At 61.4% G+C, this 86,362-nt stretch carries 85 protein-coding genes, 2 tRNA genes and 1 pseudogene; 13 read left to right on the forward strand and 75 right to left on the reverse strand.

Going from position 1 to position 86,362, the window contains the following annotated elements:
• Window positions 1-168: 168 nt before the first annotated feature.
• Window positions 169-420: a hypothetical protein gene (locus HWX00_RS34080; RefSeq protein WP_175028073.1), complete on the forward strand. Its 252-nt coding sequence runs from the start codon at window positions 169-171 to the stop codon at window positions 418-420.
• Here HWX00_RS34080 and HWX00_RS34085 read toward each other — a convergent pair.
• The 3 genes from HWX00_RS34085 to HWX00_RS34095 form a co-directional block, all read right to left on the reverse strand.
• A complete protein-coding gene (locus tag HWX00_RS34085; RefSeq protein WP_175028072.1) occupies window positions 400-3,096 on the reverse strand; it encodes a hybrid sensor histidine kinase/response regulator in 2,697 nt (898 codons plus the stop codon). The genes HWX00_RS34080 and HWX00_RS34085 overlap by 21 nt on opposite strands.
• A complete protein-coding gene (locus tag HWX00_RS34090; protein WP_175028071.1) occupies window positions 3,093-3,872 on the reverse strand; it encodes a response regulator transcription factor in 780 nt (259 codons plus the stop codon). The genes HWX00_RS34085 and HWX00_RS34090 overlap by 4 nt, the downstream gene beginning before the upstream one ends.
• A 218-nt stretch (window positions 3,873-4,090) precedes the next feature.
• Window positions 4,091-4,828, reverse strand: a complete 738-nt coding sequence (locus HWX00_RS34095) for a response regulator transcription factor (protein ID WP_124702978.1) — start codon at window positions 4,826-4,828, stop codon at window positions 4,091-4,093.
• Between the two features lie 496 nt (window positions 4,829-5,324).
• Between HWX00_RS34095 and HWX00_RS34100 the strand changes: the two genes are divergently transcribed.
• From HWX00_RS34100 to HWX00_RS34120, 5 genes and pseudogenes are all read left to right on the forward strand, one after another.
• Window positions 5,325-7,046, forward strand: coding sequence for a hypothetical protein (locus tag HWX00_RS34100; protein WP_175868182.1), 1,722 nt, complete (start codon window positions 5,325-5,327; stop codon window positions 7,044-7,046).
• 214 nt (window positions 7,047-7,260) lie between these two features.
• A complete protein-coding gene (locus tag HWX00_RS34105; protein WP_226194317.1) occupies window positions 7,261-9,114 on the forward strand; it encodes a clostripain-related cysteine peptidase in 1,854 nt (617 codons plus the stop codon).
• A gap of 340 nt (window positions 9,115-9,454) precedes the next feature.
• Window positions 9,455-10,609 carry a glycosyltransferase gene (locus HWX00_RS34110; RefSeq protein ID WP_175028081.1) on the forward strand — a complete coding sequence of 385 codons (1,155 nt, stop codon included), beginning with the start codon at window positions 9,455-9,457 and terminating at the stop codon, window positions 10,607-10,609.
• Window positions 10,610-10,782: 173 nt separating this feature from the next.
• Complete coding sequence (locus HWX00_RS34115) at window positions 10,783-11,601, forward strand: polysaccharide deacetylase family protein (RefSeq protein ID WP_319001389.1); 819 nt, start codon at window positions 10,783-10,785, stop codon at window positions 11,599-11,601.
• 84 nt (window positions 11,602-11,685) lie between these two features.
• A pseudogene (locus tag HWX00_RS34120) lies at window positions 11,686-12,282 on the forward strand (IS66 family transposase); the annotation flags it as partial.
• An 868-nt stretch (window positions 12,283-13,150) separates the two neighbouring features.
• On the opposite strand, the gene HWX00_RS34125 reads toward HWX00_RS34120, so the two are convergent.
• From HWX00_RS34125 to HWX00_RS34190, 14 genes are all read right to left on the reverse strand, one after another.
• Window positions 13,151-14,044, reverse strand: a complete 894-nt coding sequence (locus HWX00_RS34125; RefSeq protein ID WP_175028069.1) for a Crp/Fnr family transcriptional regulator — start codon at window positions 14,042-14,044, stop codon at window positions 13,151-13,153.
• Window positions 14,045-14,052: 8 nt separating this feature from the next.
• The gene (locus HWX00_RS34130; RefSeq protein ID WP_175028068.1) at window positions 14,053-14,190 is read right to left on the reverse strand and encodes a hypothetical protein; all 138 of its coding nucleotides are present in this window, start codon (window positions 14,188-14,190) and stop codon (window positions 14,053-14,055) included.
• Between the two features lie 261 nt (window positions 14,191-14,451).
• Window positions 14,452-15,894, reverse strand: a complete 1,443-nt coding sequence (locus HWX00_RS34135) for a DUF1173 domain-containing protein (RefSeq protein ID WP_175028067.1) — start codon at window positions 15,892-15,894, stop codon at window positions 14,452-14,454.
• A gap of 15 nt (window positions 15,895-15,909) precedes the next feature.
• Window positions 15,910-16,122 carry a hypothetical protein gene (locus tag HWX00_RS34140; RefSeq protein ID WP_058904043.1) on the reverse strand — a complete coding sequence of 71 codons (213 nt, stop codon included), beginning with the start codon at window positions 16,120-16,122 and terminating at the stop codon, window positions 15,910-15,912.
• 29 nt (window positions 16,123-16,151) lie between these two features.
• Window positions 16,152-16,820, reverse strand: coding sequence for a hypothetical protein (locus tag HWX00_RS34145; RefSeq protein ID WP_175028066.1), 669 nt, complete (start codon window positions 16,818-16,820; stop codon window positions 16,152-16,154).
• A 14-nt stretch (window positions 16,821-16,834) separates the two neighbouring features.
• Complete coding sequence (locus HWX00_RS34150; protein ID WP_175028065.1) at window positions 16,835-21,652, reverse strand: YadA-like family protein; 4,818 nt, start codon at window positions 21,650-21,652, stop codon at window positions 16,835-16,837.
• A gap of 394 nt (window positions 21,653-22,046) precedes the next feature.
• Window positions 22,047-22,532 (reverse strand): protein-disulfide reductase DsbD N-terminal domain-containing protein, encoded by a 486-nt coding sequence (locus HWX00_RS34155; protein ID WP_226194319.1) that lies wholly within the window; start codon window positions 22,530-22,532, stop codon window positions 22,047-22,049.
• A complete protein-coding gene (locus HWX00_RS34160; protein ID WP_175028064.1) occupies window positions 22,529-22,948 on the reverse strand; it encodes a hypothetical protein in 420 nt (139 codons plus the stop codon). Before HWX00_RS34160 ends, HWX00_RS34155 begins: the two co-directional genes overlap by 4 nt.
• 104 nt (window positions 22,949-23,052) lie before the next feature.
• Window positions 23,053-23,562 (reverse strand): hypothetical protein, encoded by a 510-nt coding sequence (locus tag HWX00_RS34165; protein WP_175028063.1) that lies wholly within the window; start codon window positions 23,560-23,562, stop codon window positions 23,053-23,055.
• Between the two features lie 120 nt (window positions 23,563-23,682).
• Window positions 23,683-24,081 (reverse strand): outer membrane protein assembly factor BamE domain-containing protein, encoded by a 399-nt coding sequence (gene bamE / locus HWX00_RS34170; RefSeq protein ID WP_058904131.1) that lies wholly within the window; start codon window positions 24,079-24,081, stop codon window positions 23,683-23,685.
• Between the two features lie 55 nt (window positions 24,082-24,136).
• Window positions 24,137-24,553, reverse strand: coding sequence for a hypothetical protein (locus tag HWX00_RS34175; protein WP_175028062.1), 417 nt, complete (start codon window positions 24,551-24,553; stop codon window positions 24,137-24,139).
• Window positions 24,554-24,561: 8 nt separating this feature from the next.
• Window positions 24,562-26,541, reverse strand: coding sequence for a zeta toxin family protein (locus HWX00_RS34180; RefSeq protein WP_175028061.1), 1,980 nt, complete (start codon window positions 26,539-26,541; stop codon window positions 24,562-24,564).
• Between the two features lie 14 nt (window positions 26,542-26,555).
• The gene (locus HWX00_RS34185; RefSeq protein WP_175028060.1) at window positions 26,556-26,804 is read right to left on the reverse strand and encodes a hypothetical protein; all 249 of its coding nucleotides are present in this window, start codon (window positions 26,802-26,804) and stop codon (window positions 26,556-26,558) included.
• Between the two features lie 44 nt (window positions 26,805-26,848).
• Window positions 26,849-27,475 (reverse strand): phospholipase D family nuclease, encoded by a 627-nt coding sequence (locus tag HWX00_RS34190; protein ID WP_175028059.1) that lies wholly within the window; start codon window positions 27,473-27,475, stop codon window positions 26,849-26,851.
• 263 nt (window positions 27,476-27,738) lie between these two features.
• Here HWX00_RS34190 and HWX00_RS34195 point away from each other — a divergent pair, with 263 nt between their 5' ends.
• Window positions 27,739-28,128, forward strand: a complete 390-nt coding sequence (locus HWX00_RS34195; RefSeq protein WP_175028058.1) for a hypothetical protein — start codon at window positions 27,739-27,741, stop codon at window positions 28,126-28,128.
• Between the two features lie 41 nt (window positions 28,129-28,169).
• Here HWX00_RS34195 and HWX00_RS34200 read toward each other — a convergent pair whose 3' ends face one another.
• The 27 genes from HWX00_RS34200 to HWX00_RS34330 form a co-directional block, all read right to left on the reverse strand.
• Window positions 28,170-32,192 carry a conjugal transfer protein TraG N-terminal domain-containing protein gene (locus HWX00_RS34200; RefSeq protein WP_175028057.1) on the reverse strand — a complete coding sequence of 1,341 codons (4,023 nt, stop codon included), beginning with the start codon at window positions 32,190-32,192 and terminating at the stop codon, window positions 28,170-28,172.
• Entirely contained in the window at window positions 32,189-33,634 is a 1,446-nt protein-coding gene (locus tag HWX00_RS34205; protein ID WP_175028056.1) for a conjugal transfer protein TraH, read from the reverse strand. The genes HWX00_RS34200 and HWX00_RS34205 overlap by 4 nt, the downstream gene beginning before the upstream one ends.
• Complete coding sequence (locus HWX00_RS34210; RefSeq protein WP_175028055.1) at window positions 33,634-34,443, reverse strand: conjugal transfer protein TraF; 810 nt, start codon at window positions 34,441-34,443, stop codon at window positions 33,634-33,636. Before HWX00_RS34210 ends, HWX00_RS34205 begins: the two co-directional genes overlap by 1 nt.
• The gene (locus tag HWX00_RS34215) at window positions 34,440-35,405 is read right to left on the reverse strand and encodes a hypothetical protein (protein ID WP_226194321.1); all 966 of its coding nucleotides are present in this window, start codon (window positions 35,403-35,405) and stop codon (window positions 34,440-34,442) included. The genes HWX00_RS34210 and HWX00_RS34215 overlap by 4 nt, the downstream gene beginning before the upstream one ends.
• Complete coding sequence (locus HWX00_RS34220) at window positions 35,402-35,902, reverse strand: hypothetical protein (protein WP_175028054.1); 501 nt, start codon at window positions 35,900-35,902, stop codon at window positions 35,402-35,404. The genes HWX00_RS34215 and HWX00_RS34220 overlap by 4 nt, the downstream gene beginning before the upstream one ends.
• A gap of 58 nt (window positions 35,903-35,960) precedes the next feature.
• A complete protein-coding gene (locus tag HWX00_RS34225) occupies window positions 35,961-36,353 on the reverse strand; it encodes a hypothetical protein (RefSeq protein ID WP_175028053.1) in 393 nt (130 codons plus the stop codon).
• Window positions 36,350-37,630 (reverse strand): conjugal transfer protein TraN, encoded by a 1,281-nt coding sequence (locus HWX00_RS34230; RefSeq protein WP_058904060.1) that lies wholly within the window; start codon window positions 37,628-37,630, stop codon window positions 36,350-36,352. The genes HWX00_RS34225 and HWX00_RS34230 overlap by 4 nt, the downstream gene beginning before the upstream one ends.
• Window positions 37,627-38,730, reverse strand: a complete 1,104-nt coding sequence (locus HWX00_RS34235; RefSeq protein WP_226194322.1) for a hypothetical protein — start codon at window positions 38,728-38,730, stop codon at window positions 37,627-37,629. The genes HWX00_RS34230 and HWX00_RS34235 overlap by 4 nt, the downstream gene beginning before the upstream one ends.
• Window positions 38,731-38,912: 182 nt before the next feature.
• Entirely contained in the window at window positions 38,913-39,701 is a 789-nt protein-coding gene (trbC, locus tag HWX00_RS34240; RefSeq protein WP_175028051.1) for a type-F conjugative transfer system pilin assembly protein TrbC, read from the reverse strand.
• Entirely contained in the window at window positions 39,698-40,744 is a 1,047-nt protein-coding gene (traU, locus tag HWX00_RS34245) for a conjugal transfer pilus assembly protein TraU (protein ID WP_175028050.1), read from the reverse strand. The genes trbC and traU overlap by 4 nt, the downstream gene beginning before the upstream one ends.
• Window positions 40,741-41,676 carry a hypothetical protein gene (locus HWX00_RS34250; protein ID WP_175028049.1) on the reverse strand — a complete coding sequence of 312 codons (936 nt, stop codon included), beginning with the start codon at window positions 41,674-41,676 and terminating at the stop codon, window positions 40,741-40,743. The genes traU and HWX00_RS34250 overlap by 4 nt, the downstream gene beginning before the upstream one ends.
• A 23-nt stretch (window positions 41,677-41,699) precedes the next feature.
• Window positions 41,700-42,302 carry a type-F conjugative transfer system protein TraW gene (gene traW / locus HWX00_RS34255; protein WP_175028078.1) on the reverse strand — a complete coding sequence of 201 codons (603 nt, stop codon included), beginning with the start codon at window positions 42,300-42,302 and terminating at the stop codon, window positions 41,700-41,702.
• A gap of 118 nt (window positions 42,303-42,420) precedes the next feature.
• Window positions 42,421-42,645: a S26 family signal peptidase gene (locus HWX00_RS37075; protein ID WP_244131207.1), complete on the reverse strand. Its 225-nt coding sequence runs from the start codon at window positions 42,643-42,645 to the stop codon at window positions 42,421-42,423.
• A gap of 500 nt (window positions 42,646-43,145) precedes the next feature.
• Window positions 43,146-43,514 carry a TrbI F-type domain-containing protein gene (locus HWX00_RS34265; RefSeq protein ID WP_226194324.1) on the reverse strand — a complete coding sequence of 123 codons (369 nt, stop codon included), beginning with the start codon at window positions 43,512-43,514 and terminating at the stop codon, window positions 43,146-43,148.
• Window positions 43,515-43,516: 2 nt separating this feature from the next.
• The gene (traC, locus tag HWX00_RS34270; RefSeq protein ID WP_175028048.1) at window positions 43,517-46,111 is read right to left on the reverse strand and encodes a type IV secretion system protein TraC; all 2,595 of its coding nucleotides are present in this window, start codon (window positions 46,109-46,111) and stop codon (window positions 43,517-43,519) included.
• 14 nt (window positions 46,112-46,125) lie between these two features.
• Window positions 46,126-46,812 carry a type IV conjugative transfer system lipoprotein TraV gene (traV, locus tag HWX00_RS34275; RefSeq protein WP_175028047.1) on the reverse strand — a complete coding sequence of 229 codons (687 nt, stop codon included), beginning with the start codon at window positions 46,810-46,812 and terminating at the stop codon, window positions 46,126-46,128.
• Window positions 46,813-46,814: 2 nt separating this feature from the next.
• Window positions 46,815-47,789 carry a DsbC family protein gene (locus tag HWX00_RS34280; protein WP_226194325.1) on the reverse strand — a complete coding sequence of 325 codons (975 nt, stop codon included), beginning with the start codon at window positions 47,787-47,789 and terminating at the stop codon, window positions 46,815-46,817.
• Between the two features lie 34 nt (window positions 47,790-47,823).
• Window positions 47,824-47,985, reverse strand: coding sequence for a hypothetical protein (locus tag HWX00_RS34285; protein ID WP_175028046.1), 162 nt, complete (start codon window positions 47,983-47,985; stop codon window positions 47,824-47,826).
• The gene (locus HWX00_RS34290; protein ID WP_175028045.1) at window positions 47,982-48,410 is read right to left on the reverse strand and encodes an HNH endonuclease; all 429 of its coding nucleotides are present in this window, start codon (window positions 48,408-48,410) and stop codon (window positions 47,982-47,984) included. The genes HWX00_RS34285 and HWX00_RS34290 overlap by 4 nt, the downstream gene beginning before the upstream one ends.
• Window positions 48,407-49,249, reverse strand: coding sequence for a hypothetical protein (locus tag HWX00_RS34295; protein WP_175028044.1), 843 nt, complete (start codon window positions 49,247-49,249; stop codon window positions 48,407-48,409). The genes HWX00_RS34290 and HWX00_RS34295 overlap by 4 nt, the downstream gene beginning before the upstream one ends.
• Window positions 49,242-50,564 (reverse strand): TraB/TrbI/VirB10 family type IV secretion system protein, encoded by a 1,323-nt coding sequence (locus HWX00_RS34300; protein ID WP_175028043.1) that lies wholly within the window; start codon window positions 50,562-50,564, stop codon window positions 49,242-49,244. Before HWX00_RS34300 ends, HWX00_RS34295 begins: the two co-directional genes overlap by 8 nt.
• Window positions 50,557-51,303, reverse strand: coding sequence for a type-F conjugative transfer system secretin TraK (locus HWX00_RS34305; RefSeq protein ID WP_226194326.1), 747 nt, complete (start codon window positions 51,301-51,303; stop codon window positions 50,557-50,559). The genes HWX00_RS34300 and HWX00_RS34305 overlap by 8 nt, the downstream gene beginning before the upstream one ends.
• Window positions 51,300-51,911 (reverse strand): type IV conjugative transfer system protein TraE, encoded by a 612-nt coding sequence (locus HWX00_RS34310; RefSeq protein ID WP_058904072.1) that lies wholly within the window; start codon window positions 51,909-51,911, stop codon window positions 51,300-51,302. Before HWX00_RS34310 ends, HWX00_RS34305 begins: the two co-directional genes overlap by 4 nt.
• A 4-nt stretch (window positions 51,912-51,915) precedes the next feature.
• Window positions 51,916-52,203 carry a type IV conjugative transfer system protein TraL gene (gene traL, locus HWX00_RS34315; protein ID WP_058904073.1) on the reverse strand — a complete coding sequence of 96 codons (288 nt, stop codon included), beginning with the start codon at window positions 52,201-52,203 and terminating at the stop codon, window positions 51,916-51,918.
• 12 nt (window positions 52,204-52,215) lie between these two features.
• Window positions 52,216-52,614, reverse strand: a complete 399-nt coding sequence (locus tag HWX00_RS34320) for a hypothetical protein (RefSeq protein WP_053526833.1) — start codon at window positions 52,612-52,614, stop codon at window positions 52,216-52,218.
• A 565-nt stretch (window positions 52,615-53,179) separates the two neighbouring features.
• Window positions 53,180-53,677 carry a lytic transglycosylase domain-containing protein gene (locus HWX00_RS34325; RefSeq protein WP_058904075.1) on the reverse strand — a complete coding sequence of 166 codons (498 nt, stop codon included), beginning with the start codon at window positions 53,675-53,677 and terminating at the stop codon, window positions 53,180-53,182.
• Between the two features lie 722 nt (window positions 53,678-54,399).
• Window positions 54,400-54,651, reverse strand: coding sequence for a hypothetical protein (locus HWX00_RS34330; protein WP_137910251.1), 252 nt, complete (start codon window positions 54,649-54,651; stop codon window positions 54,400-54,402).
• Window positions 54,652-54,934: 283 nt separating this feature from the next.
• Between HWX00_RS34330 and HWX00_RS34335 the strand changes: the two genes are divergently transcribed.
• Window positions 54,935-55,543 (forward strand): helix-turn-helix domain-containing protein, encoded by a 609-nt coding sequence (locus HWX00_RS34335; RefSeq protein WP_077175804.1) that lies wholly within the window; start codon window positions 54,935-54,937, stop codon window positions 55,541-55,543.
• Here the strand turns inward: HWX00_RS34335 and HWX00_RS34340 are convergent.
• From HWX00_RS34340 to HWX00_RS34360, 5 genes are all read right to left on the reverse strand, one after another.
• Window positions 55,540-56,331: a VUT family protein gene (locus HWX00_RS34340; RefSeq protein ID WP_226194328.1), complete on the reverse strand. Its 792-nt coding sequence runs from the start codon at window positions 56,329-56,331 to the stop codon at window positions 55,540-55,542. The two genes, HWX00_RS34335 and HWX00_RS34340, sit on opposite strands and share 4 nt — an antisense overlap.
• Before the next feature lie 186 nt (window positions 56,332-56,517).
• Window positions 56,518-57,042 carry a cupin domain-containing protein gene (locus HWX00_RS34345; RefSeq protein ID WP_058904079.1) on the reverse strand — a complete coding sequence of 175 codons (525 nt, stop codon included), beginning with the start codon at window positions 57,040-57,042 and terminating at the stop codon, window positions 56,518-56,520.
• Between the two features lie 411 nt (window positions 57,043-57,453).
• On the reverse strand, window positions 57,454-60,348 hold the full coding sequence (gene mobF, locus HWX00_RS34350) for a MobF family relaxase (RefSeq protein ID WP_175028042.1): 2,895 nt from the start codon (window positions 60,346-60,348) through the stop codon (window positions 57,454-57,456).
• A 6-nt stretch (window positions 60,349-60,354) separates the two neighbouring features.
• Complete coding sequence (locus tag HWX00_RS34355) at window positions 60,355-62,472, reverse strand: type IV secretion system DNA-binding domain-containing protein (RefSeq protein WP_175028041.1); 2,118 nt, start codon at window positions 62,470-62,472, stop codon at window positions 60,355-60,357.
• Window positions 62,465-62,881 (reverse strand): hypothetical protein, encoded by a 417-nt coding sequence (locus HWX00_RS34360; protein WP_175028040.1) that lies wholly within the window; start codon window positions 62,879-62,881, stop codon window positions 62,465-62,467. The genes HWX00_RS34355 and HWX00_RS34360 overlap by 8 nt, the downstream gene beginning before the upstream one ends.
• Window positions 62,882-64,595: 1,714 nt before the next feature.
• Here HWX00_RS34360 and HWX00_RS34365 point away from each other — a divergent pair.
• Window positions 64,596-64,907 (forward strand): hypothetical protein, encoded by a 312-nt coding sequence (locus HWX00_RS34365; RefSeq protein WP_175028039.1) that lies wholly within the window; start codon window positions 64,596-64,598, stop codon window positions 64,905-64,907.
• A gap of 164 nt (window positions 64,908-65,071) precedes the next feature.
• On the opposite strand, the gene HWX00_RS34370 is transcribed toward HWX00_RS34365, so the two are convergent.
• From HWX00_RS34370 to HWX00_RS34455, 18 genes are all read right to left on the reverse strand, one after another.
• Complete coding sequence (locus HWX00_RS34370) at window positions 65,072-65,371, reverse strand: addiction module antidote protein (protein ID WP_011695198.1); 300 nt, start codon at window positions 65,369-65,371, stop codon at window positions 65,072-65,074.
• 1 nt (window position 65,372) lies between these two features.
• Window positions 65,373-65,666 carry a type II toxin-antitoxin system RelE/ParE family toxin gene (locus HWX00_RS34375; protein ID WP_053526869.1) on the reverse strand — a complete coding sequence of 98 codons (294 nt, stop codon included), beginning with the start codon at window positions 65,664-65,666 and terminating at the stop codon, window positions 65,373-65,375.
• Window positions 65,667-65,770: 104 nt separating this feature from the next.
• The gene (locus tag HWX00_RS34380; protein WP_175028038.1) at window positions 65,771-65,914 is read right to left on the reverse strand and encodes a hypothetical protein; all 144 of its coding nucleotides are present in this window, start codon (window positions 65,912-65,914) and stop codon (window positions 65,771-65,773) included.
• Between the two features lie 281 nt (window positions 65,915-66,195).
• Window positions 66,196-66,414 (reverse strand): DUF3717 domain-containing protein, encoded by a 219-nt coding sequence (locus tag HWX00_RS34385; protein WP_175028037.1) that lies wholly within the window; start codon window positions 66,412-66,414, stop codon window positions 66,196-66,198.
• 30 nt (window positions 66,415-66,444) lie between these two features.
• Window positions 66,445-66,654 carry a hypothetical protein gene (locus HWX00_RS34390; RefSeq protein WP_175028036.1) on the reverse strand — a complete coding sequence of 70 codons (210 nt, stop codon included), beginning with the start codon at window positions 66,652-66,654 and terminating at the stop codon, window positions 66,445-66,447.
• Window positions 66,655-66,681: 27 nt separating this feature from the next.
• Window positions 66,682-66,870, reverse strand: a complete 189-nt coding sequence (locus HWX00_RS34395; protein WP_175028035.1) for a hypothetical protein — start codon at window positions 66,868-66,870, stop codon at window positions 66,682-66,684.
• Window positions 66,867-67,106: a hypothetical protein gene (locus HWX00_RS34400; RefSeq protein WP_175028034.1), complete on the reverse strand. Its 240-nt coding sequence runs from the start codon at window positions 67,104-67,106 to the stop codon at window positions 66,867-66,869. Before HWX00_RS34400 ends, HWX00_RS34395 begins: the two co-directional genes overlap by 4 nt.
• Before the next feature lie 47 nt (window positions 67,107-67,153).
• Window positions 67,154-67,414, reverse strand: coding sequence for a hypothetical protein (locus HWX00_RS34405; protein ID WP_175028033.1), 261 nt, complete (start codon window positions 67,412-67,414; stop codon window positions 67,154-67,156).
• Between the two features lie 14 nt (window positions 67,415-67,428).
• Entirely contained in the window at window positions 67,429-67,719 is a 291-nt protein-coding gene (locus HWX00_RS34410; RefSeq protein ID WP_226194329.1) for a hypothetical protein, read from the reverse strand.
• A gap of 643 nt (window positions 67,720-68,362) precedes the next feature.
• Entirely contained in the window at window positions 68,363-70,501 is a 2,139-nt protein-coding gene (locus HWX00_RS34415; protein WP_175028031.1) for a ParB/RepB/Spo0J family partition protein, read from the reverse strand.
• 708 nt (window positions 70,502-71,209) lie between these two features.
• The gene (locus tag HWX00_RS34420) at window positions 71,210-71,398 is read right to left on the reverse strand and encodes a DUF6900 domain-containing protein (protein WP_175028030.1); all 189 of its coding nucleotides are present in this window, start codon (window positions 71,396-71,398) and stop codon (window positions 71,210-71,212) included.
• A gap of 52 nt (window positions 71,399-71,450) precedes the next feature.
• Window positions 71,451-71,618: a hypothetical protein gene (locus tag HWX00_RS34425; protein ID WP_171026892.1), complete on the reverse strand. Its 168-nt coding sequence runs from the start codon at window positions 71,616-71,618 to the stop codon at window positions 71,451-71,453.
• A 49-nt stretch (window positions 71,619-71,667) separates the two neighbouring features.
• Window positions 71,668-72,174 carry a hypothetical protein gene (locus tag HWX00_RS34430; protein WP_175028029.1) on the reverse strand — a complete coding sequence of 169 codons (507 nt, stop codon included), beginning with the start codon at window positions 72,172-72,174 and terminating at the stop codon, window positions 71,668-71,670.
• 23 nt (window positions 72,175-72,197) lie between these two features.
• Window positions 72,198-72,839, reverse strand: coding sequence for a DNA methyltransferase (locus tag HWX00_RS34435; protein WP_175028028.1), 642 nt, complete (start codon window positions 72,837-72,839; stop codon window positions 72,198-72,200).
• A 500-nt stretch (window positions 72,840-73,339) separates the two neighbouring features.
• Window positions 73,340-73,822 carry a DUF6884 domain-containing protein gene (locus tag HWX00_RS34440; RefSeq protein WP_226194330.1) on the reverse strand — a complete coding sequence of 161 codons (483 nt, stop codon included), beginning with the start codon at window positions 73,820-73,822 and terminating at the stop codon, window positions 73,340-73,342.
• Window positions 73,819-75,612 (reverse strand): phosphoadenosine phosphosulfate reductase domain-containing protein, encoded by a 1,794-nt coding sequence (locus HWX00_RS34445; RefSeq protein ID WP_175028027.1) that lies wholly within the window; start codon window positions 75,610-75,612, stop codon window positions 73,819-73,821. The genes HWX00_RS34440 and HWX00_RS34445 overlap by 4 nt, the downstream gene beginning before the upstream one ends.
• Window positions 75,613-75,630: 18 nt before the next feature.
• Complete coding sequence (locus HWX00_RS34450; protein ID WP_175028026.1) at window positions 75,631-76,296, reverse strand: LPD29 domain-containing protein; 666 nt, start codon at window positions 76,294-76,296, stop codon at window positions 75,631-75,633.
• Window positions 76,297-76,368: 72 nt separating this feature from the next.
• The gene (locus HWX00_RS34455) at window positions 76,369-77,196 is read right to left on the reverse strand and encodes a DUF932 domain-containing protein (RefSeq protein ID WP_175028025.1); all 828 of its coding nucleotides are present in this window, start codon (window positions 77,194-77,196) and stop codon (window positions 76,369-76,371) included.
• A 906-nt stretch (window positions 77,197-78,102) separates the two neighbouring features.
• On the opposite strand from HWX00_RS34455, the gene HWX00_RS34460 reads away from it, so the two are divergent.
• The 3 genes from HWX00_RS34460 to HWX00_RS34470 all read left to right on the forward strand — a co-directional run bounded on the left by HWX00_RS34460 (window position 78,103) and on the right by HWX00_RS34470 (window position 79,745).
• Window positions 78,103-78,567, forward strand: coding sequence for a hypothetical protein (locus tag HWX00_RS34460; protein WP_175028024.1), 465 nt, complete (start codon window positions 78,103-78,105; stop codon window positions 78,565-78,567).
• A 194-nt stretch (window positions 78,568-78,761) separates the two neighbouring features.
• The gene (locus HWX00_RS34465) at window positions 78,762-79,253 is read left to right on the forward strand and encodes a hypothetical protein (protein ID WP_175028023.1); all 492 of its coding nucleotides are present in this window, start codon (window positions 78,762-78,764) and stop codon (window positions 79,251-79,253) included.
• Window positions 79,254-79,475: 222 nt separating this feature from the next.
• On the forward strand, window positions 79,476-79,745 hold the full coding sequence (locus tag HWX00_RS34470) for a hypothetical protein (protein ID WP_175028022.1): 270 nt from the start codon (window positions 79,476-79,478) through the stop codon (window positions 79,743-79,745).
• Window positions 79,746-79,782: 37 nt separating this feature from the next.
• On the opposite strand, the gene HWX00_RS34475 is transcribed toward HWX00_RS34470, so the two are convergent.
• The 8 genes from HWX00_RS34475 to HWX00_RS34510 all read right to left on the reverse strand — a co-directional run bounded on the left by HWX00_RS34475 (window position 79,783) and on the right by HWX00_RS34510 (window position 85,060).
• The gene (locus tag HWX00_RS34475; RefSeq protein ID WP_175028021.1) at window positions 79,783-80,037 is read right to left on the reverse strand and encodes an energy transducer TonB family protein; all 255 of its coding nucleotides are present in this window, start codon (window positions 80,035-80,037) and stop codon (window positions 79,783-79,785) included.
• Window positions 80,038-80,052: 15 nt separating this feature from the next.
• Window positions 80,053-80,129, reverse strand: a tRNA-Ile gene (locus HWX00_RS34480).
• Between the two features lie 7 nt (window positions 80,130-80,136).
• Window positions 80,137-80,210, reverse strand: a tRNA-Pro gene (locus HWX00_RS34485).
• An 18-nt stretch (window positions 80,211-80,228) separates the two neighbouring features.
• Window positions 80,229-80,531, reverse strand: coding sequence for an H-NS histone family protein (locus HWX00_RS34490; protein ID WP_175028020.1), 303 nt, complete (start codon window positions 80,529-80,531; stop codon window positions 80,229-80,231).
• Window positions 80,532-80,856: 325 nt separating this feature from the next.
• Window positions 80,857-82,914, reverse strand: coding sequence for a putative bifunctional diguanylate cyclase/phosphodiesterase (locus tag HWX00_RS34495; RefSeq protein WP_175028019.1), 2,058 nt, complete (start codon window positions 82,912-82,914; stop codon window positions 80,857-80,859).
• Between the two features lie 228 nt (window positions 82,915-83,142).
• Window positions 83,143-84,294, reverse strand: coding sequence for a DUF2827 domain-containing protein (locus HWX00_RS34500; RefSeq protein WP_175028074.1), 1,152 nt, complete (start codon window positions 84,292-84,294; stop codon window positions 83,143-83,145).
• 145 nt (window positions 84,295-84,439) lie between these two features.
• Entirely contained in the window at window positions 84,440-84,694 is a 255-nt protein-coding gene (locus tag HWX00_RS34505; RefSeq protein WP_175028018.1) for an energy transducer TonB family protein, read from the reverse strand.
• Between the two features lie 63 nt (window positions 84,695-84,757).
• Window positions 84,758-85,060, reverse strand: coding sequence for an H-NS histone family protein (locus tag HWX00_RS34510; protein WP_175028017.1), 303 nt, complete (start codon window positions 85,058-85,060; stop codon window positions 84,758-84,760).
• Between the two features lie 424 nt (window positions 85,061-85,484).
• Here HWX00_RS34510 and HWX00_RS34515 point away from each other — a divergent pair, with 424 nt between their 5' ends.
• Window positions 85,485-86,036, forward strand: coding sequence for a recombinase family protein (locus HWX00_RS34515; RefSeq protein ID WP_175028016.1), 552 nt, complete (start codon window positions 85,485-85,487; stop codon window positions 86,034-86,036).
• Window positions 86,037-86,362 lie beyond the last annotated feature (326 nt).

The raw sequence follows: 86,362 nt of genomic DNA on the forward strand, positions 1-86,362 counted from the left end.
GCTGCCGCCTACTGCTCGCGTCGAGCCCATCAGATAGCGTCGCAGAGCTTCGCAGTCAACAACCTGCACTACGGTACTGCTCGGACGCTTACGCTTCATCAATCTGATTCCCATTACATCTGATGGGAATCAGATTGCCGGTGCCGCGCCCTCATGAACAGACGGTACGTGTCGAGCGCTTACAGCGATGGGGACTGGCAACGCTTCTGTGCGGGATCGACGTGGCTCTACCGGACGCCCGACCTGAGCGACGCGCTCAGCGCATTTCAGGACGAGACCGCACGGTTCGCCGCCCGGCGTCTCGCGGAGCTTTCGATGGCGGGCGGACCGCTCGATCTGGCGTCCGCGCTGCTCGAAGCGGTACGGAGCGCGAACGGTGCGATCAAAGTGCAAGTCGCTTCAGGAAAAGTCGAGCATTGACTGAAGTTCCCGCAACTCTCCTCTCTTTGCCAGTTGACTGACTTTAGCCGCAAAGGGTGCATGCCGCGGTGCCGCCTGAGCAATCTTTTCCGCCCAGTCAAGCAAATCGGATATCGCGCCCAGCTCGATCAGCACGCGTGCTTCGTCGAGCAATACCGTGGCAGGTGGTTCGAGAAACGGTGGATCTTGCGATGCCGGCTGCGCCAGTCGAAGCTCACGTTGCATCTTCAGCAGCGTAGCGATTGTGTTACGCAAATCGGCAAGACTGATCGGCTTGAGAAGCTGGGCGTCGAAACATTCGCCCGCATCCGGCCGTGCTGCCTGGCTAAACGGCACAGCGGAAACGAGAACGACTGGGACATGTGGATGGCAGCTTCGTGCAGCGGCCAACACGTCATGCCCGGATGCCTCTGGCATGAGTCGATCGGTTAGGATGAGTGCCGGAATCGGGCAATCCTTCGCAATCAGTCTCCGGACCGCTGACGCGCCATTATCGTAGGCTTCAACCTCGAACCCGAGGCTGAGCAAATCTCCGCGCAACAACTCTCGGATCTCGGCTGTATCTTCGGCCAAAAGGACGAGTTTTCCATCTCCGTCTATGAGCGGGAGCGCGTCAGCCGATTCATGCATGCGCAGACTGTCGACCCCCGCTTCGTCCACCTCATCGACCGTAAGCGCGATGACGACCTTCGTTCCGATTCCTGGGGTACTGTCGAATGTCAAGGTCGCCCCCATCCGGTCGGTCCATAGCTTGACAATAGAAAGCCCCAAACCGATACCTGGCCGATGGTTGTATTCCCCTACACGCACGAACGGCTCGAAAACGCGCTCGTGATCGACGACAGCAATGCCGCACCCGCTGTCGGATAGGGAGAAGCGCAGATTCCAGCGCCGCTGCGTGCTATCGACAGGATCCGCGCTGACGGTCAGCAGGATACTGCCGTGGTTCGTGAACTTGGCTGCATTGTCCAGAAGGTTGCCAAGCACCTGGTGCATACGCTGTTCATCAAGCTCGATGACTGGCGGTAGATCTCCGACGACGTTTAGAGAAAACTCATTAGCGCTGCGATTCGCGAGCGCATAGCCATGCTGTGAAACGGCGTCCAGTAGAGCGTAGGTGTACACAGGTTGGGGTGACAGCGTGTCCGCTTCGCGCCCCCTAGCATAGTCGATCAGGTCGTTGACCATACCGAGCATGTGGTTGGCGCTGCGGCGGATGACTCGACCGCGTTCCGCATCCTCGCGACCATCCGCTTGGATTAGATCGGCGAAGCCGATAATCGATGTGAGCGGCGTTCTGAGGTCGTGGCTGATTCGGGCGAGGAAGTCGCTCTTTGCCCGTATCGCACCGTCGGCCTGCTCAAGTGCGCTACGCAGCTCGCGGGTACGTGTGGCAACCGCATTCTCGAGTCGCTCCTGAGTGGCCTCGCGTTCAGCCCAAAGCAGCCGCTGCACTTGTCGCTGCTCAAGCAGTAACTGACGCGACCTGCCGCCGACGATCATCGATAGCAAAACCAGCACGCCGATACTGTCCCAGATCTGTGCGGTGCCCGCGCTAAAACTGGTGGAAATGAATCCGGATAGCACACCGAGGCGAATGAAGAGCGTCGCACAGTCGGGAAGAAACGCTATCAGAATAAGGCGCGCGTTCGCCACCTTGCGCCGGTACGCATGAGCCACGGATGCTATCCACACCAGATTGCAGAGGAGTGTGCCCTGGATGGCGACCGCTGCGCTTGTGCGATAGTCCCCGAACGCGGTCCAGGCGGCGGCGGCGACAAGCGCCGCAATCATGATCTTGTAAGACCAGCGCCATGCACCGAATTTGTCGAATCCAATGAACGAATACAGCAGCGCCGAGAACAGAGCGACACTGATGTTGCCCGCGATGCTCGGCAGGCGCACGAGCCAGTCGCCACCCTGATGAAGAAGCAGCGCGTAAAGATAGCCTTCGAAGGCTAGTTCGTAGATGACTTCGGACACCACGGTTGCCGTCAGTATCACGAAGACACGGTCGCGCCACACAGCTGCAAGCACTGCCGAGAAGACGGCCATCGCGAGCATGGCGCCTGTCAGCAGCATATGCGCGGTGATGCTGCGCTGGGCTTCCACGTGGAAATTCCTCGGGTGCCAGAGATGCAAGGACAGCGTCATCGATGAACGGCTTCGCACGCGGATCAGATACCGCATTTGCTGGCCAGGTGTCAGCGTGACCGGAAACGCGGTACTGACGGTTTCGAGCGGCCGGTTCGCGATCGGCGCTCCGATTCCGGAACGGTAGCGCACCTTGGCCGCGTTACCATCTTGATCGACCACGTAGAAAGCGACGTCTTCGAGACGTACTGGATCGACCGAGATCCATCGCGTGGTGGTTTGCGCGCCTTGATTTGAGAGTGTGCCGGCGATCCAGATGGTCGACGACGTGAAACCTCGTGACAGCGTGCGCGCGGTCGCACGCTGCCAGCCGTCGCTGTGCAATACGGTGTCAGCTGCGAGGTTTGCCGTGCGATCGTCGAACAGCATGACGTCGTTCGCCAGCGATCGGTACCCGGAACCTGATGCGACGTCGATTGCCTGCGGCCATCGAAGGTCAGCCGAAAACGCGCTCAATGCGAAAAACATCAGCAACCACGCCAGTGCCAGCTGGCTACCCGCATGCGTGCGTCGGCCGATCATGGATTGGTCAGTGCTTCATTCGCATGGCTGCCCGCGCGGCGAAGCATACTCGGGGAGACGCCAAAACGTGTCTTGAACGCGGTCGCGAAGTTCGCACCGTTCGTATAACCGACTCTACGCGCGATGGTCACGATGTCGCTGTTGCTCTCGAGCAGCAGACGCCTCGACTCCTTGAGTCGTTCTTCTCGAATGTAGTCGAATATTGTGAGCCCGATGCAACGTTTGAGCGCTTGCGATAGCCGACGTGGTGAAGTACCGGTCCGAGCGGCAAGCGCTTCGACGTCGGGTTCGTCGGCGAAGTTGGCGAGCACGATGGCCTTGACTTGACGGAAGAGCGCGAGGTCGATATTCGTAGCATCCTGATTAAGCGGCTGGACGCCTGCTGTCGGTTCCGATTCGGTCGCAATGCCATTCAATCTCAAGTGCATGGCAACGCGCAGCTTTACCTCGTCGAAATGGAACGGCTTGGTGATGTAGTCGATCGCCCCGGCCTCGAGGCCGGCAACGCGTTCCTGGGGTTGGCTTGATGCGGTCAGGAAAATCAACGGTACGTCTGAAGTGGCCGGATCGGCTTTCAGTCTGCGGCACGCAGTGAGCCCGTCGCAACCCGGCATCTTGATGTCCATCAGAATCAGGTCCGGCCGGACGGCACGTGCCTTGTTCACACCGTCTAGGCCGTCGCTCGCCACGAATACGCGAAAGTCCTGTTGTCGGAGGAATTCGGCGAGCAGGCTACGATCGTCGAGGTGGTCATCGACAACAAGGACGCGGGTCATAAATCAGCGGCTCGATGTGCTGCGTGCGGAGAGATCGGACGGATGCATATTGTGTTGCCGATAATAATGATCATTCGTTGTGCCGCAATGTCACCATCGCGTCGGCGGAGCAATGTACCGCAGGGAGGATATCTCGGAAACCGGCAGCCGTCGGCGGCGGGCGAAAATAATATCCGGCACCAAACAAAACAGACCGATTCGCAAAGTATTGCACTGCGTCATACATCGAATTGCTTTATCCGCGACTCGTTTGGAGAAGCGCCGAATCGTTTTCGGTACGCCGTCGAGAAATTCTGCCGGGTTCCATATCCCACTGCCTCGGCGATCGTCTGGATGTCGATAGTCGTTTGTGTAAGCAGGCTTGTCGCATATTGCATGCGCGCTTCGAACAGGAACTGCGAGACCGTCATGCCGGTGCATCGTTTGAAGACCAGGTTCAACCGCAAAGTATTCGTGCTCAACGTACGCGCGAGAGACGGAACGGGGGATGCTTCGTGAAGACGGGCAAGTAGATGGTAGCGGGCGTCTCGAAACAAGCGCGTATCCAGCGTATCGCCCGGATACGCGGCAGTGTTTTTGCCGCATGCGTAACGGCCTGCACGCGCATGGATGCTGAGGCGCAGGTGAACCTCCTTCAGATCGAAGGGTTTGGACACGTAGTCGATGGCACCTAACCGTAGCCCTTGTACGCGCTCGGCGGGTTGGCCGGCTGCCGTCAGGAAGCAAATCGGGATCGCGCGCGTATCTGGAACAGATCGTAAAAGGCGTGTGGTGGTCAGGCCGTCGCATACCGGCATGCCTACATCCATCAGGATCAGGTCGGGAATAATGGCCAGCGCCTTGCGAAAGCCGTCCTGGCCGTCGCATGCGACAAAAATGCGGCAACCGATGCCGCCGAAGTATTCCGCCAGCAGCAGTCGATCGTCAGGATTATCGTCAATGATCAGGATCCGCATTCCGGAAATGTCGCTGGAGCGTGATCGTTCAATTGCTTGTGGCATGTAAATTTCGCAATCGATTGGCGAGAGAGTCCGATGGCTTTATCTACCCGGAGCGCCGGACTGTTTACGGGCGAGATTTCTCTTCTTCCGGGTTAACGGCAACATCCGCCGCTAACTTGAGCTCGCAGCTGATGGTCGGCTCCTTCGAGCACCGAGTGCGACCCCGGTTCGGTCTGGATCTCGGCATCCCGTCGCGAGCCCTGTTCTCGGACGAAGATTTTATCGAGCCCGGCAAACCTTAGCGACAGTCTTTCAAAGGCCTGACTCCCACTTGCATATTCCTCCGCGGTATCGTCCGCTCCAACGATGTGGCGAGTACTCCACATCCCGCAACCGAATCGATACTGCATACGCCGCTTGCGTCGCAAGTCGATGGCGAGTCGGCGAGTGGCCAATCACCGACGGGGAAGCTATGCGAATAGCGCATCGAAATATAGAGAGAATTCCGACAATGAAAAATGAGAGGTCAACGATCCTCGGTACGCGGGTTTTAGGTGTGGGGCTGTTGACCAGTGCGGCATTGGCCGGCTGCGGCGGGGATGCTTCTCCGAATGTGCAGGTTTCAGCATTCCCTAGCTGCAGCAGTACCGCTCACGTTCCGAGCGTCGACGGATATCCGGTGTACAGGGTACAGCCAGGGAATGTCGACAAATGCTCAATAGCTGCGCATTACGATGCCGGCTATGCAATCGTGGCCGACGGCGATGTCGACATCTGGGGGCCGACCGACGATATGCCGGTCTTCAAGGTCGATAGCGGCGTCGCCGCAATGGAGCCAAGCGGCACGGATGGCATCATCAGCACGGTACCGGTAGCTTCATCGATCCCTGTCGCCACGAAGAGCGAGCAGTCGTCGGGCTTCATCCTGGCGAAATCCGCCGTCGACGGCGCGCCGGTAGAGTGCCAGATACAGGACGGCACCACGGACGGGAACGGCATCGATCGCTGCCTGGACCCGGTTCGGGCGAGCCAGGCGCGGCAGCGTCTGACGAAATCCGCAGTGCAGTCGGCTATGGTGCGCGCGACGGTGGACTCTCCGGCGGGCATCGCCGGCAATGCCAATCCCGACCCTTCCGCATGGACCCTGCTCGGCAACAGCTCGCAGGAAGTCAGCCTAGAGTCGTACACGGACAATTGGTGGCAGTCCGACCAAAAGGCCGGCAGCGCGAAACTCCAGTTTTCGTTGTATCGCCTGAATTCAAGTACGCAGAACGACTATTATCTCGTGAAGGCTAACTGGGAAACTACGCCTCAACCGCGAATCAACAAGACGCATCCGACGCGCAAGGATACGTGCGTGAAGGGCGATTACTGCGGTTATTACAACAACCTCCACGATATGGCATTTTCCTTGTCAGTCGTCAGGGGCGGTGTGGTGATCCAGGGAAATGTCGATAATTACATGCCCAAAACCGTCGAGAGAAACACCACGGTGACGCAAAAAATGGGCGGATCTCTTTCGTTTGGAGACAAGGGCGTAACTGCGTCGGTAAGCGGAGAAATTGCGACTTCGTATACTTATTCCGCACAAAATCTGATTTCGTCTTCGGACCATGGCATCGCGGAGTTTATTTCTTCCCATGCGACGTCGGCCAGTGATATCTGGAAGACCGATCCCACTACCGTCGGCACGGCCGGGACGGTTGCCTGGGTATTGTTCAGCGTGCCCGAGGGAGATCCAGCCGTCGAAGAAAGCGTGCAGATCAAGGTTTCGAAATTCGAGGGCAATTTCGGTCTGCGGGCTGACAATGACCTGATATCGAGAACGTATCTGTACGACTACAAGCTGGCCAAGCCTTACACCGTTAGCTATTCCACTCCGGCATTCGGCGTAAAGGTTCTGAACGACGACGGCACGACCCGACCAGTCCCTGCCGGACGAAATAACGCGATACGCCTGAAGGCCGGGGAATCCACGGAACTGCAGATTTCGGCGGGTGATTATTCCACGCCGATCAGGCTGGCTTGGCAAGTCACCAATTTGCCCGACTGGCTGGTGGCGTCGGTCGAGAAAGGCAGCGTCAATAGCGGCAATGGACGTGTCACCGTCACGGTGCGGCCGAACGCGACGCCGGGCGTGCTTGGCTACGTGATGATCAATACGAGCCCGCGTGCGGCCGCGGCGTCGATGCGCAACCAGGATATCGCCGTACCGATTCAGGTCGTTCAGTAACAGGCGGGGGCATCGATCGTCCGCATTTGCCGAACGCATTCGCAGGCGAAGTATTTACGGGATTGGCTCGGTCATTACGAATATTGGCCGAGCTATCTGAACACGCGTCCAGTTTCTTAATGACGAACCGGTCGCACGGCAAAATATAACTGAATAAAAATATCGCCCTCCAATTTGGAGTTCGAATTCATTGTTGAAAAATGGAGTAGATATCGTGAAATCCTTATCAATTAAAGTGGCAGCACTCTCGCTAGTCGTGTTTCTGGCATCGTGCGGTGGTGACGACACTGCGTCGCCCCAACCGAAGCCCCAGCCGCAAGCCGCTACCACCGTGATGGTTTATATGCTCGGCTCCGATCTTGAGAGTGGTCGTGGAAACGACGAGGCGGGTAGAAATGCTACGAAGAACCTCGAAGAGATGTTGAAGGCAACCCTGCCGTCCAATGCCAATATCGTGATCGAAACCGGTGGTGCGAATGTCGTCAACGATCCCACCCGCCTCGTTCCGAACTGGATCAATGTAAAGCGCCATGTCATCGCCAACGGCAAGCTTCAGCAGGTCGCGGATCTGGGCAAGGTCGACATGGGGGCGCCGTCAACCCTGTCCGATTTCATTGCGTGGGCGAAAAGCAAGTATCCGGCAGGCAATTACAAGCTGCTGCTGTGGGATCACGGGGGCGGTTGGACGGGATATGGTGGCGACGAGAATTTCAACGGGTCGCAGATGACATTGCCGAATTTGTCGAAGGCGATTGCGGACGGCGAGAAAGCAGCGAATATTCGCTTTGATCTGATCGGCTTCGACGCATGCTTGATGGCGACGGTTGAAGTCGCGAGCGCACTGAGCCCATATGCCGACTATCTCTTGGCGTCGCAGGAACTCGAACCCGGCAGCGGCTGGAACTGGACTACTGTCGTGGCCTCCGCGACGCAAGACGCACGTACGTTTGGGAAGTCGGTTGCCGATTCGTACATCGAAAAACAGGACGGCGAGCGGGAATTCAGTACGCTTTCGTTGATCGATCTGAGCAAGATCGCTAACGTTCAGACTACGCTCGAATCCTGGACGGGAACCGTGCTCTCGGCGATTTCCGGTTCGGATGACAGTTGGGCCCGGGTCGCCTGGATGCGGGCGACCTCACTGGGCTTTGGCGGTAATGGTAGCGGCACCGACAGTAACCCCTCCCTCGATCTGGTCGATCTGAAACAATTCTCCCGGAACATCGCGGACAAGGTTCAGGGTTCCGTTGCGCTGGCCAATGCGATCAGTCAGGCGGTGGTATATAGCAACACCAGTGCGAATTACAGCAGCGCGTCTGGCCTGTCAGTCTACTTTCCGTCTCGATCGTTCAAATCTGGCGCAACACAGTCACAGTATCAGGCGATCGATTTTTCGCCGAAGTACCGCGATTTCACAAGCAAATATATTTCCGCCATCGCGTCCAAGCCGCATATCAGCGATATCAATGCAGTCGTCAGGGGAGGGGCGATTACCGGGAGCGTCTCCAGTGACGCCGGGATTCTTTCTCTCGATAATCTTCTTTTTTCCAATGTCGGAACGGATGGTACGGCCACGCTGGTGGGCAGCAACCCCCTGGTCGATATAAGTCAATTCAGCGCATCGCAGTCGTTCAATGTGCCGCTGTCGGCCGACTGGCCTACGCTCGATGGCTACCCGGTGATTCTCGGCTATCTCTATGCTGACGATAACAATAAATACTGGGGTGTTCCCATCGAACTGAACGGAGAGCTGACCTATCTCTTGTACCGGTCCGATTCCAGTGCAACGGTGCCGTGGACGGCGATAGGCACGACATCGGCGCTCGCAGATCGCGTACCCCGAGTGATGCCGTTGCCCGACGCGGATGACAAAGTTCGCATCCTTGCCGCCAAGTTTGACACCACGACAGGGAAGGCGACCGATCTCGTTCCGGCGACGCCCGAGTTCAGCCTGGCAAATTTTGATCTCCAACTGACCCCGGTGCACGGTAGTTTGAGCCAGGCAATTATGGCGACCGATTCGACACACAGCGTCCAGTTTACGAATATTTATCCGCGTAACCCCTGAGCTGAAAAGTGTGGCCCGCCGTAAGCCGAATGGTAGAGACGGGCCACGTGCCTTAAGCGAGTCAATATATTCGCCATTGATGTGTGGCAGGGTATCTCTGTGCCACGACGGCTGGGGTGTTCAAACGCAAATGGCATTTGCTTTTCGAAGCGCTCAAAAATTTCGTGATGGGTTTCAGACTCAGGAACGGTCCCGCTTCACGTATCTGTTACGTCTCGCGTGGTTACCGTGGTGGATTGGTAGCGCGGAAATGGCGTTATTGGCAAGGCTCAATGGTGAATCATTCATCGATTTAATATGAAGTCCTTTGATGTGCGCGGGTGAATAGGTGCTATGCATGATGAACATTCTGTACACCAACTTCCACGGCGATTACGGCGGCGGCCAGGACACCTACGTCCGCGATCTCGCCGTCGCGATGAGCCGCCGTCACCGCGTGACCGTGGCGTCGCCGGAAGGCAGCCGCCTGTCGCGACTGCTGAGTGATAGTCCCGACGTAGCGATCTTCGACATGGAATTCAAGCCGCGCTGGAACCGGCTGTGCCGGGAGATTCTCAGGCTGCGCCAGCGGATCGCCACCGAACGCTTCGACGTAATCCACGTGAACGGGTCCGCCGATCACCGGCAGGTAATGCTGGCGCTGCTCGGCTACCGGTATCGACCAGCGGTCGTGCTGACCAAGCACAACACCTATCGCGCCGACAGTTTCGGCAACCTGCTGCGTGCCCGGCTGGCCACCGACCACACGATCGCGGTCAGCGACTACGTCGCGAACATGCTCGCGCTGCGCTCGCCGTACAGCGACGTCACTGTGGTCAAGCACGGCGTGCGCCGGCCGGCTGCCGAACGACTCGCGGCCGACGAGATCCGCCGCCGCAAAATCGCGCTGTTCGGCGCGTCCAGCGCGGATGCGATTGTGCTGGGCAGCAGCGCCGGCACCGCGCCCGAAAAAGGTTGGATGGACCTGATTGCCGCGCTCGGCCGCCTGCCGGAAGCCGAGCGCGAGCGGTTTCGCGTGCTGCTGGTCGGCGCGGAGCCGTCCGGCGAGCAACGCGAGCAAATCGCGCGGCACGGCATGGCGTCGCGCACCGCGTTCACTGGGCGGCTCGACGATGTGCGGACGCCGTTCTCGATCATCGACGTGTCGTTCGTGCTGTCGTACCACGAGAGCCTGTCGTATGCGTGCCGCGAAGCGATGTCGCTGGGCTGCCCGGCGATCGTGACGCGAGTGGGCGGGCTGCCCGAGAACGTCGAACCGGGCGTGGACGGCTGGGTCGTCCCGCCGCGCGAGCCCGCGGCAATCGAAGCGATCCTGCGCGCGATCGTGCAGGAACCCGGCTGCGTCCGTGCGATGGGACGCAGCGCGTGGCTGAAAGGCAAGCGCGAATTCTCGTTTGACGAGTTCGTCGACGCGACCTTGTCCGTGTATCACAAGTCGATTCGACACAACCCCTACCGCTGGGTGACTTCCTTGAGATCCACGAAATGGCAGTGAATATATGGAAGAGGTACCGGGACCTGCGCCACAAGGAACCGCCGGCCTACTGGAAGGCCGCACCGATCATCGCGCGGTGGCCCGCCAGTGCCGATTTCACTGAGGTCGGAGACCTCAAGACCCTACGGATCTTCCACAAGGCCACGTAATCCCGCTTTCCTGCGACCTGTTCGATGCTAACACGCCCCCCACGCTACCCGATCCTAATGTACCATCAGATCCGCCCGCTACCGCCGCCGACCGACCAGCTGCGCAGCCTGAGCGTCACGCCCGACGCGTTCCGCCGCCAGATGACGCTGTTCAGGCGGCTTGGCTACCGCGGCCTGAGCGTGCGCAAACTCCAGCCGTACCTGCGTGGGGATCGGCAGGGCAAGGTCTTCGGCATTTCGTTCGACGACGGCTTTCTCAACGTGCTGACGCATGCGATGCCCGTGCTGGACACGCTAGGGTTCACCGCGACCTGCTACTTCGTCGCCGGTCGGTTCGGCGGCGCGAACGACTGGGACGCGGGCGCGCCGACCACGCGCTCGCCGCTGATGACCTGCGAGGACATGCTCGCGTGGCGCGATCACGGCCATGAAATCGGCTCGCATACGCTCGATCACGTCGCGCTGTCGTATGTGCCGGCGTCTGTTTCGGCGTTTCAGTTGACCGAATCGAAGCGGCAACTCGAAATGCTGAGCGGTCAATGTGTCGAATCGTTCTGTTATCCGTACGGCAATCTCGATGCACGCGTGCGTGAGCAGGTCATCGCTGCCGGTTACGGCAACGCGACGACGACCCGGCACGGATGCGCCGGTGCAAACGACGATCCGTTTTTGTTGCCGCGGATTCCGGTCGCGGGCGGGGTCGGGGCTACGAGGCTGTGGTTCAAGTGTGCGCGGGTATCGCTAGGTCAGGCCGCAATGTTTCTTTCGCGTCGAGAAGGGACGGCAAACTGGTTCATGATTTCCAGTCGAACGCATCCCAGTTCCGCAAGGAATTCGATGTGATCGTCAAGCACTCATGCTTGTCATAGCGCGGTAAGCGCGGCCCGCGTATGAAGGTGATTTACCGGACGAACTTGCATTCGGCTTGTACCCGAACATCTTGAACGCGAAGAGCACGTTCATCTGCCCACCGACGATGACTGCCCGATTGCGGTGGTCAGCTCGGGCCGCTGGGCGAAGACATCGCGGAGCAACCGAATACGTGTGTGCGCACTTTCGTGTGATCCGTCATCGCCGTCCGAAGCTGGACTACGCGCGCTGTGATCGCATCGCGCAGGCTGCGGCCCCGAGCCGCCCGATCTATCGGGGCATCCCGAGACCAGCGCTGCGCGCTCACATCGCCGTGTCGAAGTTCGCGTACCATCTCCCCCTGCACCGCAAAGCGGTGATGTACGCGAGTGACACCGTCGGAATCGATCCGGGCGCGATGGGGTATTGGATGGGTAGCATCGAGGCGCTGCTCGCACCGTTGGTCGACACCGTGCGCCGCTCCGCGCTGGCCGGCGGCAAGGTTGATGCTGACGACACGCCGTTGCCAGTGCTGGCGCCCGGCAACGGTCGCACAAAGAGAGCACGTCTGTGGGATACGTGCGTGATGACCGGCCGAGTGCCTCCGAAGAGCCGCCGGTGGTCTGGTTCGCTGCTCGAACAGGTTGGTCTCCAGCTTCCGTGTTCGCTGGCTTCGATACGCGGCGATCGCAGCAGTGATCTCTTCGTCGATACCGTCAAACGCGGCGTCGACCGCTTTCGGGATTTTGATGTCGTTCCCGGCCGCGCGCGCGAAGAACAGGCGGAGAAATGTGTCGATGTCCATGTCGGCGCCGTAGCGTCGGACGTACTCGCGATAGTTCGCCTGGATCTTGGCCGAATAGCACATCGTCGTCTCCCATAAACGTTGCCCTTTCGACAGAGTATCGCGGTCAGGCGCGGGCCGAACAGAATTGCGGGGATCCCCACTCGGCTGTGAGCGGCCCTGGATCTTGTAGACATTGAGGTGTGGAGTCGCGGGAGGGTAATTTGGGCGGATGCAACGCGCGTGACCGTTAGTTGCGCATTTGAATTCCCCCCTCGCTGCTGGCTATGCGGCCGACGATTGTCGATGTTGCTGGCAGGCAGATGGGCGCGCACCCGCGCGCGCTGATTTAGGGGTGCGGCTTTGACGCGCCCCTAAATCTTTTGTCGCGCCGTTAGCGGTGCGGCGGCCGTCGGCCGCCGTAGCGCTTACGGCCTGCCGGAGGACAGCGTGTGTGGTTCGGAGGGGTTAGCCACGCAAGCGGGCAAGGCCCGCGTGAAGCCGCGGCTTGCCGCGGGTCGATATGGGGTATAGGTAGAGATAGGTTCTGACGAAGCCCCGACACTTAACGGCGAGCCGTCCCGACAGATAAATGCACTTATTCACAGCTGTAGGTGGTAGCACAGCGCCGCGTCGCCAAAATCAGTGCCGCAAGCCCGCCCATCCGCTACAAAACACCAGCGACAAACGCCATTGCCCACGATTCGCACGAGCGCGGGCCTCGCGGTAGCGATGGAGAGAGAGGGAACCGCCTAGGTGCTAGGCGGGTGGAGCGAGCTGGTTACGCGCGACCCGGAAACATCGGTCGCGATCCCAGTCGGGATAGGTAGCTTTGATTTCGCCGGCGCGGATCATGACCGCGCGCTCGAGGTCGGCGCGACGATCACTCTCGGAGAGCGTGCCTCGGGCAACAGCCTTAGCCTGAGCGGCCGCAAGCTTGTCGGTGAGCTGCGCGAGCAGTTGGCCCCCACCAGCGCCTACCTTCCGCTCCCGCTTGCGCGCGGCGTCCCGCCGGCGCTGCATGCGCAGGTGAGCACGTGTGCGCTCGTGCCGCAACCACGTGCCCAGGCCGAATTGTTCGAATAACGCGGGCGTGACGTATCGAATCGCCGCCAACCCGCGATAGCGCGGCCCTTCGTCGCTGACCTCAACCTCGCATTGTGGCCGGCTCTTCACCAGCCGTGCGGTGACCAGGTCGCGCAGCGCGCGCTCGGCACGGCGCACCGAGAGACCCGCCTGCTCGGCCAGGTAGGGCAGGGTGAAATCCACCCAACCGCTCTGCGCCGGCACTGCGATACGCAACGTCGAGACGTCACAAAATTTGACGAGCGCTCGCACCAGTTGCACGCACGCGATGCGGCGCTCGCTGCGCTGCTGGCGGCGGCTTCCATTGGCCGCATTCAGGGCCGGCAACCAGGCCTGCGGCGTTTCGAGATATCGGCCGAGGCGCAACTTCAACTCGCGCAGCAGCCGAGGGCTGTTCGCCGGCGCCGGACACGGAATATCCGTCGGCCAAACGCGCGCAGGCAGCGCCTTGCGTCGACTGCGGGCGTGCGTAGGCACAGCCATCCAGTCGTCGCTGGCGGCCGGACAGGTCGGATTCACCGGAGCGTGCGCCAGAATCGGCGACGTACCGGGAATCAGCCGAGTCATGAGCTGGTTCAGTCCGTGCCCGATACCCTCGAATTCTGGTTATCCGGGTCGACGCCGGCCGCTACCACGTAGCGGAGCGGAATCGCCGTTGCATCTGTTTTCAATGCCTCACCGGCAATACGGCCAATGTTGTTCTGGATCATCATCTGATGTGCTGATTCGTTAAGTTGCTGTCACATAGATGACGCTTGACAGGGCACGCTTCTGTTCTAGAATCCGAAACTTCTCGTGTGACGCCTGCGACGCTGAAGGTCCCTGTCGTACGTCGTCTTATTCGCGCCCCGATTGCACTCGGGGCGTTTTTTTGGCTTGTCTACCCACTCCTCCGTATTCGTTAGCGATACAAAACATTCCAAAAGAGTCGCTTTCAGTCCAGCGGAACCGGGCAACTCCATAACCAGTTGCACTCACAACCAGTTCGCCGGACGATCCTCATCGGTATAGGGCGGATCTTCATCGAACATCGGGGGCGGCTCATCGACGACCGGAGGCTCGGCGAACAGCCGAGTCGAATCCGGCTCCGTTTCGGGCGCCTTAACCGCCGCGGGCGTTCTGTTTTCGGGCTCGCGCGCAGTCGCGGGCCTCGGTGCCGCTACGGCATTGGTGGCCGGTGCCGATGCGAGCGGCTGCGGTTGCCGTTGGGCCTTGCGTGCCGCGTCGAAGGCGGTCAGGGGAAGCGGGGGCATCACTTCGGTCCCCGGCCGCCAGATCCATGAATCCAGCTCCGACTCCGCGATAAGCGCGTCGAGCTCGGACTGGTAGGCGGACGACACGTCGGCAGGCACAACGTAGAGCGCCGTACCGCGCTCGGCGTCGGTCAACAACGCCGTGGCGATTGGATGCTTCGCGGTCTGGTTGTACCGCAGGCACTTCTGGTACCGACGGGTGGCCAAGGCCTTCAGCAGCGCGATATCGGCGAGCGATTCGAACGGGATCCACGATTCGTTGGTCAGCATCATCGACACTTCCTGGACGGTAGCGATACCGGCCGCTGACAGGCTCGCGGTGGCGATGACCATGAGGTGGGTGCCTTCCGTGGCCGACCAGATCTCGAGCTCCGACGCGAAGACTTTCTCGATCCGCTTCTTGGTCTTCTCGTCGACCATCAGGCCATAGTCGGGTAGATGCTTGATGACCAGCTTGAAGCCAAAGCGAGCGGTCGCGATTTCCTTGAGCTCACCGATCACCAGCACGAAGTGCGGCTTCCCGGACTCGGAAACAGAAATCCGGGCGAGATGCTCCGTGCGTCGCTGGGCGATGCGGTCCTTCTGGTCGCCGACGAACATCTCGGGGACGTACAGCATGTCCTCGAGGCTCATCTTCTTCGCGTTCTTGCCCGCAGCGGCCAACAGCAGATACTTGCGGACCACCGACCAGTTGCGCTTGCCGGCCATGGCCGGCGACCAGCGATTCAGGCCGGCCTGTTCCCAGAGGTAGTGCAGCAAACCCCGCAAGGTCAACTTCTTGCCATCCGTCTTGATGCTGTCAGGCTCGTCGCCAGAGGGCTCCGGCATCTCCCGCGCCGCGCCTTTCGCCAACGCGAAACCGAACTTGAGGGTGACCTCCCCGGACTCCGGATCCTCAACGATGGCCGCCCCCTCTACATCGCCATAACCGCTCAGGCCGGGCGGGGTTTCGTACGAGTCGCAGCCGAGCTTGTGCTTCGCGCCGGTACCGGGCATACGCTTGACCTGATAGCGCCCCTCGAAACGTGCGATGTACATCGGAATCGGCGGAGTCGAGCACAGGCAGAGCGGACGTGTCTTCGCCTCGTGCGCAGCTGGCAGTTTCGCAAGGAAACTATTGCTTCCCGCCTCATATTCCAACCCGTCCAATTCAAAGTTCTGCATGCCAGATCTCCTGGTTTAAACGGCGGCTGAGCGCTTCGCCAAGCCCCTCGAGGGCGCTTTGGCAGAGCGGGGCTCCGCCTCTCGGACATCCAGGCCGCGCGCGCGGGCCTCGATCAGCAACTGGACGAGTTCCACGGCCTCGTCGGCCGTCATGTCGCCGGCGATCGCCGCCGACACGATGCTGTGTGCGGTCACGGGTTTGCCACTTCGAAACACCTGATCGGTCATGGGTAGCTCCGGTATGGGGATGGGGTGGCTCAATCGCTGTCGGGCGGGACGTCGCCGAATACGGTGCCGAGCGCGATCGCACCGAGCAGTTCACGGGCGTAGGTAACCGACGGTATGGCGTCTCCGAAATAGGCATCGACGCCATACGGATTCGTACACCACAGACCTTCGCCGCTGACGAAGTCGAACGAGTGGCCGTCGACGTCGACCGATTTGCCCGCGGTCAGCGCGTGCACGAACGCTTCGGGCGTTGGAAGATCCAGCGCCGGCCAATCGCCGGCTTCGATTGCCGCCTTTGTTTTGGCACGTCGCTCGTCGGCCGCTTTTTCTCGCGCCAGCTCGCTCTCCGCTTCAGCCAAGGCCTCCGCCAGTTCAGCCTCGGCGTTGGCCTGATCGACCTGCGCCCAGTTGACGGCGCTTTCGAACGCATCTCGCAACACGGGCACGTCGGCGAGCAACGGCGAGCAACCGAGATCGTCGGCCCCGACCAAGACAAGATCTCGGCCGAGATCGCTCGCCCCATAGCGTGCCCGTTTCAGGAGTGCGGCCCGCGCTTCGGATCCTTCATCGGTGGTGCAGATCGCCATCGCGTAGTCGACGCGAGCCTGCAGCGCGCGCTCGAAAGCGATCGGCACGTCGGGATTGCGCAGACCGATGCCCGTTGCCACGTCCGGTCCAGCAGGAAGCTTCGAATTCATGGTGGTCTCCTTGGTTACCAGACGAATCCCGCGCCTACGCCGGCGGCCACGGTGCCGCGCGTATCGGTCGAGCCGTTCGCCTTCAGAATCCAGTGGCCGGCATACGTTGAAATGCCGAGCGCCATGGCGGACTGCCCCCCGTACGTCCCGCCCCCGATGGCCACCATGCTCTTTCCGGGCGCCGGCGCCTGGGGCAGACTGGCGATCGCGACAGCCGCGGCGATACCACCGTTGGCGTCCCGCCGGTCATGTTCGATGCGGTTGCTCAGGTTCGTCGCGGAGTCGTTCAGCTGCTGGACGTTGACGGCATCGGTCGGAGCCGTTCCGGCCGAGACGTTGGTGAGTGTTCGCGTCATACCAGTGGCCGCGTTTCCGATCGACACCGAATCGTTGCGGTCAGCCACTGAGCCAGCCCCAAGCGCAACGGCATTGGCGCCAGTCGCGTCAGCGCCGCTGCCGACCGCGATCGAGCCGCTGCCTTGGGCAATGGCACCCACACCGAGTGCAGCACTGCGATCGCCGATGGCCACCGCATTGCTGCCGATAGCCGTCGCGTCCGCGCCGGTTGCCACTGAACCGCCACCGGTGCTGTTAAACGCGGCATATTTGAGGCTGCCCTGACCGGGCTCGGGGAGGCTCTGACTGAACCTCGACGGGAGGATCGCGCCAAGCCGGGAAGAAAGTGCGTCGATCGCGCTGGTATTGGCGGCGACGTTCGCATTCGTCGCAAAGAGCTGAGCCCCGTTGACCGCATCTGCGCTGGCCGCTGATAACGAGCCAGGCGCCAGGTTATGAACGGTGACGGCCGCACCGGCTCCCAGCCCTCCAAGCGTCACGCTAAGTTTTGCGGGGTCGTCGTAAGACAGGGCGTTGCCGGCGATCGTATTGACCGTACCGATAACCTGATTCAACTGGCCGACATTGACCGCGTCGGTGACGTTCACACCCGCTGCCACGCCGGAGACGCGGCGCGCACCAGCCAAGCCGCTGACGTCGATGTTGGCGCCGCCGGTGCCGGCACCGATCGTAATCGCGCCGGCGCTCGAGCCGCCGCGTTGTTGCACGATCCCGACGGTACCCGTTGCGAGCTGGCCAGCCAGGGCGGAGACGCTCTGGTTCGTCGCGTACAGTTGCCGTCCCGAGACCGCGTCGGTGCTGTTCGCCGTCAAGGTCGCATCAGCAACGTTGGTCAAGGTGACAGGCGCACCCGCCGCACCGAAGGTGACGCGCGTATGCGAGGGATCGTCGTAGACGACCGCGCTCGCGCCGAGCGCCCCGGCCTGAGATGCCACGCCCTGCAGCTGCTGGAGGTTGACCGCATCGGTAGCGTCAGTCCCGGCGGCCACGCCTTTGACCTGGCGCGCGCCGGCGGTGCCGGCGATGTCAAGCGCCGTACCCCCGGTGCTGGCGCCGATAGCGATCGTGCCGGCGCCGGAACCGCCGGCTTGCTGCACCAGCCCAATCGTGCCGGCCGCTAGCCCCGACTGCAGCGCGGCGAGCGTCGCCCCACCGTTGGCGACGCTGCTGGACAACGAGGACACGGCGAAGCCCGTCGACGTCGACAGCGTTGCGATCGAGATCGCGTTGGTGCTGATCGCCTGGTTGGCGGTGTAGAGCTGCCGACCAGACACGGCGTCCGTGCTGGTGGTCGTCAGTGCCGCGTCTGCGACGTTGGTGAGCAGGACGGGCGATCCTGTGCTGGGGGCGCCGAGCGTGACGCGCGAATGCGTCGGGTCATCATAGGAGACTGCGCCGGCGCCCACGGCACCCACAGCGGCCGTTACGCCCTGCAGTTGCTGGAGGTTGACTGCGTCGGTGGCGCTCGTGCCGGCGGCTACGCCCTTGATCTGCCGCGCGCCCGCAGTTCCGCCGACGTCGAGCGCGGTGCCGCCGGTGCTGGCGCCGATCGTAATCGTGCCGATGCCGGCACCGCCGGACTGCTGAACCAGCCCGACTGTCCCGACCGCAAGACTGGACGCGAGGGCTGATACGCCGGCGTTGGCCGAGGACAAGCCGGTCGACAGCGATGCCAGGCCATGGGAGACGCCGGTCGAGAGGGAAGAAAGCGCCGTTGTCGTGCTAGTCGACAGGCTCGCGATCGAGACAACGTTGCTGGAGATGCCCGTGGAAAGCGAGGTCGATGCCGCCAGCGTTGACGTGGACAGGGCAGCGATCGCGCCGACGTTTGCATTCGTCGTCTGCTGGGCAGCATAGAGCTGCCGCCCCGTCACAGCGTCGGTGCTGCTCGCGTTCAACGAGGCGTCCGCGAGGTTGCTCAGGGTCACGGGCGAACCTGATGCACCGAGCGTGACGTGGGTATGCGACGCGTCGTCATAGCTAACTGCGCTCGCGCCGATCGCGCCCGTCTGGCCCGCCACGCTCTGCAGCTGCTGCAGGTTGACCGCATCGGTACCGTCGGTGCCCGCGGCAACGCCCTTGACCTGACGCGGTCCGGATGTGCCGGCCACGTCGAGGGACGTACCGCCGGTGTTGGCCCCGACCATGATCGGGCCACCGCCGGTCCCATCGGTCTGCTGGACCAACCCGACGGTTCCGGCCACCAGACCCGACGAGAGAGATGACACGGTGACGTTGGTCGAGGACAAGCCAGTCGACAGGAGCGAGAAAGTAGCAGCCGTGCTCGTTGAAAAGCTACCAAACAAGGCCGCACTATTAACCGCGCCCGTCGAAAGCGACGATGTGACCGCCTGCGTTGAAGTAGACAGTGCGGCGATCGAACCGCTGTTGGCATTCGTCGCCTGCTGCACGGCATAGAGTTGCCGGCCGGTGACCGCGTCCGTGCTGCCGGCGTCCACGGAGCCGTCAGCGAGGTTGGTCAAAGTGACTGGCACACCCGCCGCATCAAAGGTGATGCGCGTGTGGGACGCATCGTCGTAGACGACCGCACTCGAGCCGATTGCGCCTGTCTGAGCCGCCACGCTCTGCAGCTGCTGCAGGTTGACCGCGTCGGTAGCGTCTGTGCCTGCAGCCACACCCTTGACCTGCCGCGCGCCCGCGTTGCCGGCGACGTTGAGCACCGTACCGCCGGTACCGGCGCCGATTGTGATCGCGCCCGTGCCGGCACCGCCTGCTTGCTGAACCAGACCAACGGTCCCTGCAGCCAGACCGGACTGCATTGCCGAGAGTATCGCGCCATCGCCAGCCAGGCCAGTCGAAAGAGACGAGATCGATCGGCTTGTCGTTATCGACAGCGACGCGATCGCGCTCGACGTTCCCGTGGAAAGACTTCCGATCGTTTGAGCGGTCGACGTCGACAGCGATGCGAACCCGGCAGCGGTGTTCGTGGACAAGCTCGTGACCGTCGTGCCGATATCGGACAGACCAGTTGAGAGCGAACCAAAGCCCGATGCCGTGCTACTCGACAGGCTCGTGATGCTGGCCGTGTTGCTGGCGAGGCCCGTCGCCAGCGACGTGACAGACTGCGCGGTCCCGGTCGACAACGAACCTATCGCGCTGGCCATGCCAGTCGACAGGCTGCTGATATTTTGAGCGGTCGACGTCGACAACGACACGAACCCTGCAGCGGTGTTCGTCGACAAGCTCGCAACCGTCGCGCCGATGTCGGACAGCCCGGTCGAGAGCGATCCAAAGCCTGACGCCGCGCTGCTCGACAAACTGGTGACGCTGGCCGTGTTGCTGGCGAGGCCCGTAGACAGCGACGTGACAGACTGCGCGGTTCCGGTCGACAACGACCCAATCGCGCCCGCCGTCCCGGTGGACAGGCTGCTGACCGTTTGAGCGGTCGATGTCGACAGAGAAGAGAACCCAGCAGCTGTGCTCGTCGACAAGCTCGCGACCGTCGCGCCGACGTCGGACAGCCCAGTTGAGAGCGAACCAAAGCCTGATGCCGTGCTGCTCGACAGGCTCGTGATGCCAGCCGTGTTGCTTGCCAGGCCGGTTGACAGCGACGCGCCCGACTGCGCAATACCGGTCGATAAGCTGGCCACCGCCGTACCAGAGCTGGCCACGCTGGTTGAGAGCGAGCCTACTCGTGAGGCTACGCTGCTCGACAGGTTCGTGACGTTGGCCGTATTGCTCGCAAGCCCTGTCGATAGCGACGCTAAAGATTGTGAGGCGGTGGTGGACAGCGCAGCGAGCCCGGAAGATACGCCGGCAACTCCCGTGGCATTGTTCGCGGTCGCAGTCGACAGCGACGTCACGGACTGACTCGTCGACGTCGAGAGACTGCCAACTGCCTGTCCCATTTGATAGAGCTCGGATCCGTTAATGGCGTCAAGGCTTGTTGCACTAACGGTGCCGGCGGCAACATTAGTCAGTTGCCTCGGATTTTGCGGCGCGCCGAAACTCACCACCCCGTTGGACGTTGATCCCGCCACCGAGTAGCTCTGACCAGCAATACCGAAGCTACTAAGCGGGTGCGCGGCGCCCGTGGTGGATCCTGAGCCGATTGCGACATCTTGCGAATTGTTGGCGACGGCGCCGTTTCCGATCGCGACGGAACCATTACCCGCAGCGGTGGCGGCGGCCCCAATTGCCGTTGCATTCGTACTGGCCACCGTCGTATTACCGATCGCAACCGCATTGGTCTGCGCCGTGCTCGAAGTACCGAGTACGATCGAATCGGCTCCGGCGGCCGTGGACGCGTAACCAAAGCTCAACGATCGAGGACCGGCAGAGGTAACCGCCGTGCCGATCGCAACGGAGTAATCGCCAGAGGCAACGGCACCATTCCCGTTTGCAATCGCGCCGTCTCCGGACGTCTGAGCATGCGCAGGACCAGCCATCGATGCAAGCGCCGCAGCGATCGCGATCGATAAACCACTTGGTGTAGGGCTTTTCGAAAATTTCATTACAATCCCCGCTTAACAACGAGTGCCCGGTCTACGGGACGTTTACGCCTGCGCTCGCGCAGGACCTGGAGCCCTCTGTTCCTGTCCTCCGCCAAGATTCCGGGAACAGAGGGGTTTGTTTCGGCAACATCGCCGGAGATCCGACGGTGCTGCCTTTGGTGAATCTCGAGTACGGCACCCTCGAAGGCGTCGCGCAGCATCGGGATATCGGCAGTCAGGGGAGGGAATTCCCCATCGTGGACGCCAACGCACGCTCGAGTGGGTGCTATCGCGTGGTGCTGAGCCGCACGGTGATGGCTGAACCACTCTGGCGAACCGGGGTCTGTCGTACAGACCCCATAGGCGTACTGGACACGCACCTTGAGTGCCCGCGCGAAGGGAGAAAGGGCGACCGTCATCGCGACGCCTCCGACGGCGACAGCAGTGCAGCAGCAATCACCGGGAAAGTGCGCTGCATCGGCGGATAGCAGATCTGGTTGATTGCGCAGCCTTGATAAGTCACCGTGAGGCCGAACATCTCGCGAGCATTGACCGGCACACGCAACGTCACTTCGCGCTCGAACACCTCCACCGGATGTCCTGCGCTCGGATCAGCGACGACCTTGCCGGTACCGTGCTGAATTGCACCGAGGTGCGCCCGACCGTCATCACTCGCGACCCGGAAGCGATCGCCGTAAAGTCGATAGCCGTCGGCGATCGCAAAATGGAGGACAACCGCGCCAGGTTCTTCGGTCATGCGAACGCGGAAAGCTTGCTCCGGCGAGAGAAACTGCTCGGCGTATGCGGGGCAAGCGAGGACACCGTTCAGGATCCATGCAAGCAATGCCAACGACATGGCCACGACGAAACGGCGTATAACTCGGGTTCGAGCAGTCATCATGCGACTCGCTGCTTCCACGCCAATTCAGCGCGAGCGAGCCCATGCAAGACGGGCAGCGCCAGTAAGCTCCAGAAGTACAGCGTCGCGCCCGCGACCATCCCGTCGAAACACAAGTCGAAAGCCGATTCGACCAATCCGGCCGCCGGCGAGTCGAAGTTCCAGACGATCATGATCATCAACAGCATGCAAATCAGATAGACAAACATGCCGAAACTGCGCAAACCGCGTTGCGCACGACGGAGTGCGCTCCATGTGCCCGGTCGCGTGCACGTCGAGCGTAAAGCCGGCAAGAACATTAACGTCGTAACAAACGCCGCGATGAACAAGGGTTCCGTGCTATTCCAGAATCCGAGCGCATCAACGTAAGCAATGGGCGCAATCAACAGCCAGGTAACGAGCGCCAACACCGCGAGCATGATTCCCACATGTCGACGATGAACGGGAGGGTGAGGGAGGGGACGCAAATGCATACAGCTTTCTCCATTACATGCTGCGTATTTGTCGGATTCCATCGTGGCGTTCAGTTCGTCGACACGCTGATCAAATAACGCAGGGCGTCCTGACTGCCGGCCGCTGCGGCTTGACGCATGAGTCGCATACCGATCTCCCGATCCGCATCGGCCACTGCCATCGGACCGCCTAAATCCGCGTGCTTTTGCAGGCGCGTACGAGCAACCAGGTACATCGCGGTCGGCTCGCCGGCGTCCGACTCCGCCTGAAGCAAACCCGGATAGTCCCGATTGAAATGAACGGCAAGCCACGTACCGGCAGAACGATTCCCGCCTTTAAACGCGGACTCCATCGCAGGTCGCATGTCGAGGTAGTCGCGCGAGCGAGCCCAAGACTGCAAGGGCCCGTTCGTGCCGGTGATGGAGAACAGGCAAGCCGCCGTCACCATCGCGACCGCCACGCCTTTCAGCTTGCGTTGAGCAGCGGGATCAGGATTGGTCAGGATCAGCGTGCCGTCAGGCCATGTGATCGAGGCGGCGGCTCGCCGGCGCTCGGCGAAAGATGCGCGATATCGATTCATTGGGGGTGCCTTAACAGAAACACGATTTAGGGAAAAAAGGCCAGCCGGGCTCACCGGCTGGTGCCAAAGGAAGTGCGAAATGGGTATACACACTTCCGGGGATCAATTCAGTGGTGGCACTTACTGGCCGATGCCTCCCTTGGCCACGTCGGTGGTCTCGGCAAACGTGTATTTCTTGACGACGCCGCTGTCGTCGAACAGCACGGTCAACGTCTTCTTCCGCACGTCAGCGCCATGTGCAAACGCACCGACGATCGGCACGAAGTTGATAGCGTGCGGCGTGGCGTGAGCCAGCTCGTATGTCCAGATCTCGAGACCCGAATCGGTGAACGTGGTCTTGTTCGGTGAACCGAAAGCATCCTGAACGTCCTGCTTTGTGCTCTTGCCCTGCTGGATTTGGGCCTGAACGCTTGATTGCGTCGCGGATTCGAGGTGCTCGTTGCCGGTGGTCGCGCAACCGACAAGTAACGCAGTGCCCGACAAGGCGACGATCAGGAGCGTGTTCTTCGTGAATTTCATGGTCTTCCTCTTGGTGTGGTCAACAGTCAAAAAATGGCGGTGATTCGTTGCTGGCCTAGTACAGGCGGCCGGATCGCTCTGCTTCACATACAGCGCGGTACCAGTCGTCCATGTGGCGCCTGACCTGCAGCTCGACGTAGCTGATGTACGGTCGCCACCACGCGTAGAACAGCGAAGCGACGAGGCCAGCGAACGCGTACATCGGCAGCGCCGTGCGCGGCTCGACGACGATCGGGTAGTCCAGGTGGAATCCGTTGGAGATCAGTCGCCCCCAGAGCAACAACGCCGGTGCCCATGCCAACCAGCACAGCGCGAGCCACTGCACGACGTAACGTGTCGCCCAATCGGCTTCGGTACGCAGCAGTCTCGGACTGGTCCACAGCCGACGGCGAATGTGTCGACGTTCGGCCAGATAGAACCGCGTAAAATGTGGAACCGGACGCGCACGGCGGGGGCGATTGAAAATAGACATGGCGGCCCCTATCGCTCGATAGAAAGCTGGTGGTCGTGTGATCGGTCTGCGCGTTCTGCTTCGTGATCGCGCTCCTTGACCTGGTGCAGCGCGCTATCTGGCGAATACTGAATCGCGACCTGCTCGCCGACCTCCACGTCGCGGGACAATCGATCGCGCGGATAGACGATGCCGACGGTCTGACCGATCTTGACCAGCGAGTGGTGCGTCGAGTTGGCGAGCACCTCGCCGCGGTAGTGGCGCTCCAGCTGCTGCGCATTGCGCAAAATCAGGTTGTGGTGATCGCCGGCCAGGCCGATCGCCCGGCGCGAAACGTCGTCCGGCACGTCACCCTCGGGTAGCTGGCCGCGATGGATCTGCTCGGACAGGTTGGCGCGTTCGAGTTCGCTGTGGGGAACCGTGCTGATCGAGGTCCGCGTTTCGAGGTGGTGGTAGGCCGCGTCGAGCTCGGGGAAGAGGGCGAGCGCCTGGTCACGACCCAGCGTGTCGAACGCTCGGCCGCGCTCCGCGTCGCGTGCGTGGTCAACGGTACGCCGGCGCGGCGCGCGCGCCGTATCGACTTCGACCTCCGTCTTTGCCTGATCCGGTTGGTGTGCAGACGGCAGAATGGCCCGTTCGCGTACCGGCTCTATGCCACCCGGATCGACGACTACCACACGACCGTCCACGATGCCCAGATTGTCGACGCCCTGATCGCCCCAGTGGTAACCGCGCTGACGAAGCGCATCGGCGGTGCGCGCGACGTCGGCCGATGTCACGCCTCGCATTTCGGCGCGGGGCATGATTTCGTATCGCAGATTGCCTTCGGTGCCGCTCGCCACCGGCTGCAAGACCTCGGGAATTTTTGGCCGAACGGCAAGATCGCCGGTACCGAGCCGCACCACATGCTTGTCGTCGGCCGCCAGCACGACCGACGACGCGCCGGCGTCCAGCGGTGTCAGGTGAGTCATCCCGTGCGAGCGAAGCCTGGCTTCGAGCGCGGGCAGATGACGCGACGCGGCGATTTCCTCGGCGACCGGATCGGGGAAGCGGCCACCGAGGTTCGGCACGTCACGGGTCATTGACCGGAGGACGTCGCGCAAGCCACGCTCCGGCGCCGGCCGCGCATCCGCAGACGCCCCGTTGGCCAGTGCTTGCGCATCCCTCTCCCGGACGCGTAGCGCCTGTTCACGACGCAGCGAGATGTCGGCAATCTCCGGTGCCGGCGCACCTCGCCCTGTACGAGCGTCACGAATGTCATCGAGCATTTGAACGTGATGGGCTATCTCGTCGCGGGTCATCGGACGCTCGCGCTCATGCACGATCGACGCGGCGGCCGCTTGCGGCTCGCGCCATTCACCCTGATGCAGTTCGTTGCGGTAGACCTCGCGGTGATGCCGATCGAGGATCAAGATTCGATCCACTGCCTTCTCTCGCTCGAGCAACGCGACCGTCTCGACCATGCCGGCATACGCCTGGTCGTGCTGCTCGGGATTGACAACCCGCCCCACGCCCGTCGTCGCGATTTCTCGCTCGGTACGCATCTGCGCACGTGTGAGCGACACCTCGGCGGGCATAGCGACGCCCCGAACCTCCAGCGTGTAGCCGCGCTCCTTGAGCCGCCGTGCCAGATTGCGCAGGCTATCGGGGTTGCGCATCGTCCCGTCGACCACAAGATCACGCCGCGCGTCGGATGCGGCCGTGGTTAGCCGGCCGGCCCATCGACCGGCGTCGGCATGCGTCAAGTCAGCCGCGTGTCGCGGATCTTCGCGAAGAAGCCGGCTGTACTGCGGCAAGTTCTCCCTCATGCGATCCGCGTCGATCAAAACGGCACCACCGCGTTCGTTGAGTTCCCCCATCGCCTGACGCGCGAGGGCCGTCTTGCCGGCACCGGGCTGGCCGCCGATGAGGATCGCCTTCGGTTCAGCCTGCTCGCGACTGCCGTCAATCGCCTCGCGCTCCACGCGCGCATACGCGCGCTGCATCACGACATCCGGAAAATTGTCCATGATGGGCTCCGGAGTCAGGCGCGACCGAGGTTCAATCGACGAACACGCGGGCCGTAGACGTCCAGCGCACGAGCGATCGCGACCGCATCATCCGGATGCAGCGCATCGCGAGCGGCAACCAGAGTCTTGCGTTCTGCGTCCGCTATCGCGACGCACTCCGCATCCGGCTCCGACCGCGACTCCTCTTCAGCGATGACGGCGACACAGTGGGCGATCAGCTGCCCGATCGTTTGGCAGGCGACTTCGTAATCGACATGAGGCATCGTGTTCTCCTGAAAAAATTAAGCTTGCGCGCGTGCTTCCTGGGTCAAACCCCTGGGTAAGGCTTCGATTCATTCCATAGCCGCGTCCACGCGCTCCGCACGGCTGCGGCGACCGTGGCGTGATGCCAGATGACGAGGACGTTTTCTGCGTTGTGGTTGGCGCCGGCCTGCGTGTAGTTCATCGAGCCTGTCTGGGTCGTATCGCTATCAGCGACGATGAACTTGTCGTGCATGAGCGGTACGGCCATGTCGATGCGAACCGGTATTCCGGCCGCGACGAGATCCGCGAGCTTCGAGCCGCGGCCGTCAAGCTGCGAGCGGTCGAGGACAACACGAACCTGCACACCAGCGTGGGCGCGCTCGATCAGGTGGGTAACGATCCGACGATTGGTGAGCTCGTAAGCGGCGACGTCGAGCTCCGACTGCGCGCTATCGATCACGCTCAGCACGAGGGCCTCGGCCTGGCCGTCTGGCGAAGTGGCGAATTGCACGGAGGCGCGATCGCCAGAGCCGGTGCTTTCCGAATGTGAGGCGTTTTCGGCCGGGTGTTTCAGAGCGCTCGCATAATGCCCAACGGACGACGACAAATTGCCGAAATCCGGCGTTGGGCCGTCATGCAGCACGTAGTAGCCGACACCGGCCGCGAGCGCGAGGAAGAGGAGAAACTTCATGCCGACCTCCCGACGTGGGAGGTGTGTCCGCTCGCGGAATAGGAGCGGGCGCAGGCATCGTCACCGTGCGGCGAGGCACAAGCGGCAAGAAACAGGGCAGGAAACGTGAGCGCGGTCAGACGCACTCGACTCACCGTCGAGATCGGGCTAATTAAAGACGTAAATGAATTGACACCACGACGAATTACGTCATCAAGGATTAACTTGCCAGTACGCCAAATCAGGCGTAACGTCAATACTAATTGCGTACGGGGGCGCTTATCATGGATTACGTACTTGCGAATTTCATGGCGGTAATGGCGGCAGCGATTTTCTCGGTTTTCACGTCGTTTATCGCTTCGCGAAGCGGCCGAATCATTTACAGGAAGATCATGTGGGGCTATTTGGCCACGCTGCTGATTTCGGCCGTCGTGGTTACAGTCATGCAGCTGCCCTTCGCCATTTTGGCTTTTGGCGCGCTCTTTTCCTGCATCTTCGGCGTGTTCGCTCAATTGGGCGTTGCAGTCAAGTTTGGCCATCTCATCATGACCGGTGCGCACTTTGATGACGGCTGGAACACGGCTCGCTCGAGCAACAATGCAAACAGCGACCTCTCGAACAATTGGTTCTGGAGAGACAACCAAAATCGAATTAATCATCGCGACTGGTATTAATTGCGTCATGATTTATCGTCCGGGAGCCGCAAGGCCCCTTGTCATTGATCCGTGGGGTTACTGGTTACCGCGTCTGGACTGAGCGTCGCCTTGGCCCCATGTCCGTCCTCGCCGAATCCAAGCTCGCGCCGATGCAACGACGTCGGTGCACTTGGCGAAGTTGCCGGCCCGCTTACCGCAGACTCGTCCCGCGTAGAATTTGCCGCTGCCGCCTCTGCGTTCGGCGGGGCAACATCCTGCGAAGGAACTGAGGAAATCGCCCCCCCAGCTGCTGGCAACTCGGCACTCGCCCTGTGGTCGAGCTTCGCGTTGCTATGAGCGCCCGCACCTCCCGGCGGGACGCTCGGGGTGCTTTCAACATTTGCCTTCGAATCTGTCGCGCCAACAGTTGCAGACGCGGCCGACCGTACAGATGTGGACGCGCCCGGGCCGGCAAACGTGGGCTTGCTGTTGTCGATCTGGGCACCACTACGGCCGGGTACAGTTGTCGGCCCCAACGCAGAGACGCCACCGCTGCGCTTCATGGAGGCGGTCGAGAATGGAGTCGCTGACGTGGCAGACCCGACGGATGGCGGCACTCGACTCGCAACAGTGGGGCGAGTCGCTCCGTCTTGTGCAGGTATTGCACGGGTCGGCGAGAGAGCAGAGGCGGCAGTTGATTGCGCAGTTACGTTCGGAACGGCGGCGGCCGGTTGCGCTGAATACGAGCCCGTTGCTGCCCGGCCCGGACCATCGGCCACTTGACCGCCACCTTGACCACTTGGCTGCCCGCCATTGCCGACCGGCAGAGCCACGATCTTGAAATCAGACTCGGATAAGCGTGGTTCAGAGCTAGGGGGCAGGGTGCTCTGCCCGGCCGCTCGAGCGGTTTCAAGCGTTGGCCCGTTCCCCGTGGCTTTCGGATTCAGGAATTTTTCGACTGCCATTGGGGACGCGGTTGCTCCCGGGGGCGCAAACGGCTGGACCGAGTTTTTCCGCGCGGCGAGGGGTGTAGTGTCCTTGGAGGCCTGCGTAGGCGTCGATGCCGGTGTGGGCGAGAGCGGGCGACCTGGCGCCCGCCCAGGCGTCATGAGAGGCTTGCTGTCCGTAGACGGATCGACATTGTCATGTACCTGCTTGATCGGCGCGGCAGACTCATTTGTGACTCGTTGCTGCATGGCGTCGATCCGCTGTTGCGCGTCGGTTACGACCGTCGGCATCGGCGTCGCGATATCGAGGGGCGTCGTGTCCACCGGACCAACTCCGCCCGCAAAACGTTGAAACGCGGCGGGGGCACTTGCACCAACTCCGGACTGGTTGCGTTGGTCCTGGCGAACGACGTCGCTCCCGCTCGCAGGGAGAGCAGACCCATCACGAGCCGTGGTCGGCAACGTCGAGTTGCGCGAAACGATGTCGCGCATCGCTGCATCTTGGGCGACCAGCTGAGCGATCTGTGGAGACGGCAGCGTCATCAGCTGGCTGTACCGCATACCGTTGCGCGCAGCGACTGCCTGCAGGTTCTCCGGCGTCATCAGATTAGTCGAGGTATCGACGCGTGAAACCACTTGCGTCGATCCTCGCTGGCGCACATCTGCGCTACGAGTCAGATCCGCCGAAACACGAGAGCCGGACGACACCTGGTCCGTCAGAGATGCGGAATGGTCACTGCGAACGTGCTGCCCGGACTCCAGCCCCGTCGAGTCCGAGTGGATCTGTGAGCCTTCGTGGGAAACCTGATCGCTTTCGGTATACCCACCTTGCGTTAGATATTGATCGACGAACTTCTGTGCGTCAGAATTCCGCCAAGACTTCGTATATCCACCTTCACCCGAGACATCGAGACCGAACTTCAGACTCGACTGCCCTTTCCCCGTGCCACCGCCAGTTGCATAATCCGCAGCTCGCACCTTCGATCGATACGCATCCCGAATCGCTTGGACTTCATTCGGCGATTTGCCAAGTGACTCGGCTTTGCGAGCGAGTTTGTCTTCTTCTGCTTGGTTGAAAAGAGGCGAGTTCGAGATTGGATTGCTACTTCCTTGCCGACCATTGCTGGAAGGTCCACGCCCGCTACCACCGGCTGAGCCGCCGCCTCCACTGCCAGCGTTGCCGGCCGGCGCACCATCATCGCCAAACGATTTGGCAAAGCCGCCACCAAGCATGATCGAGCCTTTGGCTCCTGCAGAAGTTGTGCCGTCGACGGAGTGCGACTGATCTATCGCATATTGCTGATCATGTGCGGTTCGCCGCTCACCTGTTTGGCTAGACGAGGCCCGCGTACCTGAGCTGGAATCGTCGGACAGGCGCTGCGTGCTTCCACGCTCCTGGCTGCTCGAGACGCTATTCGTGCTGGACGCAAGCTGCTCCCGCCCAGCGAACGTGGAATTTGTTCGGTTTGCCGCGACACCCGTGGAGGTGTCAGTGCCGAGCGACCGCTCGAATGCGTCCTGGGAAGTTGCTGAAACGCCGAGGCTGTTTTGAAACTCGGTGCGAGCGATTAGGCCATTGGCGAAATTCGTAAAGGCCGAGCCGGTCCCGGTATCGACGTTCATCGACCCGGTGCGCGATTGCACGGTGTTGTCGTACTTGTTCGCTGAGGTCACGTTGCGCGACGCGTTATCGATCGACGACGAATCCATGTGCACGTTGCCGATGTTTTCGTCGCCCTGTGCCTGCTGGCCACCGATCTGCTGAGCAGACCCGGTCAACGCGCCACTCAGTTGAGAGAATGCACCTACAACGCCGGCCGACGCGAAGTTCAGCAACATCCAGGCAAGGGGCGGCGTAATAATCACCATGTATCCAAGCAGCGCCTGCTCGTCGAGCAACGTCTGGCCGAACTTCGCCGCCATCCCGAACGGGACGCCGGCCTGCAACGACATCGAGCGCATCTCATGGCTGAGGTGAATCAGGGACAGCCCGTTGATTACCGCGAAGAGCACCGGCCAGATAGATACCCACGCCACCGTCTTCGCGTACATCGCAAGGATTCGCTTGGCGCCGTCAGCGCCGCTGATCAGGCAGAGCACCAGAATGAGCGGGAAAACCGCATAGACGATCGCTTCGGCATAGTTGCGAACAGTCGGCAGCGTGTTCTTCGCCAGAATCGCCATGGAGGCAAGCGAACCGTTCGTCGCCACTGCAGCCTGAGCCGAGCTCATCAACGCATTGACCTCGGCGACGCGCGCCGGATCGCTCAGCATCGCGGGAAGCTCGGCGCCCGCCTGACGCCACACGTTGTTGAACATTGCCTGTCGCAGCGCCGACGACGCGTTCTGCGACGATTGGAGGATGAAGCCGAACGAATCGCCGATCGCGTTGACAAATTCCGCCTTCGCCATGGACGGGTCGGCGATCTCCGGATACATCTCGCTGCCATACATTTGCTCGGCTGCTTGCTCCGCATCCTGTACGCGCAGCAGCAGCAAGGTTCCGGTCGCTGAGCAGGTGTCCGTCGTAGGATTCGCGGTGAGGGTGTTGGTTGTCACGTACCGTGCCGGGCTGGTCGACGTGAACACCGTATTGAACGGGTCCGTGCCGTTCATAATCGTCCGCGGATCAATCGCGCCGTCCTGGATGTCGTAGACCGTGCACTCCTTGAAGAACTGGATAAGGTCGGCGTGCAGCCCCGGATCGGTGATTTCAGCCTTGTTCACCTTCTGAAGCACTGAGATGCCGAAACCCACATCGCCCTTTTTCAGGGTGAGCGTATCCGGCACCGAAAAAATCGTTTCGTACGACTGTGTCAGCACTCGAGAGATAAGCGTGAAGCTCTGGGCAACCGCGGCGAGATACACCGGGACGTGGTCCACCTCGCGAGTAGGCTGCACGTTGTTGACGTCGGTGATGAACACGTTTTCAACCGGCAGCAACAGCAGCTGCGTCATCAGCATTGCGGCGGCGAACCAGCGGAAGATCTCATAGCCTTTCCGACCGAGCGCGACAATCGTCCAGATCACCACCCCGCACAACAGCGTGTAACGGATGAGACCTGTCCAGGTGCCGCTGCCCATGAAAGACGCAATACCCTGCATGACGTAGTACAAGGTATCGACGTTTCCATAGGTGTCGATTTCCATGTTCATTGAGTGCTCCCGCCGTTCAACGTCTGGCCAAACGCCAACGAGTTTCGAAGCGACGACGACACATTCGCGTGTACCGCACGCTCGATCGATTGGAGCTGCTCAACCAGCTGCCACGCGTTCGACGTCTGGCTGAAGGCTTGCATGACGACACTGCGTGCTTCCGATTCGACCGTGTCGATGTTGGTGTTGAGCTTTGTGGCCTCGTCGAGCAGCGACGTGCTGGATTTCACCGTCCCGTATCGCGCGATTGCTCGTCGAAGATCTTCAGCGGATCCGTGGATGTAGGCTTCGGCATACTTGGCTGCGATCAGCGACTGGTAGGTACTCAACAGTTGGTCGGCCAGAGACGAATTGTTCAGGCGCGTGCCGACCGCGATCATTTTGTAGACCGGCAGGTCGGTCATGCTCAAAAACCGAAACGTGTCCGCCGGATTCGGGATCGCGGAGCGCGAGGCGATCGCGTCCGTAATCACCTGCAGCTTCTGCTGTACGAGCGTACGGAAGGGGGTGTAGCCCATTTCCTGCACTGACGGATTCAAGCACTTCGTGGTTTCGTCGCACACGTACACTTGGATCGTGGTGCCGGAGTTCGCGGCAGGATCGTTACCGACCAATTCCTGCACCGTGAGGCTGCCGATTCGCGGCAGGAAGACAGGATTCACCTCCGTGCCGCCCGAATCCGACGGGTCGGGAAAAATGACCGTCCCCACCAGCGACATCAGGAATTCCCGGTCCGACGTGCTCAGGTCCGGCAGCTGCTGCAGCGCCTGCCACGTCACGTTGCCGTACGGCTGCCTGGCCGCGAGATTGGAATCCGATGCGGTGGCCGTATTGATCGTCTGCGCCGCTTGCGCCGAGCTGTTTCCGGTATTTGTCCAGGCATCGGTCATATCCGAATACAGGTTCGTGAATGGCCCGAGCGTGTCGGCCAAGTTCGCCTGCTCTTTTTTCCATGCAACAGGCGTCACCGCATTGACGATGCCCTCAGCGGCCTGGCACGAGTCGATGTTCATCCGGTTGACGTCGCGGGCGATGGTCTGCAGCGACTGCATGACGTTGTCGCAGGTTGGGCAGAGGTTCTGGAGGGCAAGCTTGAATGCGTAGCCCAAGGCGTTCGAGCCGATGTTGCGCAGCAGCGCAACAAACTGCTCTTTATTGATAAAGCTGAACCCGCCGGCAAACAGGTCGATCCCGCCGCAACCGGCGCCCCATTCCGGGGCGGTGACACTCGCGAGCTGGTAAGTCTTGTGTGGCGTACGCATGAACACGCTTCCGCCGCTGTACATATCCATCGTCTCGCCCTGCAACGCACGCGGGCTCGATACGTTGCCCATGGCGTTGATCGAGTCGAAGACCTGCTGCATCGACATCGCGCTCGAACAGACTGGGGCGATGGCAAACACTGCAGCCGCCAGTGCGGCAATCCAGCGTGTCGGTTTCATCAGAAGAGCTCCCCAGGCTGCGAGGCAGTGAGAACGAAGACACGATCGATGATGTCCTGGAGGGACATCGTTCCCGAGCCGATCATTGCGTGATCGCCCGTCTCCTTCGATGCGATGAAGAGGGCGGGCACCTGCTGGACGCCCCAGACCGACGCCTGCCCATGGTCAGGCGTCGGGTTCGGAAACTCACCAATGCCCCGACCGTCCAGCGAAACGGGCAACACGTCGATGCCATAGCGCTGCGCGAGCAGCACAATCGTCGGGGCCATCGCGTGGCAATACGGGCAGTCCGAGCGGAAGAAGAAAATCAGGCCATGCTTCTGAGCAAGCGCACGCAGCTGCCCGTCCTGGTCCGAATCCCGGGTCCGGTCGTAGGTATGGACAGCGACGTTGTTAGTCGGACGCTTGAGCGAGTAATCGAGACTCGGGTTCTGCCACACAACCCGGCGCCATTGGTCGGCAAAGACCGCGCTCTTTTGCTGGACGTACTCCCAGAGCTTGATGTACTCCTTGATGTGCTCGGGCGTCGGGTCCATGTTCGCGACGTCGAGTCGGTGCTTCAGTGCCTCGCGCATCTCATCGGCCGACTTGATCTGGTCGAAGTCGTCGGAATCGGCCGGTTTGGCCGCGCTCGCACCCGCCGGCGCCGCAGGCTTGTCGTCATCGCAGTACCAGTTGAATTTTTCCTGCCCGTCGCAGCTCCAGGCGGACTTGTAGTCCAACCCGTCAGCGTCCACGATCGGCGACGCCAGTAGCGCTGCGGGAAGCAGGATCGCTACCGCGAGCCGGAAGCCTCGGGATGCGCTCATGGCTCGCTCCGCTGCGCGTCGACGTGATAGCCGGCGTCCATCAATTGCCCGAGTGCCTGCTCGAGTTGCACTTCCGCGAAACCCAAAGACTGCGCGGCTTTGACCTGTTCGGCTGCATCGGATTGACGCCGCCTCCCTCCGAGAATCCAAAGGAATTGACTTCGAACCCTGGGCTTGTGCAACACCGCCGCAGCGCCCATAAACGCACGACGTGCGTTCCGCCAGGCGAAAGCCGCGTCAACTACGGTCGAAATGCAATGTCGCTGATATGCAGCAAACTCGCGCAAGTCGTGGTCGTGCTGCACGTGACGCTGTTCGGCAGAAAATCGGCCGTCTTGCTTCTGGCTCGGTTCTGTCGACGCCGGCGAGGGTGCCGTCGGGATATTGACGACACCGCTCGCGGGCCGAGACGGCTTGTCCCACTTAGGGGTCGACCATGGCGCACCGGAGAAGTGATGCCTTTGGAAAGCTGCGAGAAGCACGGCATGGTCGCCGCCGAGGGAACCTGCAATTTCCTTCAGCCGTTCGAGGTTGTCGCTTCCGTACCGATATACCCGGGAATCGTCCGAGTAACCGAAAAACCAGTCGTGCCGATCGAGCATGTCGTAAAACTGTTCGATCGTAGGCTGTTGGATTGGCACCCCCGAGCTCGGGGGCGCCCGATCAGACAAGTCGACCGTATTCGCGACCGCGTCGTCATCGAGCTCGATCGTCGTACCGGCCGCCGGCGCCGGTCCGTCGACAACTACGAAGCTGCCTTGCCCCGTGGCCTGATCGTAGTTCGTCACGCAAACATTTGCGATGGCGTCCTCGAGCAACACGGAAATGGCTTCTCGCGACGGTGCGGCGCCGCGCGTTACCCGGAAGGTCGCCCGGTCACTGCCGGCGCCAGCAAAAAGATGGCTCGGCAAGTCGGGCGCCGGCGCGGCGCTCATGCTGGTGATCGTGATCTGTAGTCTCACTTCGCCTCTCCTTCGCGGCTTGCGTTGCTGCGTTCGGCACGCTGCCGTCCGATCGGGTCGAGTTGTCTGCGCAGTGCGAGAGGCGAGGGCGCAGACCAGACGAGGTCCACAGCAAGCGTAATGGCGGCAGCAACGAGCCAGGCGACGAACAAGCCGTGACCAACCTGAGGGGCCAGCGTCGCGATGGGCACGTCATCAGTGCGCCAGTGCATACAAATGGCGGCCGACGGCGCAAGGCGAGCGGCCGTATCGGTGCATGTCCGCAGGCGGATCGTGTCCGGATTCGTACCGCTTCCGGCCGCCTGTTCGAGCACGGTCGTTGCCATAGCCGTGAACGACCCGTGATTCAGTATTGCGAGCCCGACGACGGGGGCGGCCGCCGGCACAATGACGAAAGCGAAGAGGAATCGCCGCACGTAGCAAGGCAGGCTGGCGAGCAGCACATAGCGCCAGTTCGAGCGGACACGCGAAGGGGGAAACAGGCTTTCGATGGACATGATCAACGCTCCTGCGTATTGAGGGTTTTGAAATCTGCAACCAGTGGGCGGTGCTGCGTCACGGTGCATCTCCCGCGGGTTGCGGCGGCGCCGCCGGCGTCAAGCCGATCGGCGGGATTCGATCGCGGCAGTAGTTCATCTTCACGTCCAGGCGCCCGCTGGTTTCGCCCGCCTCGGTCTGGACGCCGCGGACGTCGAACAGCACATCCAGACGCTTGCAGCCAGGCCGCGGCAGGTCGCCGATCGGGCGAGCCGTGACGTAGACCGGGCCGTTGGCGTGCAACTTGGTGATGAGGGAACCCGCAACGGGTCCACGCAGCGCGCCAAACGCTGACCCGTGATCAATCGCGTCGATGAGAACTGCACTGAAGTCGTCGTAGCTGCCGGCGAAAGCCGCGGCCGGCAGCGCAAAAATCGCAGTAGCAAACGCTGCGCAGACAAGGCGCTTCATTGGGATACCCCTTTTCCGCTTCCGATCGATTGCCGCACGCGCTGCAGAATCGCGTCCTCGTCGACGGCCTTGGACTGGATCGAATTGACGAACTCGGTAAAGTCGATATTCGAAAAGTCGATACGCTGGAGTTGGTCGGCCGTGAAGCCACCGCAGCCGGCAAACGGGATGCCGAGTTGCGCCTTGCCTTGCTGGTTGACAAGCTTCGCGATCAGCGAGTTGAAACAGCAGTAGCTCTTCTTTTCCTCGACGCACACGCCGAGCACGCGCTTGGAGCAGCCCTGGTTGTACTGGACACAGAGGTTCTGGCCACGCTTCAGACTGAGCACCTGCTCGTCGGGGGAACAGGCGAGCCACATCTGGATCAGCTGCGCAGCGATCTCGGCCGCGAATACGTACGGATTGAAGTCGGCCAGTTGAACGCCGTTGGTCAGCGAGAACGAGAACTGGAAGCCGTAGGCACCAAAGGTGCCGGAGGTAGACAGCGCCCTATCGGCCCATGCACCCATCTGCAGGAGACCGGAGTTCACGATGGAGCTATCGACCGTTTCGTACAGTTGATCAAAGACATATTTCGAGCCTAACGCGATGCCTTGCTTGGCCGCCGTTCCGGCAACTGACAGTCCAGCGCTAACTGCGGCGCTTCCAATCGCGTTGTTCGAGTAAGCTGCACCGCCGCCGTTGCTGGTGCAGCAGCTCTTGATTTCGAGGCCGCCCAGCACCTTGATCGAGCAGCTGCTGTCGTAGCCTTTGAAAATGTTCACGTTCCCGCCACCGACACCGTAGGCGCCAGCTTCGCGCCCGGTTTCCAGCCCTGCTACGACCTTGCCGAGCGCGCCGTCCGCACCACTACTCGACGAGAAGCATCCGGCACCCGGTGCGCACATCGTGTTCGTGCATTGGGTGACGGTCGTTGTGTGCGCCGGGGTATCGAGACACTGGTACGTGTACTGCATCGTGTCGCAGCTTCCCGGCACCGCGTCGTTGTACGACACACACTGCTGGTTCACTAGGCCGCAGCCTTGCTGCTGCAATGGCGTGCAGTCGTTAACGGTGGAAGCGGCTTGGCATTCGTAGGTATCCTGGTAATTCCAGCAATCCTGGTATAGCGGAATCCCGTTGATGACACGAGTGCCGGCCGGCTCGATGCAGGTTGAACCTGTACGCTGGCAGGTTGGCGCGGCATACGCTACCGGCGCGGCGAGCAGGGTGGCCGTCATTACACTGCCGACGAAGCTGAACGCACGCGTGGCGAACGTGAGAGCGCGGATCTTCATTGTGCCGCCCGCTGTTCGAACGAGCTGCACTGGTCGATCCAGTTCGGCGTGCAAGTCGCGGTGCAGATCTGGTTCAGCGTCAGCTGAACTCGAGCCTGCCCACCGCCTTCGAAACCGTACCCACCGATCGCCGCTTGAATTTCGACGGTATTGACACCCTCATGCAGATACGAGCGGATATCGGTGTTGGGCGCAATGGTCGAGGGGTTCCCCTCGTACTCGCTACCGAATGTGAAGAACGGTCGATACTCCGTGAGGCCGCCGTCTGCGGTGAACGCAGTTTTATCCGAGCACACGCTCCGGATGCCGTTGTAAACCAAATTGTGAGTGAAGGTCACACCAGGCGAAGCGGCAGCAAGATAGCCAGTAGTCTGCCGTCCATCAATCCCGCCGGCCGACGCCGGCAGCGTCGCCTCCCCGCATTGGAGAATGCGACCGCCGTCCGGCGCATCGGTGTAGACCGTTACGCCGTTGATGTCGACGCTCCGCAGCGTATTGTTTGTCGTGATCTGGCTGATGACTGCGGTACCGATCTGACCGAGGTTCTGTACGCTGAAGCTCATCGAGCCGGACACGGTAAGTCCGTTGTAGCCCGAGTTGTCGTGATAACCCGTGTCCGCGCCGAAGTTCCAGAGAGCGGAGTTCGATGCCAGGCGCGAGGCAAACCCGCCGTTGAAACTTCCCTCGACGACTCCGCCGGCAGCGCAGCCTTGGTAGGGCTCGGTGCAGACCGGATCGTTGATGCGGTTGCACGTATATGTTTGTGTACCCACCGCCTGCTCGCAGGTTTCCTTCCGGTAGGTTGCTGGCACGGTCGACGTCACGTTGCGGCAGTCCTGCGAACTTGTCGTAGAGCCGGGGTTATTGATCGTCCCCTTGCTCCCGGTCACAATCGGATCGCTCGCGGTGATCGGCATGCGATTGGGCGGCTTCTTCGCGAGGTAATTCACGGCATCGCATTCCTGACGCCAGTAGGCGCTTGGATTAGCTGGCTGCGTCGAGCAATCCGCTTCCTTGCCGGAGCCGGCGGGCCCGAGACTGCCCTGCCCACCGCCATACAGCGGCGTCAGCTCGCCGTCCTGGTTCGTGTAGTTCGGCACGTTCGAGCCACCGCCACTGATGCTTCCATGAGCCGCATTCATTCCTGACCTACCGAACGACTGGCCTTCAGTAAACGCAGACCCGGTAGATGGGGCGTCCGCAGCAGCGCACACGGCGACCGCAGCTAGAGCGGTCGCGATGGCCAGTGGTGCGCTTCGGCGCAGGGTTGCCCGCAATCCGTTCATTCGACATCCCCCAGTGCACGGAGATATCGCTCGGCGATCCCCGCGTAGGTAGGGCTGTGATCGACGATCTGGCGGAGGGCGTACGCGGGCGTCACGTCGCCCGACAAGGAGACGTACGACGCCGGCAGCGCACATCCGCTGCTGTCGACCTGACTGTTGGCATCTCCACCGCGTGTGACGACATAGGCGGGCACGCGGGCGATGCGATACTGCGTGAACGCCTTCGGGTTGACGACGATGCCGCCGGACGCAATCCCCAGCCGCTGCATTTCAGCGGCCGTCGCCTTCAGCGAGTCGTTCTTGAAGCCCCGGAACACCACAGTGCCGCCGGCCTGATTCATTGTCTTCACCAGGCGTACGAGCGAGGCAGCGGGCATGGAGAAGCTCGCGAACGCGACGAAGGAATCCGTTACACGGCGCTGCGTACGGCTTTCATACCTTTTCGCAACGGCGAGAGGATCTGCACCGGCGGCGGCCGCCGCCGGCGTAGGCAGGTTCGGGAACGCGTTGCCATCGTGAGCAGCCTTTGCTGCCGCCTGATCCATTTGCCGATCGCGATTGCCCTGGATACGGCGCATCTCGGCGTCAATCGCATCCGACGAAGGCATCGCGCCGCGATAGCGCGCGGTGCCGCTGGCTGCCGCATCGAAGGTCGCTCGGCGCGTCGTATCGATCTGTTGCTGCTCGCGTGCAAGCGCGTCGTTCGAGACGGTCTGGGCCGACACCGACATGGTAGCTAGCCCGATCGTGCCGGCGGCCGCCAAGGAGGGAAGGAGACGTGTCATTGCGGGAGATCTCCCAGGTTTGCGCCCATGCAGCAGTTGCGCTTGCGAAAGATCTCGTAGGCGAAGTCCTCGCCGGTGTATGGGATCATTTTGCCGGCGCCCCAGAGGGCAGACGTGCGCCCATACGGCTGGCAGCACTGACCGTTGATTTGGTCGGTTTGCGCGACCGGATACAGCATCGTGTACTTGTATTGGGTCTTGTCCATCACGGGCTGCAGGTAATAGCCGCACATCGCGCCGTCACCCGTCGTTCCCCACATCAAGCCCTCGCGATGCAGCTTGGCGGTCATGCGCTCGACCAGCAGCGACGACGCCTGAATGGCCGAGACATGCGCCTGAACGTGGCCGTTGAACGGATAGATCGAGCCGTTGCAGCCCGCGCACCAAAACAGCAGGTTGCTGCCGAATCCAAGGCTGGACAGCACGCAGTCGCCGGCGCAAGCCGCCTGCGCGATCGGGCTACCGAACAGATACGTTTCCGGCTCGAGGAGCATGGTGAGATCGTCGTCGCTCCAGGTCGGATCGACTTCGGTCATGTACGCCATGTCGAAACTGCCTGTCTCCATGCATGGATCGTCGAGCAGGATCTCGGTGTAGTACATGACCGGATCGGTGTACCAGTGGACCTGATAGAAGCTCTGTTTGGTATCGTCCTTCTGCTCGCGCACCTCCCCCTCCGGCGCGTGGATGCCCGGGTTCAGCGAGATCCCGCCGAGCGAGACGAAGCAATACGGCGAGCGGGTGACGTCCACGCGCCGGATCGGCTCCCAGAAGCTGAACTTGACGCCGAACGTGCCGTTGCAGAAACAGAGGAAGCCGCCCGGGTTCGGCGTGTCGTCCTGCCCCATATTGAGGAACGTGGCGCTACCGATGGCCATCGGGAATGCGCATTCCCAGCAGATATCGGTGATCGGATTGGCGAATCGGCCAACGCACTGACCAGCGCCCGCCGGCGCGGATACGGTGAGGGCACCGAGCATCAGTGTGACGATGGCCAGGTAGCGGCGAAAGGCTCCCGCGACTCGTGTCGAGCGCGCGGTCATGGCTTCACCCAGAGGAGAATCTCCACCAATCCGTACGCGACAGCGGCGATCGTGCCCAGGGCGAGCACAAGCCAGATCAAAATGCCGACGGCTTCCGACACAGCACCGACAACGACTTCGACCGTTGCGGCAATCCATGAAGTTCGGAGGGGCTCATCGGAGTCGCCAACGGGTGTGGGTTCTTGCAACTGGCCTATGTTGTCCGGGGCGACGCCAATACCGAGCGACTCCTTTACTCCGTCCTGAATGCGCCGAATTAGATCCTTTGCCTCTGATTCGCTCAAGTGCGTTGCAACGACACCTGTCGAGCTGCTTGTCTCGTCGCCGGCACCGGCGACCACACGGTAGGTTGCGGGGAGCGTATCCCCGACCGACCGGCGCTCGGGTTGAATGGACAGGCGCTTTGCTTCATTGCCCCATGAGCCCGCCTTCCAGTTGAAGGTCGCGAACTGCTGCTCGCCTGAAACGATGACCTGGTCGCTGACGACATCGACCGTCAACGTGACCGGCTCAAGCGCCCGAAAATCGGTACCGCTCGACGGCGCCGGCTCATCAGTAGCTGCCAAACTATTGATCGTGTGAATGTCGCCGGCGATCGTGGCAAATCGTCTTTGCGCGTCAGCCAGGAGGGTCGGGGTCGACGGTCCGGGATGCATATAGACGCGCTGATACTCGAGCGCATCGATGACTTGTTTCGCGAGCAGATTCCCGATCGCCCCACTCTCGACTGCAGCTACGGCGCGACCGAGCACATGCATGGCGCCGTCTGGTATGGGCGCCCGATTCCACTGCTTCGCGAACCGGTAGTCGAGAAGCAGCGCTTCCGTTTTGAATGCGGCAAGAATGGCCTTGCCGTTGGCGAGCCGAAGGTCCGCGATGATCGGTGCAGCAATCGCGTCGTCGGTAATATCCACGGTCATGAAGTCGGGCATTACAGAATCTCCGAAGGGTTGAGCTATCGCAGTTGAGCCGCAGGCTCTTCCTCAAGAAGTAGCTGGTTACCGCGCTGGCTAATCACGGCCGGCACGCGGGTGATCCCGAAACGCTGGCTAAGTCGCCCCTGCTGATCGAAATACACTTGCCGTTTCCACGACTTCGTCAGCTCAAGCCACGAGCCAGCGGTCAGGATCGGTTTGATTGAATCCCCGGAGCGGGCCGCGAGGGCCTGGACCGCCTTTACCTGCGACGCATCACGGCCGTCGAAGAACACCAGGCGCTCGTGCAGCGTCACAATGTCGAGCGGATTGATACGCGTGCCGGCTGCGACGATCACGGCACCCTCATCATTGGTGACGGGTTTTGCGTAGGTCACCGTCGGATCAATCAATCGACTCGAGTACTCGCTAACGGTCGAAATTCCCGGCACTGGTGGCAGGGACGTGATGTCATGCAGCGCGCGCTGACGTGCGCGGCGCTCGATGGCCGCCAGCCCGCCATTGGCTTGCAGTTCAACCAGACGATGCTTCAGCATCGCAATCGCGTCGTGCTCTGCAATCGGATACGTCGGGCCAACGACACCCAAGTCCTCCGCGACTGCGAAAAGTGGACATACCGCCATCAGCAATGCCGAGATCCATGCGACTGCTGCGCGTCGCACACGCGGCCGTAGTTGCGGGCCGCCACCAAGGGAGCCGGCTCGCGAAGCGCCGGCCGAGGTGCTGAGGACACGGCATTGGTCAAAAGATTTCATAGGCCTCCCCGACGATTGCGGACTGGGGAACGGTGCCGACGATCGAGTACCGCGAATCGAGGCTGTCCGGGCTCGGTGTGGCAACAAAGTAGTGTCTGGGTGGAATCACACCGTCCTCGGTCGGAAACAGCGCCATCCCTGCAAGTGAAAGTGGCTTCGCGTAGCCGATATAGGTCTGATTGACCCAGACATTCCGGCCAATCACGCGCACGACATCGCCAGGCAGACCAGCCACGTGTTTGATGAAGGTCAGTCCTGCGGGGTAGGTCGCCCCCCCCGTGCCACCGAAATGCGATGGTGTCGCCGAGGTGCGGCCGACAGGGGCCCTTGCGGATAAAGTAGAGCGTCCCCGGCAGACTAGTCGACATGTTGAACGTCAGCCCATACCAGGGCGTGAGGCCCCATGCGACAGCCGCCACGATCGTCAGGGCGACGACGGTGCGAACAAACCGTCGATAGCGAGCCAGGCCGCTGGAGTAGGCGACGAGCGCGATCACTGTTCATCTCCGCGCAGGTCGGCCTTTGCAGCCATCGCGCACGCCGATCGGCAAAAGACGACATGCGTCGTTACGTTTGCAAGGATCGCCGCACCAGTACTGGTCGAGGCGGCCAGATAATCGCCAACGTCGGTCGGCGCGAATCGCTCTCGCGCCGTTCCTATTCCACGCGTGCGCGCCGAAAGCCGGGGCGGCACCATCAACCGGAGACGAGTCATTTGGCGATCCTCTTGGCGATCAGGTCCGTGAGATCGGGCGCATCACCTGCAAGCACGGCAGCTTTGTTGATCACCACGCAGCCACACTGCGCACCGAGCTGGTCCAGCGCGGCCGACAGGCGCTTTGCGTAATCGCCGGCGTGTTGTGTCGCCTTGTTCTTCGCGTCGTCCGTCATATGGACGGGATCGCCGTTGTTGAAGGTTTTCAGCAACGCTTCTTGCTCATCGCTGATGAGCTTCTGCACATCGACCACGACGACCGGCGCAACTTTTTCGCGTTGCGTCCAGAAGTAGACGAGCGGGGAGCCCAGCAACAACGAAGCGCCGATCGAGATAAGGCCGGTGAGTACGAGGTCGTGTCGCATGTTCATTTCCGTTTGGGTTGGATCAGGGCGCGGATGGCGTCCTCGGTGGAGGTGCCGGTGGTACGCAACTGCTCCATGAATTCGTAGTCGGGCCCCTTGGTGGTTGCCATGGCCAACGTGAATTCGTCGGGGATATGGCGCAGCAGGTGCGTGCCCCCGTTCGGGTCGACAAGGACGAACTCGCTATAGCGACCCGGCACCGGACGCAGCGACTTCAACATGCGCTTCAACCCCGGTGACAGATCCATCACATCACCCTTCTCGATCTTCTTGAGCGTGTCGTCGCTTTGCTTGAGGTGGAACTTCCATGCGGAGTTGTCGAAGGCGGCCTGCGTAGCCTTGTTCATCCCTGCATCGGTGATCCCCTGCGTCGCGAAAAAGAAGCTGCCTTCGTACTTGCGCGCACGCCGATACCCTTCTTCCATGAAGTCGGCCGATTCTTGATCGTCACCGACGATCTGCCAGCCCTCGTCCTGCAGGAACAGCTTCGGCCGCGACCGGTCAAAGCGGTACATTTCGTTGGTAACCTGATTGGTCAGGCCGAGCATGATCACCGTGCGCAGTTGGGGATCGCTGTTGAGGTGCTCGAGTTCAAGTCCGACCACTTCGTTGTCGAGTCGTACGTTGGTGCGCCCGTTGACGTAGTCGCCGTAAACACCCCCCTTGCAGAACGGTTCGAGACGCACGGCAAGCTCGTACGCGATGCGCTCGGGTTGCCCGTTCTGGTCCTTCAGGCTAAGCAGGGCGTCTCGCACCAACGTGGGACTACCTTCCTGGCCGTAGTCCTTCCATACGATGCGCACTGCGACATCGAGCAACGCGCCCTCGAACGGGGTGATAGGAGCGGTCGGCGATACCATGCGCGCGATAATCGGCCGGATGAATTTCACCTCGCTATCGAGGCCATTTTCGGTATCGATGCCAGCAGTGGAAAACGCATTGATGACAATTCGCGACCCAGGCTTGAAGTCGATGTACTGGCCGTGCCCCATGTCGATCTGCTTTTCATACGAGTAGCCCACGTCGCAGATCCGCACGATTCCACCGACCGAGCGAAACGCTGCGATGATCTCGTTCAAGAGCACCGATTTACCGGCCCCGGAAGTACCATCAACGAAGCCGTTGTAATTCGTCCCGCTCGAATAGATGTCTACGAGCGCGGGCGTACCGCGGCGCCCAAAAAAGAGCAGGTTGGCTCGTCCATTGGTACCCGACCACTCGCCGAGCACTGGCGCCATATCGGTCGCGTTCACGGTGGTCTTGGTAGTGATCAACCGAAACTTCTTGAGGTCGTCCCGCATGTCGCTTGTCAGCATCATGGGCAGCGCCGACAGGAATGTTGTGAGCTGCTGGGTCAGCATCGGGAACAGCTTGAAGCGCTCCGAGCGCCAGATCCCCTTCGCGGCCGCCACACACTGCTCGATTTTCTTGCGCGGGGCGAAGAGCGTCAGCGTGTGATAGAGCTCACACATCGAGCCGCCTTGCGTGAGCTGCATCGAGACGGCCTTCCAGTCCCTGTTCTGCAGGGCAAGTTCCGGCTGCAGCTTCGCGATCTTAGACTCGGCGTTCTGTGTCGCGCGAGCGCTACGCAAAGCGGCCCGTGTCTCGACGGCAGTCTGATCGAGAAGAAGGACGCCGAGCGTGATCAGGTACGGGCAGGGGTATTGATGGACATCGTTGAAGAGCGAGCCGACGATGTTGTTCATCTCCCACAGCTCTTTGCTACTCGGATACTGATGGACGCCGAAGCTGCGCACGGCGATGCGCGCGTCGGGCTCGTCGGCATCCTCGGGCGGCACTCCATAAAGCAAATGCTTCGCCTTCACACGCATGTGGTGACCGAAAGCCGTCAGTTGGTCACGTATGGGCTTGTCGTCGCTGTACGTCTGATCGATCGTTTCAGCCCCATCGCCAAAGAACGCACTGGGGTTGAGGATCGGCCAGAGAAACCGCATCAGATCGTTTGGCTCCGCAGTACGGCTTGCCAGGCTTGCGGAACTCAACGTCGCAGCGACGACGTCGCGAACATTCTGGATTTCTTCGATCAGCTTCAGATCGTCGAGCGAGCCCTTGCGCACGATCGACAGCAACAGCCGCTTGTCCGTGATCGAGTAGTTTTGGCCAAGAAACAGCGGCTGGCCGAGTTTGCCGCGGATGAACGCGGCGCGGCGCTCCGCCTGTTCCAGATAGAACGAGGGCGCACGTCCGGCTTCGGCGTACTCGCGCCGAAGATCGACGTAGGCGTTCAACGACTCCTCGATGATGGGGTCGCCCAGCAGCATCCATTGGAGCCCATAGCCGGCAGGAACTGAGTCATATAGGCCGTGGAGACTGCGGGTCAACTCCGCGTCGGCGCCGGTCTGCGGTGCAACCGCGAGCACGAAGCCAACCGAATCCGTGTTGTAGTAGAGCTCGGTGGCGGGGTCGTACTGGTCATACGGCAGCAGGTTATGAAGCCCGACGGTCTCGATGCGCCGCTGGTCCGCGGCAACGGGGGCGGGCGGTCCGAGATCATCCTCGGTGCCGAGAATTGCTTCGCTGATCGCTGTTCGCGCGAGCGATTTCGCGTCATCGATCCAGGCCTGCAAGGTGCTCATCGATGGCTCCTGAATCAGTGGTCCGTCGCTGCAGGCATCGCAGCCGCTGCACGGTCGACTGCGCCGGCGGGCGTGAGAATTCCCTGCATGACCCGATCGGCACTCGAGATCGAACCCGACGTCGAATCCGTGTTGGAGCTAGAGGTAGCTGCCTTGCTGACGCTGCTGCCAACATCCGGCGCAGGTGTCGGCGGCATCACCGGCCGGAACGCGGCCTGGATGCGCTGCTGGTTGTGCGCGATAGACCAGTGGCCAGGATCGACGATCAGATAGACGTACTCCTGATCGTGCAAGTCGGAGTCCGCGTCCTGCCACGGCGCGAACCAGATGCGCATTTCGCGCGAAGCCGTGTGAACCGGAGCGCCGCTATCGAGCGCTTTCGGGAGAATCCCGGCGGCGCCAACGAGCGGGCGTGAACTGGCACTGACCGGAGCACCCGATGCGCTCGATGTAGTGCCAGTGCCGGGATCTCCGGCATAGCTGCCGAGTGCGATATTCGTCGTCGCGCCGGCGCCTGTATGAACGCGCTGATCGGGCAGGTTATGCGCCATCGCGTTGGCATAGATGCCGGACATGCTGCTGCAAAGCACGCCTTCGGGCGCCTTGCAGGCGAATTGCGAACTCGCGTCGTATCCGCTGAAGCTGCAGCCGGTCAGACCGAGAAGGGCGTAAAGCGTGACGAGCTTGATCTTGCTTTTCATGGTCACTTCGCTCCGAGCCATTGATCGATTGCTTCGGCGCTGGCTGCGCCAGGCAGCACCCGCCCGTCCTCGCTCACAAGTGCGGGCGTGCCAGAAATGCCCATGCTTGCTGCCAGCGCTTCGTTCGCATCAATGGGATTTGCGCACGACACGAGCTTCGGCTCGACGCGCGGCGGTGCAGGTTTCTTGCCAGCGCCGCCAGTCGCAGCCGATCCTTGATCGCGCATCCAGCGCGACAATGCGAGGGGCATCCACGCGTGCCAAGTGGCAAGCCTGTCCTCGGCGCACCAGATCGCTATGGAATGCGCGCGGGCCCGCGGATGGATCGATTCGAGCGGATACATGAATCGATAGATCGTGACGTCCTTGAGCTTGGAGAGGTCGTCCTCCAAGGCCAGGCAGTAGGGACAATCAGGATCATCGAAGATCGCGAGCTTGCGGCGGCCGGTACCATGAACCTCGACGAACGCGTCCTGAAGCCGATCGGCCGGGAACCGCACCTTCTGCAGTGCTTGCTCGAGCGGCACGGTGAGATCCTGTTGCGTCACCATGTCGAAGAGGTGGCCAAACAGGAAGTACCGCCCGGTGACGTCCGTGTAGGCAACCTTGTTACCCATCACGACCTCATAGATGCCGGCCGACGGCGAGGCGGCGACCTCGCGAAACTGGGTCGCCGGGTAGCGTGCATGAAGCGCTGCCTTGAGCGCAGCAACCCCGGGATCAACGTTCGGATCGGCCGGGTTTATCTGCGACGTGGCACCCTGAGCGGCGGACGCCGTGACACCGACTTCAGAGCTTGGCCCGGCGACGTGCGCCGGCACGGTGGACGTACCTTGGGTGGTGCACCCCCACGCGATGCACGTCGTCATCAGAAGAGCGAAAGTGAATTTGGCCTGTTTCATTGGATCGTTGAGCATGTTGAGGATAAGGTGCCGCCGACGAACGTGGGTGCCGACGAGGGAAGAGGGGTCAACCACGTGCGGTCGCGACACCTGATCTTGCTGGACTCGGTCATCGCCGCACCATCATGCAAAGGTCGGCGCGGCGCTTGATCTCATCCGCGTACGCGAGCTCGACGCAGCTCCCACCGAACATCCCTTCCGACACGCGCATGGCGGCTTCGCGGTAGCAGAATGGACAGGGAATCAGTTGATAGTGGCGCGGAGAGTTCACTGACCTTCTCCAAAAGTCACCGCACGCGCGGCTACACGCTCGAAATAGAAGACGACGGGCGCCCCGGTTTCCTCGATCAACCCGTAGCACTTCGCCAGGCGATAGATCGGGTGATACGCGTTGAGGGAGGCGACATGCTTCATAAGCGACTGGCGCCACTGCTCGAGCGACATCTGCCCCTTGCTGATGTTGCAAGGCGGACAGGACGGCATGTAATTCGACTCGACGTCACGCTCCGGATGCCTGGACGGGCCGCTCACAAGCTTCCATTGGCCATCCGCGGTACGCTTGGACTCGACCGCGCGTACAACCGGGTCTACATGGTCGCCATGCCAACGATCGGGCAATGGCATTCCGCAGTACGCGCAACGTCCGTCGTATTTGCGCCGGAGCCGTTCGCGCTGGGCTTTCGTCAGTCGGCTCACGCTTTCTGCTCCAATGAAGGAGCGGCAGAATCGTGACAGACGGCCTCGCGATCCGCGCCTGCGCCCACCTTGACGGCCGCAGCGGGTCGCTCTGCTGCCGTGGAACGGATCACAATCTCCACCTGTTCCCAGAGCAAGGGCTTGCACTCGCGAGCAAGTTCGTTCGGAAAGCCGGTAATGCCAATGGCACCGGCCGATGTCCTGATGTCGAGTTGGCCACCCATGACCGGACTGCTGGAAATCTTCGTGAGCTCGCCGACGGCAACGATCTCGGGCGGCGCAGGGGCAGGCGCCACGGCCTCGCCTTTGTACCAGTGCATCATGGCGAGCAGGCCGATATCGATGGGGTCGCCCTTGTCGACGTGCGAGCGCAACATCGTCGACAGGTCATCCCGTTGCGCGCTCCACCAGCCGGCACGCCCCTGGGCTCTGCCCACCGCCATCTTTGCCTTCAACACACTGTTGAACCCGTCGAGTGCCGCGTCGTCGAACGCTGCCGCACTTGTCAGCGGATTCGCGTCGGTTACGGCTGACGAACCGAATTCGTTGCTGGAGAGGTCCAGCAGATCGGCAGCTTGCTTAAGAAACTCCAGGAAGCCAGATTGAAACGCGGGATCACCTCGAAATCGATCGGCACCGATATCCGCGAATCCGCGCACGTGCTCGGTAATGAGCGAAGCCGCGCCGAGCCAACCGGCAAGCGCCCGGCGCATTTCCGGTTGGTGGTAGTTGCCGTCTCCATCCTGCGAGAACGACGCTTCGCGCTCCGCTTCGTCCGCACACCGTTGCATTGCGGCCTCGAACGCTGCGACGGTCACGCTCTTCGTTTCATCAGTCATCGGTGTAGCCCCCATCGTTAGCACGGCCATCGTTGGCCAGGCCATCGTTGATGTTGCTGATATCGGAGAGGGCGCCGTCGTATTCGGCTCCCTTTGTCACGGCGAACTCGACAATGCGACCACCGTCCGTTTCGATCACGGGGAAAAGCTTCTCAGCCGTGCGGATGTAGTACTGCTTAAGAGCGTCGGCGCCCCCAGATACGCCACTGCCGATAGCAGCACGGCCGACCTGGCTCGGATTGATAATGGAGGTCGACCCAAGGGCGGTATTGCTGAGGGTGTTGGCGGACTGATTGAACGCTTGCCCAATCCCGGACGAGATACCGGCGAACACCGACATGGCCAATGCCGATCCGGCCTTCGAGACGAGCCGACCTCGCACACCCTCCTTGCCGTCCTCGCCCATCACGTTGCCCTTGATCGGCATTTCCACGGTTCGGCCGTTCTTCAGGATGCAGTCGAGCGTTTCGCCGCGCATGTGAGTGCGCTCGCTGGACACATCGCCATATGCCTGCGTCAGAATCCGGCACTCAGTGATGTCGAGCTTGCGGCTGTTCGGCAGATTGGCTGGGTCCAATACCTGGAGGAACACCGGAAGCGGGTCGTGCTGCGCCTCACCTCCCGTTGGCGCGTCGACACCGTTCATCATGAATACGCGAACAAACGAGGAGCCCGGGATGAAGCTGACTTTCTTCTTGCCGTTGGCCTTCAGGCAGTCCTGCTGTGCGCGTGTCGCCTGATCCAACGGCAACGACGAGTAGCGGGGGTCGACGCAGTCGGCCCCGTTGCCGGTCGGTGTATTGAATTGAATGATGTCGAGCTTCGGAGGGCCTCCAGCCATATCGACACCGAGCTTGCCGGGTTTGCCGAACGGCGGGTTCAGGATCGCCCCCGTCTTGGCCGGGGCTCCGTTGAGGGGAATCGGCTTGTCCAGCGCCGCGCGGTCCGCCGTTGTTCCTGACGCGGTAGCCGGCGTGCTTGCTGGCGTGCTCTTCATCGCGTCGATTCGCTTTCCGAGCTCTTCCTGCGCTTTCGACAAGGCTTTCATCTGCGACACGGCATCGTCGGCGCGCGAATCGATACTCGACATCCTGCGAGTAAGCTCAGCGAGTTGTGCCTCGGAGTGAGCCCGCCAGGCATTGCGATCGTTCTGATCGCCGAGACTCGTAAACGGAACCTTCGTGGTGAATTCACGATTGGCCGGCCCGCTCTGGGTAAAGTACATGCCAGCACCGAAGAGGCCGGCGAGCACGGCGAAAACAGCCACCGTCAGGATCCGCTGGCGGTGCTTGGTCGCCTGATTGACGTCACTCATGGTCGCCTCGCTCACGAACGACATAGACGATCGTGCTGGCTCCGGCCGGCAGGTTTGCGTTCTCGATCGCGATGGCGAGCACGCCCGGCGCATATAGTTCGCGCTCGTCGATGGCCATGTCACTGTGGGAGGTATTCGAGAGCGTGTAGGTCTCGCCAATGAAATCGCCGTCGCTGTACTGCCGGACCAGCGTCAACACAGCCTCCTTCCAGAGCGGCACGACAGTGTCGACCGACGTGTACGACAGCTGCGGTGCCCCCCGACCACCGGCCATCGCCAGCATCATGAGTTTCACCCGTCGTTGAAAGGCCGATGCGTGGAGCGCTTGGGTCGAGCGCGCTGCAGGCGGTTCGATACGGATATCTTCGGCCGGTCGCGGACCAGGTACGAGCAACAAACGGTAGGTGGTGCCCGCGTCATCGATCACGAACACCGTGATCGACTCGTTCAGCGCGGTGGGATTTGCGGGCATGAGCCAGAGCTTCCCACCGTCTTGCGTCCACGAGATCGAGTTAGGTACGGCAGGCACGATCTTCGAAAAGCCGCGCCCCCCGGACATTGACAGAACGTTGTATTCCGCCGCGGAGATCGAGACCTGCTGCGGCTGCCGATCCGCTCCCTTGACGACCTGGATCGCGTGCGCACCAGCGGTAGTCAGCAACATCACGGTGGCAAACACGAGACGCGGCCTGAAGGCCGCGCGCTTTTTCAGCGGCAGTCGATTGAAGGCAAATTTCATGATGCGGGGGTCTCCGTTGTGACCAGCGGCTCGACGCCTTGTTTGCCGCGCGTGGCTTCTCGGATGTCGAGGAGGACCAAGCGGCCGAAGACGGTGATTCCGAAATAGACCTCATAGGTCTTTTGTTCCGAGCTCGTGCGTTTGCCGGAGATGTAGGTGGTCAAGGTGCCGGTGACCTTCACGGCCTTGTTGCGGAAGTCCACCTCACCAACCCCCATCGGCTCGAAGACGTTCGTCACGCCGTCGTGCTTGATCTGCAGCGCGTCGGCCTCCCATTCGGTCTTGAGCGCGGCGCGCCGATCGTCGTCGACCATGGACAGGAGAATCCGTACGTTGTTGTCGACGGTGGTCGGCGTGACATTTTTGGAAAGAGAAAGCACGTACGCGGCCTGATCGGCGAGGTACTGGTCGTTCGCGTAGCGGGCCCCGATGACGTAGGTGCCGCGAACGGCTGGCGGCATGATGATGACGCGCTGCGTGACGACCAGCCATGCGCAGACGAGCGCGATGACTACGCTGGTGGTGCCGTTTCCGAGCAGTACTTTCTTCAGAAAGCGGTTCTCGGCCTGCAGCGCTTCGCGTGATTGGGCGGCTTTACCGGGGGTCATCGCGTCACCCGTTCAGTTCGCGAAGATCGGACGGCGGAAACTTCTTCGGCGCCGGCTGACCCAATACCCAGTACATGACGTGAGCCGACATACCGGGATGCTGGCCGGAGCTGAACTTCTGCCAAACCGCCGCGAGCGCAACGCCCACGACAAGGCCAAGCAAGGTGTGGTTGAGCAACACACCGCCGATCGTGCCAGTAAGGCCGATCGCTGCTACATCCTTGCGAAAGAACAGAAACTTCTCCGGGTCGTCAAGGCGACTGGGCACGTAGTGACTGAGATCATCCGACATCGCCGCCCCCGCTCAAATCGTCGCGGTGTAGCTTGCGTCGATGATGCCGACGATCACGCCGACCGCGATGCCGATACCGGACGGAATGACAAACGCACCGTAGTCCTTCACGAACATCGCTCGAACGCTTCCCCACAACACGCCGGCAAGGGCACATGTCTTACCGGGGTTGCCTTTTGCCCAACCTTCTACAGTTGTCGACCCTTGCTGGAACTCTGCGCCGTCCGTTCCGAACGCGTAGCGTGCGACCATCATCAGCGTGACGGCGAGCATCACGGCAGCGATGAAGTTCAGCGTTTCACGCACTTCGGGGTTCTGCAGCAGCGCCTTCACGCGATCCTCGAATGCAACGAGGGCGCTCGCGGCTCGATATTCGAGCATCTCGAGCTGGTTGAATTGAGCGGTATTCATCTAGTCCTCATGTGGTGGGTAGCCAGCAGCGCGGGCCGGGTGTAGTGCTCGCGCCACTATGGGCAGCGCGAGCACGATTCAGGGAGAGAGTAGTTAAACGGACAATCAATCATTTATTACGGACTACGTACTACCTAACATCCTCCTTGGTCGAGTGGTGAATCGGTCAGCTGCGCGGACTAACGGTCCGCTAAATTCTTCGGCACCGCGCCGACGGTGTCGCCAGCCGTGCAAAGCGTCCGATTCGCCACCTTCGCGACTCGGTGGACATGTCGGATTCGCGCGTGCCGGGATCGGTGGTGGGTGGCGATCGGCGTGGGAAGCGCTCGAATGGGTTGGTTTTCCGCCGCCGATGAAGGGAGCGATAGATTCTCTTGAACGACAGACGTCGGCGCCGCGCGGTGCTTGATCGTCGGTTCAGGGCACGTGTCGCCCAAACAGAACACGTAGCGGCCGGAGCCGGGTTCACCGATCTGCGTGACGTCGTAGTCCGGAAGACGGGAAGACGCAAAGCAGGCCTGCGCAAGCGTCCCGACAATAAGGCCAAGAAGAGGGACAAGGCGCATCATCGCGTGCCCCCCGCGGAGACCTTGCCGAGCGTCGACTGGGCGCGGTAGCCGGCATAGGCATGCTGCACCAGCCGGACATAGCGCGCCTGAGCGGCGGTGTTCGTGGAACCTGGCCCGGTGTTGTAGCAACCGACGGCGGCCCAAGTCGCGCCCTTGGCCTGAATGCAGTTGGCGAGCACCCATGCGCTGAGCTTGAGGTTCACACATGGATTCAGGAGGTCGCGTTGGGTAACGCCGTAGCTCACGAGCTCGGGAAGATGAACATCGTTGATTTGCGCTGCCCCCCAAGCCCTGTGGCCGTCGGGCAAGCGCGGCCCAACCGCGCCGGGCATGCCACGAGATTCGACCCAGGTTATCGCCCGCAGGAGATCGGGATCCAGGTGATAGAGGGCTGCGGCCTCATTGAAGATATTGCCCTTGCAAACGTCGGCGGTCGCCGACGGCGCGGCGAGCAGGGCAATCGCGGCGGCAAGCGCCCCGCAGAAGGTGCGCATCGCACGCAGTGGGCGGCGACGCACGGAATAAAAAACGTAGCGAACCGGGTTGGCCCGAGACGCTACGAGACCGCCTGCAGTCGAGGCACTGAGAGAAGGAAGCGACAGGCGGGATACGAGCCAAGGCGACTCGTACCGAAAGAGCAACATTGAGCAAAAGGCATGCGCTTCTGAATAGAAGCGTGGCACCGGACCCGCAGGGCGAAATACGTGGCTGCGAATGAAGTCTGAGCATGCGCAGCGAAGGAAAGCCCTCTTCACCGGTGGCATTCCGGCGAGGGGTAAGAAGCGCATCGTCGTCCCACGAAAAAGGGACGCATCGAACGCGTCAAGCCCGAAGGATTGACGTACAATATCTGTAGCCACGAGTGGTCTCTCTCAGCTTTCCCAGCTATTTGCTTGTGGTCAGGGCATATAGGGTGTTGGCGCACCCTGTATGTCCGTCTTAATTAACTACAACTGCACGACAGAGACATGAATGTTCGGATCATTTCCGAATTTGCGACGTAAGGAGATCCGCAACGCCGCACATCCTTTGTTGTCTACATCAAAACCCACGGCGGTCAATGACCAAGATCGCGTACTACAAAACGGCTAGTCATACGCGGGCAGCGCTAAGAACTCACTACGCTTCCGAACGAGTGACCCAGTGGCCGTGTCTGGCTCGTGTTGGTAAGACCGACGCCGAATACCCTTATCCCGATCCGTCTCGTTCGTACCGCTCACCCCTTCGGATTCCACTGCAGGGTGATCACATTTACGTTCAGCTCGTGCTTCTCAAAGTACTTCATCATGCTATCCAGGCTTGCCCACGTCCTCGGTTCATTGCGGAACGTGTACAACGTGTGCAGCCCCTCCTTCCACGACAGTTCGACGACGAAGAGATAGCCTTTATCCGTGCGCAACACCGACGCGTGCTTGATAGCGTTGTTCTTCGCCGCATCCCGAAATTCGGCCTCAGTAATCTTGCTCAACCCACCCTCCAATGTGCTCAACTGGAGGATAGTAAAGCGATAGCTACCGATTCGGATGGTTCGGGTCAATTTCCACCAACATTCGCTTTATTGCATTGCATTAGAACATGACTTGCATTGCAAAACAACATATTTTGCAAGGCGCATTGGGAGGCCTTTGATCTTGTCCTCCTACCGAGACCCGCGCCGATCAGTCGACCAGCAAATGACGTTACGAACTGTAACAGGATGTTGAAAATTTTCAACTCCTTCGTTGAACAAAAAATAGGGTCGGGTATAGCGCGTGAAGAAAAAAGAAGAACTTACAAGCTTAGCGGCCACTTTTGTGGCAACCGTCAAGCACCTGCAGCAGGAGGCCGGGGTCAACGACTCGGAACTGTCGCGTGCGATCGAACTTGACCGGGGGACCCTAAGCCGCCTTTTATCTGGTGAAACTATCGATCCGCGACTGAGCACGATCTCGGCGATCGCCAGGTTTTTCGCCGTTCCGATGTCGTCCCTCTTCGGCGAGGAGAGCAGGGGGTTCGTGCCCGTCTATGAGCAGCGGAGTCTACGCGACGCTCGAAAAGCATCCGCAGCTCCCCGCCACGATCAGCTCTGGATCAAGGTATCGAACGCAAATTCGAGCCGGTTTGCGATTGCACTCGCCCCCAAGAGCCGCACTGAACCGCTGCCGCCCAACGCCACCCTTGTCATAGGAGATTACGCTTCTCTTGATTCCGGCGACTTGGCACTTGTTGAAGTGGATGAACAAACTTATACCTTCGTCAAATTGACAGATGGCGAAAGGCTCATCGGATACGACATTGAATCGACGTCTAAGCGCCGCCCGATATTGATAAATGAGCAAGCGATCATCGGAAAGGTTCTGGAGATTATAATGGGCCGCTAGCCGCGAGCGAAATTGATTTTATAGTCATAGTAATCGACACCGTCACGCGACTTTATCCAGAGCACGATCCTTGAAAACAAGACAGAGAACGCCATTTCGTACAGCATCTTTATCGTAATTTGAGCAAGCACTATCTTGAGTAGCACAATCAACGGCACTACACCGTAAAACAAGAGTGCTCCAAACAAAACGCTATCGACAACTGCTCCGACGGCGTTCGCAGCAAGGAACCGAAGGATCAAGGCGCGACCTTTTAGTGCGATCTTCAACCGAGATACAACCAGGGAATTAGACAATTCGCCCGCGAAGTATCCAACTGCCGACGCGCCAAGCGCTCGCATCATTTGATGGGACACCCCAAGAACGCTGCCGCCTAGCCATCCGGCCTTCTCAAGCGAGAGAATAATCAAAATGACCGGTATGTTCACTAAAAACGCACCCCAGATCACGTGCCTGCTTACGACGAAGCCATACGTTTCCGTGATGCAGGCCCCAAAACAATATGTCAACGGAAAAACGACAAGCGCCGTAGGAAAAAGAACGCTGTACCCGTGGAGGAAAGGTAGGTTGATGGTGGTAATACTATCCCCGATTAAATTGGTGGTGACCAACATGACGCTGAAAAGCGCCGTAAGATAAATAATTCCGTATGGAAAGTGTGGCACTCGCTCGGTGATGTTCTGGATATTGACATCGCTAGCATTTACGGTAGCGAGCAATGCGACATCATTGGCAGAGAATTTGCCGATCCAGTCTGCCTCTAGAAGTTTCCCAACGGGGAGTTTCATTGAAATGCCCGTATCATTCACTCGCACTCTTGCGACCGAAAATCGCTTTTCGCCATCCTTCGGGAGAATCGCCTCAACTTGGCATCTCGGGATACTATTTGCCATTACCATAACTAAGCCTTTCCAAATCGATCCGCCAAACAAACGAAAGAACCGCCGGCCGCGCTCGAAACACGAACGCTCGCGTCACTTTGGGAGGTTCTGGTACGCCATCTTCAAGATAATATCTCGATATTTCGGATATTTTTCCAGCAACTCGGCCTGAGTAAGAATTCTATAGTCAGCATCATCAAAGCCCGGCACAACAGCGCAACTGACGAGAGTGTAATCACCTGAATCAACCGACGCCCCGAAAATCCATCCTCCATGCATCACAGTCGAGAGTACCTCGCCATGTTCGACGTTAGGGCCGAGACGAACTGTCCCATATGCACCCTTCTCATCGATGAAGTGCATCGTCAGCGGATCGCCAGCGTGGTAGTACCAAATTTCATCGGATACCATTTGGTGAAAGTGTGACGGGCTGTCATGCGTCACCATGAAATATATTCCGCTGTAATTTTTCCTCTCAGTACCACTTGCCGTTTTTCGAAAAATATCCGAGCCAAAAACGTATCGAAAATACCCCCCTTCGGGGTGAGGTTCGAGACCCAGCTTCTCCTTCCAGAATTCGCTAGACTGCTGATTGCTGATGCTTTTCGTCTTCGACATTACGTTTCCTGCAGGTATCATGAAGCAATTTACAAAAACCGAAACGACAGTGACTCGTGCGACCACTGCCACCGACCCTCTACTAATAAATTTATTCTTTTTTGCAAACATACGATGTGGTGTTAGTTGAAATTTATACAACATCGTGAGACCGCGGGCGCCAGGGCCATAGTACCGCTGCTGATCCTACACGATGATATCGGCCTCGATTTTGGATCCTTTACCGCTTGGTCTTTCGACGATCTCTGCATCGATCAGCCGTCAGCAGATCGAAAGGGGTATTGGAGACTCCCACTGCGTTCTTTCGATTCGATTTATTGCGGTTTGAGAACTAGCCGGCGACTGATCGGCGTCTCTCGACCTGGTTCAGCCCAACAAAGTAACCGGGTTCCTGCAGGGCGCGCTGCAACGTCAGTCCGGCTCGATCTGTATCTGCTGGGCAGCTTGCTGGCGTCGCTGGCGCTGCGGCCGGTCATTCGTCTGCTCTGCCAACTCATGCTCACGCAGCGTTTCGATGGCGCTCGACTTATCTTGGTGACGTGATACGGCCGCCCGAGCAAGAATTGCGTCGGTCGTAAAAATCTGGAGGTCGTCAACGGCCCGCGTGAGGCCGACATAGAAGCTGCGGTCACCGAAAATACGACGCACCGTCATCGCGACGTCAGACTGGCGCCGAGCATCTTCCGGATCACGCTCCATTTTGTGTGCGGGGATATGCAGCATGGCTTGCTCGCGGGTTGCGCCCTGGCCCGCGTGGACCGTCGCCGCATAGGCATGATCCCAATGGCGCTGCGCGTCTAGATCCCAGGGAATTTCCTTGCCATCCGCCAGCCGTAGGACCGCCTGGTTCTCGTGGACAGAAACGACGGTCGCCTCGTGGCCATTCTTGACGAGCTCGTCGCCGCGGGTAAAGCGAATGACGTCACGCGCGGCAAGACTCCTCGTTTCCGAGAGATACACCTCCACCCGGTTGTACTTCTTCGGCTCCCACTCCATTAGAGAGCCGTCGGACTTCCGGAGAACGACGATACCCTCGTCGGGTCGAGTACCCTCAACGCGCATGTATTCGCCGCGGGACGCGAGAATTTTCTGATAGTCCCGACCAAACCGGACGGTCATATCCCTGGTGTAATACTGCGCCTCCTTCTGCTTCGCCCGGGTCATGTCTCCGTCGGACCGGAGGATGGTGTGCTCCGAGTCGTTGACATCCAGCTCGCCGTGCGCCTGCAGTTCAGCCCGAACCGCATTGTTGATCTCGACGCGATCCTCGTTAAACGGTGTGATGATGATGGTCTGATTTCTTCGCGGTCCCCGGTCGACGTACTGGCGCGCCATCAGGTCGATCAGGTCTTGCGGATTGTCGTGTTCTGTCACGCGCCCAGCTTGCTCGAGGAAGTCAAAGGCGCGAGCGTTGCGAGCGAGGTTCAGGTCGGTGAGGGGCTCATCTACCGCAAGGTCGGCTGTGCCCACGGTGATCGCGACTGCCTGCTGCAGCTCGGGATTCTTCTGGCGCTGGATCTGGGTCATCTGAGCGGTGGCCACGCCCTCGTCCTGCAGGATCTCAAACGGTTTACCTGCTTCGATGGCCTGCAGCTGGAGGCGGTCTCCGAGGAGAATGACCTTCGCATCTGCTCGTTCCGCCATCTTAAATAGGCGCGCCATTTGCCGTTGGGCGAGGAATGACGACTCGTCGACAAGCCAGAGCTCGCGCTCCCGCGACAAGTCCGGTACATACTCGCGCAGCAGCTTCAGATCATCCTGGCGCCGCTGCTCATGGATCTCGAACATCGTCACCGTATCGGCCTTGATACCCGAATCGTTCTCGAGCTGCTTGGCAGCCTGGCCGGTAGCCGCCATCCCTCGGACGAGCCAGCCCTGCTCGTGCGCGACCTGGACGGTTCCCTTGACCATCGTGGTTTTTCCCACGCCGGCGAGACCCTGAACCGTGACGATCCGGTCTTTGCTAGTCAGTGCATGCTCGATCGCACCTCGCTGGCCTGGGGTGTAGTCGAAGGTGGGATCGTTCCGCTCCACGCGCGCGGCGGCGATGGCCTGTTCGATCCTGGACCGGACCAGTTCGGCTGGCGCTATCGCCGGCGTCGCGTCTCGCTGCGCGAGCGCATTTTCGACCGTCCAGCGCTCCGTGTTGAGCATCTTCTCGGTGGTGATGTTGCCGTCCGGAAGGTCGACAATCTTGCCCTGATCGACCAGCTTCTTGTACGCATCGAGAATCTGATTTGGAGACGTTCGCCCGACCGCGTGCTCCAGCGCGGTTTTGACCAGGTCATATTGGTTCAGCACGATTTCGCGCTCACCAAGGTGAGACGCTGCAAACCGCAAGGCCTCGATACCGGACAACTTGACGACCCGTGCATCCGTTCCCGCTTCCCGCGCCTCGCGTGCTTTCTGCTGGATGACGCTGTAGTCGAGGTCGACTGTCTGTGCGCGCTCACGCCATTGAACTGACAAGGCGTCATGGTCGACACCAACCTTCCGTTCACGGGTGGCCAACACCGCGCGCTCCTTCTCCGCCGGCGTCGCGCTCGTCGGATCGATCCCATTTGCACGCAGCCATCGGTCGCGCGCGGCGGAACGCTGGCTGAAGTGCTCGATCTGCTCTCGGGTGATGCCGACCAACTCAAAGTTTCCGTTCTTGTCCGGCGAAGTAATGGCATAGCCACGCTTCTGCAATTCGCGTGCGAGCGAAGAAGTGTAGACGGCGCCGATCACCTTCTGCTGCACGTACAGCTCATCATTGGTCAGCGATCGCCATTCGCCGTCTGAGCGCTGGGTGGCGTTCATGATCAGCGCATGAGTATGGGTGTCGGGGTCGAGGTCGCGGCTCGTATTGTGGCGAAAGAGGGCGGCTACAACGTTGCCGGTCGGTTCGACAAGCGTCTCGCCATCGACCGTTTTGCGTGCCTGCGCGACATACGCCTCGACGTACTTGAGCGCCTCCTTGACGGCTTCTTCATGGGCGAGACGGACGTCGCGATCTTCGAAAACTTCGGCAGCGATACTGACGCTCTTCGGTGCCGAAAAGGTCAAGTCTATCCCAGGCCGATGTACAACTTCGGGCTCGCCATTCTCGTCCAGGACGACTCGACCAAGCTGCTGGTCTCCGACCCGTCCAGACAGCAGCTTGAAAAACACATTGCGATCGACTTGCCCGTTCAGACCGAGGGTGGCCGTACCCTTGCCGAACCAGGCGGAATGCTCGAGCCCCTGATCGGTGGTGTAGTAGTTATCCTTCGAAAAATAGTGGAGTGCCTGGCCGGCGCTGCCGACATTGTGCATGCTCATCATCGCGCGTCACCCCAACAAGTCACCGAGACCGGCGCGGCCGGTCGGCCGTTGGCCGGCACCCGGTTCGCGGGGAGTCGACGCACCGTGAACCTCGCCGGTGTCGCCGTCCACGACTTCACCCGTCGCCAGCACAACCAGATTCGAAGTGGCCGGGTCCGATTCAGCGCCGGTCGACGTGGCCGCAACGTCATCCGCACGGGACGCCGCAGCTGCCGGCATTTTGTTCGCGGCAGACGAGCCTGCGGATGGCACCGATTGCTCCGCGGACGAAGACGTCGCAGTCGCGTCGGTTGGCGCGGGTGACGGGGATGGTGCAGTTTCTGCCGGCGCCGCGGAACCGGGTGCGGGCGGCGACAGCGCCGCGTGGCCACCGGGTGCGGCGTGTGCAGTAAGCCACGTGTCAAAAGTCCGACGGGGAATGAACGGTGTGGCAATTTCGGGCCGATGCGTATATTTGTATCTCACCCGTGCGACGGGGTAATCGCTGGGTGTAACCAGATAGCCCTCCATGTCGGGCAGACGTAAGATCTCGGAAGAGAGGACAAGATCCCGAAGGTTACGGCGCGCGAAGACACTCATACCGTCGCGACGCTCATCGATCCCGAGATTGAGACTTTCCTCTTTCTCGTCCAGATCAGCCTGCCCGATCGCGTTGGCCAACGCCTTGGCGGCGTCACCGTCGGTCACGCGCAACAGGAGCTTGGTCTGACATCCGGAGATGATCGTGCGCGCAAGGTGCTCGCCATAGATCAAGAAGAGTAGCGAGAAATCCTGGATGCCGATCACAAAGCAACCGCCAAACTTGCGAATGTTCGTCACGGCGAGCTTCATGATCTCCAGTTTCTGCAGCGTAGGGAGCTCGTCGTAGAAATACCAGAGGCGTTCGCGATGAATCGGCTTGAGCGCAAGAAGCGAGCGGATTGCGATGTCACACCAGAGGCTGATTAGCGGAAGTAGGGCGGTTTTCTGCTCTTCGTTGACGGTAATGAACAGCCAGGAATCGTCGTCTTCGTCCTCATTCTGAATCCACTCGCGGATCGAAAACGGTTCACCTTCGTCATGCAGGTAGCGGAAGCAATCAAGCTGGTTCTGCACGGTCATCTTGAGGCTCATGCCCGTACGCTCAGTGATCGGATCAACGTAAGTGGCGGCAGACTCGTTCGCGAGGATGGCGTGTAATTCGTCCAGATTGCTGTGGGCGATGGCCTTGTACAGCGCGGCGTTGGTTCGCTTGTTGTCGTCACCGAGCGCACGGACCGCGCCCTTGAAGACCATGCGCCCGGCGATGGCGAAGAACGGATCCGGAACGTTCGGCGGAATCGGGATAAGCCCCTCTGCCAGCCCGTCGTAATGGATTTCACCCTGGATTTCGCGCCACACGTTCCAGTTGGGACTGCGCGCATCGAGCGGATTCAGGATGATGTCCTTGCCTTCCCGAAAAAAGGTAGCCGTGAACTCGCCCGACGGGTCATAGACGATCGCTCGCTTTTTGTTGGCGCGGACCTGCTCCATCAGCGCGAAAAACTGCTGAGACTTGCCGCTACCCTGGGCACCGGCGAAGAGCGTACCGAGCACTTCGGCCTTCTTGCGCATCGGCACGCCGGCGATGCGGTACGGGCTGGCGTCGTCTCGGCTTTCCAGTTCCTTGACCAGTGCTTTCGGTTTGACGAGCCTTGCACCGCGAACCTGCTTCTCGGCGAGTTTTCCGCGACCGTACTCCATCCAGAACAGGACGGAAAGAAACGTCACGGCTATAGCGGTAAGAACAGCGTACAGGGCGGCATTTCGCGCATAGACGAAAAACTCTTCGGCGGCATCGTCGGTAAATGACAGCGCGGCGGCTGGCGGCAATTCCGTGTCGTTGCTGCCGAAGTGGAACGAGACGTTCGGATTGGCCATGGGCACGACGGTGAGGATTTCAGCCTCGACGTGCTTGGCCGCCAAATAGCGCGTTTCGGCCGACGTGACGAAATACAGGTATGCGCCGCCGGCCAGCGCGCCGACGAGAATGCCCGCGATGACCACCGCCACGACCGCGCTGGTGAGGAGTTTTGCCTGCTGCCACCAGAGGGCGGTTCCCCGAGAAAAAGTCGCAAAACCGTTGGGCGAGCGTTGATCAGCCATTGCTCTCTCCCAGCAGTTTCTTGGTGGCGGCCTCGGCACGATCCTGTGCCTGATGTAGGAACTGGATGTTCCTGTCGCTGACGATTGTCGTCAGCACCTCGCGACAGAGATAGATCGCTCGAACAAGATCGGTTGGAAGCAGATGGGAAGAATTCCCACCGGCATGTGCGGCTTGGCCGTTCGCCGCTTGTGCGGAAATCGGTATAGCGGAGAGCAGCGCGTTCAGCCGCTTTTCAATCTGTTCGACGTTATCGTTCACGATCCCGCGAACGAGGATTTGACGACAAAACTCCGCTACCGGAACGCCAGCCTCGTTTGCCTTTCTGCGATAGAACTCGTTGGTGGGTCTATCGAAACGAAGGGTGATACGCTCGGATTTGCCTTTGCTGGCGTGACTTGATCGTGGCATGTGCGCCTCAGCATACACATCGCCCCATTTTTCCCCGACCGACCTTCTAAAGAGGTCAGCTAATCAAATAGTTACGTCATTATAGTGGATGTAAATGGTTTTCGGTGTCTGCCGCGTATGCATCCGGATTCGGTGCGCGATTGACAGCGACTTCTCTTTTATATTCATCGGCTTATCCTATCGATAGCGTTTCGGTGTCTGACAATGTGGACTCCGATGTTTCCAAAATGCCCGCCATTTAGACACCTTTTCGTTACGGCGATGGCGAGATCTTCGCAGACATGCGACGTTTGGCTGCCACGTTCCAGCCTTATGCAGCAAGGTATTGCGCGATTTGAGATGTGCTTCGGTGGCAGCGCGTATGCGTTTCGGTGTCTGCCAGTGTAGAGCCTTGCTCAGCAAGGCTCTACACACCCGCAACGGAGTTGCGTGGTGTGTGACCGTCTGGTCGGGGGGTGGGGCTTGCCCCACGGGTCGCCCCCCCGGACGGACGGTATCTGGATGGTGATGCCCGGACGGGTCGGGGTATCACCGGTTTTTCAGCAGGCGTCGCGATCGGCATCGCAGCCAGCAAGAGCGAGGATTTCGTTCCATTGAGGCGTTCGCCTGGTTGAGTCATAGACGCGATTTGCAGGATTTCCTTGGCACGAGGGACGGACGAGAAAAGCAGAAACGGTAGGCGAGCGTCGATCCGTTCAGCACAGGGAAAAAACGGAATAGGAAGGATGATCGGAGGCAGGGAGTGGGCTGGGAGAAATTCGGAGCGACGAGGGTGGTTATGCCACGCAGGTTTTCCACATATCCACGGGTCCGGACCGACGTCGCGATGCATCAACATCGCAAGAGCGTCGGCCGCGCGCCGTTTTCCACAACGGTGTTGGTTGTGGGAAACGGGAGAAGCGCGGGGACCAGTGGGTATGTGGGAAACCTGCCGGCGTGCGCAGATTTCGGTCGTGGATAGATGGGCGCCGAGCAATAGCCAGAGAGAAAACGCTGTGAGCACGGTTGGTTTGCCGGTTTTCGGCGGGCGCGACTTTGCGGCCGCCGAACTGAGACTGCGCAATGCATGCATTGGGCACTGGAGGGGTGGTCCGCGCGGGGCGGCGCCCGCGGAGGCGGGCGGGTGCCGTCCCGCGCGGCGACAGCTGCACAAGCACGGCGGCGTCGACTAAATGCGCGAGGCGGTTGAGGCGGCGGCCGCGACGTTGGCGGCCGCCGCGCTCGAGCTGCGCAATGCGTGCATTGCGTCTGGGTGGATGGTCCGCGCCGGGCGGCGGCCGCGGAATGGCGCGGGCGACGCCCGGCCCGGCGACAGCATGAAAGTTGCGATGCCGGGGCTCGGCGAGCTGGTTGGACGGGCCGGCGGCCGCGACGGTGGCGGCCGCCGTGCTCGAGCTGCGCAATGCGAGCATTGCGCTCTGGCTAGGTGGTCCGCGCGGGGCGGCGGCCGCGCGAAATCGGGGGTGACGCCCCGCGCGGCGACAGCAGGAAAAATGCGGGTGCGCCGGATCAGCGCTCCGAGCGGTTGCGTCGGCGGCAACGACGGTGCCGGCCGCTGCGCGCGAGTCGCGCAGCGGGCAATTGCGCCGCGACGGATGAGGCGCGGGGCAGCGGTGCGACACCGGGGTATCAGGCCCCAGTCCTTTCCGTTGCGCGGCCGAATTCCGTTACACTTCGCGGCAAGGGGGAGGGGCAAAATGGAGTGATAGAGGCCATGACAGCAGATGCAGGGAAGACAGCGCGCAAGCCGCGATCGATCGAAGACGAGATCGCGAGGACGGCGGCGAAGCTGAAAAAGCTGCAGGACCAACAGCGCGAGATGATCCGCAGGGAACGCGAGCGGAATCACAAGGCGGTGCTCGAGCTGCTGCGCGCGGAAGGGCTCGACGAGATCCCGGCGGAACAGTGGAAAGAGCGGCTCGAGGCGGTAAAAGTCGCACTCGCGAAACCGGGTGAGACCCCGGTGCCGGCGAAACCCGCCCAGGGCGTGCCGCCAGCCGCTGTCGCCGACGGCGCGTCGGTGTGATAGTTGGGGCAATCCGGCGACGCGCGAAGTATGCGCGGAGCGGGATTGCCCCGATTCATTTGCGCAGCGCGCAAACAGGCTAACGCATTGGTCGCGGGCTGGCGGGTGGTCGCGGCGTAGCGGCGAGCGCCCGCCAGCCCGCGACGCCGCGCAAAAATCCCGGCTCAGGCGTGCTCGTGTACAGGCGTCGTTACGGTCAAAGTGAGGCCGAGCGCGCGCACCACACGCAGGATCGTCGCGAATTCCGGGTTGCCGTGCTCGTCCAGCGCTTTGTAGAGGCTTTCGCGGCCAACGCCCGCATCGCGGGCAATCTGCGTCATGCCGCGCGCACGCGCCACAGTGCCGATGGCTTCCTGAATGTCGGCAGAATCGCCCGTCTCGAACGAAACCCGCAGATATTCGGCCTGCGCCTCGGGTGTGTCGAGGTATTCGGCCGCGTCGAACGGCGTTGTCTTGATACCCATGTCAATCTCCCAATTGCGCCGAAAGCGCGATAGCGCGCTCAATGTCGCGCTGCTGCGTTGACTTGTCGCCACCGCATAGCAGGACGACGAGCGTTGAGCCTCGTTGGACAAAGTAGACGCGATAGCCGGGGCCGACGTGCACGCGCATTTCGCTCACCCCGGCACCCACCGATTTCACGTCTCCGTACTGGCCGCGTGCGAGACGTTGGATTCGCTTGGCGATCTGCGCGCGCGCGATGTGGTCGCGTAGGCCGCGCAACCATTTCGCGAAATCGTCTGTCTGCTCGATTCTCATACCGTATATGGTATCCCATAGGATACACAAATTCAAGGTGCATTCTGGCTACCGGCCGAACGGCCCAGCGACGCGATCCGTGCCCGTCGATGCGGGCACAGTTCTCATGCGACGCGCTCGACTTCTACAAACTGCGAGCCAAAGAGAGATTCCGCACGGGTCCAAGCCTCTTCGTAACTGCCTGCGTCGATGATCTCGACGTCGAATCCAGTCTCTGTCCTGTAGGTGATCGCCCATTGCATCGGCATGTCATGCTCCTTCGAAGTTGCCCGCCGGAGCGGGCACGGTTGCCTTACACACGTTGGTACGCTTCGACGTGAGTATCCCGGACGCGTTCGAACCGACCGTCATTGATTGCCCACTGAAGGACGCCCCGGACGTCGAGCCAGTTTGCGATAGTCATCTGCTGGCTGACAGCGTTCCGGATTTCCGCCCATGTAACCGGAGTCTCGCCAATCGTCGCGTCGAGGATGGCGAGACACCGGTGCTGTTCGTTTACATTCATCGCGTTTCCTTGGAAGGTGGCGACCTATGCGAACGCGCCGTCGTAAGCGGCGCGCTGCGCGGTCGAAAGTTGCGCGGCGTCGATCTGCGTTTCGCGCTTGAAAATCATCAGAGCGTACGGCTCGGCCAGAATGCGGGCCTCGCGACACAGAATCGGGTCGCCGTCTCTGCTCGGCCGACGCGAGCGCCAAATGTTGATAGCTCGCTCAAGCTCCTCGATGCGCAGAATCGTTGCAGTATTCATCGTCTGCTCTCCTGTAGCTGGCGTGGGTGGTCAGTGCGTCTCGTGCTCGTTGCACGAGCACTCGCTCGCATACTCGCCACACTCCGGGCAGTGGTTTTCGACGTAGCCGCCGTCGTATTTGCGCGCTGCCTGCGCCAACGCGAGCGGCACGGCGTCGCGCGGGGTATCGGGCGTGGCGATCAGATGGTCATCGGCCGTTGCGACCACGTGGCCGTAATCAATGGAGCGATAGCGTTTCATCGTCGTTCTCCTGTAGCGGGAGGGTTGTTAGGCGGGCAGTGCGTTGCGCAGCACGTCTGCGTCAAGGAAGGCGCCGTGCTTCACTTCGAAAACCGGCGCGAACTTGTCGAACTTGATGACGCGCGCTTTCTTGTAGACAGCCAAAATCGCTTCCGCTTCGGCCTTCGTGAAACCCTTGTCCATCACGAACTGGATGAATTTTTGCGTGGCGTTCATCGTTCTTCCCCTTCGTTCAGCGGTGGGAAGCCGCGCAGTTCTGGCGGCACGTCATTAGGCGTGTAGTACGACCGTGCCGCAGCGGCCTTGTGAGTGGCGGGCGAGGCACTCAGTGGGCAGATCGCAAGGGGGCCAGCAGCATACTTGCGTTCGACGGCGAGCATTGCCGCGACATGGCTCTCGCCTTGTACGTGGTCAATCAGATGGCCCATGCTGTATACGGCGAAGTCCGCCATCGGTTTCTCCGTGAATCGAAAGCGCGTCGCAGCGGACGCGCACGCTGTTAGTGAACAATGCCGAGCGCTTCTCGCACGATGCGCTGTGCGCTCGCTGCGCCGAACTTCTCGCCGTGGGAAAAACCGCGCTTGTAGACTGCAATGGCGGCGTTGATCTGCTCGGCGGTCCAGCCGGACGGCAGCGTAAACAGCATGTCGCCGTCTACTTCGTGAACCGAAATATGCCGCCAGATTCCGCTTTCGTGCGAGATCGCGAAATGGTCCTCGGTGATACCTTCAATCATCAGTTCATCAGTCTCGTAGCTCATCGTGAGTCTCCGGGTTATTGCCAAACCGGCGACCACGCACCGGTTGCTTGGCGAAAAAGGGTGATGCGCTTCGCGGTGCCGTCGATCACGGTTTCGAGCCGCACGGCGCGCGCGTCGTCATCAGGGCGAATCCAGCGATGCAGGACACGAATCGAGGCGTCTATGGGGCAACCAAACCAGTGCGCGGCCGTCGCACGCAAGCGGCTTTTCGATTGCCGGATGCCTGCCTGGCGGTGAGCCTCGGGGGGTGCGGGGGGAACGCCCGCGCGTGTGTGGGTGGTTCGGTCGGGGGTGGTTGCGCTCACGATTTCGTCCTTTTGTGTCGGGTTGTGGATCTGCCATTGGGAGCCGCCTCGACGCGGGTTTAGCGCGGGCTCGCACGGGTGCAAGGGCGCGCCCGGAGGCCGCATGCGGAGCGCAGGCGTAGCCGAGCACCGAACGGGCGAGGACGTGGGCGAAGCGAAGCGCAGCCTTTACCCTTGCGCCCGTGCGAGCCCGCGCTATGCGTCGAAAAGGGGCGGCTCCCAATGGCAGATCCACGCGCTTAACCCGGCGCAAAAGGATGGAGCGCAACCACACGGTTTCCCCGGCCGAGCCACCCACACGGCGCGGGGCGGTTCTGCCCCGCGCCCTCTCGGCCGGCATAGCCGGCCGCTGTACCGGCAGTTCGCCCGCGAGGAGCGGGCGCGTATCCCGCGAGCAAGCGAAGCGCGCAGCGCCGGGACGGCGCGAAGACGTCAGGGATTGAAGCCCGTCAGGGGCGAGACTCGCGCAGCGAGGCTCGACGCGCAGCGCGAAAGCCCGGCCCGAAGCGAAGCGGAGGGAGACGCCCGAGCCTCGGAAGGGGAGCGCCATGGGAGGATAAAAACGACGGTGAGCCTATACGGGAAGAATGGTGAGCATTTGCGGGAGTCCCGTCGCAGTGTCGCGCCGAGACTCCCGCCTCAATCACGCCTCGACCTGCTCGACCTGCTCAACCTGCTCGGTCTGCTCGGTCTGCTCGATGTGCGCGGCGTCGGCTTCATCGGACTGGTCGTCGTCAGCCGAGTCTTGTTCAGGGTCGTCGTCCTGCTCTCGCCGCAACTGCCAGAGGGTGTCGGTACGGACCTCGGCCAACGCAAGGTGTTCGGGCAACCAACCGGTCCCGGCCGTGAGGCGCTCGGCTTCGGCGGCGGCATCGGCCTTCTTGAGCTTGGCGAGACGCATGCCCTCTGCGGGAGAAACGGCGGCGGCCACCACGTCGACAATACGTGCCTTCGACACGTGATCGAAGTAGCTGGCGCGGGTCGGCTTCCACTCGTCGGCCATATTCAGGCCGAGCGCGGGAATCAGGCCGTTGATCGCATGTGGCCGCTCGTCAACGGCGACGCTGTCGAGGCTGGCCGCGACGTACTGCGCGAGGATGAGCATGAGCCGCTCGTCGGTCTGCGCGACGCACCAGTCGAACAGGGCGGCGCTGTCGTCAGGGATGAGACCGGCCCACGCTGACCGTTGCTCGCTATGGAGGCGGTAAGCGAGATCGTCAGCCAGCTCGGACGCGCCGCGCTCGACGGTACCGGTCTTGTCGTGCCACTGGATGGAGACCGCACTGGCGGCGGACCCGGCAGCGTATTCGGAGACGAGGAAGCGATGGACGAGTGCAGCGAGTGCGACGTGCGGCTGGCGCGCAAGCGCCATGCCGATGGCGGCGGTGCGCCGGGCATTCAGTCGCTGCGTGAGCGTAGCGGAATGCGGGCCTTTTTTGATCGGTGCGGGTGCTGGCGTGGGACTACGCACCGTTGGGCCGTCGCCGTCCGGGTCATGCGAGTCGTCATCCGAGTCATCGTCGGAATAGTTGGCCACCGTGCTGATCGCCCCCGGTTTCTTGACCCAGCCGCGCAGCACGGAGAGGACACCGCCTTGCTCGATCGTGACGATTGCGCCAGCGCCAGCCATCTGGAACGGGGTGTAGACGGACAACGATTCCTCGATCTCGGCATAGCGCTGCGACAGGGCGGTTTCTTCGTTACACAGACGCTCGTAGGTTTCTTCGTCGATGTCGTCTGCCTCCTGTTGTTCGGTGATGGCGGCAACGCGTGCGTCGATCGCGTCCATCTCCTGCTGCTGCTCAATGGCCGCGGGGACATCGGTAGGTGCGATCTTCGCGAACCGGGAACGAATGTTGTAGTCGATGGAGATCATCGGTTCGACCCACTCCCACCCTTCGTTAAGCACGTCCTCGGCAACGGTGCGAAGCTGCTCCAAGGCGACACGCTCCATCAACGCCTGATCGGAGTACCATGCCGTGCCGGTGTCCGAGAACAGATCGCGACGGACGACACCTCCAGCGGCCTCGAATGCATCGATGCCGACATAGAGTGCGACGCGGCTGTTCTGAAAGTCGCGCTCCCCCGCGACAAGTTTGCGACGAATCGCCGAAGCGGGACGTTCGTGCGGCTGCGCGTCGAACCACGCGCGCTCTTGTTCGTCATGACTGTCGGAGAGAGCGAGGGCCATCATTTGGTCTGCACCAATCTCGTCGTCGCGGAACAACTCGACCAGCTTAGGGGAGACGCGGGCGAGCTTCAGGCGACGATGCACGGTCTGCTCGCTGACGCCATAGATTTCCGCGACATCGGCCACAGTGCGGCCCGCGTCGACCAGCACACGATAGGCGTCGCATGCGTCGGCCGGATGCATCGGTTCGCGCATTTCGTTTTCGACCGTCGACATCAGCACGGCGTCCTCCACCGACGCGATGAGACAGCGCACCGGATGATCGGCCGGGATGTAATCGTGTTCCATCAGGTAGACGAGCGCGAGGCGACGGCGCTCGCCCGCCGCGACGCCGTACGTCTGAGCTTTCTTGGGGCTAACCTTCATAGCGTGGACGACGAGGTTTTGCAGCAGCCCGCCGGTGTGCCAAATGTTCAGGGCGAGTTCCTTGATGCCCGTGCGCGGCACGCGCCGCACGTTGTAGGGGGATGCGACGAGCCGTTTGAGGGGAATGTCTCGCACGTCGTCTGCCTGGCGGTGAGCCTCGGGGGGTGCGGGGGGAACGCCCGCGTCGTTGGCGAGGGCCGGGATTTCGGTGGTCACTGCGTTCATATAGCCTCCATTGCGTCGGGGTGAAAAATTGCTGCCATTGGGAGCCGCCTCGACGCATGGGAAGCGCTTGCGGGGAGGCGTTGCTGGGGCGCGGGCAAGGCCGCAGCGGTGCGAACCCGCAGGGGGCGCACCGACCGGGCGCAGCACGCGGCGTAGCGCACCCTTGCAACGCCGGGACGCAGCGCTATGCGTCGGGATGAGGCGGCCCCGATGGCAGGCGATTCGCCGACAGCTGGAGGTGGAACGCAGGGGCGGTTACCGAAAGCCGGACGTCGCCGGCGCCGGGCCGCTCGCACGGCCCGAGCGCGAACTCCGCGCACGCGTGCGTGCGCGGCTGGCGGGGCGGCCAGCGCCGGGGCCGGACGCCGGCGGCGGCCGAGCCCCAGGAGCGGACAGCCCGTGTACTCGGCGCGTGAAAGCGGGCAGCTTGCATGCCGGGCGTAGCCAGGCGGGCAAGGTGCCGCGCGCCGGCTGGCGAAGGGGAACGGTGTGCACTCGCATCGAGGCGCTGGGGCCTGCAATCGCCGCCCACAGTGGCCGCTCGATGCGGCCGCGGTGGGCTCGCCGGGGACTGGGTGGAACGTAGCGTGGTACATCGCCAGGCGCCCGTGTTCCATCGGCCGCCCGGGCCCGCAGGGCCGGGCGAGTCGTGGAACATGGTTGAGTGGTGATCGTCGCCGGCACCAGGCGCGCGCCGGCGGACGCGCGTCACCTCGCGGTGGCACCGCGGCCGAGAACAACACCGGCGTCGAAGGCGGCCGCGAGCGCGTCGCGGATGCACCACACCGCGCAATCGTGAAAGTCCAGCCGATCGCTATGGCGTGTTTCGAGCGTGTCGATATGCAGATGCACGCGGGCGATTGCGAAAAGCAACATTTCGATTTCGTTTTTCGTCATGGGAGCCTCGTATACCGCCGGCTGCCGGCAACGCCGGCGCCGGCGGATGAATTTATCGCCGGGCGGACTGGCCGGCCTGGAACGCTTCCAGCATCGCGTAGCGCAGCGAAGCGGGCAGGACTTCGATTTCCGTGTCGGAGTCCCATACGTGCGAGATCTCCTCGCCGAAGGCGTTTGCCGCGATCGCGGCCAAAATTGCGTCAATCAAATATCGGGGCATGTCGTTCTCCAGGTGCGCCGGCCGCGGCGAGCGGCCGGCGCTCGTGTGGTCAGGAAAGCTGCACTGCGCCGCAGTTTTCGGCCAGGCAGAAGGCGAAATACCAGTTGCGGTAAAGCTCGGCGAGCATGGGATCGTAGTCGGCGTCGATCGCACCAATGAACCGGCGGAAATCGTCGGCCAACTTGGCGGAGATCCGCGACCCAATCGTTCCCGATGTGATCGAGAAATCGATCAGTTCCTTAAATGGGCCGTCCTTTGCTGCGATCGCGCCGTTCGTATGGCAGGCTCGCGCGGCGCCAATCGAGATCGCCGGGTAATCGGCGAGCTCGGCCAGGCGCTCGCGGAAAATGTCGTGCATCACGTAGGTGCCGACGCTGAATTCGAACGAATTCCGGTAGTGGTAGATACGTGCCATGTCCAGGTCGCTGGCGCGGTGCGGGAACCGCGGCGCAGCGTCGAGCCGGACACAGAACAGGTCGGCGGCGTCGCCGTTTTCGTTCGTGCGGGGATGGTCAAGCTGCTCAAGACCGGAATAGGCGGAAACGATCAGTCGCATGGTGAATGTCCTCTGTTCGGATCTTAGGCGGCGGCCTGGGCCGGTGCCGACAGGCGCGACTTGGCGGCCGCGTAGTAGGTGGCGTCCAGTTCGATGCCGATGTACCGGCGGCCCAGCTCGCGCGCGGCAACACACGTCGAGCCCGACCCGGCGAACGGATCCAGTACGACGTCGCCAGGCTGCGTAAAGGCGGAAATGAGTGTGCGCAGCGCGGAGACTGGTTTTTCGGTCGGGTGGTGGCGATTGCCGCTGTACGGAAACGGCATGACGTCGGCGATCGGCGCCGCCGGCGCCGCGGGCCGCCCCTTGGCAAGCAGGTAGGCCGATTCGTGCTGGTACTTCACCAGGCCGGCCTTGGACGCGTAGGACTTCGTGAAGACGAAGTGGCCGGCCACGCGAAAGCCGGCCGCCTTCCAGGCATCGAAAAACAGGTCGACCTTGTTCCAGCCGTAAAACGAAATGCATACCGCGTCGCGCTTGAGCACGCGGAACATTTCGGCGAACGCCGGCGCCAGCCAGTCGCCGTTTACGTCGTTCGCGATCGAGCGCCCGCTCCGATCGCGGAAATTGACGAGATAGGGCGGGTCCGTGACGATGCAGTCGACGGATTCAGGGGCGAGTTTGGGCATGGCGACCAGGCAGTCGCCGTTGTACAAATAGCTCACGGTCAGCTCCACAGAGTTGAGAAGGGGGCAGCCGGAGCGATGCGGCTCGCAAACCGTGCTACCCGGAGCTGGCGAGCGCCCGCCGGAGAATGGGGGGCAAGGGGACCGTGGAATACCGGAGTGCGCTACGCGCGCGAGGATATGCCGCGAAAGCCCCTTGCAGGAGCAGGGCGCCGTGCGACACTCGTCGCGCACGGCGCAATGATCCGGCCGCCAGGCTACGGCGGGCGAACGTGGGCTCCGGGTTCAAAGGTCGACTGCAGGGGTTGTGCGAAGGGCTCGGATAGAGAGTGGGCACCGGCCACGCGAGGGGCGTTGCGTCACGGACATGAGCGCCGCGGCGGTCGCAGATCGCCGGGCGCGATCGCGATTTCCGTGTCGCGGCCGCGCAGCGGCCGCCGCGCGAATTTGGGAACCGTGGAGATGATTCGGCCGGCGGTGCCGGCATCCGAAGAGCGTCAGCTGCTGCGCCTCGAGGCGCCCGACGTCGATGGAGCGACCTAGCTCTGGCCGCCTCGTAGGAACGCTCCGAGCTGCTGGCGCTGATAGCCGATACCGCCGGTCGTTTCCTGCACGAGCACTCGGCCCGATACATGCCCGAGTTCGACCTGACGCGTAAGCGCTGCCTCCATCACGCGGCGATAGCTTTGACCGCCGGCGAACAAGACACGATGCGCCGTCGCCGGCCAGGTGCCTTCCATGAACCGATCGAGCTCGCCGAGCATCGTCTCGGCCCGGGCCAGGGTCATGAGCTGGTCGTACGGCTCGATGACCAGGCCCGGCTCGATAAATCCATGCAGCGCGGACAGGATCATCACGGCAGGCGGCGTCTGAGGTTGCACGTTCGCGCGATACGTTCCGTACATCACGCCGTGATACATGTCGATCGCCGGCATGGGGCTCGCAAGCTTCGTCGCCGAACACGCCATGACGACCAACGTCGTGGCGTGCTGATTCACGGGAGTCATCGGCGTCTGCATCATGCCGCGAACTCAAAGATCGTCTGTGCACCATCCGTCGTGGCCTTGTGCCCCCAAGCCTGTCGAGCATCGTCGGGCAGTTGGCCGAAGCGCACGCTGCGCGCGGCGAGCTGCTCGACATCGTGCCCGAGATTCAGGCCGAGCCGGTCTTTGAAGTCGGTGCGACGGGCAACCTCGTCGTGCTTCAGCTGCTGCTTATGAGAGAGTGTGAGCGCACCGTAGTTCAGGTACCACCGATAGCCGGTCGTGATCCCGCCAGGATGGAAGCCGCGGTCGTGCATCGCAGCCAAGCGATCCGCCTCGAACTGCAGGATCATCTCGGCCGACTCTACGTCGACGTCGAAGCGCGGGCCGGTGGGGACGCGCCACGTGCTCTTGCCGTCACCCAGATCCAGAATAGTGGGCGCGCACGGCGAGCGCTCGGTCAACGCCTCCATCAGGGGATCTCGAAACCCTGTCCACTGATCCGCCGTATCGTCCCACTCGTTGCCCACCTGCAGGAAGAGCGGCTCCGGCATCGGCGCCGGCGGCGCTGGTGCGATCTCCGGCACCCGATAGCTCACGCCACGCTCGCAGATGTCACGGTAGTCGGCCCAGATCGCGAACGGCGCGGCGAGCCCCTGCAGGGACTGCATCGCGTCGACCGCGATCATCATCGGCAGCGGCAAGGTCTGAAACTTCGGCCGCGTCCCGGCACGCCGAGCCCGAATGCGCTCGTCGCGATCGATCGTGAGCATGTACCGAACGAGTTCCCGGACAGTCGCCGCACCGAACGTGTCAGGCTCCACGCAGACATAGCCTGCGCGGATGGTCCTGCCGACCCAATTGCGGCGCGACCAGTCGTATCGGATCGCCCGGATAAACCGATTCAGCTGCTGCAGGCCGACCGCGTAGGCATATCTGTCCTGGTCGAAGCGGATCATCTCGGCAAGCGAACGATCATCGGCTTGCTGGCAGGTCCAGCAGCCGGTGCGCGCGTCGCAATTTCCGCGGCGCACACGCTTGCCGGCGGACGCCTCTTCGAACGTGAGATCGGACACGATCGCGCAGCTGCTGTTGCCCGCATGCGCGTAGATCCGCTTCGTCTCTTCGAAGTCCGTGTAGGTCGGGCGCAGACCGGACGAGACTTCGCCGATAAACTCCCAGACGTCTTCCGTTGACCAGTCGGCGATGGGGCAGATGGTGAGTTCGCCGTCGCTGTTGCGGACCGGCGTATCGGCACGATCGCCGCGCGCGGTCATCTTCGCCTTGCGCCGCTCACTTTCGGCGAGGCGGGTGCCGAGCACGACAACCGGCTCGGCGTAGCCGGCCTTCCGTGCCTCACGATACAACTGATTGCGGCCGACCCGGCTCGGCTCGATCTTCAGCGAGATCGAGCAGTCCGAATTCGTGCCAGCGTAGCTCGGCAAGGCGCGGCCGGTGAGGATCGACAACTGCCAGGACGTTGCGAGCGACGGCGCGACAACCAACACGCGAACGTCGATGCCGTGCGCCTGACCGAAGGCGTCCATCTTCGCGAGCTCGCGATGAGCGTGCTCAACCATCTCGGGCGACTCGACGAGCGTGTCGGCCGTGATCACGCACACGAGCGGCCGCCCGCCAGCTGCAGCATGCCGGTGGGCCGCCTCGAGCGCGAGGCTCGTCACGACACCACTATCCTTGCCCGCGCTGAACTGGCAGATGACCATCCGGTTGGCGACGAAGAGCGCTCCCAGCGCGTCGATCGCGCGTTCCACGCGCTGACCGAGGGTGGGGCGCACGTCGGCGTCCAGAATCATTTCGACCGTTTGCATAGCGCTAGACATCCGCGGTTAGTGGGTGTCGCGACGCACAAACAGTCGTGCAGCAGTGAGCGACCGGGGAAATCCATGCGCGTCGGTGGTTTCCGCGAGCATCGCGTCGACGTCCATCTGAACGTTGGATCCCGATCGACGGCTTCCGGTCCGATGCACGCCGAAGATCTCGAGCACCTGCAGCTGGCCGGCGCGGTATGCGTCAACCGTCATCGCCGAGCGAACGTCCGGTGCCAGAAAGTCTGCGTACCGCACCGCGAGGCGCTCAATTGCACGAGCTATCGCTTGATCGCTGAACTGCCTCGACAGGATGATGCGGTCCGCAGCGAGGTGAACTGTCAGCCGGCCGGCCGACGTCAGCATGAAATGCTCGACCCGCTTGACCTTGCCGCCGTCGACTACACGGGTGGCCTGCAGCGGCAACACGAGCCGAGCCACCTGCAGGTCGCGCGGGCCGTCCGTCCAATCGACCATCAGGTGTGAGCCGCTCCCCGTCTTCGTGACGGCGATCGCAAACGACGTCGTGGGAAATGCCTCCCCGAGAATCGTCTGTACCAGCTGAGCCGTTTCGATAAGGTTGAGCGTATCCGCGATGACCTTCGGCGGCGTCGCGTCGACGGAGCTGGTGTGGGCACGCACAGAGTCGGTGGAGCGGGAGAAGTTGTTTCCGGTGGCAAGCATCATGATCGACCTCGATAGAAATGGAACACGACAACGTTCGGAGAGGCGCCGACGGAGGTCGCCGGCGCTTCGGGATTAGCTGTTACGGGTGCGCAGCGCGTCGGCGAGAACCCAAAGCGCGCGGTTCAACTTGACGTCTTGGTCGATGCCGGTGACCGCCCGCGTGCGAGTGCGGCGGCCAGTCGCGGTTCGGCCGGGTTGCCCACCTCGAACCAGGGATTCCTGCACGCGGTTGAAGGTCGTCCACAAGTCGTTACCGGTATCGTCCGTGCGGCGCGGACGCAGTACCTGCTGCTCCGTGATCGGCGCGGGCGCGGTCGTGGTGTCGTAGCGATAGGCGAGAGCGGCCCGCGCAAAGGCGTGCTGCTCGTGCTCATCGAGCTGCACTTCAGCCATCCCTTCCTTGACCTCGCGGATCAAGTCGAAGCCGTCGAGTACGTCGTACGCGCCCGCGACGACGTCGTCGACTACGTTGCCCTTGTGCGGAACGCGCACGTCGTGCGTCGTGTCGCCGAGCACGAGGCCGTTTTCGCAAACGAAGCGGAAGTAGCCCCCGAGCATCTGATAGCTACTCGACCCATCGTGGGAATTGAGGAGAATGATTTCCGGCGAGTCGGATTGCGTGACCTGCGTGGCATGGCGCAGTCGCAGCATGTGCTTCGCGTGCTCGCGCTTGCCGTTGTCGCGCACGCGCGTCTGGCAGACCATGAAGGGCTGGAACCCTTCGTCACGCAGCTTCGTCAGGATGTCGATCGTCGGGATATACGTATAACGCTCCGACCGGGAGTTGTGCTTGTCGGCCGCGAAGATCGACGGTGCGACCTGCCGGATTTGGTCGTCATCGAGCGGCGTGCGCGAACGAAGGGTCGCGGCGGTGCGGCTAAACGTGGTTGCGAGTTTCATGGCTTTCTCCGTTGAAAATTCAGTTGCGAGGTAGAGGGATTTCGACGGTGTCCGTCAACACCAGACGACGTGTTCGTAACCGACAGTGCGTCGGTAGTAGTTGCGTCCATCCCATGGCGTGTACGTGTATTCCATGTACGCACACTGAAGGACTACTATCCAATGGTGCAGGCGGTTCGTTTCCATCTAGACCTCCGTTCGAAGGTGGTTTGCATTGCAGGCCGCCCGGGCCCCAAGATTCGGAGCTCCCCTCGTAGGGGTACGTGCCGGTGATGCCTTGACTTCTGCAGAACTGCTGCCGCCAGTCCCCTGAGTTCGTCGTCCCGCGACTAAAGGAGCCTGCCGGCGGGCGTGTTCAAGGGCGGTCGCAAAGCCGCATGCGGAGCGCAGCCCGAAGGGCGAGCACCGAACGGGTGCCGCGGCCGGCGAAGCGCACCCTTGAATGCGAACGACGGTGGGCTACGGTCGCGTTTGGGACGACGAGCTCGGGGGCTGGCGGTACGCGAAAAGTTGAGACAGCACCGGCTCGCCGCGCGGCGAGCGCCTAATCGGGGCGGAGCCCCGGCTGTATAGGGGGTGTCGGGTTTGCGTCAGGGATTGAAGCCCGAAGGGGGCGAGACTCGCGCGCGAGGCTCGACGCGCAGCGCGAAAGCCCGGCCCGGAGCGAAGCGGAGGGAGACGCACAGGGTCTGCCGCTAACCCCGCGCGAATGCGTTGGGAACCGCGCGGACCGGGGCAGAAAGCATGTGGATACGTAAGGCAGCAAGAGCTAACCGCATGGCGAGCGCCACCTCCCGCGACCCCAAGGCCGCGGGACTGGAGAGGCAGGTCCGCGTGTCGCGGCATCAACGCGACACGCGGTTGCGCTATGCTTGGGCGTGATCGTGTGAAATCAGAGACGAGTCGATGCTCATTCGTGAACAGGGACGCCTCATCAAGGTGCTGCGCGTCGAACCTCCCACACAGCCCCCAACCAGGGGGCGCCGGCGCGAATACGTGCTCGGCACATTTCGCGCCGACGGGCCGATACCGGCCCAGCTGCTCGAAGCGTTGAGCCGCGACGAGCGCAAAGTACTCGCGCACTGGCTCGAGGTCTACCGAGAAAGCCAGCGGCGCACGGATGCACGCACGACGCTGGCCACCGCACCCACACACCTCGAGTCGCTCGTCAGCGCACTCGAGGTGGCTGCCGACACATTGTCGGCCGCTGAGGCGGATCAGATGTGGGTGCAGTTGCAGGCGATCGCGCGAACGCTGAAGCGTGCCGGCCATCCGCGGCCGCGCGCGCCGCGCAGGCCGCCGGCGCCACTGCCCGGACAGCAAGACTTCTTCAACGAATGCGACGAGTTCGAGCAGTTTGCCGAAGAGTGAGTACGCTTCCCTCGAGGACAACCAGCATGCATCCACACCGTATCGTCAAAGACACAGGCCACACGCGGATCCCGACACGACCTGCCAACGATCAGGACGGCCAGCGCTCGACGTGGCTCCGCTGGTGTCTACGCGTGCTCCGTACCTTCAGAGCACCATCCAAGGTCCATTGAGAGGCTTGAAGAGAGATCACCATGTCGAACCGACGCGTGCCTTCATCACGTCGACACCAGCCGTCCGCGCACGCGAAGCGCGCCCGGACATTGTTGCTGCCGATGCCCCGGCAGAAAGCAGAGGAGCTCGCATTGCAGTATCACGCAGCATTCCAGGCGCTGCGCATGGGCCGCGGCTCGGCGCACGGATTGGCGGTTCTACTGCAGCTGGTTGTGCTCGCAGGCTTCGTCGACGAAGCCCGCAAGCAGGAGTTGCGCATGGAGGTCCTGGTGGCCACCGAGCGCGGTATCAACGCCGCGCTCGAGCAGGGCAAGGCTTGCGGCAAGTGGGTACTGGACCCGCAAACGGACGAACTCGTCGCCGCGCTGATCGGGTGGCACGATGGTCAGCTGCACGTGGCGCCGCTGGCGGTGTTCGCCGAAGCGCTCGAGCGGCTTGAGCGGATGCGTGGCGGCCGATCGTACGATCGGCCGCCAGCACGCCGCAGCGGGACAGCATCCAGGCTCGGTTGAGCTCCCCTGAATCGGCGCGCCAGCGGCCGAATATTGCGAATCGCTCACACCCCTGATATACAGACAGTATCTGGGCCGGCAGCGGCTGCTATGCGGAGCGGGGAGCAGAATGGACTATCTGATTCGAGTGGATGGCTTTCGCGATCGCGATGCCTTGACACAGCCAATGTACGAGCTTGCCGACAAGCACGCGGACCTGGTCCGCGCACCACGGAGTCGAGGATGATCACCGCGCCGATGCTCGAGCAGCGCGACACGATGGTCGCGCTCGGGTGGTCCGTGGTGAGCGACTACGGGTATTCGCATCGCAGCGGCTGGACGATCGGTGTCTGCCGTGTACGTGACAAGTGGGTCGTCGAGCTATGGGATGGAACTTCTCTCCATGCCAAAGTCGACTCCCCGGTGGCGGCCGCCCGGCTTCATCGGGAACTCGTCGCTGAAGCGGACAACACTCCCGGCGATTTCGACGGACAACGCGAGATGTCAAGCTGATCGGCTGGAGGGCTCGGCGGCGGCCGGGCCCGGCACGTCAATCTCCGTCGTATGTGAGATCGTGCCACCGTTGTGCGGTGCCGCCACCTGACCCGAGCTGGCCACGCGGAAACTGCTTGACGGCTATCGCATGCAGCGCGCGGTCGTCGCGCGCGGGATCGCCGCAACTGCGCCGCACCTTCAGATCGCGAACGCGACCTTCGTCGTCGAGCCAAACTCGCACCAGGACATTCCGGCGACTCTCGGTCGAACGCGGAACTGCTCGAGACAGCATGCGATCGATCAGCGACATAGGCATCCTCTTCACTGGTGGGCCTGGCTGGACTTGAACCAGCGACCAATCGATTATGAGTCGACTGCTCTAACCGGCTGAGCTACAGGCCCGAATACATGGTCGGAGTGGCAGGATTTGAGCGCGACCCTTGGTCCCAAACCAGACGCGCTACCAGGCTGCGCTACACTCCGAGCCGCGACTGTGCCGTGTTATTCCGCGTCCTGAATCAGAAACCGATCACGGTTCTTCGCACCTGCAATCCATTGCGGTGCCTTCCCACGCCCGCTCCAGGTAGCACCGGACTTCGGGTCACGATACTTCGGTGCGACCGGCGCACGCTCGCTGGGCGCTGCTGCTCGCCGGCGACCAAAGAGTTGGTCGGGCGTGATGCCGTATTCGGCGATCTGTTCGCGAATCGAAGTGATGATGCTGTCCAGTTCCGCAAGCCGCGCTTCTTCGGCTTGCTGTGCGAGTGCCTCTGCCTGCGCCTTCAGTTCGAGATAGGTAGCCATAAATGTGAAAGAATTTCCTTTGAGAGATAGCTCTGGAGAGAGCGGCTCATTATATCCCCGCGCCAAACCGAATTCGAAAGCTTCGCGTCCCCGGCTTCCAGCATTTCACTTGTGGATGAGGTTCAGCATGATCGCAAGACCGTCGAACAGGCAAGCGAGTCGAATCAATTTATTCGGAATCCTATCTATTTGACATAACGTGAACTAGCGATTTATCGTTTGTAGTGGCTAAGCTGTAATGTCCGCCATGGTCTTGATATCTTGCGAGAGCAAAGTAGGCATGTCGTAGTCCGCGTGTTTGCCCAATCCAAGGCCATCTCAACTGCTAAAATGCACCGTGGGTCACCGTCGGGAGGGCCATAACGTTGTCGCCCCGCTCGGGCATGCCCCGCGAGATCCACCTAAAAAGTTCATCTTCCCGCATCGGCATCGCGAGATAAAAGCCTTGCATAAGTTTGCAGCCAAGTGAACGAAGCACCCGCAGTTCGGATTCCTGCTCGACACCTTCCGCGACCACATCGATCTCCAATAGCTGCCCAAGCTTCAGTATCGCCTCGACCAGCATATGATTTCCCTTGGAAAGGTTGCTGACCAGAGACCGGTCAATCTTGACCTTGCGCACATATGAGCGATGCAAAGTCGACAGTGCCGAAAATCCCACCCCGAAATCGTCGACCGCAATACGCACTCCTGCGACTGAAAGCCGTTCTAGACGGGACTGCACAATATCGATATCAGCCGTAGTTTCCTCAGTGACCTCGATTTCCAGCATCGTGGCAGGCAGACCAGCGGTAGCGAGCCAGTCCAACGCGATGTAGTCCACCGGGATCTGCGCGATTTTCCGCGGCGATAGATTGATTGCGACCCTGACGTGGCCCAGACCTTCGCGCTGTAACCACGCCATCAGACGTGATACCCGACTCAACACATGCTTCAACAGCGACTCCGACTGACCAGATGTGTCCGCAATGAACACGATGTCGGGCGGTGCAATCGGCCCGTACTTCGGGTGTTCCCATCGCAGGAGCGCTTCTACACTGTCCAACTGTGTCCCACCCTCGCGCAAGACCGGCTGAAAGAACACATCCAACTCGCCACTGACCATTGCTTGCGGGAGCTCACGCTCGATCGCACAGCGGGTAGTGAGCCGGATGCGCAACGAGCCATCGAAAACCCGAAAGCGATTGCGTCCCTGCGTCTTCGCGGCATACAACGCCTCGTCGGCACAAAGCAGCATATCCGTCAGGTCCATGGATGCGGAGGTGTGAATACCAATACTGACGCCTAGGCACTTTGCGTCCTTGATGTCGACCGGAACGTTATCGATCAGACGCTGCGCGAGTGACTCCGGCGATTCGCCGACCAGTTCTGGGGCGTAGAGAATCGCGAATTCATCGCCACCGAGCCGCGCAACGAGTGCATCTGTGGGCCGATAAGCCATGATGCGGCGCCCCACCTCGGCTAGGACATCGTCGCCGCCGCGATGGCCATAGACATCATTGACAACCTTGAAGCCGTCCAAATCAAGCATCATGAGGCATGCGGCTCTGCCTGCCGCCGGCATATACTGCGCAGCCCGTACCATGAATCCAGTCCGATTGAGCAGGCCCGTCAAGTGGTCGTGCCATGCCTGATGTTGCATCTGTTTCTGGGTCGACAGCGCCTGGCGGTGCGCCGCCTCCAATGACCGGGCCAGCGATGTGGCTTGATTCTTCGCGCGACTAGCCTCCCGGAAAGCCTCTTCACTCTCAACAGCGCTGCGCGATAGTGCCAGCAGATAGAGCAGCACCGTGGCCGCCAAGCAATATCGATCAAAAGTGCCTTGATACAGCAGGCACACCACGACGGACAGTAGGGCTGGCGTAATGAACGCGAGCGGTACGCGTGCGTAGGCGGTACCATGTGTCACCGCGCCCGCCGTTACGCCGCAAACAACGGTGAGGTAAAAGAGGGTTGAGGACGACGTATAGCCGTCGCATAAAAGTGGGACGCCGGCCCAGACAAAGCCCGACATCAGTGCGCCGAACGAAAACCTGCGCAACTGCCGGACCACCGGCGACATGGCGTTGTTTGAATTGAAATCCCTTGCTATGCGAGGGCCGGATATCGGCGCCATTTCCACGCGCTGGCGGCAAAGATGAATTCTCCAGACGTTGACGAGCGTCGACATGCCGAACCACAACACGGCCGTTCGGTACCGATGATGATCGAACGCTACTAACAAGTTGGCGAACCCAAGCAGCATGTTGACCGGAATGGCGATCAGTACACTGCGCCGCACCGCGCCCATCTGGTCGGCAAGTACGAGCGCGTCCAGCTGCGGTGCATCAGTCGCAGAGGACTCCAAGGACCGCGAGGTATCCGCGGAAGGTGCGTGGCTCATATTTGGTCACCCTCGCTTATTTGTTATATATGATTTTACCGCCCAAAATCCGAGCGACCATTGGATCGTTGAAGAGGCAATGCCTGACCGGAAATTGATCCCATAGAAGCCTTGCGCGTGTTCGGGTTTGGTTGGGACGCCGGTGTCTTTGGGATGCGACGCGCATTCGAAGAGGAAGTGGACAGGTGGCTGGCGACTCGGAGGGCGTTTGGGGATACTCACGAGCGGTTAAGGTACCGCCCCGTAGCTTCTGCTCGTCAACTGCAGAAGCAGTTCGTCATAGGCAGCCACAAGCGAGGAGTCCTCCCACGTGTAACGCCTTAAAATCTTGCGCTGGCGTAGGATATACGCTTCCCAGTCGTCATCGTGCGTATGCAGAGCGCGCAAAAGCGCGTCGGCACCCCGCCGCACATCGTTGTCCGGATAGTAGTATCCCAGATCGGGCGCGAGACCCGCGTTGTGCACGAGCGGATAACCCTGCCAGCACACGTCGAAATAGAAGTAGTTCAGCGGGTTCGACCATTGGTGCGACACGACGATGTCGGTCATTGTGGCCAGAAAGTCGGGCGTGTCGAAGCGACCGACAAAGGCGGCCTTGCCCGCACGGACGATGTCCAGGTAATTCATCAGCATCACGAATTCGGGGCTGTCGTGCGCGAGGCGATCGGCGTTCGTCACGTGCGTGAAACAGATCGCGTCGGGGTCGCGCCGATACGCCTCGTCGATGATCAGCATCGGATACACGCAGAACTTCACGACGTCTTGGTTCGGCTCCATCACCGTGAGCCGCTTGCCCGACTCACTGCGCGGCCGGTATTCGCCGTGCCCAGGCAACGACCGCGTGCGATCGGTCAAGAACATTGGATCCCACACGAACGGAACAACGCGCCCTGGGCAACGACGCAGCGACTGCAGGAATGGCAGCGACGACGGCGCGATCTGCGGAATAGCCCACACCTCGTCGTAGCCGCGGTTGATAAACAGCGAATCCCATAACCGGCGGCCGAAGAGCATCGACTCCATCGCGTTGATGTACTCGACGCCGCAGCAATAGCTCACCAGTTTTACGCCGCGCGCTTTCAGGTAAGCTGTCTGTTCACCATCAATCTGCCCGCCGAGTTCGATCACCACGTCGAGCGCATCCTTCATGTCGGCGAACGTGCGCGTGTCGTAAACGTTGCGATTCCACGGCAGCGCGTCGGTGAGCGGCACGTCGGTGGTGTTGACCAGCGTCACGCGGTAGCCGTGCGGCGACGCCATCAGCAGCTTCGCGAGAAACAGCGCGTTCTGCTTGATGCCGTTGATCCACAGGCTTTCGTCAGGGGCACGCAGTCCGATCGTGATACCGATTCGCAGGCCACTCAGTGAAGGAAGTGTAATCATCGAAAAATAGAGGGCTGCGCCCCAACGTAGATCCCGCTATCAAAATTGGGCAAGGCATGCGGACGCGGATACTCCCCGGCGAGGACGACGGATAGCCCGAGAGCGTGACTGAATAGTCGGAACGCTCAGCCGAATCGACACCTCAATCCCCCTTGTATGTAATGTCGTGCCACCGCTGTGAAATTTTTCCTCCCGAGCCGAGTTGGCCACGCGGAAATCGTTTGTCGGCTATCGCATGAAGCGCGCGCTCATCACGCGCAGGATCACCGCAACTACGCAGCACCTTCAAATCGCGAACACGACCTTCTTCATTGAGCCAAACCCGCACCAAGACATTCCGGCGGGTCTCCACCGATTTCGGGACTGCGCGAGACAACATGCGATCGATGAGCGACATACACATCCTCTTCACTGGTGAGCGTCGGACGGCACTCGATCCTGCAGCAGTAGTTTTGTCGCGTTATTCCGCGTCCGGAATGAGGAAACGATCACGGTTCTTCGTGCTCGCGATCCAACGAGGCGCCTTGCCGCGGCCGGTCCAGGTCGCTCCGGTTTTAGGGTCACGATACTTCGGCGCGACCGGCCGGCGCGTTTTCGACGCTACTGCATACCGGCGCCCGAAGAGTTGATCCGGCGTGATGCCGTATTCCGCAATCTGTTCGCGAATTGCGGTGATGACACTATCCAATTCTGCGAGTCGCGCTTCTTCGGCTTGTTGCGCCAACGCTTCAGCTTGTTCCTTGAGTTCGCGATAGGTAATCATAGATGGCAATGCATTCCTCTGACGGATGACTCGAGCAAACCCTATCACTATATCATTATCAAATTTCGAGTTCGGACAATCGGCACACGATCCATTCATAAGCAGCGCCTCGCCATATTACCAAATACAACCAAGCTATTTGCATCTCGCCCAGGCGAGAGGCCTACCTTGGTGGCGTGGCTTATTTAATGCTTACGGCGACCATGCTGACGCCATTCATTAAAAAAACGCTGGAGCCCGGCAATTTTTAGTGCATAGTTACGGTGTTAACAATTTTATATCTTCAGACGTTTAATTTATCTCGTCATTTTAATTTTAAAAAATTTATTTCCGTTTCGTTTGCGCTTTTATTAAAACGCAAACGTTAAACAATTACAAATTGCCGAATTAGATAAAAGCCCGGCCCATCCCAACGGTAGATTTCGTGAGAATCGGATACGCAAGAGTCTCGACGGACGAACAGAATCTAGACTTGCAGATATTGGCGCTCAAGGCCGATGGCTGCGATTCCATCATCACCGACCAGGGCGTCTCCGGTGCTCGCCTTGAGCGCCCCGGACTTCAGCGCGTCCTCAATGAATGCCAAGCCGGCGACACCCTTGTCGTGTGGCGACTCGACCGGCTTGGCCGCTCGTTGAGCCAGCTGCTGGTCGTGATGAATGATCTGCGCGCCCGGGGCATCGACTTCGCCTCCTTGAACGAAGCGATCGATACCGGCACACCTGCCGGCATGTTCATGTTTCACATGGTCGCCGCCTTGGCTGAATTCGAGCGCGCCTTGATCAGCGATAGGACAAAGGCTGGACTCGAAGCGGCTAAAACCCGCGGCGCGAGACTTGGCCGTCCTCCCGCCCTCGATGCGCAACAAATCAGCGAAGCAAAAAAGCTGCTCGAGAGCAAACCCATCGACGATGTCGCCTCGCGCTACGGTTTGCCGCCAAGGAGTTTGCGCAGGATCCTGGACCGGTCGACTTGATAGTGCCCCCTGCCTAGCCATTAGCCTTGGCCTCTCCGTCGCCCTGCCAGGTGCGCAAATGCCCTGCCCCCTGACGGCAAGATCGGAATAAAAAGTGTGCGGCGGTCCACCGCCGCACAAAACTCGGACGGAGGAGAACGTCCGAGGGCCAGAAATCAGCCTGGGCGCACACATGCAGCCAGCACGCCTGGCTTCGATCTAACGCCTGACTCTTCCGCGTATACGCCAGCATGCTCACGCAGTTCTCGATGCAGCTTGCGTCGACGCTCACTCATTCCCCCAACCGCCGAGCACCAGGGTCATCGCACGGTCGATCGCATCGTCCC

The sequence above is a fragment of the Burkholderia seminalis DSM 23518 genome (assembly GCF_902832885.1).
Classification (GTDB): Bacteria; Pseudomonadota; Gammaproteobacteria; order Burkholderiales; family Burkholderiaceae; genus Burkholderia; species Burkholderia seminalis.

Excerpts from the sequence above, each read along its gene's own strand:
- traL (WP_058904073.1), bottom strand. The coding sequence starts at position 52,203 with ATGTCGGATGATCTCAGTCACTACGTGCCCAGTCGCCTTGACGACCCG.
- HWX00_RS34325 (WP_058904075.1), bottom strand. The coding sequence starts at position 53,677 with ATGCGCACCTTCTGCGGGGCGCTTGCCGCCGCGATTGCCCTGCTCGCC.
- HWX00_RS34415 (WP_175028031.1), bottom strand. The coding sequence starts at position 70,501 with ATGAACGCAGTGACCACCGAAATCCCGGCCCTCGCCAACGACGCGGGC.
- HWX00_RS34375 (WP_053526869.1), bottom strand. The coding sequence starts at position 65,666 with ATGAGAATCGAGCAGACAGACGATTTCGCGAAATGGTTGCGCGGCCTA.
- HWX00_RS34225 (WP_175028053.1), bottom strand. The coding sequence starts at position 36,353 with ATGAAGCGCCTTGTCTGCGCAGCGTTTGCTACTGCGATTTTTGCGCTG.
- HWX00_RS34390 (WP_175028036.1), bottom strand. The coding sequence starts at position 66,654 with ATGAAACGCTATCGCTCCATTGATTACGGCCACGTGGTCGCAACGGCC.
- HWX00_RS34110 (WP_175028081.1), top strand. The coding sequence starts at position 9,455 with ATGAACATTCTGTACACCAACTTCCACGGCGATTACGGCGGCGGCCAG.
- traW (WP_175028078.1), bottom strand. The coding sequence starts at position 42,302 with ATGGCGGTATGTCCACTTTTCGCAGTCGCGGAGGACTTGGGTGTCGTT.
- HWX00_RS34190 (WP_175028059.1), bottom strand. The coding sequence starts at position 27,475 with ATGAAGTTTCTCCTCTTCCTCGCGCTCGCGGCCGGTGTCGGCTACTAC.
- HWX00_RS34475 (WP_175028021.1), bottom strand. The coding sequence starts at position 80,037 with ATGTCGCTGATCGATCGCATGCTGTCTCGAGCAGTTCCGCGTTCGACC.
- HWX00_RS34365 (WP_175028039.1), top strand. The coding sequence starts at position 64,596 with ATGACAGCAGATGCAGGGAAGACAGCGCGCAAGCCGCGATCGATCGAA.
- HWX00_RS34125 (WP_175028069.1), bottom strand. The coding sequence starts at position 14,044 with ATGACTCGGCTGATTCCCGGTACGTCGCCGATTCTGGCGCACGCTCCG.
- HWX00_RS34465 (WP_175028023.1), top strand. The coding sequence starts at position 78,762 with ATGTCGAACCGACGCGTGCCTTCATCACGTCGACACCAGCCGTCCGCG.
- bamE (WP_058904131.1), bottom strand. The coding sequence starts at position 24,081 with ATGAAATTCACGAAGAACACGCTCCTGATCGTCGCCTTGTCGGGCACT.
- traU (WP_175028050.1), bottom strand. The coding sequence starts at position 40,744 with ATGACCGCGCGCTCGACACGAGTCGCGGGAGCCTTTCGCCGCTACCTG.
- HWX00_RS34505 (WP_175028018.1), bottom strand. The coding sequence starts at position 84,694 with ATGTCGCTCATCGATCGCATGTTGTCTCGCGCAGTCCCGAAATCGGTG.
- HWX00_RS34320 (WP_053526833.1), bottom strand. The coding sequence starts at position 52,614 with ATGAATACCGCTCAATTCAACCAGCTCGAGATGCTCGAATATCGAGCC.
- HWX00_RS34305 (WP_226194326.1), bottom strand. The coding sequence starts at position 51,303 with ATGAAATTTGCCTTCAATCGACTGCCGCTGAAAAAGCGCGCGGCCTTC.
- HWX00_RS34490 (WP_175028020.1), bottom strand. The coding sequence starts at position 80,531 with ATGGCTACCTATCTCGAACTGAAGGCGCAGGCAGAGGCACTCGCACAG.
- HWX00_RS34455 (WP_175028025.1), bottom strand. The coding sequence starts at position 77,196 with ATGAAACTCGCAACCACGTTTAGCCGCACCGCCGCGACCCTTCGTTCG.
- traC (WP_175028048.1), bottom strand. The coding sequence starts at position 46,111 with ATGAGCACCTTGCAGGCCTGGATCGATGACGCGAAATCGCTCGCGCGA.
- HWX00_RS34445 (WP_175028027.1), bottom strand. The coding sequence starts at position 75,612 with ATGCAAACGGTCGAAATGATTCTGGACGCCGACGTGCGCCCCACCCTC.
- HWX00_RS34165 (WP_175028063.1), bottom strand. The coding sequence starts at position 23,562 with ATGAATCGATATCGCGCATCTTTCGCCGAGCGCCGGCGAGCCGCCGCC.
- HWX00_RS34470 (WP_175028022.1), top strand. The coding sequence starts at position 79,476 with ATGATCACCGCGCCGATGCTCGAGCAGCGCGACACGATGGTCGCGCTC.
- traV (WP_175028047.1), bottom strand. The coding sequence starts at position 46,812 with ATGAAAAGCAAGATCAAGCTCGTCACGCTTTACGCCCTTCTCGGTCTG.
- HWX00_RS34370 (WP_011695198.1), bottom strand. The coding sequence starts at position 65,371 with ATGGGTATCAAGACAACGCCGTTCGACGCGGCCGAATACCTCGACACA.
- mobF (WP_175028042.1), bottom strand. The coding sequence starts at position 60,348 with ATGATGAGCATGCACAATGTCGGCAGCGCCGGCCAGGCACTCCACTAT.
- HWX00_RS34295 (WP_175028044.1), bottom strand. The coding sequence starts at position 49,249 with ATGACTGATGAAACGAAGAGCGTGACCGTCGCAGCGTTCGAGGCCGCA.
- HWX00_RS34405 (WP_175028033.1), bottom strand. The coding sequence starts at position 67,414 with ATGAGCTACGAGACTGATGAACTGATGATTGAAGGTATCACCGAGGAC.
- HWX00_RS34355 (WP_175028041.1), bottom strand. The coding sequence starts at position 62,472 with ATGGCTGATCAACGCTCGCCCAACGGTTTTGCGACTTTTTCTCGGGGA.
- HWX00_RS34300 (WP_175028043.1), bottom strand. The coding sequence starts at position 50,564 with ATGAGTGACGTCAATCAGGCGACCAAGCACCGCCAGCGGATCCTGACG.
- HWX00_RS34420 (WP_175028030.1), bottom strand. The coding sequence starts at position 71,398 with ATGACGAAAAACGAAATCGAAATGTTGCTTTTCGCAATCGCCCGCGTG.
- HWX00_RS34150 (WP_175028065.1), bottom strand. The coding sequence starts at position 21,652 with ATGAAATTTTCGAAAAGCCCTACACCAAGTGGTTTATCGATCGCGATC.
- HWX00_RS34230 (WP_058904060.1), bottom strand. The coding sequence starts at position 37,630 with ATGAAGATCCGCGCTCTCACGTTCGCCACGCGTGCGTTCAGCTTCGTC.
- HWX00_RS34180 (WP_175028061.1), bottom strand. The coding sequence starts at position 26,541 with ATGGACAATTTTCCGGATGTCGTGATGCAGCGCGCGTATGCGCGCGTG.
- HWX00_RS34400 (WP_175028034.1), bottom strand. The coding sequence starts at position 67,106 with ATGGCGGACTTCGCCGTATACAGCATGGGCCATCTGATTGACCACGTA.
- HWX00_RS34195 (WP_175028058.1), top strand. The coding sequence starts at position 27,739 with ATGGATTACGTACTTGCGAATTTCATGGCGGTAATGGCGGCAGCGATT.
- HWX00_RS34100 (WP_175868182.1), top strand. The coding sequence starts at position 5,325 with ATGAAAAATGAGAGGTCAACGATCCTCGGTACGCGGGTTTTAGGTGTG.
- HWX00_RS34185 (WP_175028060.1), bottom strand. The coding sequence starts at position 26,804 with ATGCCTCATGTCGATTACGAAGTCGCCTGCCAAACGATCGGGCAGCTG.
- HWX00_RS34495 (WP_175028019.1), bottom strand. The coding sequence starts at position 82,914 with ATGAGCCACGCACCTTCCGCGGATACCTCGCGGTCCTTGGAGTCCTCT.
- HWX00_RS34450 (WP_175028026.1), bottom strand. The coding sequence starts at position 76,296 with ATGATGCTTGCCACCGGAAACAACTTCTCCCGCTCCACCGACTCTGTG.
- HWX00_RS34340 (WP_226194328.1), bottom strand. The coding sequence starts at position 56,331 with ATGAAACTCCCCGTTGGGAAACTTCTAGAGGCAGACTGGATCGGCAAA.
- HWX00_RS34140 (WP_058904043.1), bottom strand. The coding sequence starts at position 16,122 with ATGACCGATCAGGTGTTTCGAAGTGGCAAACCCGTGACCGCACACAGC.
- HWX00_RS34385 (WP_175028037.1), bottom strand. The coding sequence starts at position 66,414 with ATGAATACTGCAACGATTCTGCGCATCGAGGAGCTTGAGCGAGCTATC.
- trbC (WP_175028051.1), bottom strand. The coding sequence starts at position 39,701 with ATGACACGTCTCCTTCCCTCCTTGGCGGCCGCCGGCACGATCGGGCTA.
- HWX00_RS34310 (WP_058904072.1), bottom strand. The coding sequence starts at position 51,911 with ATGACCCCCGGTAAAGCCGCCCAATCACGCGAAGCGCTGCAGGCCGAG.
- HWX00_RS34130 (WP_175028068.1), bottom strand. The coding sequence starts at position 14,190 with ATGATGATCCAGAACAACATTGGCCGTATTGCCGGTGAGGCATTGAAA.
- HWX00_RS34265 (WP_226194324.1), bottom strand. The coding sequence starts at position 43,514 with ATGCGACACGACCTCGTACTCACCGGCCTTATCTCGATCGGCGCTTCG.
- HWX00_RS34440 (WP_226194330.1), bottom strand. The coding sequence starts at position 73,822 with ATGATGCAGACGCCGATGACTCCCGTGAATCAGCACGCCACGACGTTG.
- HWX00_RS34430 (WP_175028029.1), bottom strand. The coding sequence starts at position 72,174 with ATGCGACTGATCGTTTCCGCCTATTCCGGTCTTGAGCAGCTTGACCAT.
- HWX00_RS34090 (WP_175028071.1), bottom strand. The coding sequence starts at position 3,872 with ATGACCCGCGTCCTTGTTGTCGATGACCACCTCGACGATCGTAGCCTG.
- HWX00_RS34115 (WP_319001389.1), top strand. The coding sequence starts at position 10,783 with ATGCTAACACGCCCCCCACGCTACCCGATCCTAATGTACCATCAGATC.
- HWX00_RS34250 (WP_175028049.1), bottom strand. The coding sequence starts at position 41,676 with ATGCCCGACTTCATGACCGTGGATATTACCGACGACGCGATTGCTGCA.
- HWX00_RS34145 (WP_175028066.1), bottom strand. The coding sequence starts at position 16,820 with ATGAATTCGAAGCTTCCTGCTGGACCGGACGTGGCAACGGGCATCGGT.
- HWX00_RS34345 (WP_058904079.1), bottom strand. The coding sequence starts at position 57,042 with ATGTCGAAGACGAAAAGCATCAGCAATCAGCAGTCTAGCGAATTCTGG.
- HWX00_RS34460 (WP_175028024.1), top strand. The coding sequence starts at position 78,103 with ATGCTCATTCGTGAACAGGGACGCCTCATCAAGGTGCTGCGCGTCGAA.
- HWX00_RS34175 (WP_175028062.1), bottom strand. The coding sequence starts at position 24,553 with ATGTCTATTTTCAATCGCCCCCGCCGTGCGCGTCCGGTTCCACATTTT.
- HWX00_RS34205 (WP_175028056.1), bottom strand. The coding sequence starts at position 33,634 with ATGAAACCGACACGCTGGATTGCCGCACTGGCGGCTGCAGTGTTTGCC.
- HWX00_RS34210 (WP_175028055.1), bottom strand. The coding sequence starts at position 34,443 with ATGAGCGCATCCCGAGGCTTCCGGCTCGCGGTAGCGATCCTGCTTCCC.
- HWX00_RS34095 (WP_124702978.1), bottom strand. The coding sequence starts at position 4,828 with ATGCGGATCCTGATCATTGACGATAATCCTGACGATCGACTGCTGCTG.
- HWX00_RS34395 (WP_175028035.1), bottom strand. The coding sequence starts at position 66,870 with ATGAACGCCACGCAAAAATTCATCCAGTTCGTGATGGACAAGGGTTTC.
- HWX00_RS34155 (WP_226194319.1), bottom strand. The coding sequence starts at position 22,532 with ATGATGACTGCTCGAACCCGAGTTATACGCCGTTTCGTCGTGGCCATG.
- HWX00_RS34085 (WP_175028072.1), bottom strand. The coding sequence starts at position 3,096 with ATGATCGGCCGACGCACGCATGCGGGTAGCCAGCTGGCACTGGCGTGG.
- HWX00_RS34380 (WP_175028038.1), bottom strand. The coding sequence starts at position 65,914 with ATGCCGATGCAATGGGCGATCACCTACAGGACAGAGACTGGATTCGAC.
- HWX00_RS34160 (WP_175028064.1), bottom strand. The coding sequence starts at position 22,948 with ATGCTCGCGGTGTTGGCGCTCGTTACCTGGCTGTTGATTGCGCCCATT.
- HWX00_RS34425 (WP_171026892.1), bottom strand. The coding sequence starts at position 71,618 with ATGCCCCGATATTTGATTGACGCAATTTTGGCCGCGATCGCGGCAAAC.
- HWX00_RS34200 (WP_175028057.1), bottom strand. The coding sequence starts at position 32,192 with ATGAACATGGAAATCGACACCTATGGAAACGTCGATACCTTGTACTAC.
- HWX00_RS34360 (WP_175028040.1), bottom strand. The coding sequence starts at position 62,881 with ATGCCACGATCAAGTCACGCCAGCAAAGGCAAATCCGAGCGTATCACC.
- HWX00_RS34220 (WP_175028054.1), bottom strand. The coding sequence starts at position 35,902 with ATGTCCATCGAAAGCCTGTTTCCCCCTTCGCGTGTCCGCTCGAACTGG.
- HWX00_RS34510 (WP_175028017.1), bottom strand. The coding sequence starts at position 85,060 with ATGATTACCTATCGCGAACTCAAGGAACAAGCTGAAGCGTTGGCGCAA.
- HWX00_RS34135 (WP_175028067.1), bottom strand. The coding sequence starts at position 15,894 with ATGCAGAACTTTGAATTGGACGGGTTGGAATATGAGGCGGGAAGCAAT.